This is a genomic window from Moheibacter sediminis, from assembly GCF_900176425.1.
In the GTDB taxonomy this organism is placed as follows: Bacteria; Bacteroidota; Bacteroidia; order Flavobacteriales; family Weeksellaceae; genus Moheibacter; species Moheibacter sediminis.
This window is the reverse complement of the sequence record NZ_FWXS01000001.1, coordinates 518,566-624,679: the sequence shown is the minus strand read 5'-3', so window position 1 is coordinate 624,679 and position 106,114 is coordinate 518,566. Positions and strand designations below refer to the sequence as shown.

The 106,114-nt window shown below is 35.8% G+C and carries 102 protein-coding genes and 2 tRNA genes (1 of these 104 cut by a window edge); 43 read left to right on the top strand and 61 right to left on the bottom strand.

Annotated elements, in window-relative coordinates:
• From B8977_RS02890 to B8977_RS02875, 4 genes are all read right to left on the bottom strand, one after another.
• The coding region (locus B8977_RS02890) for a beta strand repeat-containing protein (RefSeq protein WP_084015943.1) at positions 1 to 2,785 on the bottom strand (2,785 nt) is incomplete at its 3' end.
• 190 nt (positions 2,786 to 2,975) lie between these two features.
• On the bottom strand, positions 2,976 to 4,397 hold the full coding sequence (locus tag B8977_RS02885) for an MBL fold metallo-hydrolase (protein WP_084015941.1): 1,422 nt from the start codon (positions 4,395 to 4,397) through the stop codon (positions 2,976 to 2,978).
• 72 nt (positions 4,398 to 4,469) lie between these two features.
• Complete coding sequence (locus tag B8977_RS02880; RefSeq protein ID WP_084015939.1) at positions 4,470 to 5,291, bottom strand: sulfite exporter TauE/SafE family protein; 822 nt, start codon at positions 5,289 to 5,291, stop codon at positions 4,470 to 4,472.
• 3 nt (positions 5,292 to 5,294) lie between these two features.
• The gene (locus tag B8977_RS02875; protein ID WP_084015937.1) at positions 5,295 to 7,181 is read right to left on the bottom strand and encodes an ABC-F family ATP-binding cassette domain-containing protein; all 1,887 of its coding nucleotides are present in this window, start codon (positions 7,179 to 7,181) and stop codon (positions 5,295 to 5,297) included.
• A 155-nt stretch (positions 7,182 to 7,336) separates the two neighbouring features.
• Here B8977_RS02875 and B8977_RS02870 point away from each other — a divergent pair, with 155 nt between their 5' ends.
• From B8977_RS02870 to B8977_RS02860, 3 genes are all read left to right on the top strand, one after another.
• Positions 7,337 to 7,807 (top strand): hypothetical protein, encoded by a 471-nt coding sequence (locus B8977_RS02870; protein WP_143736277.1) that lies wholly within the window; start codon positions 7,337 to 7,339, stop codon positions 7,805 to 7,807.
• An 84-nt stretch (positions 7,808 to 7,891) separates the two neighbouring features.
• The gene (locus B8977_RS02865; protein ID WP_084015933.1) at positions 7,892 to 8,224 is read left to right on the top strand and encodes a hypothetical protein; all 333 of its coding nucleotides are present in this window, start codon (positions 7,892 to 7,894) and stop codon (positions 8,222 to 8,224) included.
• Between the two features lie 72 nt (positions 8,225 to 8,296).
• A complete protein-coding gene (locus B8977_RS02860) occupies positions 8,297 to 9,208 on the top strand; it encodes an AEC family transporter (protein ID WP_084015931.1) in 912 nt (303 codons plus the stop codon).
• Positions 9,209 to 9,262: 54 nt separating this feature from the next.
• On the opposite strand, the gene B8977_RS02855 is transcribed toward B8977_RS02860, so the two are convergent.
• Positions 9,263 to 9,916 (bottom strand): hypothetical protein, encoded by a 654-nt coding sequence (locus B8977_RS02855; protein WP_084015929.1) that lies wholly within the window; start codon positions 9,914 to 9,916, stop codon positions 9,263 to 9,265.
• A gap of 111 nt (positions 9,917 to 10,027) precedes the next feature.
• Entirely contained in the window at positions 10,028 to 10,150 is a 123-nt protein-coding gene (locus tag B8977_RS15245; protein WP_262494072.1) for a hypothetical protein, read from the bottom strand.
• 62 nt (positions 10,151 to 10,212) lie between these two features.
• Here B8977_RS15245 and B8977_RS02850 point away from each other — a divergent pair, with 62 nt between their 5' ends.
• From B8977_RS02850 to B8977_RS02810, 9 genes are all read left to right on the top strand, one after another.
• Entirely contained in the window at positions 10,213 to 11,841 is a 1,629-nt protein-coding gene (locus tag B8977_RS02850; protein ID WP_084015927.1) for an ArnT family glycosyltransferase, read from the top strand.
• 4 nt (positions 11,842 to 11,845) lie between these two features.
• The gene (locus B8977_RS02845; protein ID WP_084015985.1) at positions 11,846 to 12,298 is read left to right on the top strand and encodes a GNAT family N-acetyltransferase; all 453 of its coding nucleotides are present in this window, start codon (positions 11,846 to 11,848) and stop codon (positions 12,296 to 12,298) included.
• 97 nt (positions 12,299 to 12,395) lie between these two features.
• Positions 12,396 to 13,391: an SDR family NAD(P)-dependent oxidoreductase gene (locus B8977_RS02840; RefSeq protein WP_084015925.1), complete on the top strand. Its 996-nt coding sequence runs from the start codon at positions 12,396 to 12,398 to the stop codon at positions 13,389 to 13,391.
• Between the two features lie 20 nt (positions 13,392 to 13,411).
• On the top strand, positions 13,412 to 14,230 hold the full coding sequence (locus tag B8977_RS02835; RefSeq protein WP_084015923.1) for a helix-turn-helix domain-containing protein: 819 nt from the start codon (positions 13,412 to 13,414) through the stop codon (positions 14,228 to 14,230).
• 11 nt (positions 14,231 to 14,241) lie between these two features.
• Complete coding sequence (locus B8977_RS02830) at positions 14,242 to 15,009, top strand: methyltransferase domain-containing protein (RefSeq protein ID WP_084015921.1); 768 nt, start codon at positions 14,242 to 14,244, stop codon at positions 15,007 to 15,009.
• A 402-nt stretch (positions 15,010 to 15,411) separates the two neighbouring features.
• A complete protein-coding gene (locus B8977_RS02825) occupies positions 15,412 to 15,777 on the top strand; it encodes a PKD domain-containing protein (protein WP_084015919.1) in 366 nt (121 codons plus the stop codon).
• A gap of 533 nt (positions 15,778 to 16,310) precedes the next feature.
• Positions 16,311 to 18,347: a methionine--tRNA ligase gene (gene metG / locus B8977_RS02820; RefSeq protein ID WP_084015917.1), complete on the top strand. Its 2,037-nt coding sequence runs from the start codon at positions 16,311 to 16,313 to the stop codon at positions 18,345 to 18,347.
• A 75-nt stretch (positions 18,348 to 18,422) separates the two neighbouring features.
• Complete coding sequence (locus tag B8977_RS02815) at positions 18,423 to 19,250, top strand: M23 family metallopeptidase (RefSeq protein ID WP_084015915.1); 828 nt, start codon at positions 18,423 to 18,425, stop codon at positions 19,248 to 19,250.
• A 3-nt stretch (positions 19,251 to 19,253) separates the two neighbouring features.
• On the top strand, positions 19,254 to 19,646 hold the full coding sequence (locus B8977_RS02810; RefSeq protein WP_084015913.1) for a bactofilin family protein: 393 nt from the start codon (positions 19,254 to 19,256) through the stop codon (positions 19,644 to 19,646).
• A gap of 84 nt (positions 19,647 to 19,730) precedes the next feature.
• Here the strand turns inward: B8977_RS02810 and B8977_RS15065 are convergent, their stop codons facing one another.
• Positions 19,731 to 21,344, bottom strand: a complete 1,614-nt coding sequence (locus B8977_RS15065; RefSeq protein WP_159447443.1) for a peptide-N-glycosidase F-related protein — start codon at positions 21,342 to 21,344, stop codon at positions 19,731 to 19,733.
• 118 nt (positions 21,345 to 21,462) lie between these two features.
• Entirely contained in the window at positions 21,463 to 22,758 is a 1,296-nt protein-coding gene (gene tyrS / locus B8977_RS02800; RefSeq protein ID WP_084015911.1) for a tyrosine--tRNA ligase, read from the bottom strand.
• A 108-nt stretch (positions 22,759 to 22,866) separates the two neighbouring features.
• On the opposite strand from tyrS, the gene B8977_RS02795 reads away from it, so the two are divergent.
• The 6 genes from B8977_RS02795 (at position 22,867) to B8977_RS02770 (ending at position 27,478) form a co-directional block, all read left to right on the top strand.
• The gene (locus B8977_RS02795; protein ID WP_084015909.1) at positions 22,867 to 23,769 is read left to right on the top strand and encodes a CorA family divalent cation transporter; all 903 of its coding nucleotides are present in this window, start codon (positions 22,867 to 22,869) and stop codon (positions 23,767 to 23,769) included.
• Positions 23,766 to 24,503 carry a phosphodiester glycosidase family protein gene (locus B8977_RS02790; protein ID WP_084015907.1) on the top strand — a complete coding sequence of 246 codons (738 nt, stop codon included), beginning with the start codon at positions 23,766 to 23,768 and terminating at the stop codon, positions 24,501 to 24,503. Before B8977_RS02795 ends, B8977_RS02790 begins: the two co-directional genes overlap by 4 nt.
• The gene (locus B8977_RS02785) at positions 24,503 to 25,090 is read left to right on the top strand and encodes a YdcF family protein (RefSeq protein WP_084015905.1); all 588 of its coding nucleotides are present in this window, start codon (positions 24,503 to 24,505) and stop codon (positions 25,088 to 25,090) included. The genes B8977_RS02790 and B8977_RS02785 overlap by 1 nt, the downstream gene beginning before the upstream one ends.
• 172 nt (positions 25,091 to 25,262) lie before the next feature.
• Positions 25,263 to 26,411 (top strand): LOG family protein, encoded by a 1,149-nt coding sequence (locus B8977_RS02780; RefSeq protein ID WP_084015903.1) that lies wholly within the window; start codon positions 25,263 to 25,265, stop codon positions 26,409 to 26,411.
• Between the two features lie 43 nt (positions 26,412 to 26,454).
• Positions 26,455 to 26,527: transfer RNA gene (locus B8977_RS02775), tRNA-Met, on the top strand.
• A gap of 240 nt (positions 26,528 to 26,767) precedes the next feature.
• Positions 26,768 to 27,478 (top strand): tyrosine-protein phosphatase, encoded by a 711-nt coding sequence (locus tag B8977_RS02770; RefSeq protein WP_245828403.1) that lies wholly within the window; start codon positions 26,768 to 26,770, stop codon positions 27,476 to 27,478.
• Between the two features lie 85 nt (positions 27,479 to 27,563).
• On the opposite strand, the gene serS is transcribed toward B8977_RS02770, so the two are convergent.
• Entirely contained in the window at positions 27,564 to 28,832 is a 1,269-nt protein-coding gene (gene serS / locus B8977_RS02765; RefSeq protein ID WP_084015901.1) for a serine--tRNA ligase, read from the bottom strand.
• A 73-nt stretch (positions 28,833 to 28,905) separates the two neighbouring features.
• Positions 28,906 to 30,471: a T9SS type A sorting domain-containing protein gene (locus B8977_RS02760; protein WP_084015899.1), complete on the bottom strand. Its 1,566-nt coding sequence runs from the start codon at positions 30,469 to 30,471 to the stop codon at positions 28,906 to 28,908.
• Between the two features lie 138 nt (positions 30,472 to 30,609).
• On the opposite strand from B8977_RS02760, the gene B8977_RS02755 reads away from it, so the two are divergent.
• A complete protein-coding gene (locus B8977_RS02755) occupies positions 30,610 to 33,360 on the top strand; it encodes a T9SS type B sorting domain-containing protein (protein ID WP_084015897.1) in 2,751 nt (916 codons plus the stop codon).
• 65 nt (positions 33,361 to 33,425) lie between these two features.
• On the opposite strand, the gene B8977_RS02750 is transcribed toward B8977_RS02755, so the two are convergent.
• The 3 genes from B8977_RS02750 to B8977_RS02740 are packed head-to-tail and all read right to left on the bottom strand — an operon-like array spanning position 33,426 to position 35,448.
• Positions 33,426 to 34,136: an SDR family oxidoreductase gene (locus tag B8977_RS02750; RefSeq protein WP_084015895.1), complete on the bottom strand. Its 711-nt coding sequence runs from the start codon at positions 34,134 to 34,136 to the stop codon at positions 33,426 to 33,428.
• A 54-nt stretch (positions 34,137 to 34,190) separates the two neighbouring features.
• Positions 34,191 to 34,670, bottom strand: a complete 480-nt coding sequence (locus tag B8977_RS02745) for a hypothetical protein (RefSeq protein ID WP_084015893.1) — start codon at positions 34,668 to 34,670, stop codon at positions 34,191 to 34,193.
• Positions 34,671 to 34,677: 7 nt separating this feature from the next.
• Positions 34,678 to 35,448 carry an enoyl-CoA hydratase/isomerase family protein gene (locus tag B8977_RS02740; RefSeq protein WP_084015891.1) on the bottom strand — a complete coding sequence of 257 codons (771 nt, stop codon included), beginning with the start codon at positions 35,446 to 35,448 and terminating at the stop codon, positions 34,678 to 34,680.
• Between the two features lie 104 nt (positions 35,449 to 35,552).
• Between B8977_RS02740 and B8977_RS02735 the strand changes: the two genes are divergently transcribed.
• The 8 genes from B8977_RS02735 to B8977_RS02700 all read left to right on the top strand — a co-directional run bounded on the left by B8977_RS02735 (position 35,553) and on the right by B8977_RS02700 (position 41,015).
• Positions 35,553 to 36,224, top strand: coding sequence for a hypothetical protein (locus B8977_RS02735; protein ID WP_084015889.1), 672 nt, complete (start codon positions 35,553 to 35,555; stop codon positions 36,222 to 36,224).
• Entirely contained in the window at positions 36,224 to 36,514 is a 291-nt protein-coding gene (locus B8977_RS02730; protein WP_084015887.1) for a winged helix-turn-helix domain-containing protein, read from the top strand. Before B8977_RS02735 ends, B8977_RS02730 begins: the two co-directional genes overlap by 1 nt.
• Positions 36,515 to 36,524: 10 nt before the next feature.
• Entirely contained in the window at positions 36,525 to 36,980 is a 456-nt protein-coding gene (locus B8977_RS02725) for a hypothetical protein (protein ID WP_084015885.1), read from the top strand.
• A complete protein-coding gene (locus tag B8977_RS02720; protein ID WP_084015883.1) occupies positions 36,980 to 37,828 on the top strand; it encodes a metallophosphoesterase in 849 nt (282 codons plus the stop codon). The genes B8977_RS02725 and B8977_RS02720 overlap by 1 nt, the downstream gene beginning before the upstream one ends.
• A gap of 12 nt (positions 37,829 to 37,840) precedes the next feature.
• The gene (locus B8977_RS02715; protein WP_084015881.1) at positions 37,841 to 38,143 is read left to right on the top strand and encodes a hypothetical protein; all 303 of its coding nucleotides are present in this window, start codon (positions 37,841 to 37,843) and stop codon (positions 38,141 to 38,143) included.
• 50 nt (positions 38,144 to 38,193) lie between these two features.
• Positions 38,194 to 38,673 carry a hypothetical protein gene (locus tag B8977_RS02710; RefSeq protein ID WP_084015879.1) on the top strand — a complete coding sequence of 160 codons (480 nt, stop codon included), beginning with the start codon at positions 38,194 to 38,196 and terminating at the stop codon, positions 38,671 to 38,673.
• 29 nt (positions 38,674 to 38,702) lie between these two features.
• The gene (gene creD, locus B8977_RS02705) at positions 38,703 to 40,061 is read left to right on the top strand and encodes a cell envelope integrity protein CreD (protein WP_084015877.1); all 1,359 of its coding nucleotides are present in this window, start codon (positions 38,703 to 38,705) and stop codon (positions 40,059 to 40,061) included.
• 303 nt (positions 40,062 to 40,364) lie between these two features.
• Complete coding sequence (locus tag B8977_RS02700; RefSeq protein ID WP_084015875.1) at positions 40,365 to 41,015, top strand: DedA family protein; 651 nt, start codon at positions 40,365 to 40,367, stop codon at positions 41,013 to 41,015.
• 75 nt (positions 41,016 to 41,090) lie between these two features.
• On the opposite strand, the gene B8977_RS02695 is transcribed toward B8977_RS02700, so the two are convergent.
• From B8977_RS02695 to B8977_RS02685, 3 genes are read right to left on the bottom strand one after another with little or no spacing between them, the layout of a single operon-like run.
• The gene (locus tag B8977_RS02695; RefSeq protein WP_084015874.1) at positions 41,091 to 41,549 is read right to left on the bottom strand and encodes a GNAT family N-acetyltransferase; all 459 of its coding nucleotides are present in this window, start codon (positions 41,547 to 41,549) and stop codon (positions 41,091 to 41,093) included.
• 5 nt (positions 41,550 to 41,554) lie between these two features.
• Entirely contained in the window at positions 41,555 to 42,154 is a 600-nt protein-coding gene (locus tag B8977_RS02690; RefSeq protein WP_084015873.1) for an HAD family hydrolase, read from the bottom strand.
• Positions 42,155 to 42,157: 3 nt separating this feature from the next.
• The gene (locus B8977_RS02685; RefSeq protein WP_084015872.1) at positions 42,158 to 42,916 is read right to left on the bottom strand and encodes an enoyl-CoA hydratase/isomerase family protein; all 759 of its coding nucleotides are present in this window, start codon (positions 42,914 to 42,916) and stop codon (positions 42,158 to 42,160) included.
• Positions 42,917 to 43,027: 111 nt separating this feature from the next.
• Between B8977_RS02685 and B8977_RS02680 the strand changes: the two genes are divergently transcribed.
• Complete coding sequence (locus B8977_RS02680) at positions 43,028 to 44,035, top strand: DUF4421 family protein (RefSeq protein WP_084015871.1); 1,008 nt, start codon at positions 43,028 to 43,030, stop codon at positions 44,033 to 44,035.
• On the opposite strand, the gene B8977_RS02675 is transcribed toward B8977_RS02680, so the two are convergent.
• The 11 genes from B8977_RS02675 to B8977_RS02630 all read right to left on the bottom strand — a co-directional run bounded on the left by B8977_RS02675 (position 44,032) and on the right by B8977_RS02630 (position 53,393).
• Positions 44,032 to 45,069 carry a nucleoid-associated protein gene (locus B8977_RS02675; protein ID WP_084015869.1) on the bottom strand — a complete coding sequence of 346 codons (1,038 nt, stop codon included), beginning with the start codon at positions 45,067 to 45,069 and terminating at the stop codon, positions 44,032 to 44,034. The two genes, B8977_RS02680 and B8977_RS02675, sit on opposite strands and share 4 nt — an antisense overlap.
• 196 nt (positions 45,070 to 45,265) lie before the next feature.
• Positions 45,266 to 46,189, bottom strand: a complete 924-nt coding sequence (gene cap12 / locus B8977_RS02670) for a CBASS system CD-NTase-associated NAD(+) hydrolase Cap12 (RefSeq protein WP_084015867.1) — start codon at positions 46,187 to 46,189, stop codon at positions 45,266 to 45,268.
• On the bottom strand, positions 46,186 to 47,268 hold the full coding sequence (locus tag B8977_RS02665) for a nucleotidyltransferase-like protein (RefSeq protein WP_245828400.1): 1,083 nt from the start codon (positions 47,266 to 47,268) through the stop codon (positions 46,186 to 46,188). The genes cap12 and B8977_RS02665 overlap by 4 nt, the downstream gene beginning before the upstream one ends.
• A 52-nt stretch (positions 47,269 to 47,320) precedes the next feature.
• Positions 47,321 to 47,452, bottom strand: a complete 132-nt coding sequence (locus B8977_RS15240) for a hypothetical protein (RefSeq protein WP_262494071.1) — start codon at positions 47,450 to 47,452, stop codon at positions 47,321 to 47,323.
• A gap of 344 nt (positions 47,453 to 47,796) precedes the next feature.
• Positions 47,797 to 48,849, bottom strand: coding sequence for a type II toxin-antitoxin system antitoxin DNA ADP-ribosyl glycohydrolase DarG (darG, locus tag B8977_RS02660; protein WP_084015865.1), 1,053 nt, complete (start codon positions 48,847 to 48,849; stop codon positions 47,797 to 47,799).
• 3 nt (positions 48,850 to 48,852) lie between these two features.
• Positions 48,853 to 49,476 carry a type II toxin-antitoxin system toxin DNA ADP-ribosyl transferase DarT gene (gene darT / locus B8977_RS02655; protein ID WP_084015863.1) on the bottom strand — a complete coding sequence of 208 codons (624 nt, stop codon included), beginning with the start codon at positions 49,474 to 49,476 and terminating at the stop codon, positions 48,853 to 48,855.
• A gap of 223 nt (positions 49,477 to 49,699) precedes the next feature.
• The gene (locus B8977_RS02650; RefSeq protein ID WP_084015861.1) at positions 49,700 to 50,695 is read right to left on the bottom strand and encodes a hypothetical protein; all 996 of its coding nucleotides are present in this window, start codon (positions 50,693 to 50,695) and stop codon (positions 49,700 to 49,702) included.
• Positions 50,685 to 51,011 carry a hypothetical protein gene (locus B8977_RS02645; RefSeq protein ID WP_084015859.1) on the bottom strand — a complete coding sequence of 109 codons (327 nt, stop codon included), beginning with the start codon at positions 51,009 to 51,011 and terminating at the stop codon, positions 50,685 to 50,687. Before B8977_RS02645 ends, B8977_RS02650 begins: the two co-directional genes overlap by 11 nt.
• On the bottom strand, positions 50,947 to 52,185 hold the full coding sequence (locus B8977_RS02640) for a site-specific integrase (RefSeq protein ID WP_084015857.1): 1,239 nt from the start codon (positions 52,183 to 52,185) through the stop codon (positions 50,947 to 50,949). The genes B8977_RS02645 and B8977_RS02640 overlap by 65 nt, the downstream gene beginning before the upstream one ends.
• A gap of 261 nt (positions 52,186 to 52,446) precedes the next feature.
• Positions 52,447 to 52,824: a hypothetical protein gene (locus B8977_RS02635; protein WP_084015855.1), complete on the bottom strand. Its 378-nt coding sequence runs from the start codon at positions 52,822 to 52,824 to the stop codon at positions 52,447 to 52,449.
• Positions 52,825 to 52,847: 23 nt separating this feature from the next.
• Positions 52,848 to 53,393 carry a hypothetical protein gene (locus tag B8977_RS02630; protein ID WP_084015853.1) on the bottom strand — a complete coding sequence of 182 codons (546 nt, stop codon included), beginning with the start codon at positions 53,391 to 53,393 and terminating at the stop codon, positions 52,848 to 52,850.
• 89 nt (positions 53,394 to 53,482) lie between these two features.
• On the opposite strand from B8977_RS02630, the gene B8977_RS02625 reads away from it, so the two are divergent.
• A complete protein-coding gene (locus tag B8977_RS02625; protein WP_084015851.1) occupies positions 53,483 to 53,716 on the top strand; it encodes a helix-turn-helix domain-containing protein in 234 nt (77 codons plus the stop codon).
• Between the two features lie 144 nt (positions 53,717 to 53,860).
• Here the strand turns inward: B8977_RS02625 and B8977_RS02620 are convergent.
• Positions 53,861 to 53,934: transfer RNA gene (locus B8977_RS02620), tRNA-Arg, on the bottom strand.
• 62 nt (positions 53,935 to 53,996) lie between these two features.
• On the opposite strand from B8977_RS02620, the gene B8977_RS02615 reads away from it, so the two are divergent.
• On the top strand, positions 53,997 to 55,058 hold the full coding sequence (locus B8977_RS02615) for an ABC transporter substrate-binding protein (protein ID WP_084015849.1): 1,062 nt from the start codon (positions 53,997 to 53,999) through the stop codon (positions 55,056 to 55,058).
• 124 nt (positions 55,059 to 55,182) lie between these two features.
• Here B8977_RS02615 and pheS read toward each other — a convergent pair whose 3' ends face one another.
• Both pheS and B8977_RS02605 read right to left on the bottom strand, forming a co-directional pair.
• Positions 55,183 to 56,202 (bottom strand): phenylalanine--tRNA ligase subunit alpha, encoded by a 1,020-nt coding sequence (gene pheS / locus B8977_RS02610; protein WP_084015847.1) that lies wholly within the window; start codon positions 56,200 to 56,202, stop codon positions 55,183 to 55,185.
• Between the two features lie 132 nt (positions 56,203 to 56,334).
• On the bottom strand, positions 56,335 to 58,530 hold the full coding sequence (locus B8977_RS02605; RefSeq protein ID WP_084015845.1) for a TonB-dependent receptor plug domain-containing protein: 2,196 nt from the start codon (positions 58,528 to 58,530) through the stop codon (positions 56,335 to 56,337).
• Between the two features lie 132 nt (positions 58,531 to 58,662).
• On the opposite strand from B8977_RS02605, the gene B8977_RS02600 reads away from it, so the two are divergent.
• On the top strand, positions 58,663 to 61,185 hold the full coding sequence (locus B8977_RS02600; protein ID WP_084015843.1) for a VPS10 domain-containing protein: 2,523 nt from the start codon (positions 58,663 to 58,665) through the stop codon (positions 61,183 to 61,185).
• A gap of 67 nt (positions 61,186 to 61,252) precedes the next feature.
• Here the strand turns inward: B8977_RS02600 and pyk are convergent, their stop codons facing one another.
• The 5 genes from pyk to B8977_RS02575 are packed head-to-tail and all read right to left on the bottom strand — an operon-like array spanning position 61,253 to position 65,428.
• A complete protein-coding gene (gene pyk / locus B8977_RS02595; RefSeq protein WP_084015979.1) occupies positions 61,253 to 62,689 on the bottom strand; it encodes a pyruvate kinase in 1,437 nt (478 codons plus the stop codon).
• 15 nt (positions 62,690 to 62,704) lie between these two features.
• Entirely contained in the window at positions 62,705 to 63,160 is a 456-nt protein-coding gene (locus B8977_RS02590; RefSeq protein WP_084015841.1) for an IPExxxVDY family protein, read from the bottom strand.
• Positions 63,161 to 63,922, bottom strand: a complete 762-nt coding sequence (gene rnc / locus B8977_RS02585; RefSeq protein WP_084015839.1) for a ribonuclease III — start codon at positions 63,920 to 63,922, stop codon at positions 63,161 to 63,163. It lies immediately after the preceding gene.
• A gap of 3 nt (positions 63,923 to 63,925) precedes the next feature.
• Entirely contained in the window at positions 63,926 to 65,173 is a 1,248-nt protein-coding gene (fabF, locus tag B8977_RS02580; protein WP_084015837.1) for a beta-ketoacyl-ACP synthase II, read from the bottom strand.
• An 18-nt stretch (positions 65,174 to 65,191) separates the two neighbouring features.
• Positions 65,192 to 65,428 carry an acyl carrier protein gene (locus tag B8977_RS02575; RefSeq protein ID WP_084015977.1) on the bottom strand — a complete coding sequence of 79 codons (237 nt, stop codon included), beginning with the start codon at positions 65,426 to 65,428 and terminating at the stop codon, positions 65,192 to 65,194.
• A 221-nt stretch (positions 65,429 to 65,649) separates the two neighbouring features.
• On the opposite strand from B8977_RS02575, the gene pckA reads away from it, so the two are divergent.
• On the top strand, positions 65,650 to 67,224 hold the full coding sequence (gene pckA, locus B8977_RS02570) for a phosphoenolpyruvate carboxykinase (ATP) (protein WP_084015975.1): 1,575 nt from the start codon (positions 65,650 to 65,652) through the stop codon (positions 67,222 to 67,224).
• 506 nt (positions 67,225 to 67,730) lie between these two features.
• On the opposite strand, the gene B8977_RS02565 is transcribed toward pckA, so the two are convergent.
• The 6 genes from B8977_RS02565 to gldB form a co-directional block, all read right to left on the bottom strand.
• Positions 67,731 to 68,360 (bottom strand): response regulator, encoded by a 630-nt coding sequence (locus B8977_RS02565; RefSeq protein WP_084015835.1) that lies wholly within the window; start codon positions 68,358 to 68,360, stop codon positions 67,731 to 67,733.
• The gene (locus B8977_RS02560; RefSeq protein WP_084015833.1) at positions 68,353 to 69,720 is read right to left on the bottom strand and encodes a sensor histidine kinase; all 1,368 of its coding nucleotides are present in this window, start codon (positions 69,718 to 69,720) and stop codon (positions 68,353 to 68,355) included. The genes B8977_RS02565 and B8977_RS02560 overlap by 8 nt, the downstream gene beginning before the upstream one ends.
• 102 nt (positions 69,721 to 69,822) lie before the next feature.
• On the bottom strand, positions 69,823 to 70,638 hold the full coding sequence (locus B8977_RS02555; protein WP_084015831.1) for a laminin B domain-containing protein: 816 nt from the start codon (positions 70,636 to 70,638) through the stop codon (positions 69,823 to 69,825).
• 61 nt (positions 70,639 to 70,699) lie between these two features.
• Complete coding sequence (locus B8977_RS02550) at positions 70,700 to 70,978, bottom strand: IPT/TIG domain-containing protein (protein ID WP_084015829.1); 279 nt, start codon at positions 70,976 to 70,978, stop codon at positions 70,700 to 70,702.
• 270 nt (positions 70,979 to 71,248) lie between these two features.
• Positions 71,249 to 71,581: a gliding motility protein GldC gene (gene gldC / locus B8977_RS02545; protein ID WP_084015827.1), complete on the bottom strand. Its 333-nt coding sequence runs from the start codon at positions 71,579 to 71,581 to the stop codon at positions 71,249 to 71,251.
• A gap of 14 nt (positions 71,582 to 71,595) precedes the next feature.
• Positions 71,596 to 72,648 carry a gliding motility lipoprotein GldB gene (gldB, locus tag B8977_RS02540; RefSeq protein ID WP_143736276.1) on the bottom strand — a complete coding sequence of 351 codons (1,053 nt, stop codon included), beginning with the start codon at positions 72,646 to 72,648 and terminating at the stop codon, positions 71,596 to 71,598.
• A gap of 39 nt (positions 72,649 to 72,687) precedes the next feature.
• Between gldB and nadE the strand changes: the two genes are divergently transcribed.
• Entirely contained in the window at positions 72,688 to 73,476 is a 789-nt protein-coding gene (gene nadE / locus B8977_RS02535; protein ID WP_084015823.1) for an NAD(+) synthase, read from the top strand.
• 82 nt (positions 73,477 to 73,558) lie between these two features.
• Here nadE and hflX read toward each other — a convergent pair whose 3' ends face one another.
• Both hflX and B8977_RS02525 read right to left on the bottom strand, forming a co-directional pair.
• Positions 73,559 to 74,773 carry a GTPase HflX gene (hflX, locus tag B8977_RS02530; protein WP_084015821.1) on the bottom strand — a complete coding sequence of 405 codons (1,215 nt, stop codon included), beginning with the start codon at positions 74,771 to 74,773 and terminating at the stop codon, positions 73,559 to 73,561.
• A gap of 210 nt (positions 74,774 to 74,983) precedes the next feature.
• Positions 74,984 to 75,703 (bottom strand): helix-turn-helix transcriptional regulator, encoded by a 720-nt coding sequence (locus B8977_RS02525; protein WP_143736275.1) that lies wholly within the window; start codon positions 75,701 to 75,703, stop codon positions 74,984 to 74,986.
• 364 nt (positions 75,704 to 76,067) lie between these two features.
• On the opposite strand from B8977_RS02525, the gene B8977_RS02520 reads away from it, so the two are divergent.
• From B8977_RS02520 to B8977_RS02495, 6 genes are all read left to right on the top strand, one after another.
• Complete coding sequence (locus tag B8977_RS02520) at positions 76,068 to 76,913, top strand: RteC domain-containing protein (RefSeq protein ID WP_059333796.1); 846 nt, start codon at positions 76,068 to 76,070, stop codon at positions 76,911 to 76,913.
• A gap of 251 nt (positions 76,914 to 77,164) precedes the next feature.
• Entirely contained in the window at positions 77,165 to 77,518 is a 354-nt protein-coding gene (locus tag B8977_RS02515; RefSeq protein WP_059333797.1) for a helix-turn-helix domain-containing protein, read from the top strand.
• A gap of 12 nt (positions 77,519 to 77,530) precedes the next feature.
• A complete protein-coding gene (locus tag B8977_RS02510) occupies positions 77,531 to 77,824 on the top strand; it encodes a helix-turn-helix domain-containing protein (protein WP_059333798.1) in 294 nt (97 codons plus the stop codon).
• Positions 77,825 to 77,922: 98 nt separating this feature from the next.
• Entirely contained in the window at positions 77,923 to 79,374 is a 1,452-nt protein-coding gene (locus B8977_RS02505) for a DUF3945 domain-containing protein (protein WP_084015817.1), read from the top strand.
• Between the two features lie 2 nt (positions 79,375 to 79,376).
• A complete protein-coding gene (locus B8977_RS02500; RefSeq protein WP_059333800.1) occupies positions 79,377 to 81,470 on the top strand; it encodes a type IA DNA topoisomerase in 2,094 nt (697 codons plus the stop codon).
• Positions 81,460 to 82,341 (top strand): ORF6N domain-containing protein, encoded by an 882-nt coding sequence (locus tag B8977_RS02495; protein WP_059333801.1) that lies wholly within the window; start codon positions 81,460 to 81,462, stop codon positions 82,339 to 82,341. Before B8977_RS02500 ends, B8977_RS02495 begins: the two co-directional genes overlap by 11 nt.
• 34 nt (positions 82,342 to 82,375) lie before the next feature.
• Here the strand turns inward: B8977_RS02495 and B8977_RS02490 are convergent, their stop codons facing one another.
• The 4 genes from B8977_RS02490 to B8977_RS02475 all read right to left on the bottom strand — a co-directional run bounded on the left by B8977_RS02490 (position 82,376) and on the right by B8977_RS02475 (position 86,170).
• Positions 82,376 to 82,552 (bottom strand): histone H1, encoded by a 177-nt coding sequence (locus B8977_RS02490; protein WP_059333802.1) that lies wholly within the window; start codon positions 82,550 to 82,552, stop codon positions 82,376 to 82,378.
• Positions 82,553 to 82,654: 102 nt separating this feature from the next.
• Entirely contained in the window at positions 82,655 to 84,589 is a 1,935-nt protein-coding gene (locus tag B8977_RS02485) for a DUF3732 domain-containing protein (protein WP_059333803.1), read from the bottom strand.
• Positions 84,590 to 84,593: 4 nt separating this feature from the next.
• Positions 84,594 to 85,049, bottom strand: coding sequence for a three component ABC system middle component (locus B8977_RS02480; RefSeq protein ID WP_059333804.1), 456 nt, complete (start codon positions 85,047 to 85,049; stop codon positions 84,594 to 84,596).
• Positions 85,046 to 86,170 (bottom strand): hypothetical protein, encoded by a 1,125-nt coding sequence (locus B8977_RS02475; RefSeq protein WP_059333805.1) that lies wholly within the window; start codon positions 86,168 to 86,170, stop codon positions 85,046 to 85,048. Before B8977_RS02475 ends, B8977_RS02480 begins: the two co-directional genes overlap by 4 nt.
• Positions 86,171 to 86,434: 264 nt before the next feature.
• Between B8977_RS02475 and B8977_RS02470 the strand changes: the two genes are divergently transcribed.
• Both B8977_RS02470 and B8977_RS02465 read left to right on the top strand, forming a co-directional pair.
• Positions 86,435 to 86,872: a DUF1896 domain-containing protein gene (locus tag B8977_RS02470; RefSeq protein ID WP_059333806.1), complete on the top strand. Its 438-nt coding sequence runs from the start codon at positions 86,435 to 86,437 to the stop codon at positions 86,870 to 86,872.
• On the top strand, positions 86,859 to 92,240 hold the full coding sequence (locus B8977_RS02465) for an N-6 DNA methylase (RefSeq protein ID WP_084015815.1): 5,382 nt from the start codon (positions 86,859 to 86,861) through the stop codon (positions 92,238 to 92,240). The genes B8977_RS02470 and B8977_RS02465 overlap by 14 nt, the downstream gene beginning before the upstream one ends.
• A 4-nt stretch (positions 92,241 to 92,244) precedes the next feature.
• On the opposite strand, the gene B8977_RS02460 is transcribed toward B8977_RS02465, so the two are convergent.
• The 4 genes from B8977_RS02460 to B8977_RS02445 all read right to left on the bottom strand — a co-directional run bounded on the left by B8977_RS02460 (position 92,245) and on the right by B8977_RS02445 (position 96,071).
• Positions 92,245 to 93,069, bottom strand: a complete 825-nt coding sequence (locus B8977_RS02460; protein ID WP_059333837.1) for an RteC domain-containing protein — start codon at positions 93,067 to 93,069, stop codon at positions 92,245 to 92,247.
• Between the two features lie 11 nt (positions 93,070 to 93,080).
• Complete coding sequence (locus B8977_RS02455) at positions 93,081 to 93,911, bottom strand: universal stress protein (RefSeq protein ID WP_002978197.1); 831 nt, start codon at positions 93,909 to 93,911, stop codon at positions 93,081 to 93,083.
• 10 nt (positions 93,912 to 93,921) lie between these two features.
• On the bottom strand, positions 93,922 to 94,782 hold the full coding sequence (locus B8977_RS02450) for a universal stress protein (RefSeq protein WP_059333808.1): 861 nt from the start codon (positions 94,780 to 94,782) through the stop codon (positions 93,922 to 93,924).
• Between the two features lie 113 nt (positions 94,783 to 94,895).
• Complete coding sequence (locus B8977_RS02445) at positions 94,896 to 96,071, bottom strand: MFS transporter (protein ID WP_245828397.1); 1,176 nt, start codon at positions 96,069 to 96,071, stop codon at positions 94,896 to 94,898.
• On the opposite strand from B8977_RS02445, the gene B8977_RS15185 reads away from it, so the two are divergent.
• A complete protein-coding gene (locus B8977_RS15185; RefSeq protein WP_245828395.1) occupies positions 96,058 to 96,300 on the top strand; it encodes a hypothetical protein in 243 nt (80 codons plus the stop codon). The genes B8977_RS02445 and B8977_RS15185 overlap by 14 nt on opposite strands.
• 27 nt (positions 96,301 to 96,327) lie before the next feature.
• Complete coding sequence (locus B8977_RS15235) at positions 96,328 to 96,456, top strand: hypothetical protein (protein ID WP_262494070.1); 129 nt, start codon at positions 96,328 to 96,330, stop codon at positions 96,454 to 96,456.
• Here B8977_RS15235 and B8977_RS02440 read toward each other — a convergent pair.
• The 10 genes from B8977_RS02440 to mobA all read right to left on the bottom strand — a co-directional run.
• Positions 96,448 to 97,608: an HlyD family secretion protein gene (locus B8977_RS02440; protein WP_002978203.1), complete on the bottom strand. Its 1,161-nt coding sequence runs from the start codon at positions 97,606 to 97,608 to the stop codon at positions 96,448 to 96,450. The two genes, B8977_RS15235 and B8977_RS02440, sit on opposite strands and share 9 nt — an antisense overlap.
• Before the next feature lie 27 nt (positions 97,609 to 97,635).
• Entirely contained in the window at positions 97,636 to 98,946 is a 1,311-nt protein-coding gene (locus B8977_RS02435) for a TolC family protein (RefSeq protein ID WP_002978205.1), read from the bottom strand.
• A 195-nt stretch (positions 98,947 to 99,141) separates the two neighbouring features.
• Complete coding sequence (locus B8977_RS02430; protein WP_002978206.1) at positions 99,142 to 99,786, bottom strand: HdeD family acid-resistance protein; 645 nt, start codon at positions 99,784 to 99,786, stop codon at positions 99,142 to 99,144.
• Between the two features lie 149 nt (positions 99,787 to 99,935).
• A complete protein-coding gene (locus B8977_RS02425; protein WP_059333810.1) occupies positions 99,936 to 100,781 on the bottom strand; it encodes a helix-turn-helix domain-containing protein in 846 nt (281 codons plus the stop codon).
• 234 nt (positions 100,782 to 101,015) lie between these two features.
• Positions 101,016 to 103,016 carry a conjugal transfer protein MobC gene (gene mobC, locus B8977_RS02420; protein ID WP_059333811.1) on the bottom strand — a complete coding sequence of 667 codons (2,001 nt, stop codon included), beginning with the start codon at positions 103,014 to 103,016 and terminating at the stop codon, positions 101,016 to 101,018.
• A 197-nt stretch (positions 103,017 to 103,213) separates the two neighbouring features.
• Entirely contained in the window at positions 103,214 to 103,420 is a 207-nt protein-coding gene (locus B8977_RS02415) for a GDCCVxC domain-containing (seleno)protein (RefSeq protein WP_002996045.1), read from the bottom strand.
• Between the two features lie 6 nt (positions 103,421 to 103,426).
• Positions 103,427 to 104,020 (bottom strand): mercuric transport protein MerTP, encoded by a 594-nt coding sequence (merTP, locus tag B8977_RS02410; protein ID WP_002978464.1) that lies wholly within the window; start codon positions 104,018 to 104,020, stop codon positions 103,427 to 103,429.
• Positions 104,017 to 104,391 carry an ArsR/SmtB family transcription factor gene (locus tag B8977_RS02405; RefSeq protein ID WP_002978466.1) on the bottom strand — a complete coding sequence of 125 codons (375 nt, stop codon included), beginning with the start codon at positions 104,389 to 104,391 and terminating at the stop codon, positions 104,017 to 104,019. The genes merTP and B8977_RS02405 overlap by 4 nt, the downstream gene beginning before the upstream one ends.
• A 128-nt stretch (positions 104,392 to 104,519) precedes the next feature.
• On the bottom strand, positions 104,520 to 105,800 hold the full coding sequence (mobB, locus tag B8977_RS02400; protein ID WP_059333812.1) for a conjugal transfer protein MobB: 1,281 nt from the start codon (positions 105,798 to 105,800) through the stop codon (positions 104,520 to 104,522).
• A gap of 8 nt (positions 105,801 to 105,808) precedes the next feature.
• Positions 105,809 to 106,114: the 3' portion of a conjugal transfer protein MobA gene (mobA, locus tag B8977_RS02395; RefSeq protein WP_059333813.1), read on the bottom strand. 126 nt of this gene lie beyond the right edge of the window; only the last 306 of its 432 coding nucleotides appear in the window; the start codon falls outside the window, past its right edge — the gene reads right to left on this strand; its stop codon occupies positions 105,809 to 105,811.

Genomic DNA, 106,114 nt, shown 5'->3' with positions numbered 1-106,114 from the left:
TGTTCCAGAAATACAAAGTGGAAACACTGCCGTTTGCAGACATAAATAACTCAGAATCAATGTTAGATGGATAAGGGTTACCTACAGAGGTGTATCCTCCTGCATAAACCGGAACAGTTAAGCCTCCGTTAAACGGAGTTCCTGTAAAAGTTCCTTGATAAACCACTTCATTTGTTGCATGGTAATTGTTTGGTGCGCGGAATAAATATCCTACTGCTTCATTCATCACTGCATCAGCTGTAAATGGATTTGGATTTATATAAGTATCAACTACTCCGTCATAGATGTAAATTCTACCTGTAGAACCCGGATAATTTGTAATACCATTTACAGTATCAGGAGAAAATCCAAATAGATTTTGTCCGATTACAGGAGAAGACCAAAGTGTATAATCTAAACGTTTCATCGGTTTGCTGTTACGGATAACAGTGATTTCCCCAATGTTTGAACCATCGGTTAACTGAATAAGATTTGCTCCATTTTCTACTATAAAGTTGGACGGTCCTGCATTGTTGGTGATAAGACCGTTTACAGTTATTGTATAATCTGTTTCTATAAGCAAGCTTCCGTTAACTGTCAATGTTTTGGCTTCAAAACTATCATAATCACTTATATAAAAATCCCCGTTGATGGTTACATCTCTATCAATATCTGGTTCTATGCCTGCTAACCATTCTCCGTTTTCCCAAATAGCACCAGCTGGGATTGCTGTAGTTTCTACAGTAATTTCGTTGGAATTTGTTGTTGTAGCAGCGCCCGCTAATGCCCGTACAACATAAGAATAGATTGTTTCAGGATCTAAATCCGTTACTTCGTATGAAGTTATATTGCCAACATTTTCGTCCTGTAAAATGTAAACAACAGAAGTACCTCCTTGTTCTCCGGTTACTAAGATGTCGTCAATTGCACTGGTACCGGATGATGCAACATTTCCTTCACCGTCTGCCTGAATATTATTTGTCATAATCCATCGCAAATACACCAAAGACTGATTTTCGCAAGCAGAAGGGAGAGAAACATTTGTCAATTTTCCTGTGGTAAAATCATTGTCAACCGTTACAGCTCCACCAGCAACATCAAACCAAGAAGATCCGTTTAATGAATATTGAACTTTGAAATTTCCGGGACCTGTGTTAGATGATCTTTGAACTGAAGACAATTTCATGTTGCTGATACCAATTGTTGTAAAATTTACCTGCCAGTATTTAGAACCGGAACCACCATCCCAACCGGAATTACTTATTGCCGGCGGATTTGAATTACCACTACCACTAAGCCAGTTAATTGTTCCAGAAGAATTTGTACTTATCGTCTTATTTAAGTTTCCGGCAATTCCATAATCAGCGGTAACATTATTGTCTGTAAAATTCCACCCAACTACATTTACAGGAACTGGAGCGTTCCCCTGAATTGTATAAACATCAATTTCATAACTCTCAGCTCCTAAAACTGCATCCCAATTTGCCGTGAAATTATTGTACGATACATCGGTTGCTTCCGTAGCCACCGGAACGCCCAGAGAAGCAGTTCCATTCAAATTCAATATTAAATCCACAGCATTTGGACTTGACAATGTAATAGTAGCTGAATGATTACCTGCTGTAAGCGGCGAATAAGTTATAGTTAATGTACTGTTCACGTTTCCTCCGGTTTCAGGGAATGAATCGTGGGAAATATCAAAATGTGTGTTATCAGAAAGAACTAAAGTTATATCACCTTCGAGATTGATTCCGCTGATCGTTATACTTTCGGTATCTGTTTGACCTGTCGTTGTGGAAAATGCAGGAACAGAACCGACTGAAATAGTAGGCTCATCAGAAATATTTACAAATAAATATGCCGGATTTGTTTGGTGGGTAGTGGTTGTACAATTTGATGAAGCATTCGTCAAGACTGCACGATACATATAACCATCCATAGCAATTGTCGTTGCTCCGGTTGTATAGCTTATTTGGTTAGCACCATTTATATTTGACCAGGTACCTCCTTGATTCGTGCTCAGCTGCCATTGAACAGAGGTGTAATTTGTAGCATTATTTACTGCAAACGTAGCTGTATTTGGTACAACTGCTTCTACGATATCTTCAACTATACTTCCTGTAGGAGTTGCGCATGGAAGTGATAAAACGCTAACAGAAATATCATCAATTGAAAAGCTAGGTCTATTTCCGCTACCTGAAGAGTCACCAATAGCCCATCTTAGCTGAACTATTGGTTTGTTATTTGCAGCAGCTGGTAATGTGATCGAAATTGTTGCTGGAGAAATGCTTGCAGTACCACTAGTATTATTTGATCCTCCCGGATTTCTATAAATTGTCCCGTCAACATTTGTAAAATCACCACTAGTTCCTATTCTATATTGTAATCCTATAGCTCCTATACGAGCTGAAGATTCTTGCCTTTGAGTTGCTGCGACATAACTAACATTTATAGAAGACTGCCCTGTAGTATTTATAGCTAATACGATCGCATTTTGATTACTGTTAGTAGACATAACTCCCATTTTGCCTGACATGTTCATGACAACACCCGAGTTTGTGGCATTAGTGCCAGCTGATAAAGCTTTATCGCCATTTGGTGCTGCCGTAGGGATGGTTGTACTCATATTTCCTGAGATTGTCCATCCTTGCCATCCAGCAGGATAAGTAGTTCCCGACAATGACGAAAAATTTTGCGAGTATGGCAAACTCTGTGCTGCCGGATTTGTTTGCCCCCACGAAGTCGCGACTGCAAAAAACATTAATAAAATCATCAATGACAATTTCAGTAGGTTGTTTTGTTTCATAATTTATACAATTGATTAAAAATATTTTCAACAAAATTAGAATCAATCGTATGGAAATAGCAGATTTACAAGTTATTATAACACTAAAGAATTGTTAACTCACTTGAATTTGTTTAAGAAAACTTAACACCATAAAAAAATCAGAGAAATTCAATTCCTCTGATTCTAAACTTTTTATTTTTTGAATTAATTATAACATCGTTGTGGGACAAACGAATTCTGTTTTTGGAAATACGTCTGATTGTTTCAGTTTTCCAAATCCACCTTCGACATTGATTACATCATTATATCCTTTGGATTTTGCAATCGAAGCAAAAATCACTGAACGGTATCCGCCCGCACAATGCACATAATATTTTTTGTCTGAATTGGCTTCATGCAAATTTTTATGAATATAATCAACAGGCAAATTCTGCGCATCTTTTACATGTTCACTGTCAAATTCACTTGCGCGGCGAACGTCCAAAATATTCAATTCTGAATCTTGTGTATATCTGTTTTCAAATTCCGAAACATTGATGCTTTCGATAGAATCTGTTTCTTTTTCTGCATTTACCCAAGCTTCAAACCCACCTTCCAAATAGCCCAAAACGTTGTCATATCCGATTCTTGAAAGCCTTGTAATTACTTCTTCTTCTTTTCCCGGCTCTGAAATAAATACAATTTTTTGGTTGATGTTCTCAATTACAGTTCCTACCCAAGGTGCAAAATCTCCCTGAATTCCGATGAAATAAGAATTTGGAACAAATCCTTTTACAAATTGATCATGATGACGCGTGTCCAAAACTAAAACATCATTTTCTTTTGAGAGAAATTCAAATTCGTTTACAGATAATGGTTTAGAATTTTTCTCCAAAACTGAATCAAATTCCTCATATCCTTTGCGGTTAATTACCGCATTGCTTGGGAAATAAGCGGGAGACGGTGTCAATCCTGTGGTCAATTCTGTAATGAATGCTTCTTTGGTCAGTTCAGGATTCAAAGCATAGTTCACTTTTTTCTGATTGCCTAACGTATCAAAAGTTTCTTTGCTCATGTTTTTCCCGCAAGCCGAACCTGCGCCGTGCCCCGGATAAACGATAATATCATCCGCCAAAGTCATCAATTTATTCCTCAAGGAATCAAACATATGACCTGCCAATTTATCCTGAGTCAAATCAGAAAAAACGCGCTGTGCCAAGTCAGGACGACCTACATCACCGATGAATAAAGTATCTCCGGTAAAAATTGCAATCGGTTTTTCATTTTCATCTCTCAACAAAAAACATGAACTTTCCATCGTATGCCCAGGTGTGTGGATTAATTCAAAAGTCAATTTTCCAACTTTTAAAATTGCTCCGTCTTCCATTAATTGGAAGTTGAAACTCGCTTCAGCAGTTGGTCCGTAAACGATGGCAGCATTGGTTTTCTTTGCCAAATCCAAATGTCCAGAAACAAAATCTGCATGAAAATGCGTTTCCAAAACATAGATAATCTTTGCATTGTCCTCATCCGCCAAATCCAAATAAGGCTGAACTTCTCTTAACGGATCTATTACAACCGCTTCTCCTTCGCTCTCTATGTAGTACGCTGCATGCGCTAAACACTTGGTATATATCTGTTCGATTCTCATTTTTGAAAATGTTTTGAATTACAAATTTAGTGAATTGAATCGGTAAATGAATTGAGAATGATAAGTTTCAGTTTAAACGTAAACCGTACGGACGATAAATTCCATCACAAAAACAAACACCGCCATGAGGATTACGAAATAAGCAAAATACTGCTTAAGCCGTTCTCCGTTAATCTTCCGCGCTAATGTTCCGCCGATTAAAATTCCAATCAATGAAATTAAAACAAACGTAAAAAGAAAACTCCATTCCACTTCCATATGCGTAAAATCACCCAGAAAAAATCCTATCAGAGAATTCATACAAACGATGACCAATGAAGTTGAAATGGCACTTTTGATGGATAATTTCGCAATCAACATCAACGCCGGAACAATCAAAAATCCACCGCCGGCACCAATTAATCCCATAAAAATCCCCAAGAAAAATCCTTCCGTTACCATTAATGGATGAAATTCAAATTTCTCTAGTTCCATTTCATTTAATCTAACTTTCGGTTTGTGCAGCATTGTGTAAGCCGCTACCAGCATCAGAAGCCCGAAGACTCCGAAGATCAGCATACGCCGTGTTACTTCAAAATTAAAAATATGAAATAACACTTCCGGTAAAACGGGAATGATAATTCTCCTCATTAGTAAAACTCCCACGATTGCCGGAACGCCGAAATACAATACTGATTTCAGGCTGACTTGTCTGCTGAAAAGATTGCGCATTCCGCCGCCCAAAGCCGTAATCCCAACTATAAAAAGTGAATACGCCGTTGCTGTTTTTTCATCTAAATGAAATAAATAGGCTAAAATAGGAATTGACAAAATAGAACCTCCACTTCCCGTCAGACCCATAATCAATCCAATGCAAAGTGCGCCGATATATCCGATTATTTCGAGGAAGTTCATTTTCTATTCATTTAGCATTGAGAGTTCCAGCCATCTTGATTCTTTGGTTTCCAGGTCTTTGATGGTGTTTTCCAAATGTAAACTTATTTTTTGAATTGATTCAAAGTCCAATGAAGAATCTGACAATTTCTCTGTGAGTTCTTCTTTTAAAGCTTCCAATTCAGGAAGTGCCTTTTCGATGTCTTCGAATTCTTTTTTATCTTTGAAGCTCATTTTCCTGGCAGGAGCAGTATTCGTTTCAGGAATTGATTTAACCTCATTTTCAACTATTTTCTCGACAGATTTTTTAGAATCTTTGTTTTTCTGATCGATGAAATATTCGGTGTAATTTCCATTGAACCAGGAAATTTGTCCTTCGCCTTCAAAAACCATCAATTCTTCCGTCACTTTGTCCATGAAATAACGGTCGTGGCTCACCACCAAAAGACAACCCTGATAATCATTTAAGAAATTTTCCAAAACCGTCAAAGTCGGCAAATCCAAATCATTCGTTGGCTCATCCAAAATCAAAAAATTTGGATTTTCAAATAAAACGGCAAGTAGCTGTAAACGCTTTTTTTCGCCACCGCTCAGCTTTGCAATATGTGTATATTGCTGTTCCGGCGAAAATAAAAACTGTTCCATGAACTGCGTTGCAGAAATTTGTTTCCCGTTAGACAATGGGAAATAATCTGCAATTTCTTTTACGAAATCAATTGCGCGCATTTCTTCTTTGTAATTAATTCCCGCTTGACGGAAATGCCCTATTTTCAAAGTTTCCCCGATTTCAATTTCTCCCGAATCCACCGCTTCCTGATTTTCAATAATTTTCAGAAAAGTCGTTTTCCCTACTCCATTTTTCCCGATGATTCCGATTTTATTTCCGCGCCCAAACAAATGTGAAAAATCATCCAAAATGATTTTGTTTCCGAATTTCTTCGAAACATTTTTCATCTCAATGATTTTCTGACCCAAACGCGTCATCTGCATATCGAGCTTTACCTCGCTTTTATCAATTTTCTGATGCGCTTTATCTTTCGTTTCGAAAAAGTCATCGATACGGCTTTTGGACTTGGTTGTACGCGCTTTCGGCTGTCGGCGCATCCATTCCAATTCTTTTTTATATAAATTTTGAGCTTTGTCTATTTCTACCGATTGGTTCTCGATACGGATGGCTTTGTTGGTCACATAGGTTTCATAATCTCCGTTGTGTACAAAGGTCTGTCCACCTTCCATTTCAATGATTTTTGTACAAATCGCGTCGAGAAAATAACGGTCGTGCGTCACCAAAATCATGGTTTTATTTTCTTTGTTGAGAAAGAATTCAAGCCATTCCACCATTTCGATATCTAAGTGATTCGTCGGCTCATCCAGTATCAAAAGCAAATGCCCAGACTCCAAACTCACATCGATCAAAAATTTCGCAAGAGAAATCCTTTTTCGCTGTCCGCCCGATAGGTTTCCAATTTTTTGTTCGAGGAAATCAATTTTCAGTTTAGACATGATTTCCTGAATTTTAGATTCTACCAGCCACGCGTCATACTGATTCATTTGCTCCATCAAATCCATCAGTTTCGGATTTCCCGGATCATTCTGCACCATCAATTCATAATCGTGGATGATATCCAGCACCGTATTTGAATGGTTGTAAATGTAATCTTCCGCTTTCAGATTCACGTCAAAATCATCTGACTGCTCAAACAACAAAACTTTTACGTCTTTGTTGAAAAGAATCTCACCCGAATCGGAAGTTTCCTTCCCTGACAAGATTTTGAGAAGCGTAGATTTCCCGCTTCCGTTTTTGGCTACAAGCGCAATTTGGTCGCCCTCGTTGACATGAAAAGTAACATTGCTGAAAAGCGTTCGGATCCCGTAAGATTTCGATAAATTATTGGCAGAAAGAAAATTCATTCGTGTGTTTGTTGGGCGCAAAGATAGGCGAAAAGTTTGTTAACATTAGGAATGTTGGAAAGCATGAAATAGGTTTTATTTCAAAAGTTTATTTGAATTAAATCAGTAAGTTTGATTTAACTAAAGTGAAATCAACTCAATTATCACTATTCAAAATGAGAAAACTCTTAAAAGTAAGTATGATAATTTCCGTATTATTTATACTTATCAATTGCAATTTTAAAAAGAAATTCGACACCGAGTTTCACGAGTTTGTTGAAAATTCTGATTCAGTTCTTTGTGATGATGACAAACTACATCCGAGTTATGCTTATTTAAAAGATGGAAAATTAAGAGGACTTGAATTTATTAGAAACCCTGAATGTGGAAGAATCACCACTAGATATTTCATAAGTCAAAGTAACGAAATTGAAAAAATCATTTTTGAAAAAGATTTCTTCTTTAATAATTGCGGAGAAACTTTTGATTCAATTTATATAATTGAACCAAAGAAAAAATCTATAAAAATTTTTACAAAATCTACCGATGGAGAATTTATAAAAAATGATAAAATTTTAAAACAACACATTATAGATGTAGAAAAATATAGAGAAGAAATTATAAATTGGAAAAAGGTAAAAAATTGATGAATTCACTGAACTCTTAATACTCTGGAAAAATTTATTATAAATTCCTTCCTTAACTTTACATCAAATCCAAAAACAAAAATTATGAACTGGTTAGAATCATTGGAAGAATTAATCGACAAAGAAACACTTGACAAATACAACAAGATTTTCTACCTCAACAGCATTGTTGCCATTCCCGAAACTCAAATCGACGAAATCGTAGAAGACAATAAACTCAGCCAACTGCTTTCCCAAGAAGAGCCGGATGCGACTACCGACATTTTAGATTTCTTTCTTTTGGAGAATGAGGTAGTGCGCGATGTGATGATTATCCTAAGCCCGCATGAATTGATGGAAGACGAAAGTTTTTTCAAAACTTATCCAAATATCGAGGAAGATTTTAGTAATCTGGATTCTTTGGAACAAATTAAATGACTTCTTAAATTATAAGTATAGAAACATTCATTTCTATTTTTCAAGTTAGCTTTGTAACTCTTTTTTATAACCGTGTCAAGCATTATATTATTATTTCTTTGTCTGTTTCTGGGAATTTTCTTCCGAACGGCAAAGATTTTACCTAAAGAAACTCCTTTAGTATTAAATCAATTTGTGATTAATATTTCATTGCCGGCGATGGCATTGTTTTATCTTTCCAAAATTGAAATCTCAACCCAATTGTTATTCCCGCTCGGCGTTGCCTGGATTGGATTTTTGTTTGCTGCTGCCTTGTTCATTACATTAGGGAAAATATTTAACTGGTCAAAAAGTTTGATTGGCTGTCTGATTTTAACTGGCGGATTAGGAAACACTTCGTTTGTGGGAATTCCCGTAATTGAAGCACTTTACGGCAAAGAAGGATTGAAAACTTTGGTTTTGGTGGATTTGCCGGGAACTTTTATGGTACTTTCTACCGTTGGAATTTTGACCGCGGCGGCATATTCTCGCGGAAAAACAGATGTAAAACAAATTTCTACCAGAATTTTAAAATTCCCACCGTTCATTGCTTTTTGCATCGGATTAGGAGTCGCTTTGTTAGGATTGTCAATTCCTGAAAATCTGGATTTGGTTTTTGAAAAATTATCATTGACCATTACTCCGCTGGCTTTGGTTTCGGTCGGATATCAATTAAAAATAGAAAGAAAAAGCAAACATTGGAAATTTCTGATTTTAGGATTGTCTTATCAGTTATTGATTTGGCCGTCGGTCATTTTTGTTTTATATAAATTTGTTTTTAACCAATCTGGAATTCCGTTTGAAGTCTGCGTGATGGAAGCCGCCATGGCACCGATGATTACTGCTTCGATAGTTGCTTCTTCTTATGGATTGAAACCAAAATTAAGCTCGATGATGGTCGGCATAGGAATTCCACTTTCCTTTATAACTATGGCGATTTGGTATTTGATTTTGAATTATTTATAACAAAAAAAATCTCCCTGGCTCAAGAAGATTTTCATTCATTTATTTCAAAATAATTTAATCCAAATCAGGCATTACTTTTATTTTCAGTGTCAATTTTGCCTGAGTGTCACCGTAAACTCCCTGCACATTTTGAACGTAAGCTATGGCTAATCTTCCTTCATAAGTTCGGATCAGAAAGGAGCTGCCCATATTTACTTCCGTTCCTGCAAGCCAGTCATGGTAAGAATAAATACTTCTATACTCTTCATGCAAAGCAATCAACTGAGCCGCATTTTTCACATTTTCAAAGTCACTTAAATCAAAATCATCCAGTTCTCCTAATTGAGTACCTTTTTTTCTTTGCCAATTGGTACAGTATTCCCATTCTGCACCGCCTGCTCCGGAAGAGCCTGGTGCGGTAATTGTTAATTCCCCATCATTATTTCCCCAATCTCCGGGAAAAACCAAGTCCACTAATTCCTGTGTTTCGATATCATTATCGTCAACAGTACGGAAACTTTGTATCTGTCCATCACCAACCGACAAACTCAGGTAAGCATCTGTATTCGCTCTGCCTTTTCCCCAACCTACCACTTTATTATTATGTTCCACCAAGAGGATTTCTGTTGGATTTCCGTTTCCATTATCTCCCTCGTCGTCACTGCTGCATGCGGAAAAAGTTAAACTTAGAACACCAACCATTAAATAACTAATCATTTTTCTTTTCATCACTATAATTTTTAATATTTATAGTGCAAGATTAATACAGAAAGCAAAAAGCAAGTTCCCACATTTCATAAACGGGGGATTTGAATTAATAAATGGTATTAAATGAAATTTTTATCTTGATTTTTTGTTGGATTTTAAAATCAAATAAATAATTAAAATCAAAACAACTGCTCCCAAAATCCATTGGAAACCGTTTAGAGAATTTGAAATCGTTTTTTCAACTTGGTCATTCATTTTGTAAAATTAAACTAAGTTTTTCATGAATCGCTTATATTTGAATAATTGAAACTCATCTGATGAAAATTTCCTACAATCTCTTATTAATTCTCTGCTTAGGGCTATTTCTTTTACATTTGAATTACCTCTATGTTGACATCATGGAAGCCAGAAATTTTGTATCTGCGAGAGAAATGGTTGAGGACAAGAACTGGATTTTCACCACAATGAATGGCGAACCACGCTACCAAAAGCCACCGTTGCCAACTTGGTTAAGCGCTGTGATGGGAGAAATTTTCGGAACTCAATCTGTCTGGGCACTCCGTTTCCCTGCAGCTTTATCTTGTGTCGTTTTGATTTTATTTTTCTTTAAATTTTTAAGGAAAGAAACCAATGACAAAAATTTATCAATTATTTCAGGATTAATTTTAACTACCTCTTTTCTGGTTTTATTCGTCGGAAAACGCGCAACCTGGGACATTTTTTGTTACAGCTTTGCTTTCATCGGAATTTATTATTTCTACCTCACATTTAAATCAGAAAAAAATAATTTTTTCCATTTTACTCTTGCCGGATTGTTTCTTGGGTTTTCGATTATGAGTAAAGGACCGACTGGATTTTACGTCATCGGCGCGCCTTTTTTTCTTGCTTATTGGCTGACTTATGGGTTTCCAAAAATCAAATGGACGGGGTGGGTCTGGATGGGATTTGTTACCGGAATTATTGGTTTTTCATGGTACGGATATATTTATCTAAACGATCAGGAAACTTTCCTTTCAATCATGGAAGCGGAATCTTCTGCAAGAACTAACCGCGAAGTAAAACCCGTCACTCGTTATTTTAATTTTCCGATCCAAATGGGCGTTTGGGCAGTTTTCGCATTTATTTCATTGATTTTTCCTTATATCAAAAAGAAAACAGAATTTCCTAAACCTTATAAATTCTTCTTTTTATGGACGATCATTTGTTTCGTTTTATTGTCTTTAGTTCCATCTAAAAAAGAACGTTATTTATTTCCATTGATGATTCCGTTAACCGCCACGACCGGATTTTATGTATATTATTTACTTCAAAATCAGAATTGGAAAAATTGGGAGAAATCAATCGTTAAATTCTCATTTGGATTGATTGGAGTCGTTGGGATTTTAATTCCTGTTCTGTTATTTGCCATTGTAAAATCGGAAATAACTTTTTATTCTATCGCATTTTCGCTGTTCTCTCTATTGATAGGAGTTTATTTATTGATTCAAACTTTCAAATTCGATTTAAACAAAGCATTTATCGGAATGGTAGCATTTGTTTCATCTGCTATGATTTTGGGAATTCCAGTAATTGATTCTGTTTTTAACAATAACCCCAATCATAAATCAATTATTACTCAAAAAGAAATGATTGAAAATTCGGGACTGAAACTTTACGGATTCGATGCATATTCCCCTGAAATCTGGTTCAAATACGGAAAAGTGATTCCTGAGATTTATCCTAATGATTCTACATCGCATCCAAAAGAAGTAAGCTTTTATTTAATTAGCATTAAAAACAAAAGCCCAGAAGAAATAGAAAAAGAATTAATGAAGTTAGGATATAACTGTCAATATTGGGGAGAGTTCGATGATAATGAAGAAAAACTCGGAACCAAAAATAATGTAGATAGAAAAAAAATGATGTTGTTTAAAGCTTTTAAATTTCAATATGAATCTTTTAATTAAAATAATGAAAAATCCAATCATAAGAAAAGCCGAAATCCAAGACTGTGAGCAAATGATGAAACTAATCAAAGAACTGGCATTGTATGAAAAAGCACCCGATGAAGTTACCGTTTCCATGGAACATTTCATCGAATCCGGATTTGGAGAAAATCCTGTTTGGAAAGCATTTGTAGCAGAGGTTGAAAGTAAAATTGTCGGCATATCGTTGTTTTACATTCGTTATTCCACTTGGAAAGGTCAAAGATTATATCTCGAAGATTTAATTGTGACAGAAGAATTCCGTGGAAAAGGTTTAGGTAAAATTTTATTTGACAAAACCATCCAATACGGAAAAGAAAAAGGTTATTCGGGAATGCTGTGGCAAGTTCTTGACTGGAATGAACCTGCCATCAATTTTTATAACAAATACAACGCTAAATTTGACGATGAATGGCTCAATGCCTCGATTGAATTTTAATGAACTTTTAAACAAAGTAAATTCGGACGTTTAAACAAAATCATTGTTTCTGTTAGCATCTAATTTTGTCTCATCAAACAATTTAAAAATTAAAAAGATGACACAAAACAATTATCAGGGCGCATTGCAAAAACTAATTAATTCAGAATTCAATGCGAAATCTACTGCAGAAGAAGTAATCAAAGGAATTGACCTTTCCGGAAAAATCGCAATCGTTACCGGAGGAAATACAGGAATCGGATTAGAAACAGTCAAAACTTTATCCAAAGCAGGAGCAACAGTCATTGTTCCCGCTAGAGACATCGAAAAAGCAAAAAGAAATCTCGCCGGAATTCCGAATGTAGAATTAGAAGAATTGGATTTAGCCAATCCTTATTCAATTGACGTATTTGCTGAAAAATTTTCAGAATCAGGAAGACCGATTCACTTGCTCATCAATAATGCAGGCATTATGTGGGTTCCTCTCCGAAGAGACAATCGTGGTTTTGAATCACAACTGGCTATAAATTATTTAGCACATTTTCAACTCACTGCCAGATTATGGCCAGCACTGAAAAAAGCAAATGGCGCAAGAGTAGTGAATGTATCTTCCGGCGGACATCAGTTTTCAGATTTTAATTTTGAAGACACAAATTTTCTCAATCGCGAATATGAAACATTACTAGGCTATGGACAATCCAAAACAGCGATCAACCTGTTTTCACTAGAGTTCGACACCCGTGCAAAAGAACATAATGTAAGAAGCTATGCTTTATGTCCTGGTGCCGTAGGCGAAACAGAATTGTCAAGAGAAGCCCCATTAGATTTATTTCAAAAATTGGGTTATGTAGATACTAAAGGAGATTTGTTGCCTGAAGTTAAAGCTTCTTTAAAAACAATTCCTCAAGGTGCAGCAACTACAATTTGGTGTGCAACAAACTCTATGCTGAATAACTTAGGTGGAGTCTATTGTGAAAATGTAAATGTTGCGCTTTTGAATTCAGACATATCAATTATTGGAGGAGTCAAGTCTTATTCATTAGACGAAACCAACGCAAAAAAATTGTGGAAATTGAGCGAAAAAATGACAGGAGTGACATTTGCCCTTGATTGATATTTGTAAATTTGTATGAAATGGATTATCAGGTAAATTACATTAACCCCGAAATTAAACTTTCAAGTTACGAAGGTAAGCTGTTTAAAACGGAAGCTGCATTTAACGACCATTTGCTCGTGTGGCTTATTTCAGGGGAAACAAAGATAATTCAGGCAGATGAAAGTTTTGTGTTCGGTGCGGGCAGTGCTTTTTTGATCCCCAGAAATCAATTGGCCACCATAATCAATTATCCCAAAGATGACTTACCCCACAAAGCAGTTGCCATGCATTTATCAGCTGAAAGACTTAGAGAATTTTACAGTGATAAATCTGTTAAATCCAAATTTGAAACTGAAAAAATCATCAGTTTCCACAAACATCCTTTATTAGAAAGCTGTCTTGTTTCACTCATTCCCTATTTTGAAATGCAGGAAAATTTCCCCGAAAATATTGCCTCATTAAAAATCAATGAGGCAATTAATATTTTGAGAATGATTGATGAAAACATAGATGCTGTTCTTAATAACTTTGAAGAACCCGGAAAAATTGACTTAGTAGCATTTATGGAAAAGAATTTTATGTTCAATATGACTTTGGAAAAATTCAGCTATCTCACGGGTCGTAGCCTAACTACATTCAAAAGAGATTTCAGTAAATTTTTCAATACGACACCACAGCGATGGCTCACAAAAAAAAGATTGGAACTGGCTTATCATGAACTTACCGAGAAAAATAAGAAACCTATCGATGTCTATTATGAAATTGGATTTGAAAATCTTTCACACTTTTCATTTGCTTTCAAAAAAAAGTACGGCTATGCCCCAACTGAATTATTAAATAAATTTGATGAAATCTAAATTTTAAAAAAATGCCTTGGAATCCAGACACATACAATCAGTTCAAAAATATCCGTTACCAGCCTTTTTTTGATTTGATGGAATTAATTTCTTCCGAAAACCTTAAAACTGCAATTGACATCGGATGCGGAACGGGGGAACAAACACATATTCTTGCTCAAAAATTTGATAAAACAAAATTCCTCGGCATCGATTCCTCTCCTGAAATGCTTGCTAAAAGTAAAGAGTTTGAACGTGACAATTTATATTTCAAACTCGCTTCGGTAGAAGAATTCACAGAATCTCACCAAAAATATGACCTCATTTTCAGCAATGCCGCGCTGCAATGGTCAGATAAACATGATGAATTATTCCCACAATTAATTTCCCAAATCAATGAAAACGGACAATTCGCAGTTCAAATGCCCGTTCAGAGAGAAAATATCCTCAACAAAATTCTGATCGAACTCGTTCAGGAAAAACCTTTCAACGAATTTCTCAACGGCTGGAAAAGAGAACCGACGATGTTGGGCATTGATGAATATGCGCAGATTATGTTTGATGATGGATTAAATGACATTCAAATTGTCCAAAAAGTCTATCCCCTCATCGCCGAAGATGTAGAAGAACTATTTGATTTTATTTCCGGTTCTGCACTGATTCCTTACATGGAAAGATTTTCAGAAGATCAACACGAATTTTTCGTTGCTGAATACAAATCCAGAATTCAAAAATCATTCAAAAAATTTCCTGCCATCTATGCTTTCAAACGTTTATTGCTCTATGGAAGAAAAGGATAAAAAGTATATCAAAACACATAAAAATAGAATACCCTCGCTTTTTCAAACGAGGGTATTACCTTAACCAACCTAAACCTATGAAAAGCTATTAGCTTTATAAGGCAAATATATCATAATAAATATTTCCGATAAAATACCAAGATGTTGGTATTTTCGTGATATTTAACATTAATTACATCCATTAAGGAACAATCATTTTATAGCTTTGAGCAAGCTACTCTTAGCCACCAAAATTAAAACCATTTCTTCCTCTGATTATTCAGAGGATTTTTTATTTCATAAAACTAATTTCTGATGGATTAAATAATAAACCAAATTACAATTTATTGATTGTTAGATTTAATTCCGTTAATAATTAAACTAACTTTATGACTTCAAAAAATTAAAACTAAAATACATTCCATGAAAAAATTATCTATTTTCTTCCTTTCTTTACTTTTTGCTGCTACCGCTCTTTCATCATGCAGCGATGACGATGTCAAAGATGTTGTTGACTGTTTCGGACAAAATTTACTGATTGAGATTAACAGTTTTACAGACCCAAATAATTCACTACATATAGACTTTAAATTTAGCTATTATGGAGAGATGGCTTTGGATAATACAGTTAACTGGAATTTTGGTGACAACACTCCTGTACAGACCGCATCATCAGATATTATATCACATACATATGATCAACCGGGCACTTATACGGTAACATTGAACGTTTCCTTAAACAATGGTCAATGCGATTATGATATCAATAAAACAATCACAGTCCAGTAACATTTAAACTAATAAATATGAAAATGGGAAATTTACAAGCAATATCATGCCTGTGACCGGCAGTTATTATTTCGATGCAGGCGACACCATCCATGATGAAGCCATTTTCATCGTTCCGCAAGGCGAACAACCCGATGTTTCAGCAAGAGGTTTGCAATAAAAGAAAAAAAAAGAATACCCTCGCTTTTTCAAACGAGGGTATTACCTTAACCAACCTAAACCTATGAAAAGCTATTAGCTTTATAAAAGCAAATATATCATAATAAATCCTTCCGATAAAATACCAAGATCTTGGTATTTTTAACACATTTAGTATTAGTCCTCAGTGTTCAGAAAACAATCATTCAGAAAACAATCTTATTATAGCTTTGAACAAGCCATTCTTAGCCGCCACAATTAAAATCATTTCTTCTTCTGATTATTTAGAGGATTTTTTATAATCAATTTCTTTTCCTTAATTACAGATTTTACTTTATACTTTATACATTATACTTTCATCTGAATTATCTTTGCAATCCAAAATTTAATTTAAAATGAGTAATTCCAATCGTTACACGCTCACTGCTGCACTTCCTTATGCCAATGGACCCATTCATATCGGGCACCTCGCAGGAGTTTACATCCCTTCTGACATTTATGCAAGATACCTCAGAAGAAAAGGAATGGATGTAGCCTTCATCGGCGGTTCGGACGAACATGGAATTCCCATTACCATTCGCGCAAAAAAAGAAAACACAACTCCGCAGGCGATTGTAGATAAATATCATCAATTGATTAAAGAAACCCTTTACAGATTTGGCGTTTCGTTTGATTTTTATTCCAGAACCTCCAATCCTAAACACCATGAAGTTTCGTCAGATTTCTTTTTGAATTTATACAACAAAGGAAAATTCATCGAAGAAGTTTCGGAACAATTTTATGATGAAGATGCAAAAGAATTTTTGGCGGATCGCTACATCATGGGCGAATGCCCGAAATGCGGAAATCCAAATGCTTACGGTGACCAGTGCGAAAGCTGCGGTTCGACCTTGAGCCCAACGGAATTGATCAATCCCCGTTCTTCGTTGAGTGGAAATTCTCCAATTCTCAAAGAAACCAAAAACTGGTATTTACCTTTAAATGAATACGAAACCTTTTTGAAAGAATGGATTCTAGACGGACATAAAAGCGATTGGAAATCCAACGTTTACGGACAAGTAAAATCATGGATCGATGACGGTTTGAAACCTCGTGCCATGACCCGCGACCTCAACTGGGGTGTGAAAGTTCCATTGCCGGATGCCGAAGGAAAAGTACTTTACGTATGGTTTGATGCGCCGATTGGCTACATCACTTCCACTATCGAATGGGCGGAAGCGAACGGAAAAGATTGGAAAGATTACTGGCAAAATCCGGACACGAAATTGATTCATTTCATCGGGAAAGACAATATCGTTTTCCATTGCATCATTTTTCCTGCGATGCTCAAAGCGCATGGTAACTACATTTTACCGGAAAATGTTCCTGCAAATGAATTCATGAATTTGGAAGATGATAAAATTTCAACTTCGAGAAATTGGGCAGTTTGGGGGAATGAATATTTGGATGAATTTCCGGGACAGGAAGACGTTTTGCGTTATGTTTTGACCGCGAACCTTCCTGAAAACAAAGACAATAATTTTACCTGGAAAGATTTCCAAACCAAAAATAATTCTGAATTGGTAGGAATTTTCGGAAATTTCATCAACCGTGTGATGGTTTTGACGCATAAATATTATGACGGAAAAATTCCGGCAAAAACAGTTGAATTTGAAGAATTAAACCAATTAAAAGATTTCGCTAAAAATATTGGAACTTATTTGGAGAAATTCGAATACCGAAATGCCTTGTCAGAATACATGAATTTGGCACGTTTAGGAAATCAATTCCTTCAAAGTCAAGAACCTTGGAAAAAGCAAGACAATCCGGAAGAAGTAAAAGGAATTATGTATGCGGCTGCACAAATCGCAGGAATGTTAGCCCAATTGGGTGAACCTTTCATGCCGTTTACCTCAGACAAATTATTCAAAATGCTGAACATTTCTTCTTTGAATTGGAATGAATTGGAAAATATAAATGAGGTTCTTCCTGAAGGTCATCAATTGAATGAATCAGAGTTAATTTTCTCAAAAATAGAAGACGAAACCATTGATTTTCAAATAAATAAATTAAATCAAAGCAAAACCCAGAATAAAATGACAAATCCAAACGCAGAACCACAAAGAGAAACCATCAATTTCGAAGATTTCCAAAAAATCGATATGCGTGTCGGAACCATTTTGGAAGCGAAAAAAGTTGAAAAAGCAGACAAACTGTTAGAACTAAAAGTAGATACAGGAATTGATGTCAGAACCATCGTTTCAGGAATTGCGGAAAGTTTCACGCCGGAAGAAATCGTTGGAAAACAAGTTACGGTTTTGGTTAATCTAGCCCCGAGAAAAATCCGCGGTATCGAAAGCCAGGGAATGCTTTTATTGACCGACAAAGAAGATGGGAAATTAACTTTCCTCGCTCCTGAGAACGAAACTCTCAATGGAGTAAATATAGGGTAATTCTACAACAAGCTGATTTACTTGTTGTTTTAACTTTTTTTGTATTTTAGCATTACCAAACCTATACCGTTAGAAATGTTAAAACACAAAACCTCTGTATTGTTCGTGGACAATACCGGAAGTGAGAAAAAGACAATTCTGATACCGACACTTATTTTACTGAAGTGGAAAAGGTATCTTTTGATGATTGTTGCAATTTTTTCCCTCCTAATTGGATTGCTTGGATTTTCTATATATTCCCAAACACGTAATTATTATCATTCAGCCTACAATGAAAAATTACTTCATTCAAAGCAAATCATTCGTGCCATCGATCTAGATAAAGCAAAAAAAAGTTTTCAGTCTATAAACCAAAGCATGAAACGCATCAATACTTTCATGGAGAAACGGGGGTTATCTGATTTCAAACTAAAAAATGCCGGTGGTCCTGAAGAGTTTGAAATGATGCAGGTCAATGAGATGTATGAATTTTATGCAGAACACATTTTAGAAATGGAAAATTTCATAGAGAACATTCCTTTGGGAGTTCCGCATGATGGCGAAAAAACTTCGGGGTTCGGTTACAGGTATAATCCTTTTGGCGGAATGAACGTAGAAAGCCATGCAGGTATAGATTTCAGGGGAAATGTTGGAGAACCCGTGAAATCAACAGCTCGAGGGAAAGTTATTTTTGCAGGAGAAAAAGGCGGATACGGAAATTGTGTTATTATAAAACATGCCAATAATTTCGAGACATTGTATGGACATCTTTCAGAAATTAGTGTAAAAGAAAATCAATCTGTCGAAGTAGGAGAAGCTATCGGAAAACTTGGAAACACGGGCAGGAGCACCGGTCCGCATCTTCATTATGAAATCATTTACAACGGAGATAAAGTTAACCCTGAAGACTACCTAAATCTATAAAATATGTTCACAAAATCAACCAAAGAAATCAAAAACGATCTGAACCAGCTTCAAATAAATACTGTTATTGCTGGCGGCATAAGTATTGCCGGAGATATAAAAGGTGAAACCGCCATCCGGATCGATGGAAATGTCGAGGGGAATGTAGATATGAAAAAAGGCATAGTTATCGGCGATAAGAGTATTATCAAAGGTTCACTCAACAGTGATGCGATTATTGTTTTTGGCAAGCTCATAGGTAACCTTAAATGTAAAACGCTTCAAATCAAAAATACAGGTATTATTGAAGGTGATATCATTGCCGATTCACTTGAAGTCGAGATGGGTGGAATGTACAATGGAACTTTAAAAATGGATACTGCTACGAAGAAATCAGAAGAAAAAAAAACAAATTAAGTTTTAGGTTAATTTTAGGTTTTTAATGAGAAATGCGGAGATTTTTTATTATCTCCGCATTTTATATTTTGTATAAAGAATGAATTATTGTTTCACAATCTTATTAGTAACCGTTTTACCATTTTCCAAAGTAACGGCAACGACATAGATTCCTGTTGGATATTTCTTCAAATCAATTTTAGAAGATTTAGATTCGATAATCTTTTTACCTTCCTGATTAAATACAACAACATTTTTGATTGGAGATTTCGAATCAATATTCACAAAATCCTTGGTTGGATTTGGATAAACAGATAATGCAGAAAGATTATTTTCTGTAGTTGAAAGAATTCTATTAGTTGCAACAGGACCCACCCAATTACTTGTGAAATTCTCATCACAAACAGACCTTACATACACTTCGTAGTACCATTGATTGGTCAAATCTGTAATTTCAAAACCTGTTTCCCCGTCTAGATCATCCATTATAATTTCCTGATTATAAGCAAATCTTCTCCCATACATAATTTCCCACTCGGTAGCATCTCCGTTTTCAGTCCAATCAAAAGAAACTGTATCTCCTACTTGTTCCGTTATCACCAAATTTGTTGGATCCAGGCAAAATACTTGTCCGCTTTTTCTGTTTTGGATATACATTGAAATAGGGAAATAACCTTCACCATTTACAAAAACGGCATCAGGAACATCTAATTTAATTGTATGGTTTCCAGCTGCTAAATTTCCTAAATTTACTTCCCGGTTTGGGATGACATCACCTGGACACCAGTTATTGAAATCGAGCCATTGCCTTGTTGTTTTCACAGTGGCACCGTAGATTCCGTTGCCTTGTGTGTTAAATTGTCTCCATGGCTCGCAAGATTTTCCACCAGGAATGTATTCATACACCAATTCATCATCTAAATAAAGATAATGTCTTCTTCTTTCATACTCTTCACCACCTGCATTGGCACCATGGTTTGAAGTAATTAAATATAATACTGCATTTTCAATTGGAGCATCTAAAGTGAAATTTATAATTCTGGTCGTTTCTCCCGGAACATCCGTCGCATTGTAATTGTTCAAATCTTTTCTTACAGAAAGCGGTAAAATGAAATTGGAATGGGTGTACGTTTCAGTTCCTTCATCTACATTAAAAATCAAAGTTCCTTTAAAAACATCAATTCTACCAGAACAGCCTGCTACCTGAGTTTGCGCAGCATAAGGAACACCAAAAACTTCCAATTCAACCCAGATATCAAACTGACTCAGCAGGCTTGTATCATTAAAAATTTCAGAAACATTATCCAAAGTAAAATGATAGGGAACTTCTGTAGGATTGATATTTTTATTCATAAACGGTGTGATGATGCGTGCAATTTCTATTCGGTCAACTTCACTTTGTGTATATGTAGTTGCACCTTTTGGAACAAAAGCTAAATAGATATGACCTAATCGATCGTAATTATCGCATAGCGCACCAATCTTTACATCCATCGTCAACGCCCCAGCAGATAAATTCTGAACTAAAGTATTGGATAATTTGGTGGTATAAGTGGCATTGTTGATACGTGTGACTCCAGATGGAACCGGCTCATCAACTGTTCCTGCATATCCGTCATAAAAAACGATTTCGTCATAAATCGTATAGGAAGTCTGGGATTTCAAAGAAGTCCCCAAAAGTATAACTCCCAAAAATGTAAAAAATAAATGTTTCCTCATGTGTGTTAATTTTTTATAAATGTAAGTATTCAGCTTGAAATTCTAATTTTTTGATATAAAAAACCTCAAAGATTTATGAAAATCGATGAGGTTTATAATATTTTGAACTTTATTTTAGTTATTCTATAATCAAAATAAAATAATTTTTCTTTCCTTTTTGGAGCAAAACATATTTCTCAGAAAGCAAATCATTGGTAGTTAAATTAAACTCCTCTCCTACTTTTTCTTTGTTGACAGAAATTGCATTGGATTTTAATTCTCTTCTAGCTTCACTTTTTGAAGTCAAAAATCCTGATTTCTCAGATAAAACATCAATTATATTTATGCCCGAATTCAATTCTTCTTTTGAAATAATAGCTTGCGGAACTCCTTCAAAAACAGCTAAAAATGTATTGGAATTCAAAGATTTCAAATCTTCCGTTGTTGATTTCCCAAAAAGAACTTCAGATGCTTTGATGGCATTGTCCAATTCTTCTTTTCCGTGCACCAAAATCGTCAATTCTTCTGCCAATCTTTTCTGAAGCTGACGCAAATGCGGTTCAGTTTTATGTTTCTGAACTAATTCTTCGATTTCATTTTGATTTAAAAAAGTATAAATCTTAATGTATTTTTCAGAATCATCATCCGATTGATTTAACCAGAATTGGTAAAATTTATAGGGAGAAGTTCTGTTGCTATCCAACCAAACGTTTTCTCCGCCTTCACTTTTCCCGAATTTCGTACCGTCTGCTTTTGTGGTCAAAGGGCAGGTAAAAGCAAAACCTTCGCCTTGTTCAACTCTACGAATTAATTCCGTTCCGGTCGTGATATTTCCCCATTGGTCCGAACCGCCAAACTGCAATTTGGCACCCATTGTTTTGTATAAATGCAGGAAATCATACCCTTGAATCAATTGGTACGTAAACTCTGTGAAAGACATCCCCACAGTAGAATCTGCGCCGAGCCTAGATTTCACGGAATCCTTCGCCATCATATAATTGACCGTGATGTGTTTACCTACAGTTCTGGCAAAATCGATGAATGAAAATTCTTTCATCCAATCGTAATTATTGACCATCACCGCAGCATTGGGCTTCGATTCATCAAAATCCAAAAACCTTTCCAGCTGACCGTGAATTCCTTTGATGAATTTATCTAAAGTCTCTTCATCCAGAAGATTTCTTTCTGCAGATTTCCCAGTCGGATCACCAATCATTCCTGTGGCACCACCCACCAAAGCAATTGGTTTGTGCCCGTGGCGCTGCATGTGCATCAGCAAAATAATCGGCACCAAACTGCCCACGTGAAGCGAGTCTGCAGTCGGATCAAATCCACAATAACCGGTCGTCATTTCCTTTCCCAGTTGCTCTTCCGTTCCGGGCATGATGGTATGAATCAGCCCCCGCCATTGTAATTCTTGGATTAATCCGCTCATTTTTACTAAATTTTGGGTGCAAAGATAGGAATCGAATTGCGAAATTCGAGGCTCGAAATTCGAAATTCGGATTATTCTGACTAAATTCGATTTGCATTAATCCAAAAAATGGAAAATATTTTCTTTAAAAACAATTGTTTTACCTGGTACAATCTGGAAAATCCGGACGAGACTACTGTTTCGGAATACTTGAAAAGATTTTCACTGAGCACATTTACCGTTCAGGATGCGTTGGAAGCCGGACACTTGCCGAAGTTTGAACATCAGGAAGATTTTGATTTCATTTTGATTCGTTTTTATGGAAAAGAAGCGAGAAGTTATACCAATATCATCCGTGAATTCAGCCACAAGATTGGAATTTTCATCGGAAACGATTTCGTGATCACAATCGGACAGCGACCAATTCCTTTTTTGGAAGAAATTCAAGATGAAATTGAAAATGACAAAAACCGGGAAAATCTACTTCCGAAACAATTATTTTACAAAATTTTCAAAAAGACATTAAATACCTATTATCAGCCTGCAGTGAAGATTTCGCAGGAAATAGATGTGTATGAGAATGCACTTTTTACGCGTCAGAATTCAAAATTGGATTTGAAAAAATTGTATAAACTCAAAAGAGAATCGGCAACTTGTTCCAAACTTTTGGTGTTGATGCGTGATGTTTTGACCGAATACAGAGCGTATGTCAAGAGCGTTTCTTCCATTAAAGATTTGCAGGAGTTCAATGCAAAACTATTGCATTTGCATAGCCAAAACAATGATGATTTGCACAATTTATTCAACCTAACGCTTTCTATGTCAGATCTTCGCGCAAATGAAGTCATGAAAATCCTGACGATATTTTCAGCTTTCTTTTTACCGCTGACTTTCATTGCCGGAATTTATGGGATGAACTTCGACTTCATGCCGGAATTGGGCTACAAATGGGGTTATTTCATCACTTTGGGAGTGATGTTGGTGATTGTCATTGTAATTTTTTCCTGGTTTAAACGGAAGAAGTTTCTATGAGACTAAAGTCCCTAATTATATTTATACTAATTGTTCTCATTGGAGGATTTGTGGTTTATTTTAAATTCTTTTTAAATGAACAGCCAAAAGATGAAAATATATTGAGCGAAATATTAAACCCAAAGAAAGAAGAAATTAATTTTTATTGGAAAAAACCTAATGGAGAAAGGATCGGAAGCTTAGGTAATTTGCAAAATTTTATTGAAGAACAAAACAACACGCTATTATTTGGCATGAATGGAGGAATGTTTGGTCAAGATTTTTCACCACAAGGATTATACATAGAAAACGGAAAAATTCTAAATCCAATCGACACTTTAAATGGAGAAGGAAATTTTTATCTCAAACCAAATGGCATTTTTTACATCAATTTTGACAAGAATGCTTTTATAGTGGAAACTAAAGAATTTATTCAAAAAGAAAACATTCAATTCGCAACACAATCCGGACCTATGTTAATTATAAATGGTAAAGTTCACCCGGAATTCAAAAAGGGTTCAAAAAACATCAACATTCGAAATGGCGTAGGAATCATAGACGATGATAAAGTAATTTTTGCCATGTCCAAAAATGAAATTAATCTTTATGATTTTGCTGAATTCTTTCAGAAACAAGGTTGTAAAAATGCTTTATATCTGGACGGATTTGTTTCAAGAACGTATTTCCCTGATGAAAACTGGGAACAAATTGATGGTGATTTTGGAGTTATAATTGGTGCAATTAAACCTAATTAATGAAGAGATTAAAAAAAATAACATTCGCAGTTTTTTCACTGATTTTAATCTTTTATTTCATCACTGCTTTACAAATCTATTCATATTCAAAAATCGATGAAACCACCAAAGCCGATGCTGCAATCATATTAGGTACTGCTGTTTGGGATGGTGAACCTTCTCCGGTTTTTAAGGAGCGAATAAATCATGCAATACTTTTGTACAAAAGGGATTCTGTAGATTATTTAATTTTTACAGGAGGAATTGGAGAAGGAAAAAAATATTCTGAGGCTGAAATCGGTAAAAAATATGCAATCGAAAACGGAATTCCTGAAAACAAAATATTTATAGAAGAGAAATCTAAGATAACTGATGAGAATTTAAAGTTTGCAAAAGCAATTGTTGAAGAAAAGGGTTTTTCTAAAATTCTGATTGTGAGTGATCCTTTGCACATGAAACGCTCAATGGCCATGGCCAAGAACCACCATATTAACGCTTTTTCTTCTCCTACCCAAACCAGCAGATATATTTCATTTAAAAGTAAAATCGGTTTTGTGTTGAGGGAAACTTTCTTTTATATAGGTTACAAAATTTGCAGCCCGGCCTGAGTGGAGCTCTTTTTCCTTTCTCTAATTTTGTATTGTAAAGGTATGTTTATAGGAAAAAAGCGGGAACGGAGGACGGAAATGGCTGCCCAAAATATTTTTATGTTTATGTCAAATTAACTCATTTTTACAATTTCAAATTAATCTATTATCTTTCCAAAAAATGAATTGAATTATGTCGTTGAAAAAATTTTCTAACCTGATTACCACAAAAAAAGAATTTAATAAACTCATTCAGTCAACCGATGACCTTCGCAAAAAAGTCATTCAAAACCTGAATTTCACTGAAGAAAATATTGATTGGAAATCGCTAAAAATACAAGGAACCACATTTCTGGGCTGTGATTTCAAGAAAGATGATGCTATTTACCTCATCAGTCAGGGCGCGTTTGTTTATCCGAAATTTACCGGATATCCATTTTCTCCGCATCGTAAAAAATTATATGATTGGCAGGAATTGATGGATGGATATTCGGAAGAAATGGACGAAAGTGTCGATTTGAAAATTTACAATCATTTCGTAAAGCACAAATACAATCCACCGATGGAAGAAGCTCTTGCAGAAAGGATTCACGATTATGGAATCGATGTTGCGCTGAGAAATATTCTGGAATTTGATGAATTTGGCATGAGCGAACGAAAAGTCGTGGGTTTCATGGGAGGTCACTCTACCAAACGTGGGTCTGAATATTATACTAAAGTTGCTTTGGCTGCGAAAAGACTTTCTGAAAAAGGGTATTTTGTGGCAACTGGCGGCGGTCCGGGAATCATGGAAGCCGCAAATTTAGGGGCTTATTTCGGAAATAAATCGGATGATGATTTGATGCATGCAATTGAAATTTTATCCGATTTAATTTTTACCGCAGAAAACCAACGTGATTATTTTGCTAAAAATTATATTTCTCAATCGAAGAAAGTATTGGAGCTTTATCCCAACGGAGCGGAGAATTTAGCCATTCCGACTTGGTTCTACGGACATGAGCCGAGTAATTTATTTGCATCATACATTGCTAAATATTTCTCTAACAGTATTCGCGAAGATACTTTACTGGCAATTTGTCTGTATGGGATTATTTATGCTCCGGGAAGTGCGGGAACGACGCAGGAAATTTTCCAGGAAGCAGCGCAAAATCATTATGGAACGTTCGGATATTACAGTCCGATGGTGTTTTTAGGAAAGAAAAGGTATGTGGAAGACACATCACTTTATTCAGTTGTGCATCAATTGGCAATCGGGATGCCTTATAAAGAATTATTGTATCTGACTGATGATTCGGAGCTTGCAGTTGAATTCATAGAAAATAACCCACCAATTATGGTATAAATTTTGTAGAATGAAATATATGTTATATCTTTGTAGTCTAAATCGCGAGATGGAGCAGTAGGTAGCTCGTCGGGCTCATAACCCGAAGGTCACAGGTTCGAGTCCTGTTCTCGCTACAACTGAAAAGAGAATCAAGAAATTGGTTCTCTTTTTTTATACAATTAATTTGAATTTATTTTTTAAGAAAAAATAATCCACTTAATTTTAGAATCTATACAAAGCTAAAACTGTTAAATTAAATTATTATTAAATTTTCATAACGTATTTGGTACACTCTTTGTGAAAGTTTTGGTACTAACATAACTTTAACTATGATAATTGACCTGTTTAAACCTAAGAAAAGAATAAATCCTGCAATGAATAATTTTACTGAACATTTCATTGATATTCACTCACATATTTTACCTGGAATTGACGATGGGGCCAAAACTATGGGACATTCCATTGAGTTATTGACAAATATGTACAAATTAGGAATTAGAAATTTTGTTTGTACACCCCATGTAATTGAAGGCGTTTGGGAAAATTCTACAGAAAAAATTCTTTCTACTTTTAATGAACTAAATGCTGTTGTAGAACAAACACCAAATCTGAAAGAAATAAATATCCGTGTGGCAGCCGAATACATGATGGATGAAAATTTCCAGAAATTACTTGAAAACAAAGATTTTCTTCCTATTAAAGACAATAAAATTTTGGTGGAAATGTCTTATCTGGCACCTCCTGCAAATTTATTTGAAACCATTGCTGAAATTCAGATTAAAGGTTTTGTTCCTATTTTGGCTCATCCGGAAAGATACAAATCATTTCATCAAGATTTAGGGGTTTATCAGCGGTTAAAATCTGCGGGATGTATGTTTCAGATAAATATGATCTCGTTGTCTAACTATTATGGTAAAGATGTTCACGAATCTGCGATTTGGCTTTTACGTAACAATATGATTGATTTTATAGGTTCAGACCTGCACCACATGAGACACATGGAAGTAATCGAATCAGTAGTAACAAGAAAAAATATGATGGAAATGGTAACACCGATTATCTACAACAACCATCAATTAAAATAGTGTATTAATCTATATTGAAAACCGGGCTAATCTTTTGATGGATTTCCCGGTTTTTTTTATTTTTAGTTCTGAATTAATTTTATTCTTAAATAGATTCAAATCCTGCATAAGCACGGATTTTTTCTGGAATCCTGACAGAACCATCAGCCTGCTGGTGATTTTCTAAAATACAAGCCAAAATCCTCGGCAATGCCAAAGCGCTTCCATTCAATGTGTGACAAAATTCATTTTTACCTTCATTATTTTTAAATCTAAGTTTCAAACGGTTAGCCTGAAAAGTTTCAAAATTGGAAACTGAACTTACTTCCAGCCATTTTTCCTGAGCAGCAGAGAACACTTCAAAATCATATGTCAAAGCTGAAGCAAAACCTGTATCACCACCGCACAAACGTAAAACTCTGTAAGGCAATTCCAAATCTTCCAACAAACCTTTTACATGACTCACCATTTCATCCAAAGCGGCATAAGAATTTTCAGGTTTTTCGATGCGAACGATTTCCACTTTTTCAAATTGATGCAAACGGTTCAATCCACGGACGTCTTTCCCATAACTTCCTGCCTCGCGGCGGAAACAAGGCGAATAAGCAGTCATTTGAATTGGTAATTGAGATTCGTTCAACAATTCATCTCTGTAAATATTGGTAACCGGTACTTCCGAAGTTGGAATCAGATACAAATTATCTTCGTTCACAAAATACATCTGGCCTTCTTTGTCCGGCAATTGTCCTGTTCCGTAACCTGAAGCCTCATTCACCACAAACGGAGGAATGATTTCGGTATAACCTGCTTCAGTATTTTTATCTAAAAAATATTGAATCAAAGCACGTTGCAGCCTCGCTCCTTTCCCAATGTAAACCGGAAATCCAGCACCTGTGATTTTAACACCCAGTTCAAAATCAATCAAATTGAATTTTTTGGCAACTTCCCAATGTGGCAATGCGTCCGATTTCGGATTGGCATCTCCTTTTGTGAAAACAATTTCATTATCATCAGCACTCACTCCGGCCACTACGCTTTCGTGCGGAACATTTGGGATTTGATAAAGCAAAGCTTTCAAAGATTCTTCGTACTTCGTCAATAAATCCTGTAATTCTTTGGTTTGAACTTTTTGCTCAGCCGTTTTTTCTTTCAAAGTATTGGCTTCATCGGCTTTTCCTTGTTGAAATAATTGTCCGATTTCTTTGGACAATCTGTTCGACTCTGCTAAAAGGGTATCTAATTCAAATTGGGTTTTACGGCGGAGTTCATCTACATTGATTACCTCGTCTACCAATTCCAATTGCTTGAAATTTCTCTTTTTGAGTCCTTCGATGACTCTCTCTTTGTTTTCCTGAATAGCAGTTACGACTAACATTTTGGTTAAATTTTTAGCAAATTTAAAGTTTAGAATTTAGAATTTGGATTTTAGAGCTAATAATTAGAGAAAATTATTTCACAATTAGCTTTTTCGTTTCTGTTTTGTTTTTTGAATTGATTTTTATGATGTAAATTCCTTTTGGAATTGAACCTAAATTTAAAGTTTGATTATTTTGAACTGAAGAAAATTCGAGGATGGTTTTTCCGGTTAAATCTATAATATAAACTTGATTTAGGGTTCCATTTAATCCATTAATTATAAACGAATTGGAAGCAGGATTAGGCGCAATCTGAATTTTAGAATCTTTTGAGATATCTTCTATAGAAAGTCCGTCATAAATGGTATAACGAACGAGACTCAAATGTGTCCCATTCAATATAAGCAAATGGTCATTTCCCATAAAAAGTGCTTTAGTGGGTTCATCATTTAAAGAGGGATGAATTTTATCAATTGAGACTGCATTTGTTCCGAACTGATTATCATAATTTCCCGAGCCATCAAAGGCTACTAAGGCAAATTTTGCAAATGGATCCTGATTTTCAAAAGCATAACCAATCTGAATTATATTCTGATCATCGGGTGTCAGCATAAAGGTTTTTTGGAGATGTAAATAGGAACCGGAAAAGATGTTGTTGAGATAAGTGGAAATTGAGCCATTATTTCCAAAATTTGCATTTATATTTCCGTTAGAAAGATATTCCGTGAGGTTCATATAATAAAAGCCGCCGTCAAATCCGTTGGATGAGAGAATAATGTTTTCATTATTTTTCAATTCGATAGAGCTGAAATCATATAAATTATCATTTGAAAGTGGAATTACCTTAGTGCCTGTTTGATTAAATGACGTATCCAAAGTTCCATCCGAATTAAATTTCATCAAAATATAATTGAATTCCATCAAGTTATCAGAATTAAAATCCAACACCTGAAATCCTCCATCTTCATATAATTTCAAATCTCTTAGCACATCAAAATCAGAATAATTATGTTTTAAAAATCCGGCATTTCCAAATGATGAAACAGGCGCTCCGTTAGCATCCATCTTCATTAGAAGCAATCCGGGATTTGAATTATCATTTCGGAAATAATTTCCTCCAATCAAAAATTCATTTTGAGTTGTTTCGACAATTACTGCTCCACTGCTACCTCTTTCCACTGAAAAAAGAGCTATTCCATCATCCCCAAAATCAGACATAAAATTTCCATCACGATCCAATTTGACAACCATAGTTTTTCTTTCATTGGTTGAATTCAAAAAAACACCGCCCAATACATAAATGTAATTATCATGAGAATTCAACATATCATAAACGTATAGAGAACCATTCTCTATGTTGATTTTCTTGAAGCCATTTTCTGCAAAAGAATTATCTAATTCTCCGGTTGAGCTAAATTTAGAGATAAGTATATTATCGTTGTAAGCCGTTAAATCAGAGTTATAATTATAATTTGTCCCTGTGTAAATATTTTGATCTTGATCGAGTGTCATCGCCCTGCTCCATCGAGCATTTACCTCTTCTGGTAAATTATTTTCCTGGATTGAAATTCCGTTATTTCCAAAACTCGGATCTAAAACTCCATATTGAGCATTTGAAATAATCGAAATAAAAAGTAAAATGAATAAAAAATTTCTCATGGTAATTGATTTTCGTGATGAAATTAAGGATTTTAATTAGATTCTCAAATACAATTTTCTAACGTTCAATTCATTGAAATAAATTTTGAATTAAATTAATGACTACATTTAGAGTGCTAAAATTTCACTAAACACGCAATGAAGAGAACTCTATTTTTTTTTATATTTATAACTTCTTATCAGTATGCTTTTGCACAATTAGAATCTTCACATTGGTATTTTGGAGCACATTCAGGACTTGATTTTAGCAGCGGGTCTCCTCAGGTTGTTTATAACGGCCAGCTAGATACAGGTGAAGGATGCGCATCAATTTCGGATATAAATGGTAATCTTCTTTTTTATACTGACGGAACTACTGTATTTAATAGAAATCATCAACAATTAAATACTGTAAATTTAAAAGGGGACTCTTCCAGCACACAATCAGCTATAATTGTTCCCTATCCGGGAAATACTGATTTGTATTATATTTTTACTGTTGATGCAGATGATGGTGCACAACCGGGAAGTACAACCAATGAAGGATTTCATTTCTATCTTGTCGATATGACTCTAAATGGTGGTTTAGGTGGAATGGTAGATACTCCCAACAACAACCTTTTACCACTTACATCTGAAAAAGTTACCGCAGTCGCTCACAAAAACAATGATGATATTTGGGTAATCACACATTTTGAAGATAAGTTTTATAGCTATTTGGTGACTTCCACGGGTTTAAACACTACTCCTGTCGTTTCACAAATTGGCCCTTATATAGATCCATTGGTATATCCTGTAAATTCAAGAGGTTATATAAAAGCTGCTCCTAACGGGAAAAAAATAGCTATAGCCCACTTAAGCAATCTGCCTCTTTCAGAATTGGGAGGAAACGTACCTAATAGTACTTTTGCAAATACTTATGACGGTCATGCCGCTTTGTATGATTTTGATGACCAAACCGGTTTAGTGTCAAATGAAATAGTCATTTCAGATGAAGGGAGCCCTTACGGTGTTGAATTTTCATTCGATTCTAAATTTGCATATTTTGAATTTGACTATCATGACGAAAATTATAATTGGACGAATGGAGAATTAGCTCAATATGATTTATCAGCAACAGATATTCCGGCATCTAAATTAGTGATATTTGATGATTTCATTTTTAATGGCGGTTCTTTTCAAGCACGTGGTGCTCTGCAATTGGCTTTAGATAATAAAATTTACTATTCACACACCTACTATACTTTTAATGCATGGGGAATTGTTTATTTAGGTGATTATTTATCGATCATCCATTCCCCGCACTTGCAAGGCGCTGCTTCAAATTTTGAATACAATGCACTTAGACTAAATGATGCCGCAAATCCAAATCATAAGGCTTCTTACGGACTGCCTCCATTCATTACATCATTCTTCAATGCAGTGATAGTTTTTGATGGTGGAATTTCTGGATCTGAAGCTTGTTTAGGAGAGGCTTTAAACTTTTCGGTTATTGCCAATAGCCCTGTTTTAAATATATTATGGGATTTTGGTGATGGGAATACATCCAATTTATTAGCCCCTTCTCATACTTATTCCAATCCGGGAACATATACGGTGTCTGCAACTGTAACTACCGATGAAGAAACCGTTCCTGTAACGCGTCAGGTAACCATCCATTCTTTACCCAATGTCCAAGATGTTGAATTAGTTAAATGTGACTACGATGGAGACGGATTGGCTTTATTTGAAATTTACGATGCTGACAACTTGGTTTCCGGCGACTCCAACATCACGATCACTTACCACGAATCACCAGAAGATGCTATATCAGGAGAGGATAATTTACCAAATGTTTATACCAATACTTCAAATCCTCAGATTATTTATGTGAGGGTAGAAAATGAATTTGGCTGCCTTTCTTTTTCCGAATTAGAATTATCAACTTCTCTAAATACCATACAGATTGTGCCAGACATTGAACTTTGTGATGAAAATAGCGATGGAGTAGAAACATTTAATTTAACTCAAAATCAAAACATTATCAACAGTTTATATACTGACCCTATTACCATTCTTTCTTACCATAAAACAATTACAGAAGCAGAATTTGGACTCAATCCACTTAATTTAAATTATACTAATAACTCCAATCCGGAAACCATTTATGCAAGAGTAGAAACCGATTCATGTTTTGAAGTTATAGCTTTTGATTTGATACTCAATCCGCTTCCATTTATAAATATTGAAGATAATACGATTTGTCCTCAAAACGGAATCATAACATTAGATGCCGGAACAGGTTTTACCACTTATTTATGGGAAGGGATGCAAGGAAATGATTTGAATCAGCCTAATAATGAGCCTACAATTACAATTACACAACCCGGCTCATATTTTATAACTGTATGGGACGATAAGGGTTGTCAATTCAGAGATTCGTTTACAATCACAAATTCTGTAAACCCTGTCATTTCTGAAATAATTATTTCAGAATCCGGAACTGTAGAAATTATAGCTATTGGAGAATTTCCGTTTGAATATAGCTTAAACAACGTTTTGTGGCAATCTTCCAATCAATTTACCAATTTACCACCCGGAGATTATATTGCATATGTAAGAGACAGCAAAGGTTGCATTTCAGATACTAAAGGATTTGGAATCCTCGAAATCCCTAATTTTATTTCTCCCAATGGCGATGGATACAATGATACCTGGTCAATTCGGGGAATTTCAAATTACGAAGATGTTCACATACAAATCTTTGACCGAAACGGAAAATTATTTGTGGACAGAATGAATCACAACAATTCAGAAGTTTGGGATGGTAAATACTTGGGACGCACTGTACATACAGGCACTTACTGGTACATTATAAAAACTACAGATGGCAGAAAATATGTAGGAACACTTGCTGTGAGAAATTATTAGAAAATATAAATCTCATGGAAGTCAATTTCCATGAGATTTATAAAATATTTAATTCAGATTAAATTTCACTTCAAGTCCGGTCTTGTCGGACGAACCTCGATTTTACTTGGTAAAGTTCGCGGATTCATTTTCAACAAATCCAACACCAATTGACCGATGTCTTCAGGCTGTATTTTCCATTTGTCACTGTCAGATGCAATATGGTTGTTGAAATTCGTCGCCACGGAGCCTGGCATGATGGTAGAAACTTTGATATCATATTTTCTCAGATCCAACATCGCTGCCTGCGTAAAACCAACCACACCAAATTTGGTAGCATTGTAACCTGAAGCATTTTCAAAAAAGTTAGTCCCCGCCAAACTTGCCAAAGTGATGTAATATCCTTTCGATTTTTTCAATGCATCTACGGAAGCTTTCAACGTATGGAAAACGCCATTAAGATTGGTGTTAATCATGTTATTCCAATCTTCCAAAGACAATTCATCGACCGGCGCAAAAACGCCCAGACCTGCATTTGCCAAAACCACATCTACTTGTCCGAAATGTGAAATTGTCTGCTGAATTGCTTTTTGTTCATCTTCGAAATTCGTTACATCCGATTGGATTCCAATCACTTTCGATTCATTCCCTAAAGATTTAGCTGCATGTTGCGCATCTTCCAATTTCCTTCCGCTGATGGCAACGCGCATTCCGGCTTCCAATAAGACTTTTGCCGTTCCATAACCGATTCCTTTTGTGCCGCCTGTGATGTAGGCAACTTTATTTTCTAAACTCATATTTTTCTTATTAAACGAAGTTCGATTTTCGAGGTTCGAAGTTCGCGTTGTAAATTATTCTAGTTTTTTCCAGGTATTTAAATATTCTTTCTTCTCAAAATTTACTCTTTGAACAATTGTTGAATCTCGCTCAAAACAGATGTATGTTTTTAAAAATTCTTTCTTGGATGGAATTCCTTCAAATTTAAACTTCACTTTTTCTTTATAATCATCAAGAGAAATTATTGATTGTGGTACATTTTGATTTACATAAACTTTAAAACCTTTGTAATTAAACTTTCTATAATTATCTTCTGAAGAATAAAACTCAGAGTTGATAAAACTCATACACCAATCTTCATTGGATTTTTTTGAATAAACTTTAATAAAAATTTTATCTCCATCTCTATAATCACTTGCCTCAACTTCTTTCAAATATTCAACAAAAAGTTTTTCAATTTTATCATCAACAAATATTTCTTTTATATTATTCTGACATGAATTCAAAATAATTAAGATCAAAATAAATTTGTATTTGAATAATTGAAGCTTCATGCAGTTATTACTTAAAATTCGGTTTTCTCTTTTCCATAAAAGCTGCCGTTCCTTCTTTGAAGTCTGCTTCGTCAAACAATTCTCCGAAACTTTTGATTTCGATATCGAAACCTTCTTTGGCATCGCTCGCGTTAATCGCCTGAATGGCTTTTGCGATGGCAACAGATGAATTTTTTACAATCTTTGAAGCAATGGCTTTGGCTCTTTCCAATAATTCCGCTTGAGCAACCACTTCATTAACCAAACCGATTTCATACGCTCTTTCTGCTGAAATCATTTCTGCCGTGAAAATCATCTGCGAAGCTCTTCCTTTTCCGATTAATTTTGGCAAACGCTGGGTTCCGCCATATCCTGGAATTAACCCCAAAGTTACTTCCGGCAATCCTAGCTTTGCATTGTCCGAAGCAATTCTGAAATGTGCCGACATTGCCAATTCCAATCCGCCGCCCAATGCAAATCCGTTCACCGCTGCGATAATCGGTTTTGGAAAGTTTTCCATTTTGTCAAAAACCTGCTCCTGCCCTTTTCTTGCCAATTCCTCTCCTTGTGTACCTGCAAAATCGCTAAATTCTTTGATGTCGGCTCCTGCAACAAATGATTTTTCGCCGCTTCCGGTCAAAATCACTACTCGGATTTCTGGATTTCCAGCCGATTCGTCCAGGAAGGAACTGATTTCTCCCAATAATTCTTTGTTCAGCGCATTCAAAGCCTGCGGACGATTTAGCGTTACCAATGCAATTTTATTTTCTATTTCTACGATTAAATTCTGATATGACATATTTAAAATAATTTTGAGTTAAAAATAAGGATTAAGAAATCGAATAAAAAATTTTGGCAATTTCATTTTTTTAATTTTACTTTGCAATTCAAAGTTCTTTAAAAATGAATCAAAACCCACACGATCAATTAAAAGAAATCCGTTCACTGATGGAAAAAAGTTCTCGCTTTATGTCGCTTAGCGGTTGGACGGGAATCATGGCAGGAATTTATTCGCTCATTGGCGCAATTGCAGCGTATTTTGTGATTTTCAAAATGAAATTTACAGAACAAGTACTCCAAGAACCCATTGAAACATATGGTTCCGGAAGGGTAATTCATTACAATTACTCCAATGGATTGACAGAATTATTTTCTGAGAAAAATATTTATTTGTTTCTGATTGCAATTGCGGTAATTTTACTTTCCACAGTCACTGCATTTCACCAGTCTTCTGTCGTAAGCAAACAACAAGGTGTAAAATTGTGGAACTCTACCACACGAAGATTATTCATTCAAGTCGCCATTCCGCTGGCAACCGGCGGTGTTTTCTGCCTCGCCCTTTTATATTATGGACATGCAGGACTGATTGCTCCAGCAATGCTCATTTTTTACGGATTGGCGCTACTCAACGGAAGCAAATACACGATGAAAGAGTTTCATTCGCTCGCACTTTGTGAAATTGGATTGGGCGTAATTTCCTTGCTGTTCATAGGTTGGGGCTTGATTTTCTGGTCTATTGGATTTGGAATTTTACATATCATTTATGGGATTTTGATGCAAAAAAGATACAAGTAATGAGCATCATCGAAGGACTAAATAAGAATTTTGAAAACCGAGTCAGGCTCGGACTCATGTCGGTTTTGCTAGTCAATGATTGGGTGGACTTTACCGAAATGAAAGAACTTTTGAGCGTGACGGACGGGAATTTGGCAAGCCATTCTTCCGCTTTGGAAAAAGTGGAATACATTGAGATCAAAAAAGAATTTGTCGGAAAAAAACCGAAAACTTCTTACCGTGTCACGCAAAAAGGACGCGAAGCTTTTCAAAGACATTTGGCTGCTTTGGAGAAACTGCTGGGTAATTAATTCGAAATTTATGAATGAATTTCTTTTTGTGTTTTTAGTTTTATTAGTCCCCATATTAATTGTAGTTGGAATAATCTTTCTTAGTTTTTGGTTACCAAAAAAATTGGGATTTCCAAAAGCAGGAAAAATAATTGGTACGTTGGCTTGTTGTTTCTTCGTTTATGCTGTTATTGCTATGATTTTTGAAGATGAATTGTTTTCTAAAAATGATGCTATTGAATTACTTGAAGAACAAAAAATTCATTTAAATGATGATTTCAAATTAGAGGAAAATTCTTCAAGTTGGGCAATTGGAGATTATCATCACAGTTTCACTTTATCAATTTCTGAAAATGATAAAAAACAGATTGTCAAAGAAATAAAATCGACAAACGATTATAAAGATTCCTCTACTCAAGTTACTGAACTTCTGTATGTAGTTGACATAAAAGAAAATGAATTAAGATTTATTGAAATTGACGAATAATGAACCGCCGAAAATTCATAAAAAACACAACTTTGGGAACCTTGGGGTTAGGGTTTCTGGCGGGTTTGTATTCATGGCAAATAGAGCCTTTCAATTTGGAATTTGTCAAGAAAAAAATGCCGATTCATCATCTTCCTGAAAACCTTATTGGTAAAACTTTAATGCAGATCAGCGACATCCACATCGGCGATAGATTTGATTATCAATTCATCATTGATTCTTTCAAAAAAGCAGAAAAATTCCATCCCGATTTTGTGGTTTACACCGGAGATTTTTCGCACTATAAATCCAAAAAACAAATCAAACAATTAAAAGAAGTTTTGCCGCATTTCATCAAAGGAAAACTGGGAACTGTCGGCGTTTTGGGAAATCATGATTACGGTAAAAACTGGTCAGAATTAAATGTTGCAGATGAAATCACTTCTTTATTGAAAGCTAAAGAAATCAGGATTTTACGGAATGAACAGATTTCAATTGAGAATCTGAATTTCATTGGATTTGATGATTATTGGTCTCCGAAATTTAACCCTTCAAAAGTGATGATTCAATACGATTCCGCAAAAGCGAATTTGGTTTTGTGCCACAATCCCGACGCTTGCGACGATGATGTTTGGAACGGTTACAAAGGTTGGATTTTGGCGGGACATACGCACGGCGGACAAGTTAAACTGCCTTGGCTTCCGGCTCCAATTATTCCGGTAAAAAATAGAAAATACTCGGCAGGAGAAATTGATTTGGAAGATGGAAGAACCCTTTACATCAACCGCGCCATCGGGCATTCATTTCAGATAAGATTCAATGTACGACCTGAAATTACCATTTTTGAATTAGATAAAATTTTAACTTAAAATCAATAAATTATGAAAACAAATTCAAACCAAGAAAACAAAAGATTGATGCTGCTGATTTCAGCTGCGGCCTTGATTTTATCTATTCCGCTCATCGCGATGCAATTTACAACTGAAGTAGACTGGAGCTTGTTCGACTTTATCGTCATGGGAATTTTACTTTTTGGAACGGCTTTAATTATCGAATTCATAATCAGAAATGTAAAGAGTTTTAAATCAACAATTATTTTATGCGTTTTTGCTTTAGGTGCTTTATTGTTAATCTGGGTAGAATTGGCAGTTGGAATTTTCGGAACACCATTCGCTGGAAATTAAAATTTTTTATCATTATACTTTGAATTTCAAAGAACTTTAAAATAATAAAAATGAATTACAGATTAAAATTCATGTTGTGGCTGTACGATTGGTCACAAATCGTTTACACACAACTATTCAAACAAAACAAAGAAGTATGGGGCATTTCTAAATCGGAATTTCTGCTTTATCCCGAAGGAACTTTAGGCAAAGCCATGGGGGAATTTTACCATGAAAAAGGATTTTCAGTTATGCCAAAATTGGAAAACCACGATGCCTTTCATGTCATAACCGAAACCGGAACGGAAATACAAGATGAAATTGCCATGCAATATTTGTTATTGGGAAACGGTAAAATCAGCTTGTATATGTTTGCGATGATCGGCATCGGGACGGCACTTTATCCGGAATTCATTTTTTATTATTTAAAATCCATAAAAAAAGGGAAATCGATGGTAAGGTTTCACGATATGCAATTCAAAGAATTACTTGATGCCAACTTAATTCATCTGCAAGCGGGTATTTTCTCTAACCACTTTTTATTCATCTAAAATTTCAGTTTAATTAAATCAAAAAAATTATGGAAAATCAAATTCAATCCCAACAAAACAGCTTTTTCAACTGGCTAAACAAATCATTGACGGTAAAAATGGCTGTCATCGGATTCCTCATTCTCATACTGCTCATTCCTCTCGTATATGTTCAAAGTCTGATTGCTGAGAGAGCTCAACGGCAGCAGGAAGTAATCTCTGAAATCAATGAAAAATGGGGAAAAGAACACATCATTTCCGGTCCGTTCATCAAAATTCCTTATATAAAAAGAACGACTTCCAATTACACCGACCCCAATTCAAAACAAGTCAAAACCAGTACGCAGTACTCAACAAGTTACGCTTATTTTTCTCCTGACGAAATTAACGGAAAAACCAATCTGGATGTGAAAACGCTTCAACGAAGTATTTATAAATCTGCGGTTTATGAAGGTTCAATTGTCATGAATGGAAAGTTGGCAAGACCTGATTTCAAAACTGAAGACATCAAAGAGGAAGATGTACAATGGGACAAGGCTTCGATTGTAATTCAAACTTCAAACCTGAAAGGAATTAAAAACAATCTTTCCGTAAAAATCGGAAATAAAAACCTTTCGCTTTCCCCGAAATTTGTTCAGCAAAACGAATCATCTAAAGATTTACATTCTCTTCAGAGCGAATATTTTGATTTCAGAGAATTAAATTCTCTTGATTTCCAATTCAAACTTGACCTCAATGGAAGCGAGCGTTTCAGCATCATTCCAATTGCAAAAGAAACCAAACTCAACATGAAATCCAACTGGACTTCTCCGAGTTTTGTGGGTGAATATCTCCCAAAAAATGAAGACGAAAAAGTTTCGAAAGACGGATTTGATGCAAACTGGGACATCCTTTATTACAACCGTCCTTTTTCCCAAAGCTTTTTCGGTGGATTGCCTAATTTGAATGAATATTCATTTGGTGTAAATCTTTTGGTTCCGGTTGATGAGTACCAAAAAAGTGAACGTTCTGCTAAATATGGCTATCTCGTGATTTCATTTACATTCTTATTTTTCTTTCTGATTCAGGCGGTTAACAAAGTAAACATTCATCCTTTTCAGTATTTATTGATCGGATTGGCATTGGTGATGTTTTATACTTTACTGATTTCAATTTCTGAACACAGTAACTTTTTGTATGCTTATTTGATCGCAGCGATTTCAGTCATCGCATTGATTTCATTGTACACATCTTCGGTACTCAAAAAAGCAAAATTTGCAGTTTTCATAGCCGCCTCACTTTCCGCTCTCTATTCATTTATATATGTGATCATCCAATTGGAAAACTACGCTCTGCTGGCTGGAAGCATTGGATTATTCATCATCCTCGGAATTGTTATGTTCATTTCCCGAAAAGTGGAATGGAAGTAATTTCATTCCCGAAAATTCCCTGTCAGGATTCTAAATCCGGCAGGGTTTTATTCAATTTCACAAATTATTTTATGTTAGCAATATCATTAACTTTATCAAGTTGTCTTAGCGTAATATTTTTAATAGTTATATATCATGTTTTAAGTAAAAAATTGAAACTTGGCAGCAATTTTCATCTAACATTTATATTGATTATTTCAGCATTAATTATTTTTCCAATAAGTTATATTTTGACCATTCAAATTGCAATTCGATTATCTATATTCTTGTAATTTACCCTAACTTCGCGAAAAAATTTTCCTAATGGAACTAATTGATTTCATCCTGCACATAGACCAGCATTTAAACGTGTTTATCCAAGATTATGGATTGTGGATTTATGCGATTTTATTTCTGATCATTTTCGTAGAAACCGGCGTAGTTGTGATGCCGTTTTTACCTGGAGATTCTTTGCTTTTTGCAGTGGGAATGCTGGCTGCGAATCCTGATAACGGATTAAACGTTTGGATCGTCATTGGTTTACTCCTGATCGCTGCCATCGCGGGTGACTCACTCAATTATTCAATCGGAAAGAAATTCGGGATGCGTGTCACAAGAATTAAACTTTTTGGAAAACAACCCGTAAAACCGGAACACATCGATAAAACGCATTCTTTCTACGAAAAATACGGCAGCAAAACCATCGTTATCGGACGTTTTGTACCGATTGTACGAACTTTGGCTCCTTTCGTAGCGGGAATCGGAAAAATGAATTACGGAACATTCATCACTTACAATGTCATCGGAGCTATTCTTTGGGTAGTTGGAATCACATTGGCCGGATACTTTTTGGGAAGCTTTGAATGGGTTCAAAATAATTTCTCTAAAATCGTCATGGTAATCATTGTAATTTCTTTATTACCAATTGTTATAGAATTTATAAAAGTTAAATTCTCCAAAAAAGAATCGGTTTAAATTCAATAAAATATAAAACGAAAAAGACTTTAGATTTAACTTAAGTCTTTTTTTATTTCAAAATTTCTATTTAGATCAAAGTATTTTCTCAAAACAAATGCTTGTTTCCACGTCTTTGTATTGTCCATAATTTGGAATGATTTTGTAATTGCTTTTTTGATACAACCCAACTGCATCTTTCATGTCCTCGCCAGTTTCTAAAATACACTTTTCGAATCCTAATTCTTTTGCCCAATTTTCCAATTCTTTCAAAACCAATTGTGCAATTCCTCTTCCACGAAATTCTTGCGGAACAAACATCCGCTTGATTTCCATTACATTGGAATAGTATTCTTTGATTGCACCACAACCCACTGGAATTTCATTTTGATAAATAAGAACAACATGCTTCAGTAAATCTATTTGGTTGAATTGAACAAAAAAATCATTTTCATCTCCGTTTCGAATCGCCAAATAAGCATCTAATTCAGAAACCAATTTTTGGAAATCTTTATTTTCTGAATTTGTTCTTTGGATAATTAAATTATCTGACATTGAATTTAAAGCAGTTTTATTTCCACCAATTTTTCTCTTAAATCTTTAGGATTGGTAAAATGAATGGTTTCAATTCCAAATTCTCGTGAAGCTTCCACATTTTTCAAATTGTCATCGATGAAAAGGCAATTTTCAGGTTTCAAATAAAATTTTTCCATCATTAATTCAAATATTTTTCGGTCCGGTTTGATTAATTTTTCTTCTCCTGAAACCAAAATCCCGTCAAAAGCCTGAAAGAAATCAAATCTTTTCAACGCAATCGGAAAGGTTTCCGCCGACCAATTTGTCAACCCGTAAAGCGGATATTTTCCTTTCAGTTCATACAAAATTTCCACAGATTCAGGAATCATCTCTTTGAGCATGGTTTCCCATTTTCCGTAATACATTTTAATTTCGTTTTGATGTTCGGGATATTGTTCCAGCAAAAGATTCGTTGCTTCTTCCAAACCTCTTCCGCAATCCTGTTGAATATTCCAGTCATCAGTGCATATATTTTCGAGGAACCATTCCATTTTTTCATCATTTTGAAAATGGTCGCGGTATACATATCGCGGATTCCAATCTACCAAAACGCCACCGAAATCAAATATTATAGTATTGATCATTTATTAATTCGATTTGAATTTGTTCAAAGTTTCTTTTGTAAAATCAGAAAGCACCAAACGGCCGCTCATTTCGGCACGTTTCTGCATCAATTCAGGCAAATGCTCTGTTCCTTGCCAGAAAATCGATTTCAAATCACGCATCGCTTCCAGACTATAAACCGAAAGGTTTTCAGCGAATTCCTGAACGGCTTTTTCACATGATGCGGCATCAGGCAAAATGTGCGAATACAAACCTTTTTCTTTGACCCATTCCGGCGATTTCCATTCGGTCGGATTCATCGTCAATTCAGAAAAAGAAGCAATTCCGATTTTGCGGGTAATCGCAGGTTCGATCACAAACGGACCGATGCCGATGGACAATTCACTCAAACGAATGGAAGCATTTACATCTGCCAAGGCATAGTCACAAGCCGCTGCCAGCCCTACTCCACCGCCAACAACTTTTCCTGTGATGCAACCTACGATGAATTTCGGACAGCTTCGCATCGCTAGGATCACATTTGCAAATCCCATGAAAAAATTCTTGCCGGTTTCAAATTCAGAAATGGTCAACAATTCGTCAAACGAAGCGCCTGCACTGAAAACTTTGTCGCCTTCACTTTTTAAGATGATGATTTTGACTTCGTCATTTTGTCCCAATTCATTTATAATTCTAATTAATTCACGCAATTGTGTACTCGGAAAAGAGTTGCTTTTCGGGTGATGAAATTCGACAGTTGCAATATTATTTCTTATGTCAGATTTGATGTAGTATGTTTCCATGACTGTAAAATAAAGGCATAATTGACAAGAAAAAAAATTTATTTCTTATGTATTAAATAATTTAAATTTACAGAAATGTCGAGGCTTTCAATTGAAAAAATATAATTCTAAATGAATTACTTCTCAAAATCCATTTTTGCATTAATTCTCCAAATAAATTTAATTTCCATTGTTTATGCTCAAAATTCAGATTCAATAAAATTTATTTCTTACAAAGAAAAAATAATGCTGAAGGTCAATCTGGATACACAAACAGAAGAATTTGTTCTTAGTAATCAAAATGACATTTACAAATTGGCTTTGAACAACAAAATAAAGTTGGGTCTTTCCATAGATTATGAATTTATAAGTGCAATTATCTCATTTACACCGAATTTCTTACCAGGCAATAATGATGATCAATCAAAAGGTAAAAGTTCTTTTACTGATTTGAAATTCAGATTTTTCCCTGGAAGATTCATTCAAACTTTTCATTACAAAAGATTAAAAGGATTTTATCTGAAAAACACTCGTGAATTCATCGCAAATTGGCAAGAAGAAAATAATACTTATTTAAAATTCCCAGATTTGAAAAGCACAACATTTGGCGGTTCAACTTCATTTGTTTTCAGGCCGGAATTTTCACTCAAAAGCTTGCTTTATCAGCGTGAATGGCAGAAATACAGCGCAGGGAGTTTGGTGCCTTCTGTTAATTATGATTTGACATTTTTGACCGACGATTTTGGGACTTTTACGGGAACAGAAAGAGAATTGGATTTGAGTTTAGACTTGGCTTATTATTACAATTGGGTAATCGCAGAAAAATTTACTGTTGCGCCGTATGCTTACACGGGTGCTGGAGTTCGTTTTACAAAATACCGTCAGCAAGGTGAAATAAACTCCGTAGAAAAAAATAAATATTTCACTTATGAATTCGGCACAGGCATTTATCTTGGGTTTAATTCTGATAAGTTCCTGTTTGGCGGAAGGCTTAATTATGCTTCATTCAATTACAAACCAGATGAAAACAGATTTACAGACAATTCTTTGTATGGATTAATTTTCGTTGGATACAGATTTAATCCACCGAAAAAAGTCGAAAATATTTATGAAAAAGTTGAAGAAAAAAATCCTTTTTAATTCTCTGCTTCATAGTACAATTTGTAAAATTTCTTACCTTCATCATCCGTTCCCTGCTCGATTTTCTGACGGTCACCATGAACGTAAATGTGGAAATTTTTATCGAGTTTAATGATACTTTTGAAAAATCTGGCTTGCTTTTTAACTGCATTTTTAGAGATTTCAAACTGGTCATTTAATTCGACTTCGTATAAATCTTCGTAATGTTTTTTGTAATCTTCAAAACTTTGCTTCAATTCATCCTGAACCAAAACTTTTTCAGCAAAATCAGCTAATTTAAATTCTTCATTTTCTTTGAAAAAATTTACAGATTTATTCAGTAAATCTACTTGGTCAACTTTTTTTACTTCGAAATCCTCTGGTAATTTATCCAATACATAACTTTTGCAAAGGTTCAGTGTATTTTCCGTATCAAAATATTCATCTTCACGCTTCATCAAACCTAAAAAATCATCTGTCCAAATACCAATTTCGTCTCCTTTACTGTTGTCATAATTTGCCACCACAAAACCTTCATCTTCCTCTACATTAAAAATCATGCAGGCTTTGTCAATTTTTGAAAGCAAAATTCCTTCTTCGATATTTACGTCATAAGAACTTTCAGTAGGCGTTGCTTTTAAAATTCTTTCTTTGGTTTCGGATTTAAAAATTCCGACTGCCTTGGCATGTTCCCCTTCCACAATCGCATCGGGAAAATAAACCACAAACAAATCTCCGCCTCTCACCTTCGGATTAAAGCTCACATTGTACAAATGGTTGGCAAGGTGAACTGAATTGTGCAAAAGCTGTGAAGGTTCTTCGAAAATGCTTTTAACTGCCGCGTAAACTGTGTTGGCTTCAAGTCCGTCATTCTCCGCAAATTTGAAATATTCATCCGTTTTGAAAGGTTTTGTAAAAAATCCGTACAAAGTTTCCGACATTTCGGACGGATAAAAAGTAAGGGTTTTAGACAAATGCGTTCCTTCATCGGTGGATTTATTTCCAACGCGGTGAATGACAAGGTCAAAAGTTTCTTCAGGGTTTACGAAATGCATAATTCAAAAATTTCAATGAGCAAAAGTAAGCAATTCACTCATTTTGTGAGGAGGATTCTCAAGTTAAATCCATAAAAAAATCCCGCAATTGCTTGTGGGATTTTCGTGACCTCGACAGGGTCGTAACTTTTCTCTACATTCCGCTCTAATAAACAGTTTCTAAATTCAAATTCATTAAAGGGGGCTGTAGAGGGGGTTAAACTCTTACAATTTCTATAAAATCGTCAAATGAGTTTTTCTTTATTAAACCATTCAATGTATAAACGAATTTTTCTAATTCCCTATTAAGAATATTTTCATATTCATCTCCGAATGTTTTATATTCTTCAGGAAGTAATTCTCGAATAGCATAGTTAATCCCAGTCAAAGTAGAAGGAAAATCTATAATCAATAATTCTCCTGTCTCCAATAATTTACTATTAACCTGAAATGGTCTCGGTCTTCCTAAACACTCAATTTGAACTTGTTCTACTCCAGTTTCTCTTTTTATTTTTTCAAACTGAAGGTTTATATCTTCATCAATTTTTTTAGGAATAATTATTTGAAATTTACACTTATCATATTCCGCATCTTTAATTTTCAGTTTTCCATCTTGAACAATTTTAACGCACAACGCTTTAATGAAATTCTCAAAATACCCATAAGCTAATGTGTTAGACGGAAAAAAATTAAACGTATCGAGTTCGACTGACAAAAAAGCTCGTTTAATTTCGTCAACTTTATCTATTAAGTTTTTATTATTAAATTTAGATACAAAGATTCCGCTTAAATCGCTTAATTCTTTCACATTTTCATGGACTAAAAAGAAACTTCGTTTAACACCTAATCTTCCAATAAACAAACCCAATTCAAACAATATATTATCACGGGCTTGTAAATATTCTTTCCCTCGCACCTCAACTTTATCGTCGGGCGAACCTATTAAAATTCCAAAATCAAATTTCAAAGGTGCTTTTAGCAAATCGTGTAAAAAATTATTATTTAACTTAAAAACTGATTTGTCCCATAAGTTCTCATTCCAAATGGTGACCTCAAAATCATTTTCTAATAACTTTTCTACAATTCTTGCCGTTCCTATTTCTTCAGAGGAACTACCTATAAACAGTCGAGGTTTTTTCATAATGAATAATTAAAATTAGGTATTAATTGAAAATCACCGAATACCTTCCCTAGCTCTTCTTCAAGTTCTCGAAGAGCTTTAACCTTGTCTGGTTTTCCATAAAAAATATATTCAGAACCATCTACGGACTTTACAGAATTACGGTAACTTTCGTTCGATATTAAACGATAAAATTCATCAACAAGAACTGGCACCAATTCATAGTATTTTTTTCCACTATAATTATTGATATCTATTTTATAGCAGATGGCATTTATATCGAAACTATTTAAATTAATTTTTGTTCCTGAATCTACTTTCAAATTCTTTAAAAATCGAATCATTTTTTTCAACCTACCATTTACAGAATTATCCTTAGAGTTTATTCGATCAATACTAACAAAAGGAGATTCCACACGTCCAATCGAATTTTCACTCTTATCATAAATTTGAATGCTTCGAAACTTTTTTTCATTTTCTTTTATAGCTTGCACAGTTCTATACCAACAGGCAATAACAACATCTACTTCTCTATGAAGATTTTTATTTTTTAGACGAATTGCTTTAGGCTTGGAAATATTACATTCGTCATATTCGTTAGTTAACTTATTTTCAGATTCAGTTCTATTTCTTTTTAAATCCGCAAGAAAATTTCCTTGATAGGAAGTACTAGATTCTCTTGCATATCTTAGATTCGTCAATTGATAACTTTCTAACAACAATTTTTCTAAACTATTATTTAGTACAGAATCAACACCACTCCAATCATTGAAATGAAATAAATTTGATATTACTAATAAATCTATATCGCTATTTCCCCTAATATGGGTATTGGTCATTACAGACCCCTGATATTCATAATCTACATTCGACAGACATGCTTTAAGGTGATTTTTTACAGCTTCCCCAGCCTCCTTACTTCTGCGGGTGTAATCTTCTCCAACACCATCCATAGCTCTTTTAATATATTCTAATACTAAAGTTGGAGCTTGAACCTTAAATTCATGTTCATAATTTTCCCCGAATAATCTTCTCTCAGAAATAGATTCAGGATTTGTTCTTGATTTTACTTCACGTACGAGTTCATCGTAATTTCTCATATTAATTAATTTTAATTAAAAAAGAGGGCTAACTTTTAGCCCTCTCACTCTTTTACTTCTTTTTCTTCTCAGTTTGGGATAATGCACTTCCGGCAACAGATTTCGCTGCCGTACCATATCTATTATCTCCCAAAATTTTTGAAGCGGTCGAAGCAACCTTCGAAGAGGTAACTTTTTTTGCCATTTTCAAATATTTATTATTACACCCTATTTACAGAAGGGATTTCTCTGAGAAGACTAACAAAAATCATTTGGAGATAAGAAAAAAGATGATACTTTTACAACAAATAATAAAATGGATAGATTCTTCTAAGTCTATCTTTTTTAAACATATTAGGGGCTCTCCACGTCGAAATTTTGAGCCCTTTTTTAATTTCCAAAATAGTGCCAATCAGTTTTTTCGGTTATTTTGTCATAATCATAACCTAACAAAAAGTAAATTTTCTGTTAAATCATTCAAGTACAGCATTTTAAATCCTGACAAAAATAAATCACTTTCGTGGCAGTCTTTCTAAAAATGTCAGTCTTTTATTTTATGAGCTCTAAAGAATCAGAGAAATTATTGATTCTTTCCAAAGCAGTATCTATAAAGAATTTATTAGAGAACAATTCCGTTTTTCGGTTACTCCAATCGTTCAGTTTAGCAATGATAACATCAGAATCATTCGTATTTTCTTTTTCAGAAATATATCCAATAGTAGAAAGTAATTCCAATCCAAAAGGAGAATAGAAGCCTTCCAAGAAGTTTTTGGTTTTTTCAATTATCTCTAAATATTCCTGATTGGGTAAGTTTTTCAAGTATTCCAAAACCTCGTTTTCGGTATCCATTACCAAACCGATTTCTTCAAAAGGTTTTTTATCTTTAGAACTATATCCCAAGATATAGCTTCCATTGAGGTAATACAAAAGATGCTTTACCTTTCCCGAATATGGTCCATAAAAATTCGGTTTATATTCCAATTTAAAAAGGTCTTTCGCACCGAAACGTTGTAAGAAATAAGCTATTTTTTCAGCAGAAAATTCGGATACAAATTCTCCGTTTTTTACCAAATCATATAAAACCGCCAAAAGCATCGCTCGAGCAGGAGTTAATTTTACTCTTTCTTTTTTGAGAACCTCTTTTATTTTAGCGTTCGGTTGATACACCAAAATAGAGGCATTTAAATCAACTAAATATTTTTCGATAAGTTCTTTTACCTTCTGCCAATCTAAACCACCGTTACCAGCACCGAGAGGTGGAAGAGCGACAGATTTAATATTATTTTCTATTATATATTTTCTTAATTCGACAAGCCCGTCCTCAATATAGCTATACTCTGAGGGTTTTCTCCAATCGGTTTTCGTCGGGAAATTGATGATTATCTTTTTTCCAGAAACAAGATTTTCTTCAGTGGTAATTAGTAGCTTTCCAACACTTAATTCTTCATTATCGCACGCTTTACGGTAAATTTTATAATTATTAGGAAAAGCGTTCTTGAATTGCAGGGCAATTCCTTTACCCATAACCCCAACAGTGTTTACGGTATTTATCAATGCTTCCGCATCGCTTTCCAATAAATTTCCTTCAACGTACTTAATCATCAATCAAAAATAAAAATTTTCACGAATTACAATTAATTCTTCTGGGATACCAAACTCAATTAATCTTCCCTTAGTTTTTTCATTATAAACAACCCATCCTGAGATAACATTCGAAGGAATATCTCCTTCTACCAAAAATTCTGCTTCCTTTCTTCTTTTCAAATCTAAATCACTTTCATCAACCCACTTTAATCTTTTTATAGCTTCAAAGTCTAAAATTTCTTCCATTAAATAAGCACTATCGCTTCCAAAGAATTCGCTAATTTGAATAAGAGCATGTCCGTTCGTAAAAAAAAAAGGAATTTGGGACTGAATAATTCTCTCAACATTAGTTATACAATATACGATATTTTCAGGATTTTGAACAGGAACTCCATCATATCCCGTCTGAATAACTAATAGCATGGGCATTTTATACCAAAAATAAAAAGGAATAAATTCATTTAGGGTTTTGCCATTTGGAGCATTTCTTAAACTACGCTTACCAATAATATTCATATTTCCTATTGGAACATAGTTATCATTCGCTTTTTCAGAATGAGCTAAAGTCAATCCATTCGCCAAGATATGAGGTACATTTTCTACATGCACCATTCTAAACAAACGTATTTTACTTAAATCTGCCATTTGAAACAAAAGTAATCACTTTTAGCTTGACTCTCCATATCTTTTACAAAATCCCTATTATAAAATCAAGCAGTTCTTAAATCTATCAAATCAAACTTGATTTAACCAATTTTACTTAATCAAAATTAAGGATTCGCTTGATTTAAAAATTTCTCCGCTTGATGAATTTGGTCGTATTTATTTATTAGCTTTTCTATTACTTAGTATTTAATTAGGTAATTATTTATTTAATATTACCCTTATTATATAATCTATTAAGTTTTTTCTCAAAACGTTCGAAAAACTCCGATTTCAATTGGTCATCTTTTACCCTAAATGATTCAAAAAGTTTACTTAAATCGCTCATGTACTTCGTTTTGTTATTGTTTAAGATTCCCGTATGGTTTAAACAATCCAAACATTCCGATAATCCATAATTATTTATACCTTCATACGCCAAAAAATCTCTAAAATCTGAATATGAACTTATTTCCCGCAATCTATTTTCATCGGCTAAAACATTTACAAAATTTATATTCCCGAAACGTTTTCTAAATTCTTTTAAAATTTCGTCCCAGTTTTCTTCTATTTTTCTCAAAGTATTTGCCTTACTTTTAAAGAAAGGCGTTCCTGAAACTTTATTTACAACAATTTCCAATCTTGGGAAATGAAGCCGTTCGTTTACTTCTTTATATGGATAGCTCTCCAAATTCTTCCTCTTATTCATCTCAAAGTATTTATCATAAATCTTGAGTTTATAATTTTCAAACCCGAAATAAACGGTCATTATTTCATCGCCCATCTCGTATCTGGAAGCGTTTCTATATCTTACAAAACAATCCTTTATTCCTTTGAATTTCTTATCAACCAAAAGCGTTACGCCAACCTCTACTTTTGTTACTTTAGCATTCCAAAGCTCACTTTCTCTCATACCAATTTCACGAGCAAGAAGACTTATACAATCAATAAATTCGGCATAGTTCAAATCCTTTCTCGAATTCTCTTGATAGTACCATTTCCTAATACTTCCGCTAATGGATAATGAATATTCTTCTTTTTTATCATCAGCGGTATGTAATATTTTCATGGAATGTTTTTTCCTTTTAAACTTACTATTAAATAGTTTAATTTCCTGAAAGGTTTTATGGGGACAATTGGAATTATCTTTATCAGAAGGCTTCCATTCTAATTTATCTTTATTTGAATAATTAGTTACTATTATTTTTATATTATCTATCATAAAATAATGCTTCAAAATCTTTTCTAACAATATGAACAGTTCCCTTTTTATTAGATTCAATGGGAGGGTAAAGTCCTTTTGATTTCCTCATCCTATCAATCGTTTTACGACTAACAGGATATTGATCCATAAGTTCTGCAATAGTCAATTTCTCTTCAGGATTCCTACCAGATAATTCCACTCTCTTTTTTAAATTTCTGATATCTATATTTTTTGAAGAAAGAAGGTCTTTATATTTTTTTACTAAATTTTTATTTAGTCTTTCCAGTCTTTTTATTTCCTTCTCCAGTTCTTTGATTCGTTCTTGGTTTTTCATAGTTTTTAAAGTTTACGTTAAAAATAATTTCTTTTAAAGTTTCTTCATCAGAATTCACGTAACGAGAAGTCATTTTAATATCAGTATGCCCCATCAGTTTCATAATAAAATAGGGTTGAGTACCTTTTTTCGCCAAGATAGAACCAAAGCTATGACGAGCAGTATGAAAAGTTACCTTCTTAGGAATTTTAGCAATTGAGGCAATTATCTTTAAATCACGATTTACCGAAACATTCGTTCTTCGTGGAAATATTAATCCTTTTTTTATCATGTACTTATTTTTCATTAGAATTAATTTCGCATCACGATTAATTGGTATCTCCAATTTTCTATTCATTTTCTGCGATATTATGATAATTTTCGAACCGTTATCAAAAATATTTTCTCTTTTTAAGTTCATTACATCCCCAAAGCGAAGTCCAGTAAAACAACTAAATAAAAATAAGTCTCTGGTAAGTTTCAATCCATAAGTATATGCTCCTATATTCAAATCAGCATCAACGATGTCTTGGACTTCTTTCTCCGTAAGAAATACATCAACTTTATTTTCCTTTGGTCTCTCAATTTCCTGACAATGATTCTCTTTTACCAAACCTAATCTTTTAAATTCATTAAATGTACAAACCAACGTTTTTCTTCGGGTGCCAATACCGCTTTTACCAATTCCTTTTATCGTACGCAGATAATGAAAGAAATCTTTAAAGAATTTATAATCCATTTCTTCAAGTAATAGGTTTGGCTTATACTCTTTCAATTGTTTCTTCAACAAAGCGTAATGGTTACTCGTTCCTTTGGAAATTTCCAGAAACTTCTTATTACAAAATTCGTCGAAATGGTAATAAAAATCTCTTGTATTTTTACCATCGTCTGTTCCAAGATACTTTTCTCTAATCAATTCTCTGGTCATAGGTTTTCCTGAAATATCAATTTCGAGTAAAATGTTTTCTAATTTTCTGACTTCTTGTTCTAATTTTTTTCTTAGGGTAGCATTAGACAATCCTTTAGGTAAGGACTTTTTAAAATCCCAATCTGATAAATGCAAAGAATGACCAGAAGAAAATTTGGTCTTCTTAGAATTTACGATTACTTGATAATACAACGGATAAGTTCCGTTTCCTTTTCGTTTTTCTTCTTCATTTCTAATAACGACTTTTACTGAGTAAGAGTTTTTCATGACTATATTTTTTTTATTTATTTACTTATATAAACTCCCGAAGCCATTTTTTTTCGTTTTTTCAAAAACAAAAACAGAGGGTTTCAGAGCAATAGGGAAAATATTTTAACAAAATATTAACTTTTAAAAAAAGGACATAATTTTACTTTGCTGATATTCAGCAATTTAATTTTAATAGGATTTTATTAGATTTCCCTCTCTAAATGGGGAATATTGTCTAATATTTTAGACTTATTGGACTATATTAGACAGTATTTGACTTTATTCCCCTGTATTATTTTTAGATTCATCTTGCATTTGAGAAATTATATATTTCACATCTTCATTATCAAAGAATAGAAATACATTGCCCATAATTCCGATACTTACGTATTGATTTTTTCCATCGATTTTGGCTTTTGAAGCAGAGAAAAATAAAAAGCTATCGGTTTTTACATGACGACCAATTAAATTCTGCCCAATAGTATTTCCTAAGAAGAACTGAACTATCTCTTGCCAGTCTTCATCAACATTAGAAGCTAAATATTCTTGAAAAGTAAAATTCATTTGAGAAATATGATCTTCTCTTTTAGGATTCGTAATAACCAAAATTAAGGCTGAAAAACAAGAGATAATTACGGTGTTGAGATTTCTATTCATAAATTAAACTAATTATTTTACTGTTAAGGTATTTCAACATATTTTTCGACTACAAACCAACCATAGTCCTTATACATTTTTAATTCTAACTCAATAATAAATTCATCTCCCTTAGAATCGTAGATAGTTATAGTTTTTGAATAGAGTTCTGCATCCTTTTCATTACTTTGTAATATTTCGTATCCATATTCCATTAGACTCTCAGCAATTTTAATTACAACATCTTTACCTAACTCATATACAGTAGAGTATTCGTCGCATAAAATATCAGTTTTAGTAATATTTCCTCTACCATAGCTTATTCTTCTCGCAATTCTTTGACTAACAATACCAGATTTATCAGGGGGAGGTAAAAAATAATACTCCATGTTTCTACTTAAAACTTCTTTTGTTTTAGTATCAATAAGCTGAGTATCTTCACTAATTCCAGTAGTCCAACCTTTACTTTTATAAAATTTAACAGCGTCTTTAGCATTCATACTATCAAATCTCAAAAAGTCATCAAAAGTAGTGATTTGGGCATCCAAGAATAGAGGCAAAAGCCCTAGAATTAAAAGTAGTTTTTTCATGCGTTAATAAGTTTTACAAAGCGAATATAAAATAAATGTATCATATAAGCGGTAAATTTAATGCTGTACAGTTCGGAATTTCGTTCTGAATGGAAATCTCAGACGAACAAATAGATTTTAAAATAGAGCAGATAGCCCAGAAGATTAAACAGCTTCGCAAGGATAGTGGCTACACAAGCTATGAAACTTTTGCTTTCGATAAAAATTTAAATCGAGTACAGTATTGGAGAGTAGAAAAGGGTCAAAACGTAACAATAAAGACGTTACTCAAGATTTTGGACATCCATAAAATAAGTCTGGAAGAATTTTTCAAAGGTCTATAAAATCATCAATTTTACAAGAGGGGGCGATATAGGGGGAATAGATTTGGGTAAATATTGTCTAACTCTCCCTCTTAGAGAAAAAGAAAAAACCCACTAAAATAGCGGGTTTCTTATCTTTTCTTGAATATTTATTCTTAGAAGTTGTGACCTCGACAGGATTCAAACCTGTAACCTTCTGAGCCGTAATCAGATGCGCTATTCAGTTGCGCCACGAGGCCTTTAAATTGGACTGCAAATATATACATTTTTTCTGTTTTGACCAAATTCGTAAATTGCACAGATGAAAATATCTTATTTAATTCCAATTTTATTTTTGTCCGTTATTTCATGTAAAAATGATTTTAAAGAATCTAATGTAAAATCTGACAATGATTTAAGATTCATTACGAAAATTGAGCTGAAAGAAAAAGATGGAAAAATTGAAATCAATTCCGGCGGAAAAACTATTTATTTTCAAGAAAATGAATTGCCACTAAAAACCGTAATGGTTGTTCCAACTTCTGCAATTGCTTATATGGAAGAATTGAATTTAATCGAAAAAATTACGGGAATCAGTCAGCCTGATTTTATTTTCAATCCTAAAATTCATGAATTAATTAACAAAAATAAAATCAGCACAATTGGTTCGTTCGATGAAATTTTTCTTGAGAAAATTCTCACAAACAAACCTGACATTTTCATCTCGACTTCGAGCCCGACTTTGGCTAAATTTCATGAGCAATTGGAAAAAGAAAACATCAAAGTCATTTATATCGATGAGTACGAAGAATTGAATCCGTTGGCTCGTGCTGAATATGTAAAAATATTCGGAATCCTTTTCGGGAAAAAGAAAGAAGCAAATGAATTATTCCGTCAAATTGAAAAAAATTATACCGATATCAAAACTTTGGCTGAGAAAAAAAAAGCAGAAAATCCAACTATTTTTGCCAATCAAATCTATGGTGATATTTGGTACATGCCGGGTGGAAAGAGTTTTCAGGCAAAATTAATAGAAGATGCGGGCGGGAATTATTTATGGAAATCCGATGATGGAACAGGGACTTTGAATTTATCGTTTGAATCCGTTTTTGAAAAGGCAAATGATGCTGATATTTGGATTAATGCTGGTGATTTTCCTGACAAAGCTACTTTGCTGGCTAGTTATAAAAATTATGAATGGTTTTCTACTTTTAAAAACGGAAATATTTACAATTGGAATCAGAGAATTACAGCAAAAGGCGCCAATGATTATTTCGAAACGGGAACAGCCAGACCGGATTTGGTTTTGAAGGATTTGGCAGCAATTTTTCATCCGGAATTGTTTCCAAATTATGAGTTGATGTTTTATAAGATGTTGAAATAAGGTATATCAACCTTTTTATCATTTCGATGACAGGAGAAATCTAAAATCTAAACAAAATATTCAGATTCTTCTTCGGCTATTCTTTATAAATCTTAATCTCAAATGCTCAGAATGACAAAGTGATTTAAAAGAATTCCCCCTTAAACTGCTCCAGAAAACGAATGTCATTTTCAGTATAAAGTCGGATATCTCCAATTTGGTAAAGCAAAAGTGCGATGCGCTCAATACCCATTCCGAAAGCAAATCCCGTATATTCTTCCGGGTCGATGTTTACATTTTTCAAAACGTTCGGATCCACCATTCCGCAACCCATGATTTCCAACCATCCTGTTCCTTTGGTCATGCGGTAATCAGTTTCAGTTTCCAGTCCCCAATACACATCAACCTCTGCACTCGGTTCTGTAAAAGGAAAATAAGACGGACGCAAACGGATTTTTGATTTTCCGAAAAGTGCTTCTGTGAAATAACTCAAAGTTTGCTTCAAATCGGCAAAAGAAACATTTTTATCAATATACAAACCTTCAATTTGGTGGAACATCATGTGTGAACGAGCAGAAATTGCTTCGTTACGGTAAACTCTTCCAGGCGATAAAATACGAATTGGCGGTTGATTTTGTTCCATATATCGAATCTGAACCGACGAAGTATGCGTGCGCAAAACCACGTCAGGATTTTGTTCTATAAAAAAAGTATCCTGCATGTCACGCGCCGGATGGTGTTCAGGCAAATTTAATGCTGTAAAATTATGCCAGTCATCTTCGATTTCCGGTCCGTCGGAAAGTGAAAATCCAATGCGGGAAAATATATCGATGATTCGGTTTTTTGTGATATTGATCGGGTGTCTCGACCCTAATTCCGTAATTTCTCCCGGACGTGTCAAATCCAGTTCAGATTTGGTTTCAGCTTTTCCTGAAAAAGATTCGTTGAGTGAATTTACCTTTTCGGTCGCAGCATTTTTGAGTTCGTTTACAACTTGTCCAAATTCTTTTTTTTGTTCGTTGGGAACGGATTTGAATTCAACAAATAAATCATTCAAAATTCCTTTTTTCCCTAAAAACTTAATTCGAAATGCTTCCACTTCAGCTGCATTTTGTGCTGTGAAACTTTCAACTTCTTCGATGTATTTTTTAATCTGATCTATCATAACCTTTCTAAGGCGACAAATTTAAGGTTTTCTGTGGATTTTATAATGATAAAAAATGTCATTCTGATGAAGGAAGAATCTCAGAGATTCCTCGTTCCTCGGAATGACAATGTATTGAATATTTATTAAATGTTAGAAGTTGTAGCGAATCGCCAAAATCAAATTGCTTCCGGCTGCTACAATTCCTGAAGAATATGGTCTGTAACGCTGATTGGTTATATTTTCCCATCCTGCAGAAACGCTCACATTTGAGTTGATATCATAAATTCCTTTCAAATTCAAAGTGTACCATGACGGCGAATATGGATTTCCTTCACCATCAATTGCATACATATAATCTTTTTCTTGTTCAGACGGCGCCAAATCTTTGTTGGAAACTTCTTCGTTGTAATTTACATAGAATTCCGTTCTGAATTTTTTGGTTTGGTACTGAAGTCCGGCTCTCAACAACAATGGTGCAATGTGACGTAAAGGCGCTGTCTCACCGTTGTCCAACTCTTCTTCTCCTTTTTGGAAATTCACAGAATTTCTCAACATGAATTGATTGGTGAAATAAACTTCTAAATTCGCTTCGATACCATAAGCATATGCTTTTGCGGCATTTTGAATCGCTTGTACTTGACTCATTTCGCCTGCATAAATAATAGAATCCTGACCATTTAAAGTAAAATTTCTGCGAACCAGCGCATTTTTCAAATCTGTATAAAATGCAGAAACATCAATTTTTGCAAATTTTCCGATTCTTTGGGTAATTCCGATTTCACCATTGTACGCATATTCGTGTTCCAAATCAGGATTTGGAATCACAACTGAACCCGGTTCTGATTCGAAAATTTTCCCGATGTCATCAATATTTGGCGCACGGAATCCGGTTGAGAAAACGGCTCGCAAAGTCGTATTATTTGTCGGATGATAATTTACACCGATGTTTCCTGTCAAAGCTCCTGTTTCAATTTTAGCTTCTGTAAATGGAAATTCGTAAAACTGAGAATTAAATTTTGATTTGGAAGAAATGTGATTGTAGCGCAAACCTCCTTGAATAGTCACTTTTTCAATTGGTTTAAATTCATACGAAACATAAGTTGCATAAGAATTCCACGTCGCCCCATCAGGGTAACGAGAAGAAAATTCTTCTTTCGTTCCGTCTTCGATGTTGGTGATTTCTCCGGTAGAATTTACCTTGTTGAATAATGTTTCAACTCCATAGTATAAGGTACTTTTTGAATTAATGGATTTTAAGAAATCTAAATTCGCAGAATAAACATTTACTTTTTCGGTTTGGTCAGTTCTGTCGCTGCTTCCGAAATTTCTGTCGTGACGGCTTTCTTCAAAGAATTGATGCGCAAGATTTAATTTCACATTGTTGTAAAAGCCTTTATCTGATTTATTTTCTACAGATAAATTATTCATCATCCAAGTTTGTGGCCCGTAATACCATTCGGCAGAACGCAAAGTTTCGTTTCTGTAACGGATCAAACGGTCATAACGCGGAACATCTGAAGTCGCAGAATAATGGAAACCATAGTTCAAATCCCAGTTTGCATTGGGCACATAACGAAATTTCTGCATTACGTTATATTGCTCATATCCAGTTTGAACTTGTTTTCTTGGATCGTCATTAGTTACCTGAACATCTTCTCCATTTTCACGAATCACATAATGATTTCTCAAATATTCATCAGGTCCGTGTACTCCCATTTTCAAATCTCCAAAATCGGAAAAAGTAAAACTTGTCAAGGAAGAAAATTTCCTTCCTGCAAGATTGATGTACGCATGGGCAGTTTTTTCATCATTGGCAGTTGAATAACGTGTCATCAACGAACCGTCTACCAACATTTTATCAGAAGTTGAAAATTGAGGTGTCAAAGTGTAAAAACTCATAACACCTCCAATTGCATCACTTCCGTACATAAGTGAGCCTGGTCCCATCAATACTTCAGTTGATTGAATCGCATTGGCGTCCAATCCAATTACATTTTGCAAATTTCCGCTTCTGAAGATTGCATTATTCATACGAACGCCGTCAACAGAAATCAAAACTCTATTGGTTGAAAAACCACGAATCATCGGGCTTCCACCACCCAATTGACTTTTCTGAATGAATACTTCTGTATTTCCGCCCAATAAATCTGCAACGGTTTGTGGATTTTGTAATTGAACATCTTTTGGAGAAATTGAAATTACTTTCTGAACTGTATTCGATTTTGAGCTGCTCCAACGATTGGGTGAAATTACTGCACCGTCTAACTGTATTTGGATAATTGTATCATTTTGAGCACTTGCAAAACTTGCAATCAAAATGAAAAGCAATAAGTAGTTTTTTTTCATAAAAATGATGTGTTAATTTTGAACACAAACTTATTCTATTTAATTAAAATTTAACACTAAATATTAGATTAATTTAATCACTATAAAATAATGAATTATCTTTACGAAATAGCAAAAAAAATAAACTAGCACATGAGAAAATTATTTACAAGTATTTTATCCGTTTCTGCCTTGAGCATTGCTTTTGGTCAGGAGCTTTCCCTGAATGCGCCCACGCATTTGGAAGCAAAAGTGAATTCAAACCAATTTGATGAACAAGTCGCGGCTTATGATGCATTTTGGGAAGGAAAAGACCCCAATAAGAGAGGAAGCGGATTTAAACAAATGCAGCGCTGGCAGCAGCTTTGGAAATATGAAGTGAAAGAAGATGGTACACTTCCTACAGCTCAGGAATTGGCTGCAAGCTGGAATGAATTGCTTTCAATCCAAAACAATAACAGGTTTACCAATACCAACGATAGTAACTGGACTCCGCTAGGACCATTTACACATTCGAACCAAGGTTCTTGGAGCTCAGGTCAAGGACGTGTAAATGTAACTTTGATCGACCCAAACAATCCTGACAAAATATATATAGGGGCACCTGATGGGGGACTTTGGGTTTCTCCGGATCACGGACAAAGTTGGGATGCTTTGACGGAATATTTGCCGTCTTTAGGTGTTTCTGGAATTGCGGTGGATTATAATAATTCAAACATTATTTATATCTCTACGGGAGATGAGGATGCTTCTGACAGCTATGGCATAGGTGTTTACAAATCTACAGATGGAGGTGCAACCTGGAATCCGACTGGAACTACCATCACCGGCGGAAATTCTGTAATGGGAGAAATTTATATACACCCTTCAAATTCTAATATTTTATGGGTTGTAAGTTCAGAAGGTTTATTTAAAACCACTGATGCAGGAGCTTCATGGACAAAAACTCAGGAAGGTCGTGTCAAAGAAATCAGATTGAAACCAAATAACCCAGATATAATTTATTTAGTACAACAAGTTGGAAATGCAATTAACTTATTAAAGTCAACTGATGGAGGAAATAATTTTTCCAACATGCAGGTTTTGGCAAATTCAGGAAGAACTGCAATTGATGTAACTGCTGCAAATCCTGAATATATATATGTTTTGGTTTCCAATTCAAATGATTCATTTAAACAATTGATGCGTTCTGCAGATTCCGGAGCAACATTTGAAGTGAGAAATAGTACAACTGATATATATGACGGAAGCCAACAGGCTTGGTTTGATTTGGCTCTGGTTGCTTCCGATACTGATCCTGAAATGATTTTTACAGGAACTTTGAATGTATGGAAATCTACCAATGGCGGAACATCCTTTACCCGTGGTGCTGTATGGAGCGATCCTAATGCTGTGAATTATACCCATGCAGATATACACGATTTGAAATTTTTCAATGATAAATTGTATGTTGGGAGCGACGGAGGTATTTATGTTTCCGATGACAATGGTGCAACTTTCTCAGATAAAACTAAAAACGGATTGAACATAGGTCAGTTCTACAGAATTGACGTAGCACCTGAAACGTCTTCTAGAATTGTAGGAGGATTACAAGATAATGGAGGTTATGCTTTCGTAGACAATAACTGGATTAATTTCTACGGGGCAGATGGAATGGATGCGGCAATTAATCCCACAAATTCAAATATGTATTATGGTTTCATTCAATTTGGAGGACAAATGCATAGATTCAATGCAGGTAATCCTTCAGGAAACGGATCTCTTGCTGCAAATGGTCCTGAACAGGGAAACTGGGTTACTCCTTTAGAATATGGAAGCACCAATGTTTTGTATGCAGGCTACTCTAGACTTTATCGTTCTACCGGAGGTGCCTTTTCAGTGGCCTCGTCCACAACTTTCAGCCCTATGCTGGATCACATCAGAGTTGACCCAACAAATGACAAACGCATTCTAGTAGCAAATTCTAACACCGTTCGTTTAGCTGAAGGGCAGGATGAATATCCTTTGGAATTTACTACATTACCTAGCCCGGGAGTTTGGGGAGGACCAATTACAAGTGTAGAGTTTAATCAAAATACACCTACTACTTTGTATGTCACTTCTGCTTCCAGAGTATTCAAATCAACAGACAGCGGTGCAACTTGGGAAAATATAACGAGGAATTTACCGGCTGCTCAGACTAAATATGTAATAGCTCATCAGAAAAATTCACCGAACAACACACTCTATATCGCTACGCGAAATGCAGTTTGGTATACAAATGATGATTTGACAGAATGGATTTTGTTTAATACGAATTTACCGCACTCAAGAGTTACAGATTTGGAAATCAACACAGTTGAAGGTCATGTTGTGATTTCAACTTATGGGCGCGGTGTTTGGAGATCTCCTGTAACCGAAACCAGCCTGTCTGTTGAGGAAGTTTCCGGAAATGATAACAGTGCTTTGATTTATCCAAATCCTGTGTCAAGCGGAAAAGCCAAATTGAGTATGTTGATTGAAGAGCCTGCTGAAGTAACTGTACATTCTATCGATGGTAAATTGGTTAAACAACAATCTTTGAAAAGAATCGACAACCAAACAGATTTGGATTTCTCAGGTTTATCTAAAGGAACTTATGTCATTACTATAAAATCAGAAAAACACCTGATCCGTAAAAAAGTATTGGTTAAATAATCTCGTTTAACCTCACAAAAAAACCTCTGTTTTAGCAGAGGTTTTTTTATTCCTATTAATTTGATTTTTAAATTGTAGTCAAACGAACCGTATTGGTCATTCCCTTTTCAGAAACCGGCATAGCATTTAAATTAATGACATAATCTCCGAATTCTACGTATCCGAATTTTTTAGCCAATTTATTTACTTCAATTACAGTTTCGTCAGTGCTTTTATTCCCATCATAGTACATAGCTTTTACACCCCACAATAAATTCAATCTGCGGATGATTTTCTGATTAGGTGTAAATACTAAAATGTGAGCCAATGGGCGGTAAGATGAAATCTGAAAGGCAGTATAACCTGAATAAGTAATCGTCGAAATGGCTTTTGCATCTGTCAGCTTAACCATTTTTGCAGCATTGTAGCAAACGATTTTGGTTACGAAACGCTCATTTCTATTATTTGGTTTCAATGTCGGAACATTAATATACTCCGAATCTTCAACAGTTTGTAAAATTCTTGTAATGGTTTCAATTACCTGAACCGGATATCTTCCCACAGAAGTTTCACCGCTTAACATTACCGCATCTACACCGTCTATAACCGCATTTGCAACGTCATTTACTTCAGCACGCGTCGGCGTCAAACTTGTAATCATACTTTCCATCATCTGTGTCGCTACAATTACAGGAATTCTTGCCAGTTTTGCTTTGCCTACCAGCATTTTCTGGTATTGAGGTACCACTTCCATCGGCATTTCCACACCCAAATCTCCACGTGCAACCATCAAACCGTCAACAACTTTGATGATTTCGTCTATATTTTCAAGTGCTTCCGGTTTTTCAATTTTTGCGATGATTGGAATTTTATAATCGGAGTGTTGATTAATAATTGCTTTCAGATCCAAAACATCTTGTGGTGTTCTTACAAATGACAATGCCAGCCAATCTACATCAAGCCCGATAGCAAAAATCGCATCTTCAATGTCTTTTTCTGTAAGAGCCGGAAGTGAAATTTTTGTATTAGGCAGATTCACTCCTTTTTTTGAAGAAAGCGGACCTCCTTGAATAACTTCAGCTTTTACTTCATCATTTCCATTTGTATGAATGACTTTGAGAATCAATTTACCATCATCGATCAAAATATTTTCACCTTCTTTTACATCTTTTGCAAACAACTTATAAGTCATATAAACTCTTTCCTTGTTGCCTGTAATTTTTTCATTTGTAAAAGTCAAAATATCGCCCGGATTCAAAAATGCTCCTTCTTCTACTACACCGATTCTCAATTTTGGACCTTGCAAGTCCGCTAAAGTAGCAGTATTGTAGCCGTATTTTTCATTCAAATCTCTTATGATTTGAACTTTCCTTTTTACATCGTCATAATCTGCATGGGAAAAGTTGATTCTAAAAACATCAACTCCTCTGTCCATCATCAATTTCAATGTCTCTTCATCATCTGTAGCGGGTCCTAAAGTCGCTACGATTTTCGTCTTTTTTAGGTATTTCGGATTAAAATTCATCATAATTTAAATTTTTTAAAAAATCAGTCTGCTTATTGATTTGATTTTGGCTACTTCAAGTGGTGTAATTTTTTGTATAAACGAATTCTCCTGAAGTGGAATTTCATTATGATCCTCCTGACTGATTCGGAGAAAATAATTGTATTCTTTGAATTGAGGAATCAATGTCGGTGTCACATCAAAAAGCGATGACAAGTTACTCAAACTTTGAACAGCATCGAGAGTGTATGCGCTATTCTTAACTATATGGTAATAAATTTGGGTACTGCTATCTTCCCATTCATAAATGGGATAATAAGCCATTTGATGCTCTATCAGCACGTCCAAATCTTTTATTCTTTCAAATCTAGTGTGAAAACTTAGGTTGACATTGTAAATAAACTGTGGTGAATCAGAAAAAGCGGTCGCAATTCCGTATAACTGAAAATCAATGAATTCAGATTCTTCTATTAATAATGTTTTAATTCCCATTTAAAGCACATTTTCCATCTTATTTTGCAGGAAATAGAATGCTCTTTTAGATGCGTTTTCTTCTGCCCGTTTTTTGGAAGTTCCTCTTCCTTTTGCTATCACTTTGTCATTCATCCTCACTACAGAAACAAAAACGGTAAGGTCTTCGGCATTTTCTTCTTCAAATGTGTTGAAGTTAATTCTGTTTTTGGTCTTCTGACCCCATTCGAGAATCAAACTTTTGTGGCTCGCGATTGTTTTTTCTAATCTGTCCAAATCCACATGATTCTCAACTATTTTTTTAAAGATAAACTGCGCAGTACTGTTGTATCCCTGATCTAAATAAACAGCACCAATCAAAGCTTCAACCAAATCTCCATTGATGTCTTCTCCCAGATTTGGATTTGCTGCAGGCTGCAATCGCTGTTGTAATTTTAATTGTTTTCCAATTTCATTCAATTGATTTCGGGAAACAATTTTTGAACGCATTTTGGTAAGGTAGCCTTCTTGTTTGTCCGGCGCTTCCTGAAAAATAAAAACTGCTATGATCAGACCCAAAACAGCATCTCCCAAAAATTCAAGTCTTTCAAAGTTGATGTCATTTCCATTTTCATCCTTTACTTGCGCAGAACGGTGGATAAATGCTTCTTTGTAAACTTGTAAATTTTCCGGAGAGAAACCTAAAATACGGGTCAGATAATCACGGAATTCAGAATCTTCTGAATCTGTGTTATTTGTACCTTTTTTTCTATTAAATACTTTTAATTTATCCCAAAAGAGCATAAGTTATATTTTCTTGAACACCACACAAGCGTTGTGTCCTCCAAATCCAAATGTGTTGCTCATGGCTATATTGATCTCACGTTTCTTTGCATGGTTAAAAGTAAAATCTAGTCGTGAGTCCAAATTTTCGTCATCCGTAAAATGGTTAATTGTCGGTGGCACCAAATTGTGCATGATAGCTCCCACAACTGAAACCGATTCAACTGCTCCGGCAGCACCTAGCAAATGTCCGGTCATAGATTTGGTAGAATTGATCTGGATTTTATAAGCATGTTCTCCAAATAATTTTTGGATGGCTTTTGATTCAGCAATATCTCCCAATGGCGTAGATGTCCCATGCATATTAATGTGATCCACTTCTTCTAAACCAATTCCGGCATCCTGCAATGCATTTTTCATTACATTATAAGCACCTAAACCTTCCGGATGCGGTGCTGTAAGATGGTAAGCATCTGCTGACATTCCACCGCCTATGAGTTCTGCATAAATTTTTGCACCTCTGGCTTTGGCGTGTTCGTATTCTTCTAAAATAATTGAAGCACCCCCCTCTCCCATTACAAATCCGTCACGGTCTTTATCAAAAGGTCTTGACGCTGTTTTAGGGTCGTCATTTCTGACAGAAAGTGCATGCATGGAATTAAATCCACCAATGCTCGATGCCGTCACAGCGGCTTCTGAGCCACCTGCTACAATTACATCGGCCTTCCCAAGCTGGATTAACATCAAGGAGTCTATCAATGCATTCGTCGAAGATGCACAGGCAGAAACGGTAGTATAATTAGGTCCCATAAATCCAAATTCCATAGAAATATGTCCCGGCGTGATGTCGGCAATCATTTTCGGAATGAAAAAAGGATTGAACCTCGGGATTCCATTTCCGGTTGCATAAGCAGAAACCTCTTCTTCAAAAGTTTTGATACCTCCGATACCTGATCCCCAAATAACGCCTACTCTTTGTTTGTCCACATTGGATTCTAAAATCCCGCTGTGTGCTACGGCTTCTCGAGCCGCGACAATTCCCAACTGCCCGCATCTGTCCATTTTTCTCGCTTCTTTGCGGTCAAAATGGTCTTCAGCGTTGAAGTTTTTCACTTCACATGCAAACTGGGTTTTAAACAAACTCGGGTCAAACAGGGTTATGGGTGCTGCCCCGCTAACTCCATTTGTCAAAGCGTTCCAATACTCTTGGAACGTATTACCTATGGGCGTGATCGCACCTATACCTGTTACTACAACTCTTTTTAATTCCATAGAATTGGAATGAATTTTTTACTTATTTAAGTCCTCGATGTATTGAACCGCTTGACCAACTGTTCCGATTTTCTCAGCTTGATCGTCTGGGATTTGGATGTCGAATTCTTTTTCAAATTCCATAATTAATTCTACCGTATCCAATGAATCGGCTCCTAAATCATTTGTAAAGCTTGCTTCTAATGTTACTTCACTTTCGTCAACCCCTAACTTGTCAACGATAATTGCTTTAACTCTTGATGTAATGTCAGACATAATAATTGTTTTAATTGTTTTTGATTTGGCAAAAATAAAAAACTTTAACCAAAGTTGTGCATTTTTATAATGCAAACATAGTTTCTGTTCAAACCTTACAAATATATTAAAATAATTGAATCATTCTAAAATGATATAAATCAACACATTCAAGCACAAAAAGACATACATTTGTCCCTTTAATTTAAAGTTAAATGTCACACGCAACAACAAACTTAACAATGGATTCAAAATTAATTACCTACGGGATTGAGTCTGCAGATGTCAAATGGCAGCTTTCGGCAGAGGAACTCATCAAAACCGCATTGGAAAAAAATCAAGTTGAAAAAGCTTCTTCGGGAGCCATCAATGTAATGACGGGCAAATTTACAGGACGTTCTCCTCAGGATCGTTTCATCGTGAAAGATGCCGTTACAGAAAACACTGTTTGGTGGGATGGAAAAGTAAATCTTCCGTTTGATTCTGAAAAATTTGACAAACTCTACGACAAAGTAACCAAACATTTAAGCGGAAAAGAACTTTTTGTTCGTGATGCTTTTGCTTGTGCTGATGAACGTCACAAATTGAAAATCAGAGCAATCAACGAAATGCCGTCATCAAACTTATTCATCTACAACATGTTTATCAGACCAACGGAAGAAGAATTGAAAAGCTTTGGAGAGCCGGATTGGTTGATCGTAAGCGCGCCAAGTTTTGAAGCTGACCCGGAAGTAGACGGAACGAGACAGGAAAATTTTGCAATTTTAAATTTCACCAGAAAAATTGCTTTGGTTGGTGGAACAGGTTACACAGGGGAAATGAAAAAAGGAATTTTCTCTGCCTTAAATTTTATCCTTCCGACTTACCAAAACACAATGCCGATGCACTGTTCTGCAAATATGGGAGAAAAAGGTGACACAGCGATGTTCTTCGGTCTTTCAGGAACAGGAAAAACGACTTTATCTGCTGATAAAAACAGAAGATTGATCGGGGATGATGAGCACGGCTGGACTGAAGACAATGTGATTTTCAACTTCGAAGGTGGTTGTTATGCTAAAGTAATTAACCTTTCTGCTGAAGGTGAACCTGAAATTTACGGTGCAATCAAAGAAGGTTCTTTATTGGAAAACTGTGTTTTCAAGCCGGGAACGAATGAAGTCGATTATGAAAATAAATCTATCACAGAAAATACACGTGTAAGTTATCCGATTGACTACATCGAAAATATTGCGGTTCCTTCATTAGGGCAAAATCCTACGAATATTTTCTTCTTGTCATTTGATGCATTTGGGGTGTTTCCTCCGATTGCAAAATTAAATCCAAACCAAGCTGCATATTTATTTATTTCAGGATATACTTCAAAAGTTGCAGGAACTGAAGCTGGAGTTACTGAGCCTCAAACAACATTCTCAACTTGTTTCGGTGCGCCATTTATGCCATTGCACCCAACGAAATATGCATCTTTGCTAAGTGATAAAGTTGCTAAAACAGGAGTAAATGTCTGGTTGCTTAACACAGGCTGGAACGGACATGGAAAACGAATGAGTTTAAAAGACACGAGAGCTGTTATCAATGCTGCTTTGCGTGGTGATTTGGATGATGTGGAGTATAAGCAAGATCCTTATTTCGGATTTGATGTTCCGCAAAGCTGTCCAGGTGTTTCTTCGGCCGATATCTTGAAAGTTGAAAGTTCTTGGGAAGACATGAATGAATACGACGAAAAAGCAAAATCATTGGCAAGCAAATTCAAAGAAAATTTCAAGAAATTTGAATCTTTTGCGAGTGAAGAAATTTTGAGCGGAGGACCTTTGGTTTAAAATTCATAATTAATATAAATGGTTAGGCCGAGTGAACGAAAATGTTCATTCGGCTTTTTTATCCCCGTTGGCTTGGCACATATCGATGCAAAGGCGCAAATCAATATTGCCAGTCTTCAAAATCAAAGCGGAAATTTAAATGATTTTTGAAAAATAAAAAAAGTTTGCTTTGGTTGAAATTCAGGATTTGCTGAATTTAGATTTTAAATCAAATGAAGTTCCAGATGCATGTAAAAATCAGTTCAAAAAATTGAAGAAGTTATACTTCCTCATGTTTTAATTAAATTGTTAAACTTAATGATGTTTTGTAATGAGAAAGTTAAATTTTCACGATTCAAGCGTATATAAAAAAGTAACACCTCATTTTTTCAAATGAGGTGCTAACCTTAACCAACCTAAACCTATGAAAAGCTTATTAGCTTTTATCCTGCAAATATAGATAATTTATATAACACCTACAACATTTAATTATTTTTATTCATTTTTCGCAGCAATGAACTTAGTTTTTAAATCAGACCTTTCTCAAATGCAACTCTTACAAGTCCTGCACTGTTTTTTACACCTAATTTCTGGAACAAATTACTCTTGTGAGACTCTACGGTTTTGGTACTGATGAATAGTTTTTCTGCTATTTCCTCTGTTGTGAATTCCTGGCTTACCAATTCCACTATTTCCTTTTCTCGGCTAGTCAATTTGGGAATGAATTGATTATGGGAATGCTGTCCCAAAGAGTCATTGAGCAAAAATTCTTTGATAAGCTCCGGTAAATAGCGCTGACCGGAATGAACAGTTTGTATTGCCTGAGACAATTCTATTTTATCTGTATTTTTCAGCAAATAACCCATTGCTCCGTTTTTTAACATTTGTTTGATGAATGTTCCTTCCTCGTAACTCGTCAATGCAATAATTTTTAATGTTGGGAATTTTTCCAATAACTTTTTACACGCATCAATGCCGCTTCCATCCGGTAAATTTATGTCAAGCAGCAACACTTCAGTTTCTGAATTGATTTGCTCAAACAAATCTTTTAAATTGTGAAACGACTGCGTAAATTGAATCTGTTTGTCAGATTTCAACAAATTTTTAATTCCCTCCAAAACCATTGGATGGTCATCGACAATCGCTACTTTAATCATGGTTTAATTTGTTTAAATCAATTAAAATATGCACAAATGTTCCCTTCTCTGAACTTTTCACATCCAACTCTCCTTGCAATAATTTTACGCGCGAACGCACATTTTTTAAGCCAATTCCCTCATGTATAGATTCCGATTCAAACCCTTTTCCGTCATCTTCTACGGAAATAGAAATTTCATCTTCATGAAAATTAATTTGCACCAAAGTCTGCTCAGCATACGCATGTTTGATGATGTTGTTCAACAATTCCTGAATGATGCGGTACAATGTTGATTCATGATTTTTAGACAGAGGATTATATACCCCAAAAGTCTGAAAATCAATTTGGGTTATATGTGCTAAATTTAATTTTTTACAATATTGATTGACCGATTCTATCAAACCAAAATCTTCAATGGATGCCGGCATCAAATCATGGGAAATTCTCCGAACCTGTGTGCAAGCCTGGTCAATCATATCGATGATTTTTTGGAGATTTTTCTTTTCCGGGCGCATCGTCCCTTTTTCGTCCAAGATAGCAACATGAAGTTTGATGGCGGACAAATCACCGATAATTCCGTCATGCAGATCTTCTGCTATTCTTTTGCGTTCATTTTCCTCACCTTCGATCACAGACCTCAGCTTGGTTAGTTCTATTGCATGTTCGGCATTGATTGCTTTATTTTGCTGAAAATTCTTTTCATCATTTATCATCTTAAATTTAAAAGCAAGACCCAGGCTGAAACAGATATTTTCGATAATTATTCCAATAAAGAAAAAAACCAGCGGCGCATTTGTTTTTGAAAAATAACTAGAATAAAATGCCAACAACGCAAATATTATATAAAAAAACACTCCTGCCAGAAAAAAATATTTCTGATCTCCGGAAAAACGCATAGCAGGTCGGAAATAATAAATACTTAAAAAGAGAATAAAAGGTATAAATCCAAAGGCAAAAGTGTAAAATACAACCAAATAAAAGTCAAAGAAGATGGAGACAATACATAGGCTGAAAAATATAATATTTACAACTAAAAATACCTTTTTTAATCTTGGAATTATACGGGGTGAAAATTTTTGAAAGTCTAAAAAGTACAAGGCAAATAGAAAATATACACTGTAAAAAAAAACCTGAATCATCCAATTAAAGTGAATACGCAAAGCGCCTACAGTTTCAGCATCAAAAATATTGAACAAGGAATTATCCTTTAATCCATAGTATAATCTTTCACCTTTTGTAAGGAGATACAGAAATACTCCCACATTATAAACAGCGTAGTATTTAAAACTTGTTTGTCTGGAATAAACATAAAGCACCGAGCTTAAAACAAGAAAAAGCAAAAGGTAAGCTACTGTTATATTCCAAAAAAATTCATGCATACGTGAAATTATTGCTAACCTATTACTTTAACGCCATTATTTTCCGAAATTACTTTTTATAGCTGAGAGGATTTATGCAGTAATTAGTTGAATTTAAAAGTACTAATTTTTAATTAATTTGATTTGAATTAATTTTTGATCCGCATCCCTTCCTTTCAAGATATAAATTCCGGCTGGCAATTTAGAAATATTGACCTTGTTCAATTCTGCTTTCAATTCTATTTTTTGACCGCTTAAATTATAAATTGAAACATCTTTTAAAGATTTTGAGAAATAAACTTCACCATTTGTCGGATTGGGGTAAATTTTTACAATATCATTTGAGGCTTCAGAAATTGACATATTTTCCGACTCTAAAATTACATTATCCAAAGAACCCACATCTGGTCCGGAAACATATTCTCCTCTGATTTTGATTTCCAAAACATTTGACAAAACTTCTTGAATTTGTTCATCCGTTGCTACATCGCCCCAAACGTAATGAGTAATTCTCCAGTCTTCGTTTGTGTCTAATTTAACCGAATAATTTGTCCATTCAATTCCCGGATTGTTGAGCAAATTAAGTGCAAGCGTCAGATTTTCTCCGACTATCAGCACATCATTGTCATCAAATTGTGAATCCATACTACTTTGAGCCAAATCAAAGCTCAGATTTTTTCCAAAAGAAGAAGATCTGTCTCCTAAAAATTTTGCCGGCGCAGACCACACCCAAACCCCACCTGCAGCAGTATCATCGGCAGAAATGTAACCGCTGGGGTTGCCACCTTCTGCATTGTATTGAGGCATCGAGCTGGTGGCATCACCTGCTACCAGCCAGCCTTCGTCATCGGAATCAAAAGTACTGACGATGTTTTGAGCGGATAAAAGATTAAAATTAATTACAAATAAAACGATGAATGAGATGGATAAATTTTTCATTTTAGTTAATTTTTGTTGTTATTTTTTAATGATTTTAATGATGAAGTTTTTGTTGTTTTTATCAACGGTATTTTCCATCAACCGTCACACTTACAGGACCGCTGATTGCACCATTTGTAACAACTAAAGTCAAACTTGTTTCTGTAGCTGATAAAACAGAAGCCGAAGTATCTTGGAATTCTACTGAATTTTCTTCAGGAATTGCGCTGAAATTTTCTCCAAGGATTGTAAAAGTAGAACCTGCTGCTGTCGCGGAAGTTGGCGCAAATGAATAGATGATTTGAGCCGATAAATTGAACGACAACAAAGACAATGCAATAAATAATCGAATTGTTTTCATAATGTATTTAGTTATAATTTAGAAATATTTCTAAAAGGGCTTCAAGGACAAGAAGCCCATTAACACACAAACATTCAGTATGACATGAACATTTTTTTAACATTGCTAAATTATCAGTAAGCAAAAACTTATACATCAGGCATTTCTTTGGAAATAAAAATTCAGGGAATTCCCTTAGTTTTTAAATTTGTTGTTTGGATAGAATTTACCGCATAAAAAAACCGCCCTTTCCGGAGCGGTTTTTTATTTCTACAATTAATAGAAAAATATTTATTTCTTACTTTTTATTCCGGCTTGCTGCGCAAAATTTTCTGCAAATTCAACGATGTAGTCAGCCACTTGATCTTCGTTGGTAGCCCGCTGATATGAATTCGCCATCGAAATAAAAATCTGATGGTAAAATCTTTTCATATCGTCCATTGGCATTTCCTTCGTCCAAAGGTCAATGCGAAGCGCTTCTTTGTCTTTTTCATCCCATACAGAAACCATTACAGCTTTCGTTTCCTGATTGCTGATGCCGCCGTCTTCTGCATTCCAATGCATCTTTTCCGGAATGTGATTTTCATCTAATTCTATGTTGATTGTGATTTGTGTTTTTTTCATTTTAATTTATATGTTTATTCGTATTTCTTTACTTCATCATTACTCTCAGGCTTCGTAGGCGTATAGTTTCCATCGCCCTTTTTAGGTTTATACTTGGAACCGTTGAAAATGGTTTGTGTATCTGTATTTAAAAATTGTCCCAAGGTCATTTCTTCATTTTTATCAAGATAAGCTTTACAAATCTGCCATCCGATGAAAACGCCCATTCTTCCTGGAGTTTGTGTTTCGATTTCATTCAAAAATTTAGAAAAAGGCGCGAAATCGATAAACCTTTGACGCAATGACTTGTCTGTTTGAAATACCATATTTTGTTCCACGAAATAATTCCAGACATTTCCTTCATTTTCCTTTGCCCATTTCATTTGATTGGTTGTATAACCTATTTTTAAGTTGTCAGAAGTTTGAGGTAAAAGCGCGTCTGCAAGAATTAATTTTTTTCCTTCATCTACCATCAAATCTCCAAAAGTCTGCTGTCTCGGATCAAAAGGAATGATTTCCTGCCCTATTGCCCTCACCACAGCTGGTGGAAGATTTTGAGGATTCATATTCTGCGCCATATAATCATAAACTCTGAGTGGTGCTTGCTGTTTGTACAATTGATTGTTAGTTCCTAAAAACCCATCCATTGCGATGAACATCAACCCTTCTCTTGCGCCATAAATCACTGGTGTATAAATGTTTTCTTGCAGTGTTGAAGAATAAGTGAAAATTTGAGGGATGTCTTGTTTTGGGAAATAATGTTTGTAGTAGGCAAATAATTCCTCCAATTCATTTTGAGTTTTACCGTATTTCTTAAATACTTTAATTACAGAATCATAAACCGCTTTTTCAAACGGATCTCTTCTCTGTTTTTCCCAGGTTTGATTGGAAACAGTATCTAAAAAGAAAAATGGATACCGTGCCTGAACTTCAGTAAGCGGTATATTTGTGTCGAAGAAATCTTTGCTGATGTCCGTGACTTCAAGATCTACTTTTTCCTGCGGAAGTTCTATATCCCAGCGGTTTTCTTTTCCACAGGAAATTACTAAAAATAACATCAGTATTCCAATCCAGTGCACTGTTTTCATTATCTTTGAATTAATTTGAATCGCAAATTTACTCATATTATGCAGACGGAAAAAATCATAAATCATATCGTTGAATGGCTTCAAGATTATTTAATTAATTCGAAACAAAATGGATTTGTGATTGGCATCTCCGGCGGGATTGATTCTGCGGTGACTTCTACACTTTGTGCAATGACAGGTTATCCTGTTCTGTGTTTAGAAATGCCGATACATCAAGCACCCAATCAGGTAAGCAGAGCATTGAAACACATTGATTGGCTAAAGAAAAATTATGAAAAAATTTCTTCGGCAAGTATAAATCTTACACCTGTTTATGATGAATTTGTTAATGTTGCAGAAAAATCAGACAATGAATACAGCTACAGCCTTTCCCTTGCCAATACACGGGCAAGACTGCGAATGACAACGCTTTATTATTATGCCGGATTAAATGGCTATATCGTTGCAGGAACTGGAAACAAGGTGGAAGATTTCGGGGTTGGATTTTTTACAAAATATGGTGACGGCGGCGTAGATATCTCTCCCATCGCTGATTTGATGAAGTCTGAAGTATATAAAATTGCCGAGTTTTTAGGTATAAATCAAGACATTCAGCAAGCGGCTCCAACCGATGGATTATTTGGTGACAACCGAACCGACGAAGATCAAATGGGCGCTAGTTATGACGAATTGGAATGGGCAATGAAAGCTGCTGCAAAAGGCCAAAAATCTGATGATTTTTCAGGAAGAGAAAAAGTAGTTTTTGAGATATTTGAAAAACGTCACAAAGCAAATTTGCACAAAATGATTCCAATTCCGGTTTGTGGCATTCCGGAAGATTGGAAATAATTAAGATTCAATTCTCCGCAAAAGTTTAAAATCAAAACTATAGTTAAAGCAGAAATAACTAAAACTTTCACGCTTACATTTATCAATCCTCAGTTTCTTCTTCGAAATATTCAAACAAGAAATCATTATAAGGAAAACGAGTTACATGAAGTTTTTTGACTTCTTCATAAATGGTTTTGCGAAGGTCTTCCATGTTTTCTTTTTCTGTAGCGGAAATGAAGAGTGTGGGATGTTCGCTTTTTGCCATCCATGTACGTTTCCATTCTTCCAAAGAGATATTTTCATGTCTGACTTCTGTCAAATCATCTTCATCCTTTTTTACATAAGAAAAATTATCAATCTTATTAAAAACCAAAACCGTAGGTTTGTCTTTGCTTTCAATTTCGTCCAAAATCTGATTCACAGAATCGATGTGATCTTTGAAACTTTCGTGTGAAATATCAACTACATGAACTAGTAAATCGGCTTCGCGGACTTCATCCAATGTAGATTTGAAAGACTCAACCAATTGCGTTGGCAATTTTCTAATAAATCCAACCGTGTCCGTCAATAAAAACGGCAAATTTCCGATAACCACTTTTCGTACAGTTGTATCTAAGGTTGCAAATAATTTATCTTCGGCAAATACATCAGATTTACTCAAAACATTCATCAGCGTTGATTTTCCGACGTTTGTATAACCCACCAAAGCAACACGAATCAAAGCACCGCGGTTTTTGCGTTGCGTCGCCATTTGTTTGTCAATGGATTTCAGTTTTTCTTTGAGTAAAGTAATTCGGTCACGAATGATACGACGGTCGGTTTCGATTTCGGTTTCTCCGGGACCACGCATCCCGATTCCACCACGCTGACGCTCCAAGTGCGTCCACATGCGGGTCAATCGCGGCAAAAGGTATTGGTATTGTGCCAACTCAACCTGCGTTCTCGCATAAGACGTTTGTGCTCGTTGGGCAAAAATATCTAATATCAACTGCGTGCGGTCGATGATTTTTTTCTCCACTACTTTTTCAATGTTTTTCAATTGAGAAGGAGTCAATTCATCATCAAAAATAACAGTATCTATTTCATGTTCGTCTATGAATTCTTTGATTTCTAGGAGTTTTCCGCTTCCTACAAAAAACTTTGAATCGGGCTTTTCCATTCTTTGAGTAAAACGCATGACAACTTCTGCTCCTGCTGTGTAAGCAAGAAATTCAAGTTCATCCATGTACTCTTCTAATTTTTCTTCAGGTTGTTCACGTGTTATTAAACCTACTAAAACCACCTTTTCGTATTGTGCTTCTTTTTTCTCTAACATATCTTACACAAAGATAACCAAATAAAAAAAGGGTTACAAAAATTGCAACCCTTGGAATGGTTTAGATACTTTAAAGGTATATTTTTAGTTTATTTAATTTAGCACAACAAAGTAACTAAATTTTATATCCTTACACAAAAAAATAGATGCCACATAGATACCACATCTCATAAATTTAAATGCTGAAAAGGATTTCAAAAGATATAAAATCTAATCACAAGTTTTTTTCATCCAGACATTTAAATCTTCGTCAGATGAAATGTTTAATTTCTTTCGTAATCGATTTTTTCGATTTTGAACTGCCTTTGGAGTAACAAATGTAAATTCGGCTATGTCTTTTGTTGAAAAATTAAGGTAAAGCATAGCACAAAATTTTATCTCGCTCGTTTGTAGGTCAGGATATAAATGAACTAATTTATAATAACAATGAGGATAAACTTCCTGGAATCTTATTAAAAATTCAGAACTATTTTCCTTTGCAAGTTGAATAACCTCATCAAATGAGGTATTTATTTTTTGTTGAAGTTCTTTATTTTCCTTTTTTGTCATTTGCAAATTTTTATTTTCAAGAAGCATTTGCGCCCTTTGTCTTTTCGTTTTTTTATAATAACGATACATGAAATAAGCTTTCACAACAAATCCTAGAAATAGAAAAAGCAACAAATAATAAATCCTGTTCCTGAATGTTTTAAGCCTTTCTCTTTCTTCATTCATTAATTTATCAACTTCCGCAGTCACAGATTGAGTATCTGAAATCAAAATACTGTCTGATAAGCTAGTTTGAAAATCACTTTTATTTAGAATTAAATTATCTAAAAATGAAAAATCGAATTGATGAGAAATATTTAAAGACGGAAACTGGCAATGAGAAAGTTTTTGAAAACTAAAAATCGCATCAAGGTTATTGTGTGAAAAGTCATAACTATTCAACACCAATCCAAATGAAATAAAAATTGTTTTTATACAAAAAAGATTAGAATAGCTAAAATTAGCTAATATAGAGTAGTTTACAAGAACCTAAAGTGGTATCGGTAACGATTTAGTAATGGTGCTTACTGCACTCGCTTTCATCTGATTACCCTGTAAATCATTAATGCAAATGTAATAAAATTATGGGTAAGGTACACTACTGCTTTACTCTTTTCTGTGATAGCCTATACAAATAAAGTTCCATAAAAACTTCCCCACTAGGGTAATACTGTGAGTTTTATCTCAAAATTATTTCCAAATTTTGGATTACCAACAATAGTTGTATCTCCGAAACAAATAGTGCTAACTTCAAAAAGACTATGCTATGGAAATCGTGTTGAGTAAAATATTATCGAAAATTCATCATCAGGAAGATAAGCTGTCTTCTCAAATGATGCAAATGGTAGATGAGGCTTACCAAATGACCTTGTTCTTAAACGAAATGCTGGGCACAATAAAGGCAAAAGTGATAAAGGATAACTTTGCAAATGAACAGCAAGAGATAGAATTTTTTAAAAATATCAAACCGCAGGTTTTAGGAAAACTCATTTACTATAACAAAGTATTCCGTATTGAAACATCCTGCCCTGTGAGCAACGGAGAAATACACCAAAGCTATTATGAAAACCTCTTAAAAGCCCTTAAATCAGAATATAAAGAAAGTATCTGTAACGAAGACTTTTACAGATACTATCGAGCTGGCAGAACAGACCGTGACCATACTTATTTCAGGCTTGGGCAAATCAATTACCACGATGGATTAAAAAGTGGCGTATTTGAAATTGACCTTAGTTTTTCAACCTATTATGATAACAAGATAGCCTATATAATAGCGAATGAATTACTTTATACTTATATGATTACGAAAATCAACCCCGAAATAAATCCTGATATGATTATGATAAATGGAGATACAAACAAGGATATTTCGTGGACAAATTCACAAAATGCACTGATCGAATTGATATACGCTCTTTATGCCTCGAATTCCATTGCGTACGGAAAAATCGGCATCCGAAAATTGGCTTTAATTTTTCAAGTGCTGTTCCAGACACCACTGAACGACATACATCACTCTTTCCACCGAATGAAAACAAGGGCTGGTTCAAGAACAGCGTTTTTAGATCAGCTCAAAATCTCTCTCGAAGAATATATGGATAAAGACCTTTAATTACTTCAAAACAATAAGTTCAAAGCAGTACACAAAACGTACTGCTTTTTTATTTGCCCATATCTGCCAATTGGCAAATGCTCTTAAAACTACAACACAAAATATCCAAAACCTCTTAAAACCCTTATTAAACAAGGGTTTCTACTAATTCTAAATATTTTCAAAAAACCGCCAAACCAATGGGTAAGCATTGGCAGACAAACATTGCCACCTTTGGGAATTTTGCATTGTAAACATTAAAGAGCAATGCGATGAAAATAATCACAATTGAAGAAGAAGCGTGGAAACAGCTCAACAGCCGTATCAATGCCATTGCGGATTATCTGAAAAGATTGGACGATACAAGCTACGATGACCTGTGGCTCAATAACCACGAGGTATGCCAATACCTGCACATCAGCGAAAAGACGTTGTGGCGTATGCGTACCAAAGGCGAAATAGCTTACTCAAAAATGTACGGACAGTACTTCTACACCATCGGAGCAATCAAGGATATGCTCAATGCCAATGCTGTACAAAGTAACGATGAATTTGTACAGGAACTAATGGCAAAAGGCAAAAGCTATATCGAAAAAGGTAGAAAGCTGAAATCGGGCAAATCCTAAAAACGTGTGGCTATGAATATTGACAGAATGGAATTTTTGGCGTGGATGGAACGCTTAATGGGTCGCCTTGATATGCTGGGCGACAATATAGACGAGTTGCAAAGGAAACGCAACAGCATAGACGGCGAGGAATTGTTGGATAATCAGGATTTATTGCAAATGCTAAAAATCAGCAATCGCTCCCTGCAACGGTATCGCTCCATTGGCAAGCTACCTTATTATACGATAAGCGGAAAACTGTATTACAAACTATCCGATGTACATCAGTTCATAAGAGAGAGCTTTAATCCACCTCCAAAGAAATGAACGCCAATAAGTGCCAAACACTGCCTTTGAGTGCCACATCGGGCAATGCAGTGAACGCTTCCTTTACTTTCGGCGATGAACTTTAAATTCTTCAGATTATGAGTGAAGAAACAACGAACAAACAGGAAATGCCCGAACAGTTATCGGACATATTGTTAGTGCTGGATAAAGAAAAAATGAAAATCCAAGCCGTAAAGAGCATTGACGAAAACGGAAAAATGGAAACCGTTGACCCCACGAAAAAGAACCAAAATCAGTTTATGCGTGTGGACAAACACGGAGATTTCTTTTCTAATTTCTTTTCCAACTTTATAAGCCAACTGAAAAACCCGACCAACTTTTCATTTTTTAAAGTAGGTGAACCCGAAGCTATCGAAAAGGCAAAGGAAATGCAGAAACAGGTTGATAATCCTACACAGGAGGGCGAAAAAGTGATGAAGGAACACGAAGTAAAAACCAACACACAAGAGAATAATAAACAAGAAAATAAAAATGATATGGCAACAGCACAGACAACACCGGAAACAAGCGAATACCGCTATAAGCCGGAGCAGATTGATTGGGACACAATGAAAAATCTCGGATTGAGCAAGGAGTTTCTTGAAAAAAGAAACCTGCTCGACCCTTTATTACGAGGTTATAAAACCAACGAACTTGTCCCGATAGGCATTAATCTCGGAGGCTCTATTCTCCGTACAGATGCCCGCCTGTCTTTACAGCAAGGAGAAGACGGCAATGCCATCGTGGCAATGCACGGCAACAAAAAAGAACCTAACCTGCACTTTGATTTCTTTGGACATAAGTTTACAGATGAAGACAAAAAAAATCTTCTGGAAACAGGTAATATGGGGCGTGTGGTTAATCTTACCAATTCTAAAACGGGCGAACTAATGCCGTCCATTATCAGTATTGACAGGCTTACCAATGATGTAATTGCACTGCGGACAGATTTCATTAAAATTCCCGATGAAATTAAAGGTGTAAAGCTGAATGATGAGCAAAAGCAAACCTTAATGGAGGGCAAGCCGCTCAAATTGGAGGGTATGATTTCGACAAAGGGAACGGAGTTTTCGGCAACGGTACAGTACAACGCTGATAAACGCTATACCGAATTTTTGTTTGACCGTAGTAACTCAAACGGACAAAAGCAAAATAACCAACAAAACAATCAGCAAAGCCAACCGCAGGAAGCTCCAAGAACATTTCGTGGAAAAGAGCTGACCGATGAGCAGCATAAGGATTTCAAAGCGGGTCAAACCGTGTATATGGCAGGTCTGGTTGATAAGAAAGGGCAAACGTACAATGGTTACATCACGTTCAACAAAGACACCGGAAAAACAGGTTTTGAATTTCCAAATCAATACAAGGAAAGAATGCAACCTACCGAAGCCCACAAAACGCAAACAGCCGTCAATTCACAGGGCAAAACCAACGAAGCGACCAAAAATATCCAAGAGCCTTTGAAGTCGGGGCAACAAAGACCCAAAAATGAAAAGCAACAGGAGCAACAAAACAAGCCCGCAAAATCAAAAGGTAGAAAAGTGAGTTAATTATGAAAACAATCATTGCAGAAAAACCAAGCGTAGCGAGGGAAATAGCAAGTCTGTTGGGAGCTTCCGAAAAGAAGGATGGTTACCTGACAGGCAACGGCTATTTTGTTACGTGGGCGTTCGGTCATTTAATCGGATTGGGAATGCCGGAAGATTACGGCATTTCTGGGTTTGACAAGGCATCACTGCCGATATTGCCAAACCCTTTTTTATTGACAGTCCGCAAGGTCAAAAAAGACAAAGGCTATCAAACCGATACAGGAGCATTAAAGCAACTGAAAGTTATTGAGCAACTTTTTAGTAAAAGCGACAGCATTATCGTAGCTACAGATGCAGGTCGTGAAGGCGAATTGATTTTTAGGTATATCTATGAATACCTAAAATGCAACAAGCCCTTTGAACGTCTTTGGATTAGTTCCCTTACAGAAAAAGCCATTAAACAGGGCTTTGAGAACCTCAAAGACGGAAAAGATTTTGACGGATTGTACCAGGCAGCACAAGGCAGAAGCCGGGCCGATTGGCTTGTGGGTATCAATGCCACACAGGCATTGAGCATTATGGCAGGCAACGGCGTTTACTCTCTCGGCAGAGTGCAAACACCTACATTGGCATTGATATGCAAACGTTATCTTGAAAACAAAAACTTCTCAATTAAAAAGTATTGGCAGATACAGCTTTTGCACCACAAAGAAGCTATTGACTTCAAAAGCATTTCCAAAAGCAAATGGGAAGACCAAAAACTCGCCGATGATACGTTGAAATCCGTTCAGCGTATCGGAACTGCGACAGTGACATCGGTAGCAACTAAAAGCGTAACAGAACAACCACCCCTGCTGTTCGACCTTACAGGACTGCAAAAGGAAGCCAACAAAAAGCTCAATCTTTCTGCCGAAGAAACTCTCAATATTGCCCAAAGCCTGTACGAAAAGAAATTTATCACTTATCCACGTACCGGAAGCAAACACATTCCTGAAGATATGTGGACGGAAATCCCTAACCTCGTAAGGGCTTTGCAAAACAGGGAAACCAGCAAAAAAGCCTTGGAGAAAATTAAGTGGGGGCGTTTCAACAAACGTATCGTGAATGATTTGCGTGTTACTGACCATCACGGGTTGTTGATAACGGATAAAATCCCCTCCGCACTGAACGCAAAGGAAAATGAAGTATATGATATGATTGCCTTTCGTTTGCTCGAAGCCGTTTCACAAGCCTATATTAAAGAGATAACCGACGTTTCTTTGGAAGTATCGCACTATGATTTTACGCTGAAGGGCTGTAAGATTATCGAAGCGGGCTGGCGTGGTATCAAAGGTCGTTTCTCCGATGAAGATACCGAACCCGTACAGGATTTGCCCGAACTGAAACAAGGCGATGAGCTCAAAATTAAAGAAGCAACCGTTTTGGAAAAGAAAACCAAACCGCCCGTGCTTTATACCGAAGCCGGACTTTTGTCAGCAATGGAAACCGCAGGTAAGGAAATCGAAAACGAGGAAGAACGGAAAGTCCTGCAAAATATCGGTATCGGTACTCCCGCTACAAGAGCATCAGTCATTGAAACCCTGTTTACCCGAAGTTATATCCAAAGGGAAAAGAAATCCTTAATTCCGACTGAAAAGGGGTTGCAGGTGTATGAGTTGGTTAAAGACCGAAAAATTGCAGACGTTTCTATGACGGCTGAATGGGAATTGGCTTTGCTGAAAATCGAGAACAAGGAAGCGGATGCCGATGCGTTTCAAAAGGAAATGGAAACCTACGCCTCAACGATTACCAATGAACTATTGCAAACCTCTATTGCCCAAAGCAACCTTCCGAAACTTACATGCCCAAAATGCAAAAGCCACCAACTCATTATCCGTGATAAACTTGTCAAATGCCCCAATGAAATTTGCGGTTGGGTACAGTTCCGCAATGTGTGTGGTGTACACATCGGCATTGCCGATATTGCAAACCTTGTCAATAAAGGCAAAACCTCGCTTATCAAAGGAATGAAAAGCAAAGCCGGAAAGAAATTCGATGCCTACATCGTGTTGAATGAGCAAGCCGAAAGTTCCTTTGAATTTGAGAATAACAAAAGCTACAAACGCAATGGAAAATAAACCGACTATTGTACCACAAGAAATCAGAAATCTGATTTATACCATACGTGGCAGACAAGTGATGCTGGACAGCGACCTCGCTACGCTGTATCACGTTGAAACCAAAATACTGAACAAAGCCGTAAAACGGAATATTGAGCGGTTTCCCGAAAAATTCTGTTTTCAACTGACCGATGAGGAAGCGGATTTTTTGAGGTTCCAAATTGGAACCTCAAACGTAGGGCGAGGCGGAAGACGTTATCTGCCCTACGTTTTCGGCGAGCAAGGCATTGCGATGTTGAGTGCCGTGCTTCGCTCCGATGTGGCTGTAAAGGTGAGCATTGAGATAATGGATGCGTTTGTAGAAATGCGAAAAATGCTCATTAGCAATGCTTCCTTATTTCATCGTTTGGACAATATAGAACTGAAACAACTACAAGCCGACCAAAAATTTGAGGAAATCTTTAAGGCTCTGGAAAGCGACAAGCTCCACGCTGAAAAAGGTATTTTCTACAACGGACAGGTTTTTGATGCCTATACCTTTGTTTCGGATATTATCCGAAGTGCCGAAAGTTCCATTATCCTGCTGGATAATTACGTGGACGATACGGTGCTGACCTTGTTAGGCAAACGCAATGCAAACGTAAGAGCTACTATCTACACCAAAAGCATAAGCAGTCAGATACGGTTGGATTTACAACGCTATAACAGTCAATATCCACATATCGAAGTAGAGATTTTCTCCGATGCTCACGACCGATTTTTGATTATTGATAATACAGAGCTTTACCATATCGGGGCATCACTTAAAGACCTGGGCAAAAAATGGTTTGCCTTTTCACGAATGGATATTGAAATTGGCAGGATGCTTCAAATTCTGAACACTTTCTAAAACAAAACCCTCCGAATTTCCAGAGGGTTTTGTTTTAGCCTTTAGAAGCTTCCAAAGATACTTTTCTAAATTCTTTTAAAAGTTTCTCCAATTCAAGAGAAGCCTTACGTGCTCTTGTACCTGCCGCTTTGTTTCCTTTTTCAGCCTGCAATTCTGCATCCCTTTTCAATGCTTCATAGCCTGCGTTGATTTTTTCAATTAATTCGTTCATTATCATAATGGATTAAAATTTCAGTGCTAAAATAAAATAAATAATATAAGATTTTTAGAACCTTGTTGATTTAATGCGGATGTGTGTTAAATCATAAAAGTATTAAATCAACTTACTACCATCTTTGCTCCATCGATATTTTATGAATTGTGAGAACTCATCCTCATCAGCATGTTCCAATACAATCACTTGTGGCTTGTAACCACATTCTTTATCAATATTAGCAATTTCATCAGAAATCACTTTGAATATATTTTTCACTTGAATAATATTATCATCTACTTTCTTTTGTTCATTCTCAACATCTTCATCCAATTGTTTGTAGATTTTAGGAAAATATACTTGACTTGGTTGATCTAAAACTAATATTGATGGTATTTTAGAAGTCGATGTAGTACTGTGTAGATATAAAAAGCCTAAGAATGCAGATAAATGAATAGCTAACCAATTTGAGCCGCTTCCCATTTCTGAAAGAAGAATATTTTCTTTATCCTTCAAATTGTATTTTAAGCTAAACTTCTCCAAATCGAAAAGTATTTTGCCTGGTTTAAACTCTTCCTCAAAATCGAGTAAGTCACAAATACCACTCATCTTTTCACTTAATATTACTTGGGCTTTTTGTAATTCTTCTTTCAGGTTGAAGCCAGCAAGTTTATTTTTGAGTTCTTCAATTTCTGATTCCAACTCTGTATAGCCACTTTTACTATTAGATAAAAGTTTATTCCTTTCGATAAGGTTTTGAGCATTAGCTTCAGTTCTGCCTTTCAATAATAAGTTTCTTTCATACTCATTTTTAGTATTAAACTCTTTTAATACTTGTGTATTTAAGCTATCAGCTTTAATCTTTAGATCTTTCAACTCTTTCTTCAGAATATCTCTTTCTTTTCGAAGCGAAGCATTTTGACTTGAAGTATCATTTACATAAGTACCTATTTTTTCAAACTCATCCTCCAAAATTTCATTAGATTCTTTGATAATCGAAATTTTATCCTTTATTTCTCCCACTTCTTGATCACAAAGGGGGCAATGAACTTCACTAACATTTGCCTCAATAGATGCTAATGATTTTAATCGATTTATGTTTTTGGAAAAATTTATAGAAATATCATTATTAGATTTAATAGTAGATAACAAATCTAGCACTACATCTAATTCTTTCTTTTTTTGGAATATAGAATTGTCTATCTTCCTCAATTCCTCATTAAGGTTTTGATCACCAATTGAATTGGCATTGGCATTGGGTAAATCTTTTATAAGGTTTTTAAGATCAGACAATGTAATCTCCTCTGATAGGTCTTTACCTATAGAAGTATAGTATAGTGATACGATGCCATAAAGATCCTCTCTTAATTGATCGTTACTTATTTTTAACTTCTCATCTAACTTTTTCTTTTGATTCAATTCTTTCTGTTTACTTTCTAGACTTCTCTGTAAATCAAAAAAATCAGCATTTCCCCATCCCATTAATATAGGATAATCATCAATAGTTTTTTTTCTCTTATAGAAATCATCAAATCTATAAAAAAGGCTATGCTTATTAGCAATTAGATTTTGATGCTGAAATAGAAATGGTATAAAGCTCCGCATTGTTACCTTTCCTCCAGACTTTCTTTTATCTTCCTCTTCATCAGTTCTTGTATCTAAAACAGAGATTCCTATATGTTTCTCAAATTCTTTTTTAGCATCATCTAAATCGACTAGCTTTTTGTCGCTGAAATATTCTATTGAAAAATTGGTAAGAACCTCTGAATTAATTTCAATACTGAAATACATTTGATTACTGTTTTTTAATCTTCCAATAATCATATGTTTGTCTCTAACTCTAAAAATCATGCAATAAAGATCTGTCCAGTCTGTTATAATCCCTTTTGGTATAGTAGACCGGCTTGCAAATAAACAGTAGTCAATAATTTCAATGATTGCACTTTTACCTGTTTTAGAATCTCCAGAAATAATATTTAGACCTTCATCGAATTTCAGTGTACGTGTTTCCTTGTTATTCTTAAAAAGAAATATATGTGAAATTGCTGCTTGCATAATTTTATAAATTAAAAAAAATTGTCTTATGGTCTTCTTTAGAAAGAATTGAACCTAAATTAAACGCTGCTTTATAATATTCTCTTAGGATAGGGTCTTTCTCTCCTGTATAACTTTCATTCTGCCCTTGTACCAATATTAAGTAATCTGAAATTTCGATATTGTAGATATTTGATAATGTAATCAAAGCTTCTTTAGTCTTCTTCTTATAATTAGTTAGTAGAGTTTCGATGACGATTAGTTCCATCTTAACTTCAGAATTTAAAAACGTATTAAATGTACTCTTTGCATTACTTTTTACAAGTTTACTTTTAATTGTATCGTTGTATATCAGTGGGAGAATATAATAGATAAGTTCTACTTTTAGTTTATTATTATTTGCACCGACTAAAGCCATCAGTAATAATTTTGATGTAAATAATGGACTAAAAAGGATTTTTTCTGTTTGAGCTATATTCATAAATCAGTTTCTTTATATAACCATTCAAAATCACTGGTTTCATTAATATTTTGAATTCTACCATTTCGAAAAAATCTTTGAGTTCCATTAAAACCCGAAATTTCACTATGAGTATTTGTAATACACTTAAAATAAACTTCTTGCGACTTTTTAATATGAGAGTTATCTTTAAATGACTCGTCTGATAAATGATAAGAGGCAGCACTTTTTTCTGTTTGAATAGCAGAATTGATCTCTGCTTCATAAACTATTATATTGTCTTTTAGAGTAGGATTTATTTTTAGAATTTCTTCGTAAGCCTCTTCCGATCTAACGTAATCTTGAAATGCCTGATGTAAATCGTTTTTCTTTATTGATATAGCATTCAATTTTTCAATAAATTTATAGCCCTTAGTCAAATCTGAATCATGTTGACCTGGTTCTTTAATAGATGGAAAGGGAATATGATCTTTAGTGAACTTTGATAGACTGAATCGCATATCTGAATTGAAGTCAGTTATATTAATTTCCCATTTGTTTGAATCATCAATAGCTTTCTCAATAATCCATTGCTGAAGCACACCTATTGCAGAACTTCTTAATTTATCATCTATTAATTTGAATGTTGTATGTTCTTTTAGTTGAGCCAATATTTCATCAACTTTAGGTTCGCCACTATTAATAAAAAACTTATCTAAAATCCTTAAAAAATCAGTCTTAGATATAGTTTTGGCATCAAAAATTACATCTTTAAAGGGTTTAGAAGTGGCTGAAATAGCATGATCCTTTAGTTTTTTATATTTGACAGTTTTGGTGAGTTGACTCCAGTCGTGAAAAATACTGTCACTTGGCACATTTTGCGTAGTATGGAGAATAAACTTGTCATTCGACTTCAGTTTTTCATATTCTACAACAAGGTTTTTCAAGGTCTTCCAAACATCTACAGAGTTACTGGTAAGGTTTGATTCTCCTTCATGATGCTTAACTTCAATAGATTCAGTTCCATATTGAACATCTCCGAAGCATTCAATATAGACATGTTCACCATTTTTAGCATTTAAGCAATACTCTAATGCAACTAACTTTTGGTATTCAAATCCTAATTGCTTTTTCGTTGAGTCATTATCTAAAGTTTCATTCATTTCACAGTTTATGTTTTTATCAGCCCATTTTGTATTTGTTCAGTTTTTTAAGTTTACAACTACCTACCCTAATACATATCCTGCGTGTTATGATTTAATTGTTAGAGTATACTTGTATTACAAAAATACAAAATAAATCCCTCTCTCTTAATATACTTACGCCAAATCCTACCTCTCAACGCCAAACCCTGCCACATCTGCAAAGGCTCTTATCTGCTTCTATAATTTTAGGTTTTCATCAAAAATCTAAACAAAATTTATAATATGGATACACAACAAAAAGACCTATCGTATTTCAGATTACGATTGCAGGAATTACTAAACAGTAGCTTCCCCGAAAAGGCACACGACCAAAAATTTATCCACCAACGTTCTTCGTGGGCTTCCAATGCCTATGAGGGTGCTTTTAGGGCAGGAAACCCGATTGAGCAATGCAACGAGATTGCCAATCACATTCTTTTCGAGGGTTTGCACTTCTCCAAGTTTGATACGGTTTTTCAAGTGGTCTGCAATGAATTTGATACCGTAATGGCAGACGAGGAACTGCGACCGTTCGCCCTTAAAATGCTCCCTGTCTGTGAACCTGTTTTTGCCCGATATGAACTAACAGATGATTTCGCATACGGTTATGAGTTTGACCTGCTCTACACCGAAACAACCGGAGCCATCGCAATATGGATAGAAGAAAATGGGCTTCAGTAAAAAGCAATATCTCCAACAGAACATTGATGCCCTGCGGATTGCTTTTACATTGGAAAAGGAGAAACGACAAGCCACCGTAGGCGAAAGACTGTCATTGATGCGTTATAGCGGATTTGGTGGTCTTAAATTCGTGCTGAACCCCATAGCGGACGAAACAGACATCAACCATTGGCGGAAAACCGACCACGATTTATTCCCCATTACACAGGAACTCCACCAATTACTCAAAGAAAATTCCGAAGACGATAAGCAATACCGTAGATATGTGGACAGTATGAAAAGCTCGGTATTGACGGCTTTTTACACTCCACCACAGGTCATTGATGCGATTTCCGAAACCTTGCGTGAAAGTGGTGTGAACATTCAAAAATTCCTCGAACCCTCCGCAGGTATCGGCTCGTTTATTCAATCCTTTTCCGAAAACCAACTACCCAAAATTACCGCTTACGAAAAGGATTTGCTGACAGGCAAAATTTTAAAACACCTTTATCCCGAAAGTACTATTCGTATAAGTGGTTTTGAGGAAATCCCCGACAAGGAACAAAATAGCTATGATATAGTCGCAAGTAATATTCCCTTTGGCGACACCTCTGTATTCGACCTTTCATTTTCTCGAAGTAAGAACGATGCAAAAGTTCAAGCTGCGAGAAGTGTTCACAACTACTTCTTTCTGAAAGGAAATTTTATGCTCCGTGAGGGCGGTTTACAGGTGTTCATTACCTCTCAAGGTGTTTTGAACAGCCCGAAGAATGAGCCGATACGCAGGGCGTTGATGGAAAACAATAATTTGGTTTCGGTTGTCCGACTGCCCAATGACCTCTTTACGGAATATGCAGGTACGGAAGTTGGAAGTGATTTGATAATCCTGCAAAAGAATACGGCAAAACAAGGTCTGACCGAAACGGAAGAACTGTTTTGCCAAAGCAAACAGACCAAATACAATACGCCAAGCAATGCTTTTTTTCGCAATGGTACGAGGGTTATCCATACTGACCTTAAAATAGATACCGACCCTTACGGACAGCCTGCCTTAATTTATACACACAAAGACGGCGTTGCCGGAATTGCCAAAGACCTCAAACAAATGCTTTCCGAAGATTTTGGAAAGCACCTGAATTTGGATTTGTACAAAGGCGAACGCAACGATGAGCCTGTTATCATTCAGCAAAAGCCACAACCTGCACCAACTCCGGTAATTCATCGGGAAAGCCCGCAGGAACTAAAACAGTTGAGCATATTTGACCTGTTTGAAAATGAGGATAAGCCTGTAATGGTGGTTGCCCCAGCCAAAAGTACCACGCAAGCCAAAAGGCAAACCGCTAAAAAAAGACAAGGTAGAACAGATCGTCAAACCAATTTGTTCAGCGGAGGAATGCAACAGTCGTATATACAGCCACCCTCAAATCCCATCGGCACAACACAAATAAACGGTAAAAAACAGGTAGCCATTGGCGATTTGTTTTCACAAACCAATGGGAATGGCCAAGCGGACACCCCAGCCATTCCCGTAACCGTTTCCAATACTATTCCCGAACCTGCTCCGTACAGTGGCGAACTGCAATCGTTCCACCGAAACGACTGCCTTGTCGTGGATAACGGTTGGGTCGGTCATCTGCAAGATATAGATACCGCAGACGGTACGGCTGTTTTCCACCCTTTGCAACTACCGTCCTTGCAGAAAGCAAGAGCCGAAGCGTACATAGCTGTACGTGATGTTTACCAACAGCTTTACAACAAAGAAGCGGAACTGCACACCGAACATAAAGAAGAAAGGGAAACTCTTAACAGCCTTTACGATGCCTTTGTAAAAAGATACGGAAATCTCAACGATGCTAAAAATATCGAACTTATCAAAACGGACAGTGCAGGTAAAGAAATGCCCTATTTGGAGCGTGTCATTGGTGGTGTGGTACATAAGGCAGATATATTCAACCGCCCTGTAAGTTTTTCAACCGCAACCATAGCAACGGACAATCCCGAAGAAGCCTTAGCGGCTTCGCTGAACAAATACGGAAGCGTGGATTTGGACTATATGTCCGAAATCAGCGGTATGACGGACGATGCTTTAAAAGAAGCCTTACACGGTCGCATCTACTACAATCCATTGCAAAAGGAATATGAAATATCCGAACGCTGGATTGCAGGTAACGTAGTGGAGAAAGCCAATGAAGTAAGAGCCTACCTCGAAAACAATCCCGATGATGCCCAAGCCAAAGAAAGCCTTACCGTATTAGAGGAAGCAAGACCAAGACGTATCGAATTTGAGGAACTCGATTTTAATCTCGGCGAACGTTGGATACCCACAGGCATTTACGCCCGATTTGCTTCGTACTTGTTCGAGGCAGAAGTGCATATCCATTATGCCGATAGTGCCGATGACTTTTCCGTAACCTGCAAACAGAAGAACGTACATATTTGGGATAAATATGCGGTCAAAGCCCAAAGCCGGACGTATGACGGGATTGCCCTGTTCAAACACGCCCTTGTCAATACCACACCCGATATTTCAAAAACAATAACGGTTGATGGCAAAGATGTCAAGGTGCGGGATATGGAAGCCATACAAATGGCGAATACCAAGATTGACGAAATCCGTACCTCCTTTACCGATTGGCTTCACGCCCAAAACGATGAGTTCAAAACAAGGCTGACCGACCAATACAACGACACCTTTAACTGTTTTGTGCGACCGGACTATGACGGCTCACATCAGGAGTTTCCGGGATTGGATCGCAAAGGATTAGGTATTGAAGATCTGTATTCGAGCCAAAAGGATGCGGTATGGATGATAAAACTGAATAACGGTGCTATCTGCGACCACGAAGTAGGTGCAGGAAAGACGTTGATTATGTGTACGGCAGCACAGGAAATGAAGCGTTTGGGAATGGCTCATAAACCGATGATTATCGGATTGAAAGCCAATATTCCTGAAATAGCTGAAGCCTACCGCACCGCTTATCCTCACGCCAAAATCCTCTATCCGGGCATTGATGATTTTACACCTGAAAAACGCCTGCGGATTTTTGGCGATATAAAAAACAACGAATGGGATTGTGTGATACTCACGCACGACCAATTCGGAATGATTCCCCAATCGCCAGAAATACAAAAGGAAATCCTGCAAAACGAATTGGATACAGTGGAGGAAAACCTTGACGTGATGCGAAGTCAGGGCGATGAAATAACCCAATGGATGCTCAAAGGTGCGGAAAAGCAAAAGGAAAATCTTGAAGTAAAGCTCAAAACCCTACAACACGATATTGAAAACCGCAAAGATGATATTGTGGATTTCAAAATGATGGGTATCGATCATTTATTTATTGATGAAAGTCATCAATTTAAAAACCTGATGTTCAATACAAGACATTCAAGGGTTGCGGGATTGGGCAATCAACAAGGAAGCCAAAAAGCGATGAACCTGCTTTTTGCTATCCGTACCATTCAGGAACGAACTCAAGCAGATATGGGTGCAACTTTCCTTTCGGGTACGACCATTAGTAATTCGCTTACTGAATTATACCTACTTTTTAAATACCTACGACCACGGGCATTGGCAAAACAGGGCATCAATTCTTTTGATGCGTGGGCGGCAATCTATGCCAAGAAAACAACCGATTATGAGTTTTCGGTGGCGAATAACATCGTGGCAAAGGAGCGGTTCCGTTACTTTATCAAAGTGCCGGAACTGGCTCAATTCTATTCCGAAATTACAGATTATCGTACTGCGGAAATGATTGGGATTGACCGCCCCGAAAAGAACGAGATATTTTACAATATACCGCCTACTCCAGACCAAGAGGAGTTTATTCAAAACCTAATGGAGTTTGCCAAAACAGGCAAAGGGCAATTACTCGGCAGAGCACCGCTATCCAAATCAGAGGAAAAAGCAAAGATGCTTATCGCTACGGACTATGCCCGTAAGATGTCTTTGGATATGCGAATGGTAAGCGGTATCTACGAAGACCACCCTGATAACAAAGCCTCTCACTGTGCCAACAATATTGCGAAATATTACAACAAATTCAACGCACAAAAAGGAACGCAATTCGTTTTCTCGGATTTAGGTACTTACAAACCGAATGAATGGAATGTGTACTCCGAAATCAAACGCAAGCTCGTGGAAGACCACAATATACCTGCGAATGAAATCCGTTTTATTCAGGAAGCCAAAACAGACAGGCAACGTAAGGCACTTATCAAGGGAATGAACGACGGTACAATCCGTGTGCTGTTCGGCTCAACGAGTATGCTCGGAACAGGCGTAAATGCACAGAAAAGGGCTGTTGCCGTTCATCATTTAGATACGCCGTGGCGACCGTCCGACCTTGCCCAGCGTGACGGTCGGGCAGTCCGCAAGGGCAATGAAATTGCCAAGCACTTCAACAACAATAAAGTAGATGTCATTATTTACGCCGTTGAAAAATCGCTGGATAGCTATAAATTCAACCTGTTGTTTAACAAACAGCTTTTTATCGACCAATTAAAATCCAATAATCTCGGCAAACGCACCATTGACGAGGGCAGTATGGACGAGAAATCAGGAATGAACTTTTCGGAATATGTGGCAATCCTGTCGGGAAATACTGACCTGCTGGATAAAGCGAGGGTTGAAAAACAGATTGCCGGATTGGAAAGCGAAAAGCAAGCGTTTAACCGTTCCAAGTATAGTGCTAAATCCAAATTGGAAAACTATAAGGAAGAATTTAACGCAGCTCAATCACGCCTGAACCGAATGACAACGGATTGGGATAATTTACAACAACGCATACAAAAACGGCAGGACGGCATAGTTTTAAACCCTGTTCAGTTAGACGGCTTATCGTCCAACGCTAATGCAAAACAAATCGGTACAAAGCTCAATGAAATTGCAGAAAAAGCCCGAACAGGCGGGGATTATCAGGAAATTGGCAGCTTGTACGGCTTTCAGCTTATCGTCAAAACGGAAATGTCGGAAAAAGACGGCGTAGATATTCGGGTAAACCGATTTTTCATACAGGGAGAGGGTAACATTAAATACAACCACAATTTCGGGGTAATTGCAAAAGACCCCGAAACCGCCTCTTTAAATTTTTTAAGGGCATTGGAAAAACTGCCGTCGTTTATTAAAAAAGAACAGGACAATATTGCCGAGTTCCAAAAAGATATTCCGATACTTCAGGAGGTCGTTAATGGTACGTGGTCAAAGGAAAACCGATTGAGTGAACTCAAAACGGAATTAGCGACTGTTGAGCGTAAGATACAACTATCTATCGAACCGGAACAAAAACAAGAACCTGCGGAGCAAACCGAAAAAAAGCAAGAAACACCAAAGATTTCAGAAAGTATTATTCGGACAAAAGGCGTTCATCTGCCACGAGGGGTATTATAAAATATTACCTCTCGTCTTGTTCGTCCATTTTCTTTATCAGAGCTTCACACAGGCTGTCGAGGAATTTGGTACGGTTTATTTTTCGGGCTTTCAATTCCATAAATGTATGATAGAAATCGCCCAAATCAATATTAAAGGCAGTTTCAAATGTTTTGGCAATCAATTTTATATCGGTATTTCCGTTGTTGAATACGCCTTGTGCGTAGAGTGCATAAATCAACTCGGTCAATGCCGTTTTACTTCCTGTCCAATGGAGTGAAGAACTATCAGATACCTTTTTATGATTGCTATTTAGCTGGTCTTCAAGATAAACTTGTATCAGGTCATTGGCAATTATTTTGGCGACCTTATAATCGTGAGAAGTGCAAAAACGGTGGTCTGCCTCAAAATAAAACGTATCCAACCACATCCTTATATCGTGTTTTCCACGAATAAAGAAATTTTCATCAAGAAAAGAATTGCCACTACGGTAATACTTGTAAAAGTCAATATTGTTGTCAAAGAATTTTTTGAGTTTTTTCAATTCTTTGTTAAGAAATTTCTTTATCCGCTTTGCACCATAAGGCTTTTTGCTTTCTATTTTATAGATAGCATTGTAATAAATCAGCTTTGAAACAATGACAGGTTTCTGATGTTTGAAAAAATGGATTTCCTCATCAGTATTTTTAAACCCTCGTTTTAAAACATACTCCTTTAATTTGGACAGGGTTTGGATAATAAGTTGAATTATGGCTTCAACTCGTTGTATCGAGCAATTATCTGCTTCAATCTCCAATTCGTTGATAGCCGTTTCCAGTTTATGTAGTGTTTCATTATAAAATTTATCCAGCATAATACCATTTAAAAATCAATTCTTTGATTAGTAGAAATATAAACATAAACTGCTTTGGGACTTAGCACAGTAAGGGCTTCCACCTGTGTTCTTAGCAAGGTCTGGATTTCATTAGCAGAACTGTTTATCATAGTGAGCACCTGAATATTATATTTCTCAATTATCTTCTTTAGCCCGTTCATTATATTTTTGGATAAGAGTATATCCAAACTTAGGTTGGTCTGATTAATCTTATTCAGCCAAGCATCTTTTTTAGCTACCGCCTCGTTAAACGATTTTTGGGAGTCTGCTATATGTATACAATGCACTAACCTGCCTTTTTTGTTGAAATCAACGGCGAGCTTTTTCAATAATTCACATTCTTCACTATGTAGTCGTACATCGAAAGCGATATTGTTTTCTATACTGAAAGTAGCTTTTTCCGGAACGATGATAATCGGCACATTGACTTTATAATTCTTCTCTGATATTTCCTGCCTAATTTGTGAATTGGATTTTATTCCGTTGGTGTCATATCCGATTATCAGGAAATCTATCGCGTTGTTCTGTAAATAGTTAATGATTGCGTCCGTGAAACTTTCCTTTGTCAGTCCGAAAGAAAGGTTTACTTCCGAAGTATTCTTATAGCTTTTTATCTGTTGATAGAACAGTTCTATTTCACGTTCTTTCAGCCCTTTTCTGAATTGATTGTTTTGTTCCGGTTCAGCCGTATCTTCCAACACGGTTAGTATATGAACATCTGCATTGAACTGTTCTGCAAATGCTATTGCATATAAGAAAGTATTGTCTGATGTTGAATAAAAATCAACAGGCAAAAGAATTTTTGGTTTTATTTCCATAACAAATGTTTTATTTATCTTCTACATTATATATCAGCATTGCCGTTTCAGAAAGACGTAGCAGCCTTTTACTATGGTTTATATTGAACAATCTTTTCATAAAGGGTAATTGTCTATGTATGATGCTTAGGATATTGATATAGTTATCTTCTACATACTTTGTCAAGCCGTCTTCTATATCCGTATCAATAACAATATCCACCTGAACATCAAGACCCTCAAAATTTGTAAGCCAATGTGCTTTCTTTTGTTGTGCAGCCATAGCTTTTTCTTCTGTATCGACTATGTGTACACATTTTAAAGGTGTCTCTGACGGGGAGAGTTTTGTGGCAATCCGCCTGATAATGACACATTCATTTTCAACGAGCATTACCGCAACGGCAAACGCCCCCGTAGAGGTAAAAACGGCTTTTGCAGGCACTGCCAATATCGGTATATCAAAACCACTGTCAATCAGCCTTACTGCGTGCGAGCCGAACAGTTTTTTGTCTATAGTGTTATTCCCCGACGTACCCATTACAATCAGGTCAATTGATTTTTCTACGATATGGCTCTCAATTACATCTTGGAAATAGCCATTTTCAAAATGGAACTCTACGGGAACGTGAAGCTTATTGTTGTTATGAGCCAACTGCTCCAATTTTTTTGCTTCTGTCTTAAATTCGTTCCACTCATCATTTTCCAGCGAATCGTTGAAAATCTGTGCCAAAGGGTGTACCCGATAGCGTTCCTCGTCCGTCTTCGGTTCAATAATAGGTGTAATATGCAGAATGTGCAATTCCGAGTTAAAATTATCTGCAAGCGATAGGGCATATAAAAATGCGTTCTTTGCTACTTCTGAAAAATCTGTCAGAAAAAGTATTTTTTTCATCTGTTTATTTTTATTGTTTTTAATGGTCAGATGGAATTTCGCATAAGAAAATATTCATTGTTTTGGGTATGGAAATGAATATTTTCTTATGCTTCATTTCATAATAATTTGTATTAAGATAAACGATAACCTTTGATTGAATTTCCCCGTATCGCTTTGCGGAACAGCACCACCCGTTTGTAGTGGAAACTTCCGTAAGAATGTGTAGCAATAAATATCAGTATAGGGACAATCAGCCAGGTTAATGTTCCCAATACGATTTTCCCGGAAGCCATTAACGCATTGAGGCTGATGTTTTGGTATATTGCCATTCCGTTCGGAATTTCCCCGGCATCGAGATACATCGAAATGTCGGTCAGACTTTGCCACTGTGACTGATAAGTTGCCCATCCGATAATTGCACTGCCTAATGAGGTAGCCAGAAAAGACCTTACCACAATTAATATAACCATTATTCCCATCATTTCATTCATTTGCAGGTTGAGGGTAGCGTAAAACCATAACCCAATGAACAGGATGCCCATTCCCAATCCTTTCAGTACCGTCGCATATTCGAGGTAGCGGATGTCCATCTGCGGTTGTATAATCAGGTAAAGACTTAATGTATGCAGAGCAAAACACACAAATCCAAAAGCGATATAATACTTGATGTACCATTTATTTTTAAAACCGAAAAATGCCAATATTCCCGCAATGACGATACCGGGTATCATCCAAAGATTGATATGTGCGTTAATCAGGTTATTATACCCTAATACACCAACTGTATATTGTGTATATACCGATGTGCTTGCCAGATATAGCCCGAGAAAGAACAATAATATGGTAGCGTGGATAACATTTTTCTTTTTAAATGCTCCGAAATCAATCATCTTTCGTTTGAGCGATTTCTGCCTGTATATCAATGCTACAAAAAGAACCACTCCGATAATCAATGAACCCGAAATGTAAGGCGAAATAAACCACCCCTGTTGTTTCATAAACACAAAAAAGTAATTAAGCGACATAAAGGAGGTTGCTATCAAAACAAGTGACAGCCAGTCTATCTGATACAGTGGCATTTTGAAACCAAATCGTTGGTTATGTTGAAAAATAAGCGATACTGCCGCAATTACAAGCATCGTAGCGGACATAAACATATAAGGTGTCTGCCAGCTACCATTGAACACCATTGTAGAAAAATAATAAGCCGAAAGCTGCCCAAATCCAATGGACAAGGGGTAGAATACAGCATAGAATTTTCCACGGTCTCCTGTCGGAGCAATGATGAACATAATGGGTAATACCATTTCTATCAGCGGAAACATCTTGAAAAAACCTATGAGAAAACTGCAACTTATCAGAACAACAGGACTATCTGTAGTACCGCACATATATGATAATATAGCAAGGATAATAGCTGACACTGAAATGATTTCTTTGGTACGGAAACGCATCTTGACACGCATCAGTATCATTATGGCGCAGCCCATACCAATTGTACCTGCGTTATTGGCAAGCGAGATATATTCCGTATAGGTAGCCATTGCTCCCGTAATATCCGTAATGACACTTGTATATACTCCGGAAACGGTCATCATCGAGAATAAGATCGTCAAAATCAGCAACAGCATCAAAGGTTTGGGAACCCAGCTTGCAAATGGACCTTTATTGTACATCTTCCTGTTATTTTAAGTTCACTTCTACATTCATTCCTGCACGAAGCAATTTCAAGTCTTCGGGTTTATTCTTATCTGTAAATTCAATACGTACCGGAATACGCTGTTGCACTTTCACAAAATTTCCTGTTGAGTTATCCACCGGAACAGCGGCATATCTCGCACCTGTTGCACCTGATACAGCGGTTATTTTTCCCTCAAATTCTTTACCGCCCAGTGCATCTACCTGTATTTTTGCCAAACCGCCTATCTGTACGTTGCCCATTTGTTTTTCACGGTAATTAGCCGTTACCCAAATGTTATTGATGTCCACGATAGTTCCAACCTGTTGGCTTGGGTTTAACAACTGCCCTACATTGACTGTTCTTCTTCCCATAATGCCATCGTGGGGAGCTGTGATAACGGTATAAGAAAGGTTCAGTTTTGCCATATCCAAAGCACTCTGCGTTCGTTTGATGTCAGCATCGTTCATTCCCAATCGCGATTGTACTTCGTTTACTGATAATTCGCTCGTAGTTTTAGAATTAATCACGGATTGATATTGCGAAATCTGGGCTTCCAACTGGGCTTTTTGTGCCTCGAAATCAGTCTTTATCTGGTCAAATTGCTGACGGGTTACTGCTTCGTCTGCCAAGAGGTTTTTGTAACGATTAAAATTCTGTTCCGCATTCCACAGTCTTGCTTTCGTAGCTTCTATATTCGCTTTTGCTGCCTGCACATTTGCTCCAACGGTATTTACATTGTTGGTCGCTGTTTTTACCGAACTGGATGTTGCGTTTTTAGAAGCCAAAGCCGACATATAAGTAGCTTCTGCCTGTCCTAATTGAGTTTGTATTTCACGGTCGTCCAATATCAATAATGTATCACCTTTTTTCACATATTGATGTTCCACAAAACGGATTTCAGTGATATAAGCCGAAACCCTTGTATTTATCGGGTTGATGAACGATTCTACCTGTGCGGCATTGGTGTATTTGTCGTTCCCGACATTGAAATAGGATTTTACCACAAAATAAAGTCCGCCCAAAACCAAAATGACTATCAAAATATTGATGATTTTGGTCTTTTTTTGTTTGGTTTTCTGCTTGTTTACCTTTTGCTTTTCCGCAGATTGTCCAGTCGGTTGCGGTGTGTTTTCCTGATTGTTGTTTTCTATATTTTCTGACATTGTTTTATCTTTAAGTTTATCAATTTATTATAAATTTCCGCTTTCTTTTAATAATTTGTAGTACGCATAAACGATGCTTATTTCCGAATTAGCAAACTGTAACTCTGCGTCTAATTTCTGATTACTTGCATCAATCAAATCCAATAAAATAGCCAACTGGTTGTTGTATTTACTGTTCATAATGCGATAATTTTCATCGGATAGTTCTTTGTTTGTTTCAAGTGTATTGTTCTGAGTAACGGCTTCATTGTATTTAATGTAAGCGGCATTTACAGCAACGTCAATCATCTGTTCAGCTTCGTTTGCCTGTGCAATGGCTTTGTCTTTTTCAAAACGCACCTGTTTGATTTTTTTAGGGGTTTTGTACAGTGCGTCAATATTAAAATTCAGTGAAAGTCCGGCACTCCATCCGTTAGTGTACATATCCAGAGCAGGCGTTGATGTAGTAATCGGACGTGCCAGCTGATTTCCTGCAAATGCAGATAACGAAGGCATCATTTCTGCACGGGTTATCTTTTCGGAGGTTTCATAAATATCAACTGCCTTTTTTGTCATCAATATGGTTGGATGATTTTGTGCGAATGCTCTGTAATCTTCCATCAATAAAGCTTTAGGAACATTGCTAAGTATGGTTTCGTCGGGCACAATCTGTGTATTTTCGGACAATCCCAAAGCGGTGGTAAGCTGTTTATTGAGAATTTGACGGTTATTTTCTACGACCTGTAAAGCAAGTTTAAGATTAGACAATTGCAGTTCGCCGCGGATAACATCATTTCTCGTAACCATTCCCTGATTATAAAACTTATTGATGTTTTGCAAGCGTTGTTCCGCCAATTGGATATTCTGCTGATATACTGATTTTTGGTTCAGTAGTTGATACAAATCCAGATAGTAGCCCAACACCAAAAGTTTGATGCTTTGTTCGTTCGACTGATAATTCAGCTCTGTTAATTCTTCTTTCAAAGATTGGGCTTTGATACCATTTTTTACCATTCCGCCTTTCCATATCAACTGACTGGCATCTATCGAAAAAGTATTGCCGAAATGTGGCATATCTACTCTTGTGGAATTGGAAAAATCCTTATCAATAATGTGGGCATCCCCAAGATAATATCCTTGCAAAGCCGCATTCAAAGTAGGGAGTTGTGCGTTTTTAGCAACTTCTACATCTTGCTTTGCTATGGCAATATCTGTTTTGGAAACTTTCAGATTCGGATGATTTTCTTTGGTCAGCTCAAATAACTCTTTAATGGTTATCGTTCTTTCTTGACCTTGCTGGGCATAGATTGTTTGCGAAAAAACAAAAAGCCCTAACAATAGCATAGTGATTTTTTTCATTTTGAACTTGTCATTAATTACTTAAATATTACTTGGCAAAGTTCTGAATGAAAGGGTCTTCATAAAAGGTTAGTAATTCACAAAAAGAGGTTCAAACGGTATGTTGCTAATGCTTTCCGAAACATACCAATAAAAAAGGCAACCCACAAAAGACTGCCCTTGCATACCATTTAAGGATAAATGTGCAACTATTTTCTATTTATCCTCGGATTGGATATTTTTATAGTATTCTTCTTTTAGATGTTCAATTTTCTCCTTTAGTTCTTTGTTGATTCTTTCAGGAAATGTTTTCAGTTTTTTCAGTTGAAACGCTAATACAATACTTACAATACCTGCAAATATGAAAGACAAAGCTGTCATTACCACTAAAGAGATTCCGGCAAAGATTGGATTGACAATCAATAAAAATGAAAGGATGATACCGAGTACGCTTACAATTGCCAGATTTCCCCAACGCAACACGCCATAGTTTTTCAGCTCAAAAGCGAAACCAAGCCCCTGAAATGACCGGAACAATAAGCTGAACCCAATAAAAAATGGCAATGTGGTAGCTGCAACGACTGGTTTGGTTATCAATATGACACCTATCAGCAGTGTGAATATTCCGCTTGCCAAATACCAGCCCCAACCGTCTAACTCGTCCTTGTTTTGTACGGAAAAGAAAATTTCCATAATGCCGCTTGCCAAAAACGATATACTGAAAAGCATAACCAATGAAAGATAAGCAGATTCAGGGACTGTAAACAGATAACCGCCCAATACAATAAATAATGCCCCGATGATAGCAGGTACATACCAGTGCTTTATGGTGTTTCGGATTGTTTTAAAAAATATTGCCATAGACTGTCTTTTTAAGATGTAAATTTTAATACTGATGCAAAGTTCGGGTTTGCAGGACTTTCAGTAAAGGTTTATAATGCCTAAAAAGAGGTTCAAACAGTATCTGCACAGATTAAATACTACTATTAAAGGAAAGGGTGTGTTCGATGCTAAATGGCATCGACTAATTTATTCGTTTTCTTGAAATTAGAGGGGCTAAGTCCTGTGTGCTTCTTAAAGAATTTGCCAAATGCGTATTGGTCAGAAAAATCAAGCTCGTTGGATATTTCTTTAATAGAGTTGTCGGAATTGAGCAGCAGGATTTTTGCATTGTTCAGCAATGCTTCGGTAATAAATTTGGACGGTGGCTGATTGGTTATTTCCCTGACGGTATTGGAAAGGTATTTGGAAGAAATCAACAATTTGTCGGCATAGAATTTAAGCTCTTTTTCTTTCATGAAATTTATGCTTACCAATTGCAGGAACTTCATCGTGATGCTTTCTTTTCTTGAATTTTTAAGAATGTTTATGTCCTTTCCTTTTCCCTGTAAAAAGTCTCCCACCAAAATATACACCAGCGATGTGAATAAAGACAGCTTTATCTGCTGGCTAAACGTGATTTCTTTTTCTTCCTGATTATAATAAAAAAGCTGTTCACATAAGTTGAGTATATGAGCAAAAGCATTATCTGAAACTTTCTCAATATTATTGTTACTGCTGCGAAGTGCTTGCTGCATTTCATATTTATTGAAAGCAAAAGAAGTTTGATTGTTTAGCTCATCCCTGTCTATTAAAATAAAATATGCTTTCACATCATCTGTAAAGGCATTTACCTTATATACATTATTGGGTATTATCATACCCAAATTTCCTTTTTTGTAGTGATGTATCAACTCATTGGATTTGATGCTGATGCTTCCCTTTTCAATGATAACAATAGTAGTCTTTTGGGGGCTAAAAGAGTCCCCTAATTTCACTTTCCGTAATAATGCACGTTCTGTAAATACACTTATCATCCAATGGTTGTTGTTAAGTTAATCAGATATTGAGCGTTACCGTAAAAATATAAAAAATAAATTTTAAAGGTTTAAGGTAAAATCGAATAATCGCTGAGTATAAAATACAAAAGTAAAAAAAGTATACAAATTTAGCCCCGAAAGGCTTTAATTTAGTATTCACAAAACTATATTCTATGATGATGGCTTATTCATCAAACAACGTATCCCGAATGGTCTTGTTTGATTAATAAACTATCCCTCCTGCACCAAATGCTGTAAGTTCGGGTCGTTCTTGATACGCTCCATTTCATTTTCAACGATATGCAGAATGTGCGATTTTATCTGACGGTAATTGCTTTCAATTTTCTGTTTCATTTTGTCTTCTCCGTGTTCATCAACAAAGGATAGGATTTCCGGTATCTTCTGATATACTTTAGTTTCTGCGGCAACTTTTTCATTGTCCACTACAATTTCAGCGTGGAAAATCTTTTGGTCGATACGTTCATCAAAGTTGTCCGAAACTGAACCCACAAACATACCCTGTGTAAGTGTTGAAATTTTCGATGCCGGAATAAGGCTGTCTAACTGTGTGGAAATAGAGGTAGATTTATCATTCCTGTTAATCGTCATACTTTGGCGTTTCTGCAATACTTTTCCGAAGCGTTCCGAAAGACTTTTTGCCGTTTCTCCTACAACCTGCCCGCTGAAAATATTACCTACCGTATTTTGGATAACCTTACTTTCCTTGTCGCCGTAATCTCTTGTTAATTGCGAAAAATCCTGAAAACCCAAACAAACCGCTACCTTATTACTTCTCGCAGTTGCGATAAGATTATCCAGTCCTCTAAAATAAATGGTTGGCAACTCATCTATAATAACAGAACTCTTTAATTGCCCCTTTTTGTTGATGAGCTTCACAATCCTTGAATTGTACAAACCCAATGCTGCGGAGTAGATATTTTGACGGTCGGGATTGTTACCTACACATAATATCTTTGGCTCTTTCGGATTGTTGATGTCAAGCGAAAAATCATCGCCTGTCATTACCCAATACAACTGCGGGCTAATCATTCTTGACAATGGAATTTTAGCCGATGCGATTTGCCCCTGTAATTGGTCTTGTGCTCCGGATTGCCACGCATCCATAAAAGGCGACAAATAATTTTCCAAATCGGGATATGAGGTTAAAATAGTAAATACTTCCGAATACTTTTTATTAAGCAATTCAATGGCGTGTGGGAATGTACAATACTTGCCATTCTCGTAAATTTTCAGATACCAAATAATAGCAGCCAAAAGAATGATTGGGCTTTCCACGAAAAAATCCCCTTGTTTCTGTATCCAGCTTCGATTGAGGTTCAGCATTATGGTATAAGCCGCTTCGTAAGCATCGGATATGTCCGTCATAAAATCGGGATTGAGTGGATTGCACCTATGGCTCTTGCGTGGATCATCAAAGTTGATGACGTAGAATTTTGGCTGAACTTTGTACTTATCCCGATGCTTCAATAAATGATTGTAGGCAATGGTGGAAAGGTCATCAAACTTAAAATCATAGATGTACATACTAAAGCCTTTCTCAATTTGCTGCTTGATGTAATTGTTTACGATGGCATACGATTTCCCCGAACCCGGAGTACCCAACACGATTGATGCCCTGAAAGGATTTACAATATTTATCCAACCGTTGTTCCATTTGCCTTTGTAGTAAAATTTGGTAGGCAGGTTAATGGAATATTCGTTTTCCATCAGCTTAGTTTCCTGCTGAAAGCTCTCGTTTTCATTATTGAAAACATCGTCCATCAGATTAGTACGGAGTAATCGGCTCATCCATACACCTGCCATCAACAAAGCAATATAACCTAACGAGATAGTAAGGATATACAGAAATGTTCCTATTACCGGAGTAAGTTTTAATAATGGTGTGTTCAGAAAGAACAGCACAAAACCAACGCCCAAAGCCACGTATATTTTAGACCAGGTTATCTTCTCATTTTTTACGCCTTTCGTTCCCAAACAACTCAAAGCAAGCAAAACCAAAGCGAACGCCTTGGTATAAAGGGTATGTGAAAACAAGCCCGCCGTCCGGTCGAAATTGCCTAATATCTTGTTGATTATTTCCAACGTCCAGCCACGTTCTAAAAAGAAACCATAGCAAAACCAATAAAGGTGCATCAGCACCAAAAGAATACTCACTGCCCGCATAAAAGCCATTATTTTGGCTAAACCTCTTAAATCGTCTTCTCCCTGCATTCTTTTTTAGTTTTAATGTTCGGGCGTGAATTTAAAGGCTCTACACAGCGGCTATAAGAATGTGGCAGTCAATGGCGGTGCGTGGCAGTGTTTGGCGAAGTGATAAGAGTTGTAGCTTCTATGATCCTTTTGTATCGTAACATTTATGAAGCATCCAAATAAAAAATACTTTTAGTTGCTCTTCTGTTTTCTGTCCGTCAGCAACATTTTTTGTCCTGCTGAATTGGTGGACAAGGAACACTTCCGTAACTACAATAAACACAACAGTCTCCTTGTTTTGGTTTAAGAACTTGTTTGCATTTTTCACATTCGTAGAAATATTGGCAAGCGTCTGTCGGCATTGTTTCTTCTTTCTTGTGTCCGCAGTTGGGGCAAGTAATTGTTGATTGCAATATGATTTCCATTTGGTTTTATTTTTTGTCGGTTACAGAATATCCTGTTGAGTTAATTGCTTTTTCGACCTCAGAAATATTCGTTTTTGAGTTGTCAAATTCCACGATTGCGTTTCCTTTTTCGTATGAGGCGTTTGAACTTATTATTCCTGTCAATTTATTTACTTCGTGATTTACGTGTTCGCCACAACTTGCACAAGTCATTCCGCTAATCGTAAATTCTACTTTTTGAATATTGGATTTGTCCACCGCTATAATTTGCTTTTCTGTCTTTGGGTAGAAAATGCTTGAGTAGTATGGAAAGGCAAGCATTACGATTGCAAATGCTGTTACAATTCCTAAAAACATTTTTGACTGAATGAATTTTGGTTTTTCTTCTGTCTCACAATTGCAATCTATCTGCTTTTTGGGTTTCAACTTTTGATACCAAGCAAAACCAAGAACCAAAATTGTCAACCCGATAAAATAGGGTCGAAAAGGTTCAAGCCAAGAAAAAGTGGAAGCAAGACCGCTTGTTCCTGCAATAAGAGCCAATACTGGTGTGATGCAACAAAGAGAAGCTGCAATTGTAGTCAAAAGTCCTGCACCAATTAATTTTTTGTCAGTTTTCATATTGTTTCTAATATTTTGTTTTCGTCAAGTATTTTGAAAAATGGTTTCAGCATTTTTTCATACTCTTTAGTCAGTGAGTGAAAAATAGTTTGAGCTTCTCGTTCGGTTTCAATAAGTTTTCTGTCTTTGAGTTTCCGCAAGTGTTGTGAAACCGCTGAAATTGTCATACCAAGAATATCACTTATATCACAAACACAAAGTCGTTTTTCTTCATAAAGTAGAAAGAGTATTTTCAGTCTTACATTGTTTCCCGCTAATTCAAGTCCGTTCGATAAATAGTCAAAAGAACCGTTGAGTTCTGAAACTCGGTCTTTACAGCGGTTTATTTGTTTAATGTCTGCTTGTTGTCGTATGCAAGAATTATTGTCCATAGCACAAAGATAGTCAATTTGTTTATTTAAGCAATTACTTAAATACAACTCAAATTCTTTCAGAATTATAAAGTGACAGCTCAATAAATCTTTTTAAAAACAGATTTTTAATTCCAAAATCTGACCTCTTACAGTCTTCTTTTTTTTTTCTTCTTCATTTTGTTAGCAAAATCCTGTTCCTCGTAATCATCGCCCTGTGCTTCGGGTAACAAACCGCCAAATGCCTCAATCAAACCGTCTTCGTGTTTTTCAGTAGTATTCAGGAAGTCGAACAAATGATGAGGTTCTTCCGCAGGAAGATCTGCATCATTTGATGTGGATGTTTTTGGTGGTTGTACGGCAGGTTCTTTAATCTCCAGTTTGATATTATTGTTCCAATAATCATTAAAGGTATTGGCAGAAAGTTCCTTGTCTAAGCGTGAACCGTTCCAAACCGTTTTAGAATTGTGGTCTATAAAAGTTATTCCGTAAATACGTCCTGTATCATTTCTACGCACCACTACATTAATGCCCTGTTCGCCTAACTGCTTTTTAAAACCCTGCTCATCATTTGTTGATTGCAGGGCAATGGTAACAGCAGCTTTAATGGTAGGTTTTGTCGGGTGGTCTTTTAAATCCTCTTTGCATTTTGCAAAATGCAGTTCCAAAGCCGGAAGCCCTGCATTTTTACCAAACAACGAAGCCTTGAACGGATGCCCGGCTCTTTCGCCTTTTTCATTTAAAGGAATGTACAATAAACCCTGCCGTAGCTGTCCCTGCAATTCGCCCTCCACTTTTTCGGTGGTAACATTAAACAGGGAAAGCAAGGCATTGTATTCGCCCAAAGTCTGAAATTTATAATAATTCGGCAGGTGACGGACAACCGCAGCAATCTGACTTTTCACATCGCCTGCTTTGTAATCTACCGGACGGAAAACCTTGTCATTCTGATTGTGCTCTTTATCAGTTGCGGGTATCAATCCGTGTTTTCTTTCTAGTTCACGGCAAATATTCATAGACCTCATTTTTTCGAATTTGTCCGAAATCTTTTTGCCCTCTTCGTCCACGCAAACCGATACGATATGAATATGGCTACGGTCAATATCGGTATGTTTAAATACGGCAAAAGGCTGTTCGCCGTAGCCCATTTCCCGCATATATTCTTCTGCCATTTCCCGAAATTTATCATCACTTACCTTGTCATTCGGGTCGGGATTGAGTGAAATATGCAGGGTATGTTTCTCTGTATTGCGGTTGGCAATCAGGTAAGGGGCAAAAGACTGGGCTAATTGTGCAACGGAATAATGACCGCTTGCGGTTTCAATTATCTTGTTGGCGAACAAAATTTGCCCGTTTTCATTCTCTACTTTAAGCTGATTGTATGCCAACGCCCCGTATAAATTTGCGCTTCTCCCGATTTTTGCTATCATTTCTACCGCTATTTTTTCAGGTGTTTGGCTTCAAATTCCTCGCTTATCTGAATGATTTTTTGACAAAGCATCGCCATTTCTGCCGTCTGTTTTTCCAGTTTATACAGGAATGCTGCTGCCTTTTTCTCGGAAAAATTCTTGTACAGCAGCTTTACAATCTGGTTATAGTTTACACCTACGGAACGAAACTGGCTGTGAAACGAAGTCAATCGCATATAAAAATCAACCGTTCCTTTATCAATTTTAACCGATTTCATTTCCTTACTGAACAGCAGGGAAATGATAAACTTTGCTTTATTGGGCATTCCCGATGC

What these genes read in the sequence shown, in the direction of transcription:
- B8977_RS02830 (WP_084015921.1), top strand. Translation starts at nt 14,242, where the DNA reads ATGCCTTGGAATCCAGACACATACAATCAGTTCAAAAATATCCGTTAC.
- B8977_RS02730 (WP_084015887.1), top strand. Translation starts at nt 36,224, where the DNA reads ATGAGCATCATCGAAGGACTAAATAAGAATTTTGAAAACCGAGTCAGG.
- B8977_RS02690 (WP_084015873.1), bottom strand. Translation starts at nt 42,154, where the DNA reads ATGATCAATACTATAATATTTGATTTCGGTGGCGTTTTGGTAGATTGG.
- B8977_RS02490 (WP_059333802.1), bottom strand. Translation starts at nt 82,552, where the DNA reads ATGAACGAATTAATTGAAAAAATCAACGCAGGCTATGAAGCATTGAAA.
- B8977_RS02715 (WP_084015881.1), top strand. Translation starts at nt 37,841, where the DNA reads ATGAAAACAAATTCAAACCAAGAAAACAAAAGATTGATGCTGCTGATT.
- mobB (WP_059333812.1), bottom strand. Translation starts at nt 105,800, where the DNA reads ATGATAGCAAAAATCGGGAGAAGCGCAAATTTATACGGGGCGTTGGCA.
- tyrS (WP_084015911.1), bottom strand. Translation starts at nt 22,758, where the DNA reads ATGAGCGGATTAATCCAAGAATTACAATGGCGGGGGCTGATTCATACC.
- B8977_RS02625 (WP_084015851.1), top strand. Translation starts at nt 53,483, where the DNA reads ATGGAAATCTCAGACGAACAAATAGATTTTAAAATAGAGCAGATAGCC.
- B8977_RS02435 (WP_002978205.1), bottom strand. Translation starts at nt 98,946, where the DNA reads ATGAAAAAAATCACTATGCTATTGTTAGGGCTTTTTGTTTTTTCGCAA.
- B8977_RS02810 (WP_084015913.1), top strand. Translation starts at nt 19,254, where the DNA reads ATGTTCACAAAATCAACCAAAGAAATCAAAAACGATCTGAACCAGCTT.
- B8977_RS02725 (WP_084015885.1), top strand. Translation starts at nt 36,525, where the DNA reads ATGAATGAATTTCTTTTTGTGTTTTTAGTTTTATTAGTCCCCATATTA.
- B8977_RS02815 (WP_084015915.1), top strand. Translation starts at nt 18,423, where the DNA reads ATGTTAAAACACAAAACCTCTGTATTGTTCGTGGACAATACCGGAAGT.
- serS (WP_084015901.1), bottom strand. Translation starts at nt 28,832, where the DNA reads ATGTTAGTCGTAACTGCTATTCAGGAAAACAAAGAGAGAGTCATCGAA.
- B8977_RS02485 (WP_059333803.1), bottom strand. Translation starts at nt 84,589, where the DNA reads ATGCAAGCAGCAATTTCACATATATTTCTTTTTAAGAATAACAAGGAA.
- B8977_RS02840 (WP_084015925.1), top strand. Translation starts at nt 12,396, where the DNA reads ATGACACAAAACAATTATCAGGGCGCATTGCAAAAACTAATTAATTCA.
- B8977_RS02630 (WP_084015853.1), bottom strand. Translation starts at nt 53,393, where the DNA reads ATGAAAAAACTACTTTTAATTCTAGGGCTTTTGCCTCTATTCTTGGAT.
- B8977_RS02640 (WP_084015857.1), bottom strand. Translation starts at nt 52,185, where the DNA reads ATGAAAAACTCTTACTCAGTAAAAGTCGTTATTAGAAATGAAGAAGAA.
- B8977_RS02875 (WP_084015937.1), bottom strand. Translation starts at nt 7,181, where the DNA reads ATGAATTTTCTTTCTGCCAATAATTTATCGAAATCTTACGGGATCCGA.
- B8977_RS02445 (WP_245828397.1), bottom strand. Translation starts at nt 96,071, where the DNA reads ATGGTATTACCCATTATGTTCATCATTGCTCCGACAGGAGACCGTGGA.
- B8977_RS02515 (WP_059333797.1), top strand. Translation starts at nt 77,165, where the DNA reads ATGAAAATAATCACAATTGAAGAAGAAGCGTGGAAACAGCTCAACAGC.
- B8977_RS02855 (WP_084015929.1), bottom strand. Translation starts at nt 9,916, where the DNA reads ATGAAAAGAAAAATGATTAGTTATTTAATGGTTGGTGTTCTAAGTTTA.
- gldC (WP_084015827.1), bottom strand. Translation starts at nt 71,581, where the DNA reads ATGAAAAAAACACAAATCACAATCAACATAGAATTAGATGAAAATCAC.
- B8977_RS02475 (WP_059333805.1), bottom strand. Translation starts at nt 86,170, where the DNA reads ATGAATGAAACTTTAGATAATGACTCAACGAAAAAGCAATTAGGATTT.
- B8977_RS02560 (WP_084015833.1), bottom strand. Translation starts at nt 69,720, where the DNA reads ATGCATGAATTTTTTTGGAATATAACAGTAGCTTACCTTTTGCTTTTT.
- B8977_RS02780 (WP_084015903.1), top strand. Translation starts at nt 25,263, where the DNA reads ATGTCGTTGAAAAAATTTTCTAACCTGATTACCACAAAAAAAGAATTT.
- cap12 (WP_084015867.1), bottom strand. Translation starts at nt 46,189, where the DNA reads ATGAAAAAACCTCGACTGTTTATAGGTAGTTCCTCTGAAGAAATAGGA.
- B8977_RS15240 (WP_262494071.1), bottom strand. Translation starts at nt 47,452, where the DNA reads ATGGCAAAAAAAGTTACCTCTTCGAAGGTTGCTTCGACCGCTTCAAAA.
- B8977_RS02605 (WP_084015845.1), bottom strand. Translation starts at nt 58,530, where the DNA reads ATGAAAAAAAACTACTTATTGCTTTTCATTTTGATTGCAAGTTTTGCA.
- B8977_RS02455 (WP_002978197.1), bottom strand. Translation starts at nt 93,911, where the DNA reads ATGGAAATAAAACCAAAAATTCTTTTGCCTGTTGATTTTTATTCAACA.
- B8977_RS02735 (WP_084015889.1), top strand. Translation starts at nt 35,553, where the DNA reads ATGAATCAAAACCCACACGATCAATTAAAAGAAATCCGTTCACTGATG.
- fabF (WP_084015837.1), bottom strand. Translation starts at nt 65,173, where the DNA reads ATGGAATTAAAAAGAGTTGTAGTAACAGGTATAGGTGCGATCACGCCC.
- B8977_RS02565 (WP_084015835.1), bottom strand. Translation starts at nt 68,360, where the DNA reads ATGATTAAAGTAGCGATTGTCGATGACCATCCAATGGTTTTGGAGGGA.
- rnc (WP_084015839.1), bottom strand. Translation starts at nt 63,922, where the DNA reads ATGCTCTTTTGGGATAAATTAAAAGTATTTAATAGAAAAAAAGGTACA.
- B8977_RS02825 (WP_084015919.1), top strand. Translation starts at nt 15,412, where the DNA reads ATGAAAAAATTATCTATTTTCTTCCTTTCTTTACTTTTTGCTGCTACC.
- B8977_RS02835 (WP_084015923.1), top strand. Translation starts at nt 13,412, where the DNA reads ATGGATTATCAGGTAAATTACATTAACCCCGAAATTAAACTTTCAAGT.
- B8977_RS02865 (WP_084015933.1), top strand. Translation starts at nt 7,892, where the DNA reads ATGAACTGGTTAGAATCATTGGAAGAATTAATCGACAAAGAAACACTT.
- pheS (WP_084015847.1), bottom strand. Translation starts at nt 56,202, where the DNA reads ATGATAGATCAGATTAAAAAATACATCGAAGAAGTTGAAAGTTTCACA.
- B8977_RS02500 (WP_059333800.1), top strand. Translation starts at nt 79,377, where the DNA reads ATGAAAACAATCATTGCAGAAAAACCAAGCGTAGCGAGGGAAATAGCA.
- pyk (WP_084015979.1), bottom strand. Translation starts at nt 62,689, where the DNA reads ATGAATTTTAATCCGAAATACCTAAAAAAGACGAAAATCGTAGCGACT.
- B8977_RS02745 (WP_084015893.1), bottom strand. Translation starts at nt 34,670, where the DNA reads ATGAAGCTTCAATTATTCAAATACAAATTTATTTTGATCTTAATTATT.
- B8977_RS02520 (WP_059333796.1), top strand. Translation starts at nt 76,068, where the DNA reads ATGGAAATCGTGTTGAGTAAAATATTATCGAAAATTCATCATCAGGAA.
- B8977_RS02450 (WP_059333808.1), bottom strand. Translation starts at nt 94,782, where the DNA reads ATGAAAAAAATACTTTTTCTGACAGATTTTTCAGAAGTAGCAAAGAAC.
- B8977_RS02675 (WP_084015869.1), bottom strand. Translation starts at nt 45,069, where the DNA reads ATGCATTTCGTAAACCCTGAAGAAACTTTTGACCTTGTCATTCACCGC.
- pckA (WP_084015975.1), top strand. Translation starts at nt 65,650, where the DNA reads ATGGATTCAAAATTAATTACCTACGGGATTGAGTCTGCAGATGTCAAA.
- B8977_RS02770 (WP_245828403.1), top strand. Translation starts at nt 26,768, where the DNA reads ATGAATAATTTTACTGAACATTTCATTGATATTCACTCACATATTTTA.
- B8977_RS02425 (WP_059333810.1), bottom strand. Translation starts at nt 100,781, where the DNA reads ATGATAAGTGTATTTACAGAACGTGCATTATTACGGAAAGTGAAATTA.
- B8977_RS02680 (WP_084015871.1), top strand. Translation starts at nt 43,028, where the DNA reads ATGAATTACTTCTCAAAATCCATTTTTGCATTAATTCTCCAAATAAAT.
- B8977_RS02740 (WP_084015891.1), bottom strand. Translation starts at nt 35,448, where the DNA reads ATGTCATATCAGAATTTAATCGTAGAAATAGAAAATAAAATTGCATTG.
- B8977_RS02870 (WP_143736277.1), top strand. Translation starts at nt 7,337, where the DNA reads ATGAGAAAACTCTTAAAAGTAAGTATGATAATTTCCGTATTATTTATA.
- B8977_RS02885 (WP_084015941.1), bottom strand. Translation starts at nt 4,397, where the DNA reads ATGAGAATCGAACAGATATATACCAAGTGTTTAGCGCATGCAGCGTAC.
- B8977_RS02795 (WP_084015909.1), top strand. Translation starts at nt 22,867, where the DNA reads ATGGAAAATATTTTCTTTAAAAACAATTGTTTTACCTGGTACAATCTG.
- B8977_RS02755 (WP_084015897.1), top strand. Translation starts at nt 30,610, where the DNA reads ATGAAGAGAACTCTATTTTTTTTTATATTTATAACTTCTTATCAGTAT.
- gldB (WP_143736276.1), bottom strand. Translation starts at nt 72,648, where the DNA reads ATGAAAACAGTGCACTGGATTGGAATACTGATGTTATTTTTAGTAATT.
- B8977_RS02465 (WP_084015815.1), top strand. Translation starts at nt 86,859, where the DNA reads ATGGGCTTCAGTAAAAAGCAATATCTCCAACAGAACATTGATGCCCTG.
- B8977_RS02750 (WP_084015895.1), bottom strand. Translation starts at nt 34,136, where the DNA reads ATGAGTTTAGAAAATAAAGTTGCCTACATCACAGGCGGCACAAAAGGA.
- B8977_RS02470 (WP_059333806.1), top strand. Translation starts at nt 86,435, where the DNA reads ATGGATACACAACAAAAAGACCTATCGTATTTCAGATTACGATTGCAG.
- B8977_RS02480 (WP_059333804.1), bottom strand. Translation starts at nt 85,049, where the DNA reads ATGAATATAGCTCAAACAGAAAAAATCCTTTTTAGTCCATTATTTACA.
- darG (WP_084015865.1), bottom strand. Translation starts at nt 48,849, where the DNA reads ATGATTAAGTACGTTGAAGGAAATTTATTGGAAAGCGATGCGGAAGCA.
- B8977_RS02880 (WP_084015939.1), bottom strand. Translation starts at nt 5,291, where the DNA reads ATGAACTTCCTCGAAATAATCGGATATATCGGCGCACTTTGCATTGGA.
- B8977_RS02635 (WP_084015855.1), bottom strand. Translation starts at nt 52,824, where the DNA reads ATGAATAGAAATCTCAACACCGTAATTATCTCTTGTTTTTCAGCCTTA.
- hflX (WP_084015821.1), bottom strand. Translation starts at nt 74,773, where the DNA reads ATGTTAGAGAAAAAAGAAGCACAATACGAAAAGGTGGTTTTAGTAGGT.
- B8977_RS02645 (WP_084015859.1), bottom strand. Translation starts at nt 51,011, where the DNA reads ATGAAAAACCAAGAACGAATCAAAGAACTGGAGAAGGAAATAAAAAGA.
- B8977_RS02685 (WP_084015872.1), bottom strand. Translation starts at nt 42,916, where the DNA reads ATGGAAACATACTACATCAAATCTGACATAAGAAATAATATTGCAACT.
- B8977_RS02510 (WP_059333798.1), top strand. Translation starts at nt 77,531, where the DNA reads ATGAATATTGACAGAATGGAATTTTTGGCGTGGATGGAACGCTTAATG.
- mobC (WP_059333811.1), bottom strand. Translation starts at nt 103,016, where the DNA reads ATGCAGGGAGAAGACGATTTAAGAGGTTTAGCCAAAATAATGGCTTTT.
- B8977_RS02415 (WP_002996045.1), bottom strand. Translation starts at nt 103,420, where the DNA reads ATGGAAATCATATTGCAATCAACAATTACTTGCCCCAACTGCGGACAC.
- B8977_RS02845 (WP_084015985.1), top strand. Translation starts at nt 11,846, where the DNA reads ATGAAAAATCCAATCATAAGAAAAGCCGAAATCCAAGACTGTGAGCAA.
- B8977_RS02850 (WP_084015927.1), top strand. Translation starts at nt 10,213, where the DNA reads ATGAAAATTTCCTACAATCTCTTATTAATTCTCTGCTTAGGGCTATTT.
- B8977_RS15235 (WP_262494070.1), top strand. Translation starts at nt 96,328, where the DNA reads ATGACACTTGTATATACTCCGGAAACGGTCATCATCGAGAATAAGATC.
- B8977_RS02790 (WP_084015907.1), top strand. Translation starts at nt 23,766, where the DNA reads ATGAGACTAAAGTCCCTAATTATATTTATACTAATTGTTCTCATTGGA.
- creD (WP_084015877.1), top strand. Translation starts at nt 38,703, where the DNA reads ATGGAAAATCAAATTCAATCCCAACAAAACAGCTTTTTCAACTGGCTA.
- B8977_RS15185 (WP_245828395.1), top strand. Translation starts at nt 96,058, where the DNA reads ATGGGTAATACCATTTCTATCAGCGGAAACATCTTGAAAAAACCTATG.
- B8977_RS02590 (WP_084015841.1), bottom strand. Translation starts at nt 63,160, where the DNA reads ATGGGAATTAAAACATTATTAATAGAAGAATCTGAATTCATTGATTTT.
- metG (WP_084015917.1), top strand. Translation starts at nt 16,311, where the DNA reads ATGAGTAATTCCAATCGTTACACGCTCACTGCTGCACTTCCTTATGCC.
- B8977_RS02615 (WP_084015849.1), top strand. Translation starts at nt 53,997, where the DNA reads ATGAAAATATCTTATTTAATTCCAATTTTATTTTTGTCCGTTATTTCA.
- B8977_RS15245 (WP_262494072.1), bottom strand. Translation starts at nt 10,150, where the DNA reads ATGAATGACCAAGTTGAAAAAACGATTTCAAATTCTCTAAACGGTTTC.
- B8977_RS02495 (WP_059333801.1), top strand. Translation starts at nt 81,460, where the DNA reads ATGGAAAATAAACCGACTATTGTACCACAAGAAATCAGAAATCTGATT.
- B8977_RS02550 (WP_084015829.1), bottom strand. Translation starts at nt 70,978, where the DNA reads ATGAAAACAATTCGATTATTTATTGCATTGTCTTTGTTGTCGTTCAAT.
- B8977_RS02505 (WP_084015817.1), top strand. Translation starts at nt 77,923, where the DNA reads ATGAGTGAAGAAACAACGAACAAACAGGAAATGCCCGAACAGTTATCG.
- B8977_RS02650 (WP_084015861.1), bottom strand. Translation starts at nt 50,695, where the DNA reads ATGATAGATAATATAAAAATAATAGTAACTAATTATTCAAATAAAGAT.
- B8977_RS02405 (WP_002978466.1), bottom strand. Translation starts at nt 104,391, where the DNA reads ATGGACAATAATTCTTGCATACGACAACAAGCAGACATTAAACAAATA.
- B8977_RS02710 (WP_084015879.1), top strand. Translation starts at nt 38,194, where the DNA reads ATGAATTACAGATTAAAATTCATGTTGTGGCTGTACGATTGGTCACAA.
- B8977_RS02665 (WP_245828400.1), bottom strand. Translation starts at nt 47,268, where the DNA reads ATGAGAAATTACGATGAACTCGTACGTGAAGTAAAATCAAGAACAAAT.
- B8977_RS02760 (WP_084015899.1), bottom strand. Translation starts at nt 30,471, where the DNA reads ATGAGAAATTTTTTATTCATTTTACTTTTTATTTCGATTATTTCAAAT.
- B8977_RS02575 (WP_084015977.1), bottom strand. Translation starts at nt 65,428, where the DNA reads ATGTCTGACATTACATCAAGAGTTAAAGCAATTATCGTTGACAAGTTA.
- B8977_RS02600 (WP_084015843.1), top strand. Translation starts at nt 58,663, where the DNA reads ATGAGAAAATTATTTACAAGTATTTTATCCGTTTCTGCCTTGAGCATT.
- B8977_RS02555 (WP_084015831.1), bottom strand. Translation starts at nt 70,638, where the DNA reads ATGAAAAATTTATCCATCTCATTCATCGTTTTATTTGTAATTAATTTT.
- nadE (WP_084015823.1), top strand. Translation starts at nt 72,688, where the DNA reads ATGCAGACGGAAAAAATCATAAATCATATCGTTGAATGGCTTCAAGAT.
- B8977_RS02720 (WP_084015883.1), top strand. Translation starts at nt 36,980, where the DNA reads ATGAACCGCCGAAAATTCATAAAAAACACAACTTTGGGAACCTTGGGG.
- B8977_RS02430 (WP_002978206.1), bottom strand. Translation starts at nt 99,786, where the DNA reads ATGGCAATATTTTTTAAAACAATCCGAAACACCATAAAGCACTGGTAT.
- B8977_RS02700 (WP_084015875.1), top strand. Translation starts at nt 40,365, where the DNA reads ATGGAACTAATTGATTTCATCCTGCACATAGACCAGCATTTAAACGTG.
- B8977_RS02785 (WP_084015905.1), top strand. Translation starts at nt 24,503, where the DNA reads ATGAAGAGATTAAAAAAAATAACATTCGCAGTTTTTTCACTGATTTTA.
- merTP (WP_002978464.1), bottom strand. Translation starts at nt 104,020, where the DNA reads ATGAAAACTGACAAAAAATTAATTGGTGCAGGACTTTTGACTACAATT.
- darT (WP_084015863.1), bottom strand. Translation starts at nt 49,476, where the DNA reads ATGGCAGATTTAAGTAAAATACGTTTGTTTAGAATGGTGCATGTAGAA.
- B8977_RS02440 (WP_002978203.1), bottom strand. Translation starts at nt 97,608, where the DNA reads ATGTCAGAAAATATAGAAAACAACAATCAGGAAAACACACCGCAACCG.
- B8977_RS15065 (WP_159447443.1), bottom strand. Translation starts at nt 21,344, where the DNA reads ATGAGGAAACATTTATTTTTTACATTTTTGGGAGTTATACTTTTGGGG.
- B8977_RS02695 (WP_084015874.1), bottom strand. Translation starts at nt 41,549, where the DNA reads ATGTCAGATAATTTAATTATCCAAAGAACAAATTCAGAAAATAAAGAT.